The 112,553-nt window shown below is 59.6% G+C and carries 112 protein-coding genes, 2 tRNA genes, 2 pseudogenes and 1 riboswitch (1 of these 117 running past the window's edge); of the genes and pseudogenes, 72 read left to right on the top strand and 44 right to left on the bottom strand.

What is annotated here, in order from left to right:
- The first annotated feature begins 21 nt into the window (after positions 1–21).
- Together GF108_RS10855 and GF108_RS10850 are read left to right on the top strand one after the other, a co-directional pair.
- Positions 22–252: a CopG family ribbon-helix-helix protein gene (locus tag GF108_RS10855; RefSeq protein ID WP_091949988.1), complete on the top strand. Its 231-nt coding sequence runs from the start codon at positions 22–24 to the stop codon at positions 250–252.
- A 9-nt stretch (positions 253–261) separates the two neighbouring features.
- On the top strand, positions 262–552 hold the full coding sequence (locus tag GF108_RS10850) for a type II toxin-antitoxin system RelE/ParE family toxin (protein WP_153667954.1): 291 nt from the start codon (positions 262–264) through the stop codon (positions 550–552).
- A gap of 49 nt (positions 553–601) precedes the next feature.
- Here the strand turns inward: GF108_RS10850 and GF108_RS10845 are convergent, their stop codons facing one another.
- A complete protein-coding gene (locus GF108_RS10845; RefSeq protein WP_153667953.1) occupies positions 602–1,999 on the bottom strand; it encodes an aminotransferase in 1,398 nt (465 codons plus the stop codon).
- An 81-nt stretch (positions 2,000–2,080) separates the two neighbouring features.
- Positions 2,081–2,422 carry a hypothetical protein gene (locus GF108_RS10840; protein WP_153667952.1) on the bottom strand — a complete coding sequence of 114 codons (342 nt, stop codon included), beginning with the start codon at positions 2,420–2,422 and terminating at the stop codon, positions 2,081–2,083.
- 364 nt (positions 2,423–2,786) lie between these two features.
- Here GF108_RS10840 and GF108_RS10835 point away from each other — a divergent pair, with 364 nt between their 5' ends.
- From GF108_RS10835 to GF108_RS10820, 4 genes are all read left to right on the top strand, one after another.
- Positions 2,787–4,244 (top strand): hypothetical protein, encoded by a 1,458-nt coding sequence (locus tag GF108_RS10835; protein ID WP_153667951.1) that lies wholly within the window; start codon positions 2,787–2,789, stop codon positions 4,242–4,244.
- A gap of 59 nt (positions 4,245–4,303) precedes the next feature.
- Positions 4,304–4,612, top strand: coding sequence for an alkaline phosphatase family protein (locus GF108_RS22425; RefSeq protein WP_246663909.1), 309 nt, complete (start codon positions 4,304–4,306; stop codon positions 4,610–4,612).
- Positions 4,596–4,733, top strand: a complete 138-nt coding sequence (locus tag GF108_RS10825) for a hypothetical protein (protein ID WP_172982614.1) — start codon at positions 4,596–4,598, stop codon at positions 4,731–4,733. Before GF108_RS22425 ends, GF108_RS10825 begins: the two co-directional genes overlap by 17 nt.
- 184 nt (positions 4,734–4,917) lie before the next feature.
- Positions 4,918–5,718: a DUF1499 domain-containing protein gene (locus tag GF108_RS10820; RefSeq protein WP_153667949.1), complete on the top strand. Its 801-nt coding sequence runs from the start codon at positions 4,918–4,920 to the stop codon at positions 5,716–5,718.
- 7 nt (positions 5,719–5,725) lie between these two features.
- Here GF108_RS10820 and GF108_RS10815 read toward each other — a convergent pair whose 3' ends face one another.
- Positions 5,726–6,625 carry an MBL fold metallo-hydrolase gene (locus GF108_RS10815; protein WP_153667948.1) on the bottom strand — a complete coding sequence of 300 codons (900 nt, stop codon included), beginning with the start codon at positions 6,623–6,625 and terminating at the stop codon, positions 5,726–5,728.
- 123 nt (positions 6,626–6,748) lie between these two features.
- On the opposite strand from GF108_RS10815, the gene GF108_RS10810 reads away from it, so the two are divergent.
- The 7 genes from GF108_RS10810 to uraH all read left to right on the top strand — a co-directional run bounded on the left by GF108_RS10810 (position 6,749) and on the right by uraH (position 13,566).
- Entirely contained in the window at positions 6,749–7,336 is a 588-nt protein-coding gene (locus GF108_RS10810; RefSeq protein ID WP_153667947.1) for a biotin transporter BioY, read from the top strand.
- Between the two features lie 122 nt (positions 7,337–7,458).
- Complete coding sequence (puuE, locus tag GF108_RS10805) at positions 7,459–8,376, top strand: allantoinase PuuE (protein ID WP_153667946.1); 918 nt, start codon at positions 7,459–7,461, stop codon at positions 8,374–8,376.
- Between the two features lies 1 nt (position 8,377).
- Positions 8,378–8,878, top strand: coding sequence for an ureidoglycolate lyase (locus tag GF108_RS10800; RefSeq protein WP_153667945.1), 501 nt, complete (start codon positions 8,378–8,380; stop codon positions 8,876–8,878).
- Between the two features lie 66 nt (positions 8,879–8,944).
- Positions 8,945–10,372, top strand: a complete 1,428-nt coding sequence (xdhA, locus tag GF108_RS10795; RefSeq protein WP_153667944.1) for a xanthine dehydrogenase small subunit — start codon at positions 8,945–8,947, stop codon at positions 10,370–10,372.
- A complete protein-coding gene (gene xdhB, locus GF108_RS10790) occupies positions 10,369–12,687 on the top strand; it encodes a xanthine dehydrogenase molybdopterin binding subunit (protein ID WP_153667943.1) in 2,319 nt (772 codons plus the stop codon). The genes xdhA and xdhB overlap by 4 nt, the downstream gene beginning before the upstream one ends.
- Positions 12,688–12,699: 12 nt before the next feature.
- The gene (gene uraD / locus GF108_RS22420) at positions 12,700–13,203 is read left to right on the top strand and encodes a 2-oxo-4-hydroxy-4-carboxy-5-ureidoimidazoline decarboxylase (RefSeq protein WP_153667942.1); all 504 of its coding nucleotides are present in this window, start codon (positions 12,700–12,702) and stop codon (positions 13,201–13,203) included.
- Positions 13,204–13,212: 9 nt separating this feature from the next.
- Positions 13,213–13,566 carry a hydroxyisourate hydrolase gene (gene uraH / locus GF108_RS22415; RefSeq protein ID WP_153667941.1) on the top strand — a complete coding sequence of 118 codons (354 nt, stop codon included), beginning with the start codon at positions 13,213–13,215 and terminating at the stop codon, positions 13,564–13,566.
- Here the strand turns inward: uraH and GF108_RS10775 are convergent, their stop codons facing one another.
- Positions 13,567–14,769: a DUF2793 domain-containing protein gene (locus tag GF108_RS10775; RefSeq protein ID WP_172982613.1), complete on the bottom strand. Its 1,203-nt coding sequence runs from the start codon at positions 14,767–14,769 to the stop codon at positions 13,567–13,569.
- A 257-nt stretch (positions 14,770–15,026) separates the two neighbouring features.
- On the opposite strand from GF108_RS10775, the gene GF108_RS10770 reads away from it, so the two are divergent.
- Positions 15,027–16,895, top strand: a complete 1,869-nt coding sequence (locus tag GF108_RS10770) for a nucleoside-diphosphate sugar epimerase/dehydratase (RefSeq protein ID WP_153667939.1) — start codon at positions 15,027–15,029, stop codon at positions 16,893–16,895.
- Here GF108_RS10770 and GF108_RS10765 read toward each other — a convergent pair.
- Positions 16,892–17,902, bottom strand: coding sequence for a glycoside hydrolase (locus GF108_RS10765; protein WP_172982612.1), 1,011 nt, complete (start codon positions 17,900–17,902; stop codon positions 16,892–16,894). The two genes, GF108_RS10770 and GF108_RS10765, sit on opposite strands and share 4 nt — an antisense overlap.
- Before the next feature lie 170 nt (positions 17,903–18,072).
- Here GF108_RS10765 and GF108_RS10760 point away from each other — a divergent pair.
- The 6 genes from GF108_RS10760 to rbsK all read left to right on the top strand — a co-directional run bounded on the left by GF108_RS10760 (position 18,073) and on the right by rbsK (position 24,117).
- Positions 18,073–18,147: transfer RNA gene (locus GF108_RS10760), tRNA-Gln, on the top strand.
- Positions 18,148–18,517: 370 nt separating this feature from the next.
- The gene (locus GF108_RS10755) at positions 18,518–19,561 is read left to right on the top strand and encodes an autoinducer 2 ABC transporter substrate-binding protein (RefSeq protein ID WP_370462129.1); all 1,044 of its coding nucleotides are present in this window, start codon (positions 18,518–18,520) and stop codon (positions 19,559–19,561) included.
- Between the two features lie 63 nt (positions 19,562–19,624).
- A complete protein-coding gene (locus tag GF108_RS10750) occupies positions 19,625–21,124 on the top strand; it encodes a sugar ABC transporter ATP-binding protein (protein WP_153667936.1) in 1,500 nt (499 codons plus the stop codon).
- Positions 21,121–22,098 carry an ABC transporter permease gene (locus GF108_RS10745; RefSeq protein WP_027230032.1) on the top strand — a complete coding sequence of 326 codons (978 nt, stop codon included), beginning with the start codon at positions 21,121–21,123 and terminating at the stop codon, positions 22,096–22,098. The genes GF108_RS10750 and GF108_RS10745 overlap by 4 nt, the downstream gene beginning before the upstream one ends.
- Before the next feature lie 8 nt (positions 22,099–22,106).
- Positions 22,107–23,102 carry an ABC transporter permease gene (locus GF108_RS10740; protein WP_091919385.1) on the top strand — a complete coding sequence of 332 codons (996 nt, stop codon included), beginning with the start codon at positions 22,107–22,109 and terminating at the stop codon, positions 23,100–23,102.
- A gap of 73 nt (positions 23,103–23,175) precedes the next feature.
- Positions 23,176–24,117, top strand: a complete 942-nt coding sequence (gene rbsK / locus GF108_RS10735) for a ribokinase (protein ID WP_153667935.1) — start codon at positions 23,176–23,178, stop codon at positions 24,115–24,117.
- 21 nt (positions 24,118–24,138) lie between these two features.
- Here the strand turns inward: rbsK and GF108_RS10730 are convergent, their stop codons facing one another.
- Positions 24,139–24,390 (bottom strand): hypothetical protein, encoded by a 252-nt coding sequence (locus GF108_RS10730; RefSeq protein ID WP_153667934.1) that lies wholly within the window; start codon positions 24,388–24,390, stop codon positions 24,139–24,141.
- Between GF108_RS10730 and cysD the strand changes: the two genes are divergently transcribed.
- The 3 genes from cysD (at position 24,370) to cysQ (ending at position 28,194) form a co-directional block, all read left to right on the top strand.
- A complete protein-coding gene (gene cysD / locus GF108_RS10725) occupies positions 24,370–25,275 on the top strand; it encodes a sulfate adenylyltransferase subunit CysD (RefSeq protein WP_153667933.1) in 906 nt (301 codons plus the stop codon). The two genes, GF108_RS10730 and cysD, sit on opposite strands and share 21 nt — an antisense overlap.
- Positions 25,275–27,224 carry a sulfate adenylyltransferase subunit CysN gene (gene cysN / locus GF108_RS10720; protein WP_153667932.1) on the top strand — a complete coding sequence of 650 codons (1,950 nt, stop codon included), beginning with the start codon at positions 25,275–25,277 and terminating at the stop codon, positions 27,222–27,224. The genes cysD and cysN overlap by 1 nt, the downstream gene beginning before the upstream one ends.
- A gap of 175 nt (positions 27,225–27,399) precedes the next feature.
- Positions 27,400–28,194 carry a 3'(2'),5'-bisphosphate nucleotidase CysQ gene (cysQ, locus tag GF108_RS10715; protein ID WP_153667931.1) on the top strand — a complete coding sequence of 265 codons (795 nt, stop codon included), beginning with the start codon at positions 27,400–27,402 and terminating at the stop codon, positions 28,192–28,194.
- On the opposite strand, the gene GF108_RS10710 is transcribed toward cysQ, so the two are convergent.
- The 3 genes from GF108_RS10710 to GF108_RS10700 all read right to left on the bottom strand — a co-directional run bounded on the left by GF108_RS10710 (position 28,191) and on the right by GF108_RS10700 (position 31,790).
- Positions 28,191–29,210 carry an iron ABC transporter permease gene (locus tag GF108_RS10710; RefSeq protein WP_246663908.1) on the bottom strand — a complete coding sequence of 340 codons (1,020 nt, stop codon included), beginning with the start codon at positions 29,208–29,210 and terminating at the stop codon, positions 28,191–28,193. The genes cysQ and GF108_RS10710 overlap by 4 nt on opposite strands.
- An 835-nt stretch (positions 29,211–30,045) precedes the next feature.
- On the bottom strand, positions 30,046–30,993 hold the full coding sequence (locus GF108_RS10705; protein ID WP_153667930.1) for an ABC transporter substrate-binding protein: 948 nt from the start codon (positions 30,991–30,993) through the stop codon (positions 30,046–30,048).
- On the bottom strand, positions 30,990–31,790 hold the full coding sequence (locus tag GF108_RS10700; protein WP_153667929.1) for an ABC transporter ATP-binding protein: 801 nt from the start codon (positions 31,788–31,790) through the stop codon (positions 30,990–30,992). The genes GF108_RS10705 and GF108_RS10700 overlap by 4 nt, the downstream gene beginning before the upstream one ends.
- 284 nt (positions 31,791–32,074) lie before the next feature.
- Positions 32,075–32,291: riboswitch (cobalamin riboswitch) on the bottom strand.
- 154 nt (positions 32,292–32,445) lie between these two features.
- On the opposite strand from GF108_RS10700, the gene GF108_RS10695 reads away from it, so the two are divergent.
- The 3 genes from GF108_RS10695 (at position 32,446) to GF108_RS10685 (ending at position 39,162) form a co-directional block, all read left to right on the top strand.
- Positions 32,446–35,784, top strand: a complete 3,339-nt coding sequence (locus tag GF108_RS10695) for a DUF2126 domain-containing protein (RefSeq protein ID WP_153667928.1) — start codon at positions 32,446–32,448, stop codon at positions 35,782–35,784.
- Between the two features lie 91 nt (positions 35,785–35,875).
- Entirely contained in the window at positions 35,876–38,272 is a 2,397-nt protein-coding gene (locus GF108_RS10690; protein ID WP_153667927.1) for a circularly permuted type 2 ATP-grasp protein, read from the top strand.
- A gap of 8 nt (positions 38,273–38,280) precedes the next feature.
- Positions 38,281–39,162: a transglutaminase family protein gene (locus GF108_RS10685; protein WP_153667926.1), complete on the top strand. Its 882-nt coding sequence runs from the start codon at positions 38,281–38,283 to the stop codon at positions 39,160–39,162.
- Positions 39,163–39,165: 3 nt separating this feature from the next.
- Here the strand turns inward: GF108_RS10685 and GF108_RS10680 are convergent, their stop codons facing one another.
- From GF108_RS10680 to GF108_RS10670, 3 genes are all read right to left on the bottom strand, one after another.
- The gene (locus tag GF108_RS10680) at positions 39,166–39,936 is read right to left on the bottom strand and encodes an MgtC/SapB family protein (protein WP_370462128.1); all 771 of its coding nucleotides are present in this window, start codon (positions 39,934–39,936) and stop codon (positions 39,166–39,168) included.
- A gap of 172 nt (positions 39,937–40,108) precedes the next feature.
- Positions 40,109–42,205: a catalase gene (locus GF108_RS10675; RefSeq protein ID WP_153667925.1), complete on the bottom strand. Its 2,097-nt coding sequence runs from the start codon at positions 42,203–42,205 to the stop codon at positions 40,109–40,111.
- 70 nt (positions 42,206–42,275) lie between these two features.
- Positions 42,276–42,611 (bottom strand): DUF427 domain-containing protein, encoded by a 336-nt coding sequence (locus GF108_RS10670; protein ID WP_153667924.1) that lies wholly within the window; start codon positions 42,609–42,611, stop codon positions 42,276–42,278.
- Between the two features lie 147 nt (positions 42,612–42,758).
- Between GF108_RS10670 and xth the strand changes: the two genes are divergently transcribed.
- Positions 42,759–43,532 carry an exodeoxyribonuclease III gene (gene xth / locus GF108_RS10665; RefSeq protein WP_370462127.1) on the top strand — a complete coding sequence of 258 codons (774 nt, stop codon included), beginning with the start codon at positions 42,759–42,761 and terminating at the stop codon, positions 43,530–43,532.
- 12 nt (positions 43,533–43,544) lie between these two features.
- On the opposite strand, the gene GF108_RS10660 is transcribed toward xth, so the two are convergent.
- Positions 43,545–44,177 carry a glutathione S-transferase family protein gene (locus GF108_RS10660; RefSeq protein ID WP_153667923.1) on the bottom strand — a complete coding sequence of 211 codons (633 nt, stop codon included), beginning with the start codon at positions 44,175–44,177 and terminating at the stop codon, positions 43,545–43,547.
- Positions 44,178–44,399: 222 nt separating this feature from the next.
- Between GF108_RS10660 and ppaT the strand changes: the two genes are divergently transcribed.
- The 6 genes from ppaT to GF108_RS10630 all read left to right on the top strand — a co-directional run bounded on the left by ppaT (position 44,400) and on the right by GF108_RS10630 (position 50,598).
- Positions 44,400–45,521 carry a pyridoxamine--pyruvate transaminase gene (gene ppaT / locus GF108_RS10655; RefSeq protein ID WP_370462126.1) on the top strand — a complete coding sequence of 374 codons (1,122 nt, stop codon included), beginning with the start codon at positions 44,400–44,402 and terminating at the stop codon, positions 45,519–45,521.
- A 16-nt stretch (positions 45,522–45,537) separates the two neighbouring features.
- On the top strand, positions 45,538–47,151 hold the full coding sequence (locus GF108_RS10650) for an ABC transporter substrate-binding protein (protein WP_153667922.1): 1,614 nt from the start codon (positions 45,538–45,540) through the stop codon (positions 47,149–47,151).
- 87 nt (positions 47,152–47,238) lie between these two features.
- Positions 47,239–48,219, top strand: coding sequence for an ABC transporter permease (locus tag GF108_RS10645; protein WP_153667921.1), 981 nt, complete (start codon positions 47,239–47,241; stop codon positions 48,217–48,219).
- Positions 48,216–49,031, top strand: coding sequence for an ABC transporter permease (locus GF108_RS10640; RefSeq protein WP_153667920.1), 816 nt, complete (start codon positions 48,216–48,218; stop codon positions 49,029–49,031). The genes GF108_RS10645 and GF108_RS10640 overlap by 4 nt, the downstream gene beginning before the upstream one ends.
- Positions 49,028–49,828, top strand: coding sequence for an ABC transporter ATP-binding protein (locus GF108_RS10635; protein WP_153667919.1), 801 nt, complete (start codon positions 49,028–49,030; stop codon positions 49,826–49,828). The genes GF108_RS10640 and GF108_RS10635 overlap by 4 nt, the downstream gene beginning before the upstream one ends.
- Positions 49,825–50,598 (top strand): ABC transporter ATP-binding protein, encoded by a 774-nt coding sequence (locus GF108_RS10630; protein WP_153667918.1) that lies wholly within the window; start codon positions 49,825–49,827, stop codon positions 50,596–50,598. The genes GF108_RS10635 and GF108_RS10630 overlap by 4 nt, the downstream gene beginning before the upstream one ends.
- A gap of 243 nt (positions 50,599–50,841) precedes the next feature.
- Here GF108_RS10630 and GF108_RS10625 read toward each other — a convergent pair.
- A tRNA-Pro gene (locus tag GF108_RS10625) sits at positions 50,842–50,918 on the bottom strand.
- Between the two features lie 190 nt (positions 50,919–51,108).
- On the opposite strand from GF108_RS10625, the gene GF108_RS10620 reads away from it, so the two are divergent.
- Positions 51,109–53,352: an AGE family epimerase/isomerase gene (locus tag GF108_RS10620; protein ID WP_246663907.1), complete on the top strand. Its 2,244-nt coding sequence runs from the start codon at positions 51,109–51,111 to the stop codon at positions 53,350–53,352.
- 14 nt (positions 53,353–53,366) lie between these two features.
- Here the strand turns inward: GF108_RS10620 and betB are convergent, their stop codons facing one another.
- From betB to betI, 4 genes are read right to left on the bottom strand one after another with little or no spacing between them, the layout of a single operon-like run.
- Positions 53,367–54,830, bottom strand: a complete 1,464-nt coding sequence (gene betB / locus GF108_RS10615) for a betaine-aldehyde dehydrogenase (protein WP_153667917.1) — start codon at positions 54,828–54,830, stop codon at positions 53,367–53,369.
- 31 nt (positions 54,831–54,861) lie between these two features.
- Positions 54,862–56,511, bottom strand: a complete 1,650-nt coding sequence (betA, locus tag GF108_RS10610; RefSeq protein ID WP_153667916.1) for a choline dehydrogenase — start codon at positions 56,509–56,511, stop codon at positions 54,862–54,864.
- A gap of 8 nt (positions 56,512–56,519) precedes the next feature.
- Positions 56,520–58,046, bottom strand: a complete 1,527-nt coding sequence (gene betC / locus GF108_RS10605; protein WP_153667915.1) for a choline-sulfatase — start codon at positions 58,044–58,046, stop codon at positions 56,520–56,522.
- Positions 58,043–58,636 carry a transcriptional regulator BetI gene (gene betI, locus GF108_RS10600; protein WP_091919343.1) on the bottom strand — a complete coding sequence of 198 codons (594 nt, stop codon included), beginning with the start codon at positions 58,634–58,636 and terminating at the stop codon, positions 58,043–58,045. Before betI ends, betC begins: the two co-directional genes overlap by 4 nt.
- A 197-nt stretch (positions 58,637–58,833) precedes the next feature.
- Here betI and GF108_RS10595 point away from each other — a divergent pair, with 197 nt between their 5' ends.
- Positions 58,834–60,000 carry an acetyl-CoA acetyltransferase gene (locus GF108_RS10595; protein ID WP_153667914.1) on the top strand — a complete coding sequence of 389 codons (1,167 nt, stop codon included), beginning with the start codon at positions 58,834–58,836 and terminating at the stop codon, positions 59,998–60,000.
- Positions 60,001–60,166: 166 nt separating this feature from the next.
- Entirely contained in the window at positions 60,167–61,186 is a 1,020-nt protein-coding gene (locus tag GF108_RS10590) for an asparaginase (protein ID WP_153667913.1), read from the top strand.
- Here the strand turns inward: GF108_RS10590 and GF108_RS10585 are convergent.
- Entirely contained in the window at positions 61,179–62,522 is a 1,344-nt protein-coding gene (locus GF108_RS10585; protein WP_153667912.1) for a TIGR03808 family TAT-translocated repetitive protein, read from the bottom strand. The two genes, GF108_RS10590 and GF108_RS10585, sit on opposite strands and share 8 nt — an antisense overlap.
- A 97-nt stretch (positions 62,523–62,619) precedes the next feature.
- On the opposite strand from GF108_RS10585, the gene GF108_RS10580 reads away from it, so the two are divergent.
- Positions 62,620–63,093, top strand: a complete 474-nt coding sequence (locus tag GF108_RS10580) for a GreA/GreB family elongation factor (RefSeq protein ID WP_153667911.1) — start codon at positions 62,620–62,622, stop codon at positions 63,091–63,093.
- A gap of 52 nt (positions 63,094–63,145) precedes the next feature.
- Here the strand turns inward: GF108_RS10580 and GF108_RS10575 are convergent, their stop codons facing one another.
- From GF108_RS10575 to GF108_RS10555, 5 genes are all read right to left on the bottom strand, one after another.
- A complete protein-coding gene (locus tag GF108_RS10575; RefSeq protein WP_153667910.1) occupies positions 63,146–63,526 on the bottom strand; it encodes a type II toxin-antitoxin system death-on-curing family toxin in 381 nt (126 codons plus the stop codon).
- Entirely contained in the window at positions 63,523–63,753 is a 231-nt protein-coding gene (locus GF108_RS10570) for an AbrB/MazE/SpoVT family DNA-binding domain-containing protein (RefSeq protein WP_027229999.1), read from the bottom strand. Before GF108_RS10570 ends, GF108_RS10575 begins: the two co-directional genes overlap by 4 nt.
- 77 nt (positions 63,754–63,830) lie before the next feature.
- Positions 63,831–64,823, bottom strand: coding sequence for a magnesium transporter CorA family protein (locus GF108_RS10565; RefSeq protein WP_153667909.1), 993 nt, complete (start codon positions 64,821–64,823; stop codon positions 63,831–63,833).
- A gap of 1 nt (position 64,824) precedes the next feature.
- Positions 64,825–66,957, bottom strand: a complete 2,133-nt coding sequence (gene scpA / locus GF108_RS10560) for a methylmalonyl-CoA mutase (RefSeq protein WP_153667908.1) — start codon at positions 66,955–66,957, stop codon at positions 64,825–64,827.
- A 1-nt stretch (position 66,958) separates the two neighbouring features.
- Entirely contained in the window at positions 66,959–68,401 is a 1,443-nt protein-coding gene (locus GF108_RS10555) for a methylmalonyl-CoA mutase subunit beta (RefSeq protein WP_153667907.1), read from the bottom strand.
- Positions 68,402–68,612: 211 nt separating this feature from the next.
- Between GF108_RS10555 and GF108_RS10550 the strand changes: the two genes are divergently transcribed.
- Positions 68,613–69,377, top strand: coding sequence for an SDR family oxidoreductase (locus tag GF108_RS10550; RefSeq protein WP_153667906.1), 765 nt, complete (start codon positions 68,613–68,615; stop codon positions 69,375–69,377).
- A 53-nt stretch (positions 69,378–69,430) separates the two neighbouring features.
- Here GF108_RS10550 and GF108_RS10545 read toward each other — a convergent pair whose 3' ends face one another.
- Positions 69,431–69,796 carry a hypothetical protein gene (locus GF108_RS10545; protein ID WP_027229994.1) on the bottom strand — a complete coding sequence of 122 codons (366 nt, stop codon included), beginning with the start codon at positions 69,794–69,796 and terminating at the stop codon, positions 69,431–69,433.
- 307 nt (positions 69,797–70,103) lie between these two features.
- Between GF108_RS10545 and GF108_RS10540 the strand changes: the two genes are divergently transcribed.
- Positions 70,104–71,636 carry a helicase HerA-like C-terminal domain-containing protein gene (locus GF108_RS10540; RefSeq protein ID WP_113282050.1) on the top strand — a complete coding sequence of 511 codons (1,533 nt, stop codon included), beginning with the start codon at positions 70,104–70,106 and terminating at the stop codon, positions 71,634–71,636.
- 73 nt (positions 71,637–71,709) lie between these two features.
- Here the strand turns inward: GF108_RS10540 and GF108_RS10535 are convergent, their stop codons facing one another.
- Positions 71,710–72,423, bottom strand: coding sequence for a L,D-transpeptidase (locus GF108_RS10535; RefSeq protein WP_153667905.1), 714 nt, complete (start codon positions 72,421–72,423; stop codon positions 71,710–71,712).
- Between the two features lie 482 nt (positions 72,424–72,905).
- Between GF108_RS10535 and GF108_RS10530 the strand changes: the two genes are divergently transcribed.
- Together GF108_RS10530 and GF108_RS10525 are read left to right on the top strand one after the other, a co-directional pair.
- A complete protein-coding gene (locus GF108_RS10530) occupies positions 72,906–73,784 on the top strand; it encodes a branched-chain amino acid aminotransferase (protein WP_153667904.1) in 879 nt (292 codons plus the stop codon).
- A gap of 164 nt (positions 73,785–73,948) precedes the next feature.
- Complete coding sequence (locus GF108_RS10525; RefSeq protein ID WP_153667903.1) at positions 73,949–74,548, top strand: superoxide dismutase; 600 nt, start codon at positions 73,949–73,951, stop codon at positions 74,546–74,548.
- Between the two features lie 125 nt (positions 74,549–74,673).
- Here GF108_RS10525 and GF108_RS10520 read toward each other — a convergent pair whose 3' ends face one another.
- The 8 genes from GF108_RS10520 to GF108_RS10490 all read right to left on the bottom strand — a co-directional run bounded on the left by GF108_RS10520 (position 74,674) and on the right by GF108_RS10490 (position 79,991).
- Complete coding sequence (locus GF108_RS10520) at positions 74,674–75,915, bottom strand: ATP-binding protein (RefSeq protein WP_153667902.1); 1,242 nt, start codon at positions 75,913–75,915, stop codon at positions 74,674–74,676.
- Entirely contained in the window at positions 75,912–76,466 is a 555-nt protein-coding gene (locus GF108_RS10515; protein WP_153667901.1) for a hypothetical protein, read from the bottom strand. The genes GF108_RS10520 and GF108_RS10515 overlap by 4 nt, the downstream gene beginning before the upstream one ends.
- The gene (locus GF108_RS22410) at positions 76,453–76,800 is read right to left on the bottom strand and encodes an FkbM family methyltransferase (protein WP_246663906.1); all 348 of its coding nucleotides are present in this window, start codon (positions 76,798–76,800) and stop codon (positions 76,453–76,455) included. Before GF108_RS22410 ends, GF108_RS10515 begins: the two co-directional genes overlap by 14 nt.
- A complete protein-coding gene (locus GF108_RS22405; protein ID WP_370462125.1) occupies positions 76,722–77,129 on the bottom strand; it encodes a methyltransferase in 408 nt (135 codons plus the stop codon). The genes GF108_RS22410 and GF108_RS22405 overlap by 79 nt, the downstream gene beginning before the upstream one ends.
- A 186-nt stretch (positions 77,130–77,315) precedes the next feature.
- Complete coding sequence (locus tag GF108_RS10505) at positions 77,316–77,957, bottom strand: response regulator (RefSeq protein WP_153667900.1); 642 nt, start codon at positions 77,955–77,957, stop codon at positions 77,316–77,318.
- Positions 77,958–78,428: 471 nt separating this feature from the next.
- Positions 78,429–78,857, bottom strand: a complete 429-nt coding sequence (locus GF108_RS10500) for an EVE domain-containing protein (protein ID WP_153667899.1) — start codon at positions 78,855–78,857, stop codon at positions 78,429–78,431.
- Positions 78,854–79,234, bottom strand: coding sequence for a VOC family protein (locus GF108_RS10495; protein WP_153667898.1), 381 nt, complete (start codon positions 79,232–79,234; stop codon positions 78,854–78,856). The genes GF108_RS10500 and GF108_RS10495 overlap by 4 nt, the downstream gene beginning before the upstream one ends.
- A gap of 67 nt (positions 79,235–79,301) precedes the next feature.
- Positions 79,302–79,991: a YafY family protein gene (locus tag GF108_RS10490; RefSeq protein ID WP_153667897.1), complete on the bottom strand. Its 690-nt coding sequence runs from the start codon at positions 79,989–79,991 to the stop codon at positions 79,302–79,304.
- A gap of 686 nt (positions 79,992–80,677) precedes the next feature.
- Here GF108_RS10490 and GF108_RS10485 point away from each other — a divergent pair.
- The 3 genes from GF108_RS10485 to GF108_RS10475 all read left to right on the top strand — a co-directional run bounded on the left by GF108_RS10485 (position 80,678) and on the right by GF108_RS10475 (position 82,596).
- On the top strand, positions 80,678–81,049 hold the full coding sequence (locus GF108_RS10485) for a hypothetical protein (RefSeq protein WP_153667896.1): 372 nt from the start codon (positions 80,678–80,680) through the stop codon (positions 81,047–81,049).
- A gap of 151 nt (positions 81,050–81,200) precedes the next feature.
- Positions 81,201–81,653, top strand: coding sequence for a cytochrome c (locus GF108_RS10480; RefSeq protein WP_153667895.1), 453 nt, complete (start codon positions 81,201–81,203; stop codon positions 81,651–81,653).
- Between the two features lie 10 nt (positions 81,654–81,663).
- Entirely contained in the window at positions 81,664–82,596 is a 933-nt protein-coding gene (locus GF108_RS10475) for a cytochrome c (protein ID WP_153667894.1), read from the top strand.
- Positions 82,597–82,606: 10 nt separating this feature from the next.
- Here the strand turns inward: GF108_RS10475 and GF108_RS10470 are convergent, their stop codons facing one another.
- From GF108_RS10470 to msrB, 3 genes are all read right to left on the bottom strand, one after another.
- Entirely contained in the window at positions 82,607–82,942 is a 336-nt protein-coding gene (locus GF108_RS10470) for a hypothetical protein (RefSeq protein ID WP_027229979.1), read from the bottom strand.
- A gap of 111 nt (positions 82,943–83,053) precedes the next feature.
- Positions 83,054–85,159 carry a S9 family peptidase gene (locus tag GF108_RS10465; protein ID WP_153667893.1) on the bottom strand — a complete coding sequence of 702 codons (2,106 nt, stop codon included), beginning with the start codon at positions 85,157–85,159 and terminating at the stop codon, positions 83,054–83,056.
- An 87-nt stretch (positions 85,160–85,246) separates the two neighbouring features.
- Complete coding sequence (gene msrB / locus GF108_RS10460) at positions 85,247–85,651, bottom strand: peptide-methionine (R)-S-oxide reductase MsrB (protein ID WP_113282039.1); 405 nt, start codon at positions 85,649–85,651, stop codon at positions 85,247–85,249.
- Positions 85,652–86,049: 398 nt separating this feature from the next.
- On the opposite strand from msrB, the gene GF108_RS10455 reads away from it, so the two are divergent.
- Entirely contained in the window at positions 86,050–86,487 is a 438-nt protein-coding gene (locus tag GF108_RS10455) for a MucR family transcriptional regulator (protein ID WP_027229976.1), read from the top strand.
- Positions 86,488–86,545: 58 nt separating this feature from the next.
- On the opposite strand, the gene GF108_RS10450 is transcribed toward GF108_RS10455, so the two are convergent.
- Entirely contained in the window at positions 86,546–86,857 is a 312-nt protein-coding gene (locus tag GF108_RS10450) for a cytoplasmic protein (protein ID WP_370462154.1), read from the bottom strand.
- 205 nt (positions 86,858–87,062) lie between these two features.
- Here GF108_RS10450 and GF108_RS10445 point away from each other — a divergent pair, with 205 nt between their 5' ends.
- Complete coding sequence (locus tag GF108_RS10445) at positions 87,063–87,515, top strand: helix-turn-helix domain-containing protein (RefSeq protein ID WP_153667892.1); 453 nt, start codon at positions 87,063–87,065, stop codon at positions 87,513–87,515.
- Positions 87,515–88,306, top strand: a complete 792-nt coding sequence (locus GF108_RS10440) for a DUF6456 domain-containing protein (protein WP_153667891.1) — start codon at positions 87,515–87,517, stop codon at positions 88,304–88,306. The genes GF108_RS10445 and GF108_RS10440 overlap by 1 nt, the downstream gene beginning before the upstream one ends.
- Positions 88,307–88,309: 3 nt before the next feature.
- Here the strand turns inward: GF108_RS10440 and GF108_RS10435 are convergent, their stop codons facing one another.
- Positions 88,310–88,735, bottom strand: a complete 426-nt coding sequence (locus GF108_RS10435) for a SufE family protein (protein WP_153667890.1) — start codon at positions 88,733–88,735, stop codon at positions 88,310–88,312.
- Between the two features lie 224 nt (positions 88,736–88,959).
- On the bottom strand, positions 88,960–89,427 hold the full coding sequence (locus tag GF108_RS10430; protein WP_153667889.1) for a DUF5330 domain-containing protein: 468 nt from the start codon (positions 89,425–89,427) through the stop codon (positions 88,960–88,962).
- Between the two features lie 375 nt (positions 89,428–89,802).
- On the opposite strand from GF108_RS10430, the gene GF108_RS22705 reads away from it, so the two are divergent.
- The 3 genes from GF108_RS22705 to GF108_RS10415 are packed head-to-tail and all read left to right on the top strand — an operon-like array spanning position 89,803 to position 92,826.
- A complete protein-coding gene (locus GF108_RS22705; protein ID WP_153667888.1) occupies positions 89,803–91,617 on the top strand; it encodes a PAS domain-containing protein in 1,815 nt (604 codons plus the stop codon).
- A complete protein-coding gene (locus GF108_RS10420; RefSeq protein WP_153667887.1) occupies positions 91,592–92,464 on the top strand; it encodes a peptidoglycan-binding protein in 873 nt (290 codons plus the stop codon). Before GF108_RS22705 ends, GF108_RS10420 begins: the two co-directional genes overlap by 26 nt.
- Positions 92,465–92,478: 14 nt before the next feature.
- A complete protein-coding gene (locus tag GF108_RS10415; RefSeq protein WP_153667886.1) occupies positions 92,479–92,826 on the top strand; it encodes a DUF1491 family protein in 348 nt (115 codons plus the stop codon).
- A 35-nt stretch (positions 92,827–92,861) separates the two neighbouring features.
- On the opposite strand, the gene GF108_RS10410 is transcribed toward GF108_RS10415, so the two are convergent.
- Positions 92,862–93,815 (bottom strand): DUF2336 domain-containing protein, encoded by a 954-nt coding sequence (locus GF108_RS10410; protein ID WP_153667885.1) that lies wholly within the window; start codon positions 93,813–93,815, stop codon positions 92,862–92,864.
- Between the two features lie 171 nt (positions 93,816–93,986).
- Here GF108_RS10410 and GF108_RS10405 point away from each other — a divergent pair, with 171 nt between their 5' ends.
- Together GF108_RS10405 and GF108_RS10400 are read left to right on the top strand one after the other, a co-directional pair.
- A complete protein-coding gene (locus tag GF108_RS10405; protein WP_153667884.1) occupies positions 93,987–94,181 on the top strand; it encodes a hypothetical protein in 195 nt (64 codons plus the stop codon).
- A gap of 664 nt (positions 94,182–94,845) precedes the next feature.
- Positions 94,846–95,016, top strand: coding sequence for a hypothetical protein (locus GF108_RS10400; protein ID WP_153667883.1), 171 nt, complete (start codon positions 94,846–94,848; stop codon positions 95,014–95,016).
- Positions 95,017–95,187: 171 nt separating this feature from the next.
- On the opposite strand, the gene GF108_RS10395 is transcribed toward GF108_RS10400, so the two are convergent.
- From GF108_RS10395 to GF108_RS10385, 3 genes are read right to left on the bottom strand one after another with little or no spacing between them, the layout of a single operon-like run.
- Entirely contained in the window at positions 95,188–95,733 is a 546-nt protein-coding gene (locus GF108_RS10395; RefSeq protein ID WP_153667882.1) for a DUF1254 domain-containing protein, read from the bottom strand.
- On the bottom strand, positions 95,726–96,310 hold the full coding sequence (locus tag GF108_RS10390; RefSeq protein ID WP_027229964.1) for a DUF1214 domain-containing protein: 585 nt from the start codon (positions 96,308–96,310) through the stop codon (positions 95,726–95,728). The genes GF108_RS10395 and GF108_RS10390 overlap by 8 nt, the downstream gene beginning before the upstream one ends.
- Positions 96,311–96,347: 37 nt before the next feature.
- On the bottom strand, positions 96,348–98,501 hold the full coding sequence (locus GF108_RS10385) for a transglycosylase domain-containing protein (protein ID WP_153667881.1): 2,154 nt from the start codon (positions 98,499–98,501) through the stop codon (positions 96,348–96,350).
- A 276-nt stretch (positions 98,502–98,777) separates the two neighbouring features.
- Between GF108_RS10385 and GF108_RS10380 the strand changes: the two genes are divergently transcribed.
- The 20 genes and pseudogenes from GF108_RS10380 to GF108_RS10290 form a co-directional block, all read left to right on the top strand.
- Complete coding sequence (locus GF108_RS10380; RefSeq protein ID WP_091950134.1) at positions 98,778–99,407, top strand: LysE family translocator; 630 nt, start codon at positions 98,778–98,780, stop codon at positions 99,405–99,407.
- Positions 99,408–99,558: 151 nt separating this feature from the next.
- Entirely contained in the window at positions 99,559–100,092 is a 534-nt protein-coding gene (locus tag GF108_RS10375; protein ID WP_153667880.1) for a hypothetical protein, read from the top strand.
- Positions 100,052–101,265, top strand: a pseudogene (locus GF108_RS10370) (DNA-packaging protein). Before GF108_RS10375 ends, GF108_RS10370 begins: the two are co-directional and overlap by 41 nt.
- A 46-nt stretch (positions 101,266–101,311) precedes the next feature.
- The gene (locus GF108_RS10365) at positions 101,312–102,481 is read left to right on the top strand and encodes a phage portal protein (RefSeq protein ID WP_153667879.1); all 1,170 of its coding nucleotides are present in this window, start codon (positions 101,312–101,314) and stop codon (positions 102,479–102,481) included.
- A 2-nt stretch (positions 102,482–102,483) separates the two neighbouring features.
- Complete coding sequence (locus GF108_RS10360; protein WP_091919270.1) at positions 102,484–102,852, top strand: DUF6107 family protein; 369 nt, start codon at positions 102,484–102,486, stop codon at positions 102,850–102,852.
- Entirely contained in the window at positions 102,842–103,414 is a 573-nt protein-coding gene (locus GF108_RS10355; RefSeq protein ID WP_153667878.1) for an HK97 family phage prohead protease, read from the top strand. The genes GF108_RS10360 and GF108_RS10355 overlap by 11 nt, the downstream gene beginning before the upstream one ends.
- A gap of 14 nt (positions 103,415–103,428) precedes the next feature.
- On the top strand, positions 103,429–104,676 hold the full coding sequence (locus GF108_RS10350) for a phage major capsid protein (RefSeq protein WP_153667877.1): 1,248 nt from the start codon (positions 103,429–103,431) through the stop codon (positions 104,674–104,676).
- Positions 104,677–104,756: 80 nt separating this feature from the next.
- Entirely contained in the window at positions 104,757–105,320 is a 564-nt protein-coding gene (locus GF108_RS10345) for a phage head-tail connector protein (RefSeq protein WP_153667876.1), read from the top strand.
- A complete protein-coding gene (locus GF108_RS10340) occupies positions 105,320–105,655 on the top strand; it encodes a phage head closure protein (RefSeq protein WP_153667875.1) in 336 nt (111 codons plus the stop codon). Before GF108_RS10345 ends, GF108_RS10340 begins: the two co-directional genes overlap by 1 nt.
- A complete protein-coding gene (locus GF108_RS10335; RefSeq protein WP_153667874.1) occupies positions 105,652–105,801 on the top strand; it encodes a hypothetical protein in 150 nt (49 codons plus the stop codon). The genes GF108_RS10340 and GF108_RS10335 overlap by 4 nt, the downstream gene beginning before the upstream one ends.
- Entirely contained in the window at positions 105,798–106,205 is a 408-nt protein-coding gene (locus GF108_RS10330; protein WP_153667873.1) for a DUF3168 domain-containing protein, read from the top strand. The genes GF108_RS10335 and GF108_RS10330 overlap by 4 nt, the downstream gene beginning before the upstream one ends.
- A gap of 13 nt (positions 106,206–106,218) precedes the next feature.
- Positions 106,219–106,638: a phage major tail protein, TP901-1 family gene (locus GF108_RS10325; protein WP_153667872.1), complete on the top strand. Its 420-nt coding sequence runs from the start codon at positions 106,219–106,221 to the stop codon at positions 106,636–106,638.
- Positions 106,631–106,969: a gene transfer agent family protein gene (locus tag GF108_RS10320; protein WP_153667871.1), complete on the top strand. Its 339-nt coding sequence runs from the start codon at positions 106,631–106,633 to the stop codon at positions 106,967–106,969. The genes GF108_RS10325 and GF108_RS10320 overlap by 8 nt, the downstream gene beginning before the upstream one ends.
- The gene (locus tag GF108_RS10315) at positions 106,966–107,181 is read left to right on the top strand and encodes a rcc01693 family protein (protein WP_255453100.1); all 216 of its coding nucleotides are present in this window, start codon (positions 106,966–106,968) and stop codon (positions 107,179–107,181) included. Before GF108_RS10320 ends, GF108_RS10315 begins: the two co-directional genes overlap by 4 nt.
- Positions 107,182–107,730, top strand: a pseudogene (locus GF108_RS10310) (phage tail tape measure protein).
- 12 nt (positions 107,731–107,742) lie between these two features.
- Entirely contained in the window at positions 107,743–108,369 is a 627-nt protein-coding gene (locus GF108_RS10305) for a DUF2460 domain-containing protein (protein ID WP_153667869.1), read from the top strand.
- Positions 108,366–109,232, top strand: a complete 867-nt coding sequence (locus GF108_RS10300; protein ID WP_153667868.1) for a DUF2163 domain-containing protein — start codon at positions 108,366–108,368, stop codon at positions 109,230–109,232. The genes GF108_RS10305 and GF108_RS10300 overlap by 4 nt, the downstream gene beginning before the upstream one ends.
- Positions 109,229–109,669: an NlpC/P60 family protein gene (locus GF108_RS10295; protein ID WP_153667867.1), complete on the top strand. Its 441-nt coding sequence runs from the start codon at positions 109,229–109,231 to the stop codon at positions 109,667–109,669. Before GF108_RS10300 ends, GF108_RS10295 begins: the two co-directional genes overlap by 4 nt.
- Positions 109,670–109,682: 13 nt before the next feature.
- Positions 109,683–110,132, top strand: a complete 450-nt coding sequence (locus tag GF108_RS22390) for a hypothetical protein (protein ID WP_246663904.1) — start codon at positions 109,683–109,685, stop codon at positions 110,130–110,132.
- Positions 110,087–112,553, top strand: partial view of a glycoside hydrolase/phage tail family protein gene (locus GF108_RS10290; protein WP_246663903.1) — the 5' portion only. It continues 974 nt past the right edge of the window; only the first 2,467 of its 3,441 coding nucleotides appear in the window; its start codon is at positions 110,087–110,089; its stop codon lies beyond the right edge, outside the window. The genes GF108_RS22390 and GF108_RS10290 overlap by 46 nt, the downstream gene beginning before the upstream one ends.

The following is a 112,553-nucleotide window of genomic DNA, read 5'->3' as shown; positions in this document are numbered from 1 at the left end:
GAACCACAGGGATCACTTGAAATGACCGCTTTCACGGTGCGCGTGCCAGACGAAACAGCGGCGAAGCTCGATCAGCTCGCGGAAAAGCTTGATCGATCGAGATCGTACATGGCCGCACAAGCCATTGAAGACTACGTGGCGCGCGAAACATGGCAACTGGCGGAGATAGAATCCGGCCTGGCTGAGGCGGATCGCGGCGAATTCGCGAGCGACGAGGACATTGCCGCAACACTTGCCAAATACGTAAAGTAATCCATTGAAATGAGCCAAAGAAGAATTCGCTGTACCCTTCGGGCGCTGCGACGGCTCGATGAAATAGGCAGCTATATAACCTCGGAAAACCCCGCAGCGGCTAAGCGTGTCGTCGGGCGAATTGTTTCAGCAGTGGAAAAGCTTGTCGCGCATCCCGCCATGGGACGCGCCGGGCGCATAAGCGGGACGCGGGAAGTCATACTCGGCGACATTCCCTACATCATCGCATACCGGGTGGGCGATAATATCGAGATTCTGACCATCTTGCATACGGCACAACGGCCGCCGGGAAAGCTCTGAAAAAAACGGCCGCGCAAGGCGGCCATTTTCATTTCCATAAATTTCGGGATCAGGCAGCAGCGCGCAGGCTGTTGCTGGATACATGCGCTTCGGTATCGGCGAGCGCGAGTTCGAAGCGATTGAAGAGCTCGTTGAGCTCGGCCTCGGTGATGATCATCGGCGGGCAGAATGCGATGGAATCGCCAATGGCGCGCAGGACGGCGCCGTGACCCTCCAGGAAACGCGCGAGTTGCGCCGCAACCCCGTGCGCCGGATCGAAGGAGCGCTTGGTGGCCTTGTCGGCGACGAGTTCGACCGCGCCCATCAGTCCACAATTGCGCACATCGCCAACGAGCGGATGATCCTTCACCTTGGCAAGCCGCGCTTCGAAGGTCGGCGTCAGGCGGCGCACCTCCTCGACAATATTGCGACGCTGGTAAATCTCGATCGCCTTGATGCCGAGCGCGCAACCGACAGGATGTCCGCCATAGGTGAAGCCATGGCCGAACGTGCCGAGTTGGGCGCTGTGATCGACATAGGCCTGGTAGACGTCTTCGGGCACCAGCACGGCGCCGAGCGGCGAATAGGCGGCGGTAAGCTGCTTGGCAGCCGAGATCGTCGTCGGCGTCATGCCGACGCTCTGGCTTCCCCACCAGTTGCCGGTGCGCCCGAAACCATTGATCACCTCGTCGGAGATGATAAGGATGTCGTGCTCGCGCAGGACGGGTTCAATCGCCGCGAAGTAATTTGCCGGCGGCACGATGACCCCTCCCGCGCCCATGACCGGCTCGGCGATGAAGGCGGCAATCGTCTCCGGACCCTCGCGCTCGATCATGTCCTTCAACGATTGTGCGAGGCGCGCGACGAACTCCGCTTCGCTCTCGCCTTCAAGGCCGAAACGATAATAATGCGGGCAATCGGTGTGTAGGATCCCCGGCACCGGCAGGTCCCAACCCTTGTGATTGCCCGGAAGTCCGGTGAGCGAAGCCGACATGACAGTGACGCCGTGATAGGCTTTCACGCGTGAGATGATCTTCTTTTTATTCGGCCGGCCAAGCGCATTGTTGTAATACCAGGCAAGCTTGACCTGCGTATCGTTGGCCTCCGAACCCGACGACGTATAAAACACCTTCGAGATCGGCACCGGCGCCAGTTCCTTGAGCTTTTCGGCGAGCTCGATGGCGGGCTCCATGCCCTTGCCGCCGAAGAGGTGATAATAGGGCAGCGTGCGCATCTGCTCGGTTGCCGCTTCGATCATTTCCTCGTCGCCGAAGCCGAGCCCAGCGCACCAAAGGCCCGACATGCCCTCGATATATTCCTTGCCCTGCGTATCGTAGAGATAGACGCCCTTGCCATGGCCCATGACGAGCGGCCCCATCTCCTGGAGCTTGTGGATCGGGGTATAGGGATGAAGGATTGCGTTGACGTCGCGCTGCTGAACATTGGTGAGGGGACGGCGGTTCGCCATTTCAGGACTCCGGCTTGAAGAGGAAGCTTCAATCTTAGCGAGAGTTGTCGGCAAGCGAAAGGCGAGGCGCGTGAAAAGGCACTAGGACCGCAAGCCTTTCATGACAGCGGCGAAATCCGGCCCGAGCTTGTCGAGGAGCGTCGTCTGGTCCTGTTCCGGCGTGACGCTGAGCGTGGTCCCGTCCTTGCCGAGCATGATAAAAACGGTCTGGTCCGTGGTGCCGTCGGAAATCGAAATGGCGCCAATGCGTTGCTCGTCGCTATCTTCGGGAGCCCGGATGTTGAAGATCACCTCGCCATTGACGAGTTCCGCGGCCTTTTGGAGCGCGCCTTCGAATCCGTCGGCCACGATATCCTGCGCGCCGAGCGCAAGCTCGATCTCGACAACCTCCAGTGATACCGGTTTGTCAACGTCTGGCATCATGCCCCAGCCTCATCATTTCTATCTATTTATTTTTATTACTTAACTGGCCCGCCGGCTGCCGCTTTTTCCGCGGCGTGAATGCAACCCAAATCACCACCGCGATGATGTCAGCAGAGCGGCGAGCCATCCACTCACGAAATGTAAACGCGCTAAACGTGCGGTCGGTCGTGCGGCAAGATGATGCAGGTTCCGGAATGTCGGGGCCTGTCATCCAGCTATTACATTTGCCCCGTATTCGCTACATCAATTCAAATTCTTGATGCGTGCTTTCTCATGTAAGAGGTTGTGCGCTCCCTTTTTGAGAAATTAATTTTCGCAGCGTTCTGGCAGTTAGTTGGCCGGCTATTTATTTGGAGAAATTATTTTGAAGAACAACCTTTTGGCTCTCATTCCGCTCGTCCTCATTTCTGCCTGCGATGGCTCGGACTCGTCACAACCGACGCCCAATTCCGTTGCGCAATCGACATTCGATGCCCAATCCGTAGAACTGGAAAGCACCAAGAAGGAGAACGCGGAACTCAAGAAGACGATTGAAGCAGTCAGCAGCGAAAAAGCTTCTATCACAACCACGTTTCAAACTGTTGCAGCCGACAAGGACAAGCTCGCGGCCGAGCTGAAACAAGTCGCGGCTGAGAAGGAAAGCATTTCCACGCAGCTGTCGCAGATGGTTGCCGACAAGGACAAGATCGCCGCCGAACGCGACCAGAAGCTCAAGGACATTGAGACCAATCTGGCGAAGATTGCTGTACTCGACAAAGCCGTCGTGGACAAAACCACGGAATTGACGACCCTCAATAGCCAGCTTGCCACGGCCACCGGCGATAAAGCGGCCCTGACCCAACAGCTTGAAAAGGCCGGCACGGATCTCGCCGCCATAACCGCCAAGCGTGACGAACTGCAAAAGGGCGTAGACACGGCGGCGGTTCAGAAGGCCGATCTCACCAAGCAGCTTGAGACGGCTGGCGCGGATCTGACCGCCATGACCACCAAGCGCGACGATCTGCAAAAGAGTTTCGATAAGGCGACGAACGAAAAAGCCGCTCTCGGCAAGCAACTGGAGACGGCTGGCACGGATCTTACCGCCATGACCGCCAAGCGTGACGAACTGCAAACGAGTTTGGATAAGGCGACGATCGAAAAAACCGCCCTTGGCAAGCAGCTTGAGACGGCTGGTGCGGATCTGACGGCGATGACCGCCCAGCGCGACGATCTGCAAAAGAGTTTCGATGAGGCGACGACCGACAAAGCCGCTCTTGGCAAGCAACTGGAGACGGTTGGCACGGATCTGACGGCGATGACCGCCCAGCGCGACGATCTGCAAAAGAGCTTCGATGATGCGACGACCGAAAAGGCCGATCTAGCCGAACAGCTAGAGCAGTCCGGCAAGGACCTGACCGCCATGACCACCAAGCGCGACGAACTGCAAAAGAGCTTCGATGCGGCGACGAACGAAAAGGCCGCTCTTAGCGAGCAGCTTGAAAAGGCCGACACGGATCTGACGGCGATGACGGCCAAGCGCGACGAACTGCAAAAGAGCTTCGATCAGGCGACGACCGACAAGGGCGAACTGGCCAAACAGCTTGAGCAGTCCGGCAAGGACCTGACCGCCATGACCACCAAGCGGGACGACCTGCAAAAGCAGAGCGATCAGGCGCAAGCGCAGATCGACACTCAGAAGACCGAAATTGCCAAGAAGGAAGCGGATATAAAGGCCACGCAGACCGAACGTGATGCAGCGCTTGCAGCCAAGGACAAGGCCATCAAGGAACGTGACGCTTCCAACGACAAACTTCTGAAGATCGCCAAGAGCGTTTGCCAGTAGGTATTTTTCCATACCGTTTCAATTTTCATTAACGAACTGGTTTTCAAAGGGGTTTATCCATGGATAGACGCGATTTTATCAAGATTCTGGGTCTTGCCGGAACCAGCGCGGCAGCCTACGCGGCATGCTCCAGCTACATGATGGAGGCTCTTGCCGACGCGCCCGCCACCATCGAAGATCTCCTGGTCGCATCGAACGACTGCATCAACAACGGCTCGCTGACGGATATCGAGCATATCGTGTTTCTTATGCAGGAAAACCGGTCGTTCGACCACTACTTCGGCACGCTGCGCGGCGTCCGCGGTTTTGGTGACCGCTGTGGAAACTGCAACGGCGGACGGCTGGTACGACGTGGCCTTTTTCGATGATGGCACTTATCTGCGTCGTTATGCGGGCCGGCTCGAAAACGGCAGGATCGGCAAGAGCGATCCCGCCATTGGCAGGCAGTATGACGAGGCAACGCGCGTCTACAAGGACTACGCGGTCTAAGCTGATCGCCAACAATAATAACTCTTTCGTCCCGGCGCGAGCGCCGGGGCGGGAGAGCTTAGGGACGACAAGTGATGGATGAATGATGCTGGCATCTAAAGTACGTGATTTGTCACGCGCGCTTGCCTCGTATCGATTATGCGATTAGCTCTTGGCGAGACGTTTTGTGCATCGCCGGGATTCCATGCGCCATCATTTTCGCCGCCGCCAGTCGATTTCAGCCAAGTGGTCGGTGCGCGTGGCTTTTCTGGCCGCGATCCTCTTCGTTCTGTCCGCGCTCGGGCATCGCTTCGAGCGCATCGAGACCCCTGAATTTCTCTGGCTGCTTGCGGTCGTCGCCGGCCTGGCGCTGCTTGCGTTGCTTTTGAGCTTCAAGGGCTTCACCAGCCTTTGGCGTCGGGGCGACCGCGGCGGACCGAGTGCGTTCTGGGGTGGGGTCATCGCGCTCATCGTTCTTGCGCCCTTCGCAATGACCCTCTACCAGGCACTGACGCTGCCGACACTCTACGACGTTTCCACCGATATAGCCGACCCGCCTGAGCTTTTCGCCGCCGGCCAGCGTAGCGAGCGGATGAACCCGCTCGTCAATGATGAGGAAAGCCGGGGACAGCAATCGAGCGCCTATCCGCAGGTCACCGGCCGGCGCTATGACGGTTCGCCGGACCGGATCCTGGCGGCGGTGAATACCGTTATCTCCAATAATGGCTGGACGGTGCTGAGCCAGAAGGGGGAACCCGGCGACGACGAGGAGATCCTTCTCGAAGTCGTGGCCCGCACCTGGCTGCTCGGCTTTACCAGCGACGTCGTTGTCCGCCTCACCGACGAAGGCGAGACCACCTATGTCGATATGCGCTCCGTCTCCCGCTACGGCATTCATGATCTCGGCGAGAATGCCGACCGCATCACTGCGTTCATGACGGCGCTCGACACCGAAGTGCAGGGCACCCAGCCCGACGAGGAAACCACGCAGCCGGAACAACCCTAGCCGATCGCTACCAGTAGACGCCGTCGATGGCAGGATTGCCGTCGGTGTGGACGACGCCGCGTGCGACGAGATCTTCGAGATGGGCAAGAACCGAAAGACCAGCGGCGCCATGCAGGCGGGGATCGGTTTCCCGGTAAATGACGCCGACCATGGCAGGGATCGTGCGGTCGCCGGCCCGCACGCGCTCGAGGATGGCGCGTTCGCGCATTTTGCGGTGCGCCTTCAGGCCGCGCACAAAGGTCTTTGGTTTGGTGACAGGTCCGCCGTGGCCGGGGAAATAGATGCGGTCATGGCGGTGAAGCAGCAGGTCGAGCGAGCGCATGTAGTCTGACATTGCGCCGTCCGGCGGCGCTACGATCGAGGTCGCCCAGGCCATGACGTGGTCGGCGGAAAACAGCACACCGATCTCCTCAAGTGCAAATACCATATGATTGGCGGTGTGGCCGGGCGTATGGATCGAACGCAGCGCCCAGCCGTCGCCTTCGATCACCGACCCGTCGCTGGCCACGAGATCAGGAACGAAGTCCGTATCGCCGCTGGCGTCGAGAAGGTTGACTTCACCGACATGCAGCGGTCGTGCCGGACGATGCGGCCCTTCGGCGACGACGACCGCGCCGAGTTCATCGCGCAAGCGCGCGGCGAGCGGTGAGTGGTCGCGGTGCGTATGGCTGACGAAGATGTGGCTGACCGGGCGCCCGGCGATGGCGCGGATGAGCGCTGCGTGATGGGCGTCATCCAGCGGTCCGGGATCGATCAACGCCAGCGTATCGTGGCCGACGAGGTAGGAGTTCGTGCCGTGAAAGGTGAACGGGCTTGGATTATCGACGGTTATCCGCTGGACCTTCGGGGCAATGTCGACCGCTTCACCGTAGCGCGGCGCAAAACTGGTGTCGAAAACTAGAGACATGAATGCAAGCGGACCCTTCAAAGCCTGTTCGACATATTGCGGCGCGGCATAATCCCCAATATACCGTTTTCACAAACGGTGGAAATACCGCCCCACGGCGAAGGCTATACAGAGGATATCGACATGATCGTTGCGCAAACCCGTTCCCTTGCCCAAGAATTCCAGCCGGAAGGTCAACTCGCCAAAGCGGTCTGGTATGTCACGCTCGCCCTGATCGGCACCGCGCTGATGACGCTTGCCGCCAAGACCAAGGTAGACATGGTGTTCGTCAATGTGACGATGCAGACTTTCGCCGTATTCGCCATCTCCGCCGCCTACGGCTCGCGCCTTGCCGTCGCTACGATGGCGCTCTATCTGCTCGAAGGCGCGCTTGGCATGCCAATTTTCACCGGCACGCCAGAGAAGGGCATCGGCCTTGCCTATATGGTCGGACCGACGGGCGGCTACCTCGTCTCCTATCTCGTTGCTGCATGGATCGTCGGCACCGCCGCCGACAAGGGTTATGCCCGCAACCCGATCGTTCTCGGCGCGGCGATGCTAGCGGCAGAGATTGCCATTCTCGGCCTCGGCTTCCTGTGGATGGCCTATCTCTTCGGCTTCGAGAAGGCGTTCACCTTCGGCGTTGGTCCGTTTATTGTCGCTGACATTTTGAAGCTCGCTCTGGCGGCTGCCATCGTTCCGGCCATTGGCTCGTTGCTCAAGCGCCGTTGAGAGCTTGCTCGAAGCATTGATGGGCCGCGGCATCGTCCGCGGCCTTTGTTTTTGCGCCATTGACTTTGCGATGCGGCCTTCGCAGTTTCTCATGACACTCGTTCAAAAATAAGAGGCACGTCTTGTCAGATTATCCGCGGGATTTGATCGGCTATGGCCGAAACACGCCCGACCCGAAATGGCCGGGCGGTGCACGCATCGCCGTGCAGTTCGTTGTCAACTATGAGGAAGGCGGCGAAAGCTCTATCCTCGATAAGGATCCGGCGTCGGAGTGCCTTCTGTCGGAGATCGTCGGCGCGCAGCCCTGGCCGGGCCAGCGCAACCTCAACATGGAATCGATCTATGAGTATGGCGCTCGGGCCGGTTTCTGGCGGCTGTGGCGCATGTTTACCAGGCGCAAGATGCCGGTCACGGTCTATGGGGTTACCCTTGCCATGGCGCGCAACCCCGAAGCTGTCGCCGCCATGAAGGAGGCAGACTGGGAAATTGCGAGCCACGGCCTGCGCTGGCTCGAATACAAGGACTGTCCCGAGGACACCGAGCGGCAGCACATTCTTGAAGCGGTGCGCCTGCATACGGAGATTACCGGGTCGCGACCGCTCGGGATCTACCAGGGTAAACCGTCGGACAATACGCTGAAGATCGTCATGGAGGAGGGCGGCTTCGTTTATTCAGCCGACAGCTACGCCGACGAGCTGCCCTACTGGGTCAAGGGTCCAAAGGGTCCGCATCTGATCGTGCCCTACACGCTCGATGCCAACGACATGCGCTTTGCGACGCCGCAAGGGTTCAACTCAGGCGATCAGTTCTATACCTACCTCAAGGATACGTTCGACGTGCTTTATGCCGAGGGCAGGGAAGGCGCGCCCAAAATGATGTCGATAGGCCTGCATTGCCGGCTGGTCGGGCGCCCGGGACGCGCGGCGGCGCTGGAGCGCTTCCTCGATTATGTCCAGCATCAGGAAGGCGCCTGGATCACGCGGCGCATCGATATCGCCAATCATTGGCACGAACATCACCGCCCGGCAGACGAAAACTAAGATGGAAATCCTCAGTCTCAATGTCACGCCGCTGACGCGGGCGGCATTCGCACCCTATGGCGACGTCATCGAAACCGCGGGCGCGCAGATGCGCCTTATCAACGGCGGCACGACGCAGCGCTTCCACGACCTTGCAAAGGTCGATGTGACGGGGCCGGGAGCGCGCGTGCTGGTCAATATATTTCGCGGCCAGAGTTTCGCGCCGCCGATCGACATCACCATGCTCGAACGTCATCCCCTCGGCAGCCAGGCTTTCATGCCCCTGCAGGACCGGCCCTACCTTGCGGTTGTGGCCGAAGATGAAGGCGGACGGCCGGGACCGCCGGTCGCGTTCCTGTGCCAGGGCAATCAGGGCGTCAACTATGCCCGCAACGCCTGGCATCATCCGCTGATATCGCTCGATGCCGAATCGGACTTCGTGGTCGTCGACCGCGGCGGCGAGGGCAACAATCTCGAAGAATTCTTCTTTGAAGACCGTCTTTACAGGATTGGCTCCATCTGATCGGCCCCGGGTCATTGCGCGATCTCGCCACTTGACGCCCACGCCTAGCCGGTCGAAGCTGCTCACATGGCTACGACGATGCGGTTTTTTCTCAATGGTCAATTGCAGGAAGCTGCAGTTCGACCCGATATGACGGTGCTGGACTGGTTGCGTGGTCCGGCGCGCCTTACAGGTACCAAGGAAGGGTGTGCGGAAGGCGATTGCGGGGCGTGCTCTGTCCTCGTCGGCGATCCTTCGGTAGAGGGCGCCGAACCCCGCGTGCACTATCACGCCGCCAACAGCTGTATCCTTGCCATGGGCCAGATCGACGGCCGTGCGCTGGTTACCGTTGAGGGCTTGAAGGGCGAACAACTGCACCCGGTCCAGCTTGCGATGGCGGAAAACGGCTCGTCCCAATGCGGCTTCTGCACTCCCGGCATCGTCATTTCGATAGCAGGTCTTGCTGCGGCCAAGCCGGAATCCGGCGAACAGGACATTCACGATGCCCTTGCCGGCAATCTGTGCCGGTGCACCGGCTACAGGCCGATTGTCGAAGCAGCACGCAAGGTGATCGGCGCTGGCGGCGCCGGCATTAGCGGCCCCGCCGTTACGGCTTTTGCGAAGATTGAGCCGCGCCGATCGGTTTCTGCCGCCGGTGCGTCATTCGATCAGCCTGGGACGCTCAATGCGCTTCTGCAACTGCGCAAGGAGAGACCGCAGGCGATTTTGCTTGGCGGCGGCACCGATCTCGGCGTGGCATTGGCCGACTATCACAGTGATTGGGACGACGTGATTTCGCTGGCTCGGGTCAGCGAATTGCGGTCGATTCGCGAGACCGACAACCATCTGAGCTTCGGCGCGGCGGTGACGTGGGAGGAAGTGCTGGCTGCGGTAGCGCCGATTTATCCATCCTTCGCTACGCTGATACGGCGCTTCGGTTCGACGCAAATTCGATCCATGGGCACGATTGGCGGCAATATCGGCACCGCGAGCCCCATCGGCGATGGACCGCCCGCGCTGATTGCCCTCGGCGCCGAAATCGAGCTTGCCTCCCTGAGCGGCCACCGTTTCCTGTCGCTTGAAGATTTCTTCCTCGATTACCGCAAGACGGAACTGCGTCTCGACGAAGTGATCGCTTCTGTCTCAATCCCCAAGCCCAAGGAAGGCCAGGATTTTCGCGTCTACAAGATATCGAAGCGCTATGACCAGGATATATCCACCGTCTGCGCTGCGTTTTCGATCGTGCGGGAGGAAGGGCAGGTTCGCAGCGCCCGCATCGCTTTCGGCGGCATGGCGGCAACGCCGCGCCGCTCTCCTCAAGCCGAACACGCTCTCGTCGGAACGAGTTTTGACAGAAAGGCAGTCGCGGCCTGCGCCGCAGCCATTGCAACCGAGTTCAAGCCGTTGACCGATTGGCGTGGCAGCGCCGATTATCGCCTTGAGGTCGCTGCAAACCTTGCCGAGCGCTTCTGGCGCGATGTGGCAGGCGAGACGGTGGAGGTGATGGCGCTATGAATATCGATGCCAAGATCGTTCACCGCAGTATCGTCGGCAAGGGTATCGCCCATGACTCGGCGGCAAGGCACGTCGCTGGCGAAGCCGCCTATATCGACGATATGCCGGAACTGCCCGGGACATTGCATGCGGCCTTCGTTCTTTCACCGGTGGCGCACGGCAGGCTTCTCGGTATCGACGCATCGGAAGCGTTGGCGATGCCGGGCGTCGCCGGCATCTGGTCGGCCAAGGACATACCCGGCCACAACGAAGTTGGCCCTATCCTCCACGGCGAGACGCTGTTTGCCGAAGATATCGTCGACTATGAAGGGCGGGTGGTCGCCGCAGTCGCTGCGTCGGATTTCGAGACAGCCTATCGCGCCGCCAAACGCGTCAAACTGAACATCGAAAAGCTCGAACCAGTTTTGGACATCGAGGAAGCGCATCACAAGAAGAGCTATGTTCTTCCGGCGCAGCAGGTCATCGAAGGCGATGTAGACACGGCGCTCTCCGGCGCGCCCCATGTCATCTCCGGCAAGTTGCGCATGGGCGGACAGGATCATTTCTATCTTGAAACCCATATCGCCTACGCCATTCCCGGCGAGAACGGCGAAATGCTGGTTCATTCTTCAACCCAGCATCCGACCGAAGTCCAGCACCATGTGGCGCTCGTCCTTGGCGTTCATGCCAATGCGGTCGAGTGTCAGGTGAGGCGCATGGGTGGCGGTTTCGGCGGCAAGGAGAGCCAGCCGACTATCATCGCCTGCGCGGCGGCGCTGATCGCGGCCCAGACGGGCAAGCCATGCAAGATGCGCCTGAAGCGCCGCGACGACATGGTCGCCACCGGCAAGCGGCATGATTATGTCGTTAACTGGAAGGCTGGTGTCGACAGCAGAGGGCGCATAGTTGGGCTCGACATCGAGTACCTGGCCCGGGCCGGTAATCTCCCCGACCTCACGGGGCCGGTGATCACGCGCACCCTGACCCATTCGGACAATTCCTATTTCATCCCCCATGCCCGCTTTGTAGGTCATGCCTGCAAGACGAATACCGTTTCGAACACCGCATTTCGCGGCTTTGGCGGGCCCCAGGGCATTATCGCCATCGAGTGCATCATCGATACGATTGCACGCAAGTTGAAGCTCGAGCCCAATAATGTCCGCGCCGTCAATTATTATGGCGACGAAACCGGCGATATGACGCCCTATGGCCAGAAGGTGGAAGACAATCGCCTGGTCGAGGTCACCGAAGCCGTGCTCGCCTCGGCCGACTGGAGCCGGCGTCGCGCCGAGATCGATGCGCACAATGCGACCAATCCTGTCATAAGGCGCGGCCTCGCCATGATGCCGATCAAATTCGGCATTTCATTCAATTTGACCTCGCTCAATCAGGCCGGCGCGCTCGTCCATGTCTATCTCGACGGCTCGATCTTCCTCAATCACGGCGGCACCGAGATGGGGCAGGGGCTTTTCGTCAAAGTTGCGCAAGTTGTCGCTGAAGTGTTCCAGGTCGAACTCGACATGGTGCGGATATCCTCCACTGCGACCGGCAAGGTGCCGAACACCAGCGCGACGGCCGCTTCGACCGGCTCGGACCTTAACGGCATGGCGGCCTTCAAGGCGGCGACCGCGATTAAGGCGCGCATGACGCGGGTTGCCGCCGAACATTTCGACGTCGATGAAGACGTGATCGTCTACCGCGAGGGCCGCATTCATGCCGGCAATGAATCGATTTCGTTCGGCGAACTTGCAAAAATGTCCTGGGCCAAGCGCGTTCAGCTTTCCGAGGCCGGCCATTATGCGACGCCGAAGATTCATTGGGACGGCAAGACGATGAAAGGCCGCCCGTTCTTTTATTTCAGCTACGGGGCAGCGGTTGCTGAAGTTGCGATCGACACGCTGACCGGCGAGACCCGATGCCTAAGGGCCGATATCCTTCAGGACGTCGGCTCGCCGCTCAATCCCGCCATCGACCTTGGCCAGATCGAGGGCGCCTTCGTTCAGGGCATGGGCTGGGTTACCTGCGAGGAACTATGGTGGGACAAGGCCGGCAAATTGCGCACCGTCGGACCTTCGACCTACAAGATACCGGGATCGCGCGACGTTCCGCCTGAATTCAACGTCCGCATTCTCGATAATAAGCCAAACCAGGAGGAGACGGTATTTCGCTCCAAGGCGATTGGCGAACCGCCATTGATGCTCGGCATTTCGGTCTGGCTGGCGATCCGCGACGCTATCGCCTCGATCCACGGAGGCGTTCCGCATCTCGATTCTCCGGCAACGCCGGAAAATGTTCTACGGTCAGTAGGGGAGGCCAAAGCCAACCGAACAGCTTGAGAGGGAGGGGACATGAGGCTTGAACAACTGAACAGTGCCAGCACGGAGGAATTCGTTGGCGCGCTCGGCGGTGTGTTCGAACATTCGCCGTGGGTCGCTGAGGCGGTCGCCGGCCAGCGGCCATTCACAAGCGTCGAGATCCTGCACGGCGCCATGGTCGTCGCCGTCGAAAAGGCCGGTCAGGCGGCACAATTGGGCTTGATCCGCGCGCATCCGGATCTTGCGGGGATGGCGGCGCGCCAGGGCAGTCTTACCGTCGAATCAACTAGCGAACAGCGCGGGGCTGGCCTTGACCGGCTGACCGACGAGGAATTCGAGGAGTTCCATCGCCTCAACAACGCCTATCAGAGCCGTTTCGGGTTTCCATTTATCCTTGCCGTGCGCGGCCATAACAAGCACTCAATCATGGCGGCGTTTCGCCAGCGCCTCGATCACAATGCCGGCGAGGAAGTCGCCGAAGCTTTACGGCAGATCGCGCTGATTGCGCGGTTTCGCTTGCACGATTTGATCACTTAAGGACCTCACATGGGAAAGTTATCCACGCATGTTCTCGATAATTCCGCCGGAAAGCCCGCGGACGGGATGGCCCTCACACTCCATCGTATCGAGGAGGGCGGGCCTGTCCTGCTCAAAACCGCCGTTACCAACGCGGATGGCCGGACCGACAAGCCGCTCCTTTCCGCCGACGAGATGGCGGTCGGCCGCTACGAGCTGACGTTCTTCGTCGAGGAATATTTCAAGCACAAACTCGTTGCGCTCGACACCCCGGCCTTTCTCGACGATGTGCCGATACGCTTCGCGATTGCCGACACGAACGCATATTATCACGTGCCGCTTCTGGTCACTCCCTGGTCCTATTCGACCTATCGGGGCAGTTGATCAGCCATAGACACCGGCAATGTTGAACACCCGCGCCTCATCGCCGCGGAAATAGACGAGGTTCGCTCCGGACTGGGGTGACAGATCGGAGCTCGGCAGGACGAGGCTGCCGACGGGATTGCCTGCATTGACGGTCGTCAGCAGCACGCCGTCCTGTGCGAATACGCCGCCGAGCCGCCTCTGCATCAGCGGCGAAATATCGATAGCGACCGTCTTTTTGACCGGATCGACGATCTGCAGCACATCGCCGGATGCCCATTGCTTGATCTGATCGGCGTTTGCGACCTGAAGTCCGTTGAGAGCGGTGTCCCATTTGACCCAGGCCGACTGGGCTGGCGATTTGGTGACATTCCAGAGCCGCACCATGGCGACATCGCGCATGGCCGTTCCAAACAGGCTCACGGCGCTGTTGGCAACGAGCGTGATGATGTCGGCGGCGATCGAGGCGACTTTGGCAGTGGCGGGCGTGGCGCTGCCTGGCATTTGATAGATCGTCGCATCGGGCCCGGCCGGCAAAAAGACAAGCCCGGACAGGCGTTTGCCAGTCGCCGCACTGGCAATGCCATTGGGGAAGCGCACGACGCCGGTCGCATTGTCGGCGATCATGACATCGCGCCAGCTAATACCGTCCGCGCTGGTCTTGATACGGAAGTCGCGGCCCCACATCGTGCCCATTTCGGCGCGGCCCTGATAGTTCGACTGGAAGAGGAGCGACGCTGCCTGGTTGTCGTCAGACTTGTTGATCTTGATTTGATGGCTGGTGCCCGCGTGGTCGAACAGTGATGCCGGACTTTTCACGGCGAGCCGGTTCGTATCATCCGCGACCGTCTGGATGCCGACCGCATTCACGGGATTGGTACCGCCGCTGGCGGCGGCCTTCCACGCGCCATTTGTAAACACTAGGAAGCTCGCCGTGTTGGCGACCCACGCGCACCAGCCCTCAAGCGGCTGAAAGAACGCCCATGCACCATCCTGAAAGGCGGCGAGCTGCTGGTCCTTGCCGGCCCAGGCTCCGCTTGCCCCGGATCCGACGATGTAGCGCTCGCCTTCAGCGGGATTGTATGGCGCCGCCTGCGCATTGCTGTTCAGCACCGATAATTGCACCAGAGCATCGAGCGCGCGTATCGCCTCGTTGTGCGTTACATGCTTTTGCGCCTGCGAGGGGGCGATATAGGGCAATTTGAGGTTCGACGTCTGATCCATGTGGCTGTCCTCTCCGCGCTTCGCCATTGCCGGGGACAGTACAGCCGTTGTGATTGTGTTGGATAAACCGGCGATGCACATGGTGATTGATTGACGAGCTGCCGGTCATTGCATTTATGTAGCCCTATGTTACTGGTCTTGCGTCCGTTTGGGGTTCCGTTGTAGGGCGAGACGCCTGCCCGGCTCATCCCTTGCGCAAAGGTGCTTTTCAACGTCCCTTATCAAGCCCGTCTGCATGCCGTGAACATCGAGGATCAATGACACTGGAAAATTTTCGGCAGGGCGTCTCGATGATGCCGCGTCGTTACAAGCAACTGATCCTGGTCGTATTCGACGTGATCGCGCTGACCTTCGCCGTTTGGCTCAGCTATCTGCTGCGATTTGGCACATTCTTTATTCCGAACAGCGAACAGGCACTTTTGATGGTTGCCGCGCCGCTGATCGGGCTGCCGGTGTTCATCCGCTTCGGACTCTATCGCGCCGTCATCCGCTACCTGCCGGACAAGGCCATCTGGACGATGATCCAGGCGGTGACCATCTCTGTCATTCTCTGGGTCTGCCTGGCGTTCCTGACGCTCATGACCGGCGCAGAGGGCGTGCCGCGCGCTATTCCCTTCCTCTATTGGGTGCTGAGCATTGGCATTATCTGCGGCAGCCGCTTCGGCGCCAAATGGCTGCTGTGGAGTGCACTGCGCGACAAGCTCATGGCGCGGCAATGTCTGATTTTCGGAGCAGGCGATGCGGGACGCCAACTTGCCAATGCGCTGCGCAGCCAGAACGAAGTATCCGTTGCCGGTTTCATCGACGACGACCGGAGCCTGCATGGCATGGATATTCTCGGTATCCGCGTCTACCCCACGCAGCACCTGGAAACGCTGATCGATAATTTCGGTATCAGCGAACTGATCGTGACGACCTCATCGCTGAGCGGCATCGAGCGTCGCCGGCTGATCGGCCGATTGAAAGCGCTTGACGTCAAGGTTCGCATTCTTCCGGCTATCTCCGACCTCACGGCCGGCAAGTATCTGGTCAGCCACCTGCGTGATATCGACATTGACGACCTGCTCGGCCGCTCGCCCGTTCCGGCCGACCCGACGCTGCTCGACAAGACCGTGGAAGGCCGGGTGATCCTTGTTACCGGCGCCGGCGGCTCGATCGGCTCGGAGCTTTGCCGCACGATCGTCAAGCTTGCGCCCGCCAAGCTCATTGTCTTCGATGTCAACGAGCACAGCATCTACCAGCTCCAGCGTGAACTGGCGGGCATGACCGATTGCGTGATCGTTCCGGCGCTTGGTTCGATCAGCGATGCTTCGCTGATCCGCGCGCTGCTCGCAGAGCACAAGGTTGAAAATGTTTATCATTGCGCCGCGTACAAGCATGTGCCGCTTGTCGAAGAGAACGTCGTCGAGGGCGCGCGCAACAATGTCATAGGCACCGATGTGCTGGCCGCAATGTCACAGCAGGCCGGGGTGCGGAACTTCGTGCTGATCTCGTCCGACAAGGCCGTTCGGCCCTCCAATGTCATGGGGGCGACCAAGCGCTGGGCGGAACTTATCGTGCGACATCAGGGCGATATCGCCAGGGAGCAGGGGACCGGGCAGATATTTGCTTCGGTCCGTTTTGGCAATGTCATCGGTTCAAGCGGGTCGGTGGTGCCGCTCTTTCGCGAGCAGATCGCGCAGGGTGGGCCGCTGACGGTTACCCATGACGACATGACCCGCTATTTCATGTCCGTGCGCGAAGCTGCCGAACTCATCATCCAGGCCGGCGCGCTTTCTGAGGGCGGCGATATATTGCTGCTGGAAATGGGCGAACCTGTGCGTATCCGCGATCTTGCCGAAAACATGATCCTTCTCGCCGGACTGTCGGTGAAAGACAGCAGCAATCCCGATGGCGACATCGAGATCGTCACAGTGGGCATTCGCGATGGTGAGAAGCTGCATGAGGAACTGTTCTACGATCCCACCGGCGTCGGGTCGACGACCCACACAAAAATCCTGCGCGCCCAGCGCCGGTCCAACGCTGCCGACCACCTGCCGGATGCTGTGGCAGAACTCCAGCTTCTGATTGAGCGGCGCGATACTGAAGGCGTCCGCAAACTGCTCTACGAGCGCGCAACGTCTTAAATACTACGTCGTCCAGCGCTGCGAAAGCGCGACAGCAGCAACGTCACTGCCAGCAGTCCGGCGCAAATTGCGCCGGCCGCAACAAGCCCGCCATCGAATGTCAGGAAGGCGCAGATGCCGAGGATGAAATTCAGCGCGCTGACGCTGGCAACGATCTGCCAAACCGACCAGCCTGACCGTTTGGCGATCTGATAGGCATGCTTGGAGTGGGCAGCGAGAATGTTCTCGCGCGCCGCAAGCCGCATGAACAGCGTCGACGTGGCGTCGCCGATAAAGAACAGCGGCAAAAGCAGGCCGGCGGCGATTGAAAGGTCGCGTGCAACCAGGAAGAAGGCAAGCCCGCTCAAAAGCCCGATCGGCAGGCTGCCGGAATCGCCGAGAAAAACCAGCGCTTTCGGGCGGTTAAACAGAGCAAATCCAAAGAGGCCCCCGGCGAGGCAGGCGGCAAGCACGCCCGCACCGGAAGCCACGAGGCCGATCGCGGCAAGAATCGCGGCGAGCGCCAGCGGTATGCCAAGCCCGGAGACGATCATCAGGTCGAGACCGTCCATGAAGTTGGTGAGGTTGATGAAATAGACGAGAGCGAAGGCAAGGAGGAGCCTCTCGACGGCGAACGGCAGGAAGTCGGGCAGCAGCCGGAATTCACTGCCGAGGCCATAAACGGCTATTCCGGCCGCGAGAAACTGTGCGATCAGCCGGACGCTTTCGGGCAGATGATGGCGGTCGTCGAAAAACCCGGTGACCCACAGGATAAGCGCGGCGGCGCTGCTCGAGGAAAGAAATTGCCAGTCGAGACCGGCTGCCGGGCCGAATATCCAAAGCGCCAGAAGGACTGCCGGGATGATGGCAAGGCCGCCAAGCTGGCGCGCCGGCTGCGTATGGTTGGACCGGTCCGTAATGGCGGCGCCGAGGAAATCGCTCGGCAGGAGCCTTATGATGGCCGCAAGCAGTATGGCAGCGCCGATGGCGGTGGCGAGAAATGGCGCAAGCAATGCAGCAAAGGGCAATCCGGGCCTCGTTCGAAACGGCGTGAATTCGAAGTCACCCTTGTCATGAAAATTATATGGAAACAATTGCGAAGAGCGACAAATGGCCGATCATTCACGTTGCGCAACCCCGAGCCAGAGGTTATAAGGCCGCGCGGTCGGGCGCTTCGCCTGGACAGACAGAAAGATTTTGGGGCGTAGCCAAGTGGTAAGGCAGCGGTTTTTGGTACCGCCATTCCCTGGTTCGAATCCAGGCGCCCCAGCCATTCAGGACATCAGGGAAATCTTGGCCTTGGCACGCGAATCATCGACCGTTCTGCACTTCTGAATTGCACACACTTTAACATTTCAAATAACATTTGTTCTAGGCGTCGCTTCCATATTGACAAGCGCCGCATCATCTTGAATGTTGAATGAAACGTTTCATCACGTAAGTATGAATCGCAGGGAGTGAGCATTCGCATCTGGACGGGAGTGGTCCGGCGCGAAGATCGGCAAGGCAGAACCAAGGTCGCGGCGCGCAATGCCGCGTGCGTTTGATCGTTTGCCTCCAGTTTTCTTCCTGACACTTCGAAAGGTCGGCGGGTGGCCATGCCATTCCGCACGGTTTGGGCAACAACCAAGGAGGATATGCCTGTGAAGAAACTGCTCGCATCACTCGCCATTGTCGCGGCTCTTGTCGCGCCGGCAAAGGCCGAAGGGCCGATCGATACATCCAAAGTCAAAAAGGAATATGTCACGTCAGCTAGCGGCAAGACCTATTCCATCGCCACCGTGGTCAAGGTCGACGGTATTGCCTGGTTCGACCGGATGCGCGCCGGCGTCGAACAGTTCAAATCGGATACCGGGATGGATACCTGGATGGTCGGGCCGAGCCAGGCCGACGCTGCTGCGCAGGTCCAGATCGTTGAAAACCTGATCGCGCAGGGCGTCGATGCCATCTGCATCGTGCCATTCTCGGTCGAGGCGGTGGAGCCGGTGCTGAAGAAGGCCCGCGACCGCGGGATCGTCGTCATCGCCCATGAAGCCTCCAACATCGTCAATGTCGATTACGAGCTCGAAGCCTTCGACAACAAGGCCTATGGCGCCAAGCTCATGGAAGTCCTTGCCAAGAACATGGGCGGCAAGGGCAAGTATCTTGCGACGGTCGGCAGCCTGACCTCCAAGTCGCAGATGGACTGGATCGACGGCGCCATCGAATTTCAGAAGAAGAACTTTCCTGAAATGTCGCTGGCGACCGAGCGTCTCGAAACCTATGACGACGCCAATCAGGACTACAACAAGCTGAAAGAGGCGATGACCACCTATCCGGACGTTACCGGCATTCTCGGCGCGCCGATGCCGACTTCGGCTGGCGCAGGGCGCCTGATCGCAGAGGGCGGTCTGAAGGGCAAGGTCTTCTTCGCGGGAACAGGTCTGGTTTCGGTCGCCGGTGAATACCTGAAGAATGGCGACATCCAGTATATCCAGTTCTGGGATCCCGCCGTTGCCGGCTATGCCATGAACGAGCTTGCCGTCATGGCGCTCGAAAAGAAGAACGCCGAGATCAAGCCCGGCCTCGACCTCGGCCTTCCCGGCTATACGAGCCTCACCGCGCCCGACGCCTCTAAGCCGAACCTGCTCTACGGCGCCGGCTGGGTTGGCGTCACGGTCGATAACATGGCCCCTTACAACTTCTGATTTGCCTTTTGTCCGGGCGGCGGCAGCGTTGTCGCCCGGACATTTCGAATGGCCGGAGCAAGCATGAGCGAGTATCTTCTGGAGCTGAATAATATCAGCAAACGTTTCGGCGGCCTCGTGGCGCTGGACGCGGTTTCGCTGGCGATCAAGCCCGGTGAAATTCACTGCCTTGCCGGTGAGAACGGTTCCGGCAAATCCACGATCATCAAAATCATGGCTGGCGTCTATCAGCCGACCGAGGGCGATATACGCATCGACGGCGTCCCGGTAACCGGCATGACGCCCGCTCAATCGGTACAGCATGGCATTCAGGTCATCTACCAGGATTTTTCTCTCTTCGGGAACCTCAGTGTTGCCGAAAACCTCGCGCTTAATACGATGCTTCTCGAAAAACGCCGCATCGTCGACTGGACGCGTGCCCGCAACCTTGCCGAACAGGTACTCGCACGTCTCGGCGTTACGATGGACCTCGACGCCGATGTCGAAACCTTGCCGACGTCCGGCAAACAAATCATCGCAATTGCCCGCGCCGTCATGGTCAATGCCCGGCTCATCATCATGGACGAGCCGACGACGGCGCTGACGCGGCCAGAGGTCGATGCGCTCTTTCGCATCGTGCGCGATATCCAGGCGCAGGGCATCGCCGTCCTGTTCGTCAGCCACAAGATGCGCGAAATGCTCGAAATCAGCGAACGGCTGACCGTCTTGCGCAACGGCAAGAAGGTGGCCGAAGGCCCGATTACCGATTTCAACGAACCGAAGATCACCCGCGCCATGACCGGGCATGATCTCACCGATCAGAGCTACGTTTGGGAGCCAGCCGCCGGAGACAACCCGCCGCGGCTAGAGGTGCGCAATCTCTCTGTGCCTGGGAGTATCGAGGATATCAATCTGACGCTCCATGCCGGCGAGATCGTCGGCCTGTCCGGATTGATCGGCGCCGGCCGCACCGAGCTTGCGCTGGCGCTCTTCGGCATGAACCCAAAATTTACCGGGACAGTTAAGGTCGACGGCAAGGAAGTGCATCCGGCGACAGTGCAGGAGGCCATCGGATCCGGCATCGCCTACGTTCCGGAGGATCGGCTCAGCGAGGGTCTGTTTTTGCCGCAATCGATCGAACGCAACATGCTGGCGACATCGCTCAACAATTTCGTGCGCGGCATCTTCATCGATCGCAAGCGCACGGCTGCGGCAACGTCGGGCATGTTCGGTGCGATGCAGATTGCTGCGCCAGGTCCGCAGACGCCGGTCAACCATCTGTCCGGCGGCAATCAGCAGCGCGTCGTGCTGGCGCGCTGGCTGCTGACGGGCGCAAGGGTGCTCATTCTCAATGGCCCGACTGTCGGCGTCGACGTTGGCTCCAAGGCGCAGATCCATCGCAAGATACGGGAACTGGCTGTCGAGAACGGCCTCGCCGTGTTGATGATTTCCGACGACGTGCCCGAACTTGTCCAGAACTGCAACCGCATCATCATCATGCATAGAGGGCGTTTTGTCGATGAAATCGGACCTGATTCTTTGCATGAAGACGCTTTAAACGACCGGCTGAAGGCCTTGAAATGACTCTGTTTCGTCGATCGGAATTCATCATCGCCTGCATTCTTGTTGCTGCGATGATCATCATCGGACTGATCAACCCGGCCTTTTGGTCGCTGGACAACCTGTTCGGACTCTTGCGGGCCAATGTGATTATCGGCATCCTGGCGCTTGGCGTCCTTGTTGTGATGATTTCTGGCGGCATCGACGTTTCGTTCACAGCTTTTGCCGTCGCCGCCATGTACCTCACGATCAAGGTCATGATCTATTACGGCTATGGCGGTGTGCTCCTGCCCTTCGTCGCCGCAACGTTGATCGGCACTTTTCTCGGGGCTTTCAACGCCTTCTTCATCCATAGCTTCCGCATGATCCCGCTGATCGTCACGCTCGGCACGGGCAGCGTCGTGCGCGGCCTGCTGCTTGGCCTCGTCGGCACCAGCATGATCAACATCGACAAGATGCCTCAGCAGCTGATCGCCTTCGCCAAGACGGACCTCATCAGCCTGACTTCTGCAAGCGGCACCAATTTCGGCCTGACCGCGATGATCCTCATCTATTTCGGCCTCGCGCTGCTCACACATCTGTTCTTGCGCTATACCATGATGGGGCGATCGGTGTTCGCGCTCGGCGGTGCGCCGGAGGCGGCAAGCCGGGTCGGCTTCAATACCCGCAACACGTTGTTCGTCGTTTACTGTTTCGCCGGTGCGCTGGCCGGGTTTGCCGGGCTATTGCACGGTTCGATGATCTGGCTTGCCAATCCCCGCGATTTCGTCGGTCTGGAGCTTGATGTCATCGCGGCTGTGGTCCTCGGCGGCGCGTCCATCTTCGGTGGGCGCGGCAGCGTCATCGGCACGCTGCTTGGGGTATTCATGCTGGTTATGGTCAAGAACAGCCTCATTATCATGAAGGTCGATACCACCTGGCAGCGGGTGGTCGTCGGCCTCATCATCATCATCGCCACGGCGCTCACCGCCTGGCGCGACCGCAAGAAACTGGTGTGAGACAGGACATGCAGAACAGCTCTATCGCCAAGCGCATTTTGGGGCAGGACCGCAATATCCTGCAGCTTCTCGTGATCACCGTGCTGGTCTTCGCGCTGATGTCCTATCTCAACCCCGACAAGTTCCTGCGCTACTACAATTTCGAATCCATCACTTACATCATGCCGGAACTCGGGATTCTCGCCATCGCCATGATGATCGCGATGCTGACTGGCGGTATCGATCTTTCGGTCGTCGGCATCGCCAACCTCGCCGGGATTCTCGCGGGCGTGTTCTTCCACCATGTCATCACCGGAACTGACCAGTCCACCGGCATGATCATGCTTTATACGGGCATCGGCATATTGATGGCGCTGGCGATCGGTTTGTTGGCGGGTGTCCTCAACGGCTTTCTCATCGCCAAACTGCGCATTACGCCGATCCTTGCGACGCTCGGCACCGGCCAGATCTTCACCGGCCTCGCTGTCGTCCTCACCGGCGGTCCGGCGATCGTCGGATTCCCGGATGGCTGGAACTATATCGGCAACGGCAAGATCCTGGGCCTCGCAACGCCGTTCATCCTGTTCGTCGTCGTTGCCGGTGCTGTCGCCGTTCTGCTCACGCGCACCACACTCGGTGTCAATCTCATGCTCATCGGCACCAACCCGCGCGCCGCCGTCTTTGCCGGACTGCGCAAGGATCGGATGATCTTCTATTCCTATATGCTGACCGGGTTTCTCGCCGCCATTGCCGGCATCATTCTTTCGGGGCGCACCAATGCCGCGAAATCAGATTATGGCGCATCCTACCTCTTGCAAGCCATCCTGATCGCTGTTCTTGGCGGTACGAACCCGGCTGGCGGCAAGGGCAGGGTGCTTGGCGTGTCGATCGCGCTCGTTGCGCTGATGCTGCTCTCATCCGGCTTCCAGATCCTGCGCTTCTCCAACCACCTGATTGATTTCATCTGGGGAGGCTTCCTGCTTTTGGTCATTGCTCTCAACGCATTTCGCAACACCGATCGATAAGGCCCCGTTTCTTTCCGCAAGATCGCTGATATAGAAAAATTCCAAACGACTGGACTACACAAGGAATACGCACATGGCCCACCGTATCGCCGTTGTCGGCAGCAACATGACGGATCTGGTTACCTCGATCGTCCGCATGCCCGCACCCGGCGAGACAGTCGAGGCGCCGGCATTCGCCATGGGGTTCGGCGGCAAGGGCGCCAATCAGGCGGTAGCGGCCGCACGACTCGGCGCCGACGTCATGATGGTGACCAAGGTGGGCGACGATGTCTTCGGCCAGAGTACGATCCGCAATTTGCAGGACAATGGCATCGACATCACCCATGTCGATACGGCTGCCGGCCAGTCGAGCGGCGTTGCGCCGATCTTCGTCGACGAGCATGGCGAAAATTCCATCCTGATCATCAAGGGCGCCAACAACGAGTTGAAGCCGGCAGATATCGATGCCGCCGCAGAAGACCTGAAGCGGTGCGATCTCATTCTCATGCAGCTGGAAGTTCCACTTGAGACGGTCTACTACACGATCGCCTTTGCCGACCGGCATGGCATCGAGACCATTCTCAACCCGGCGCCGGCCGCGCCGGATCTCGATGCCGGAAAGGTCACCAAAGCGACGTTTCTTATGCCGAACGAAACGGAGCTCGCGTTGCTGACCGGCATGCCGACCGGTACCGATGCCGAAATCGAGACTGCGGCCCGCTCGTTGATTGCCAAGGGCATTCGCACCGTCATCGTCACCCTTGGCTCACGTGGCGCGCGGTTGATCACGGCCGACAAGGCGACGCTGATCGAGCCGCTGAAGGTCAAGCCCAAGGATACGACGGGAGCGGGCGATGCCTTCATCGGCAGCTTTGCCCGGTTCTACGTGGAAGGGCGCGACGTCGAAGCCTCGCTGCGCAGGGCTGCGCTCTATGCCGCCGATTCGATCACCCGCGAAGGCACGCAGAAGTCCTATGCCGATGCGAAGGCGTTCGATAAATTTCTTGCTGGTCTTGGCGATCGCAAGGTCGGATGAATTTTCCACGATGCAAGGTTTTTAAAACGGTTGTGGTTGGACGCTACTCGACAGGAGAATGGCGTTCTTAGATTTCGCCTGCAACGGCAATAAATTGGCGTCGATTTTGCGCGAGGCGTGAAACCATCCTTTTCTAAACCGCGACTGTTCCACTATGTTTGCGGCACGTTCCGGCAGTCGAAGGACGCCGGTGTCCTGAATGATTTTTGCTGGCGCCAATAACGCGCCCGGCACAAGTGGATAGTGATTTTGATGACCAAGAACCTGACGCATCTTCAGCGTCTTGAAGCCGAGGCGATTCACATTTTCCGTGAAGTTGCGGCAACCTTCGCCAAGCCGGTGATGCTCTATTCCATCGGCAAGGATTCGTCCGTCATGCTGCATCTGGCGATGAAGGCGTTCTATCCGGCAAAGCCGCCATTTCCGTTTCTCCATGTCGACAGCACGTGGAAATTCAAGGAGATGATCGCGTTTCGTGATTCAGAAGCTAAACGGCTTGGGTTCGATCTTCTTGTCCACAGCAACCAGGAAGGCATCGAGCAGGGCATCAGCCCCTTCGTTCATGGTTCGAACACGCATACCCACATCATGAAGACGCTGGCCCTGCGCCAGGCGCTCGACAAATATGGCTTCGATGCTGCCTTTGGCGGCGCACGCCGCGACGAAGAGAAGTCACGCGCCAAGGAACGCATCTTTTCCTTTCGCAATGCCCAGCATTCCTGGGACCCGAAGAACCAGCGTCCGGAAATGTGGAAGATCTACAATACCCGCGTCGCCAAGGGTGAATCGATCCGCGTCTTTCCAATTTCCAATTGGACCGAACTCGACATCTGGCAATACATCATGCAGGAGGAGATTCCGATCGTTCCCCTGTATTTCGCCGCCAAGCGGCCGATCGTCGAGCGCGATGGCATGCTGATCATGCGCGATGACGAACGGATGCAGATGCTGCCGGGTGAGGTGCTGCAGGACAAGATGGTCCGGTTCAGGACCCTTGGCTGCTACCCGCTGACCGGCGCCGTTGAATCGAGCGCCACGACGCTTCCGGAGATCGTCGGCGAAATGCTGGTTTCCCGCACGTCGGAGCGGCAGGGCCGCATGATCGACAAGGACGAAGCCGGCTCCATGGAAAAGAAGAAGCGTGAGGGCTATTTCTGATGAGTAAACTAGCCCAGATCGAGTTGTCCGCAGCCGAAGCAGCCGCCGAGGAAATCAACGCCTATATGGCCGAACAGGAAAAGAAGTCGCTCTTGCGCTTCCTGACCTGCGGCTCCGTCGATGACGGCAAGTCGACGCTGATCGGCCGGCTGCTCTACGACACGAAGCTGATCTTCGAGGATCAGCTTGCCGCCCTGACCAACGACAGCCGCAAGCACGGCACGAATGGCGAGGATATCGACTTCGCCTTGCTTGTCGATGGCCTTGAGGCCGAGCGCGAGCAGGGCATCACCATCGATGTGGCCTATCGCTTCTTCTCGACGCCGAAACGCAAGTTCATCGTCGCAGATACGCCCGGGCACGAGCAATATACCCGCAACATGGCGACCGGCGCTTCGACGGCGGATCTCGCCATTGTGCTCGTCGATGCGCGGCAAGGCGTGCTGCAGCAGACGCGGCGTCACAGCTTCATCGCCTCCCTTCTTGGCATCCGCAATATCGTGCTGGCCGTCAACAAGATCGATCTCGTCGACTACTCGCAAGAGATTTTCGACAGGATCGTCGAGGAATATCAGGCGTTTGCGGGCAAGCTTGGATTCAATTCCATACAGTCGATCCCGCTTTCGGCGCGCTATGGCGAGAATGTCATCGGCGCATCCGACAAGTTGCCCTGGTGTAAGGGGCCGTCGCTGCTCGAGCATCTCGAAACCGTGCCGCTTGATCGCACCTCCGACGAGCGCCCTTTTCGGTTTCCCGTCCAATTCGTCAATCGTCCCAATCTCGATTTTCGCGGGTTTGCCGGCACTATTGCCTCGGGTTCCGTAGCGCCCGGCGACGAGGTCGTCGTGGCGAAGTCCGGCAAGACATCGCGCGTCAAGCGCATCGTCACCTGGGATGGCGATCTCGATCGCGCCGGCGAAGGCGAGGCGATTACCATCGTGCTGGAAGATGAGGTCGAGGTCTCGCGCGGCAACATGCTGGTTTCGCCGGGCGCCCGCCCTGAAGTCGCGGACCAGTTCGCGGCCCACCTTGTCTGGTTCGCCGAGCATGCGCTCATTCCGGGCCGTTCCTATATCCTGCGCACCGAGACCGACCAGGTCACGGCCACAATCACCGATCTCAAACATCGAATCGATATCAACAGCTTCGCCGAAGTTGCTGCCAAATCGCTGGATTTGAATGAGGTCGGGGTCTGCAATATTTCGACGCAGGAACCGATCGCCTTCGATTCGTACAAGTCGAACCGTTCGGCCGGGTCGTTCATCCTCATCGATCGCCTGACCAATGCCACGGTTGGCGCGGGCATGATCGATTTTGCGCTTCGCCGCGCATCCAACGTGCACTGGCAGGCGCTCGACGTCGATAAGGCATCGCGCGCGGCACTGAAGGATCAGAAGCCGGCCGTGCTTTGGTTCACCGGGCTCTCCGGTTCGGGCAAATCCACTGTTGCGAACCTTGTCGAAAAGCGCCTCTCATCGCTCGGCAAGCACACCTATATCCTTGACGGCGACAATGTCCGTCACGGCCTCAATCGCGATCTCGGCTTCACCGAGGAGGACCGCGTCGAGAATATCCGCCGCGTCGGCGAGGTGGCAAAGCTTATGGTGGATGCGGGGCTGATCGTGCTGGTCTCGTTCATTTCGCCGTTCCGCTCCGAGCGGCGCATGGCGCGGGAATTGCTTGGCGACGGCGAGTTCATGGAGATCTTCGTCGATACGCCCTTTGAGGAATGCGCCCGCCGCGATCCAAAGGGTCTTTACGCCAAGGCGCTGCGCGGTGAGATCAAGAACTTCACCGGCGTGGATTCGCCCTATGAAGCGCCGGAAGCCCCGGAACTTCATCTGAAAACCGTCGGGCGAACGACGGAAGAGCTTGCCTCCGAGGTCGAAAACTTGCTTGCTGAGCGTGGCATCATCTTCAATTACGACCAGAGTTCGTGGTCCATCTAGAGCAAGTCATGCAATTCGCGCTCACGCCCCTCTGGGTTGCCGCCCATCTCCCCCACAACGGGGGAGGTCGCAAAGGCATGTCCGCCGGCACTTCGAATGTCGTTGGGCGTGATAGAACCTGCGCATTGGTCTCCGCCCTTGGAATGGAAATTTCCGGCAGACCAGAGAGCACCGCATGACATTCCACTCTGATCTGCTCACCCTCTTCGAAGAAACCGCCATTGTTGCCGGTCAGGAGATCCTGCGTATCTACGAGGAAGGCTGCGCTGTCGAACTCAAGGACGACAAATCACCCGTGACTGCAGCCGACCACGCCGCCGAGGCGATCATCCTTCAGACGTTGCGGGGTGCGACACCGGGCATACCCATCGTTGCCGAGGAAGAGATCGCAGGCGGCCATGTCCCCGGCGATCTCGGCACCCGCTTCTATCTGGTGGATCCGCTCGATGGTACGCGGGAGTTCGTCAGCCGCAATGGCGACTTCACCGTCAACATCGCGCTTATCGAAAACGGCGTACCGGTGCTCGGCCTTGTCTACGCTCCCGTGCGCGGCCTGCTCTTCACCGGCGGTCCCGAGGGGGCGCAACAAGTGACGATCGATCGCAACGGCAGCGTGATCGAACGACAGGCCATTGCCTGCCGTTCAGCCCCCGAAGTTCTGGTCGCGGTTGCGAGCCGCTCGCACCGGACGCCGGAAACCGACGCCTATCTCGACCAGTTCGCCATCGCCGATTGCGTTTCGGTTGGTTCATCGCTGAAATTCGGCCTGCTCGCGCGCGGCGAGGCCGACATCTATCCGCGGCTGAGCCGCACCATGGAGTGGGATACGGCGGCGGGCGATGCCGTACTGCGCGCCGCCGGCGGCATCACCTTGACGCTCGACGGCAGGCCGCTGACTTACGGGCGGCGCAACCAGGCGCATGACGCGGATTTCGCCAACCCGCATTTCGTGGCTCGGGGCCGGCTTTAGCCTCGCGGTTTTCGCAAGAGCATCGTCACTACGAAGAACGCCCCGACCGAACTCGTCACGATTCCGATCGGCAACTCTTGCGGCGCGAGCAGCAGGCGCGCGGCAAGGTCGCTGAGCAGGATCAGGATGGCGCCGAAAATGGCGCAGGCAACGATTAGTCCGGCGTGAAGCTGACCGGCGAAGCGGCGGGCTATGTGTGGGATCATCAGGCCGACAAATCCGATGACGCCGGCAACCGAGACGAAAATCGCCGTCGAAAACGCGCATACGATAAAAACGATACTGCGCGTTCGCGCTACGCGCACGCCGAGGCTTTCGGCGGTGCTTTCTCCGGCGAGAAACGCATCGAGCCGGCGGTGGTTGAAGAGCGCAAAGGCGAGGATCGCGGCAAGCCCGGTGATTGCCAACGGCAGATTATCCCACCGCGCGAGGCCGAGACCGCCGAGTGTCCAGAACAGCACGGAATGGGCGGCGCGCTGGTCGCCGAGGAAGACGATGTAGTTGGTGAGTGCGGCAAAAAGGAACGAGACGGCAAGACCCGCGAGGATCAGCCGTTCGGGTCCCTGGCCTTCGATGCGCCGCACGAGGACCAGCACCAGCAGGGCCGCGAGCATGCCGCCCGAAAAGGCGGCAATCGGCAAGGTCCAGATGCCGAAGCGATCGCCAAAGATACTGATTACCGAGACGGCACCGGCGGCCGCGCCCGAGGAGAGGCCGAAGAGGAATGGGTCGGCGAGGTCGTTGCGTGTGACGGTCTGCAGCATCGCGCCTATGACGCCAAGGCCCGCACCGACGCAGAGCGCAAGGATGACACGGGGCAGGCGAAGGTCGACAATGATGCGTTCCACCGGCGCGGCGACGGACGTGTCGCTGAGACCGGCGGCATGGGCAAGTGCACGCATGACGTCGCCGAGCGGGATCAGGGTCGAGCCATAGGCAATTGAGGCAAGGGCAAGGGCGAGCATCGCCACGCTTGCGCCGATAAGCATGCGTCGTTGCGCGGGGGCGAAGCTCATTTACCCCCCTCTGGGCTGCCGCCCATCTCCCCCACAAGGGGGGAGAAAAGCCTGCAGTCATGTTGGCGCAATACCCCGCCGGTAGCGGCTGGACTAAGCGCCGAACGCCCATCGATCTCCCCCCTTGTGGGGGAGATGCCCGGCAGGGCAGAGGGGGGTGAGTGGATCATTTCGTCAATACTTTCGAATGCATTGCCGCCTTTCCCTCCCCCTTTGTGGGGAGGGTGCCTGCGCAGCAGCCGGGAGGGGCCTGCCTGGGATGAAACAGATAGCTTCGCGGTCGCAAGAACCCCGCCCCGGACCTTCGGTCCGACCCTCCCCACAAGGGGGAGGGAAAGGGGCGAACTCGCAGAGGCCAATGCCTCGTTCGAGTACCGAATGTGCGAAGCCGCCAATCGATCTCCCCCCTTGTGGGGGAGATGCCCGGCAGGGCAGAGGGGGGTGAGTGGATCATTTCGTCAATGACTTTCGAATGCATCGCGGCCTTTCCCTCCCCCTTGTGGGGAGGGTGGCTGCGCAGCAGCCGGGAGGGACGTGCTTGTGATGTCTCAAAGGGCTTCGCGGTCGCAAGAACCCCGCCCCGGACCTTCGGTCCGACCCTCCCCACAAGGGGGAGGGAAGGGCGCGAGCCCGCAGAGGCCAACGCCTCGTTCGAGTAGCGAGTGTGCGAAACCGCCAATCGGTCTCCCCCCTTGTGGGGGAGATGCCCGGCAGGGCAGAGGGGGGTGAGTGGATCGTTTCGTCAATGACTTTCCAGTTCATCGCGGCCTTTTCCCTCCCCCTTGTGGGGAGGGTGGTTGCGCGGCAGCCGGGAGGGGCCGTTGCTTGTCGCCAATCAAAACGCTTCCGGATGCATGGCACGCGCGATCTTGCCGATAGCCTCGATATTGGCAGGGCCGGGCGTGATCTCGGCGTAGCGCAGGGCGACGAAGCGTTCGTTCTTCACCGCATCCGTCTCCTTCATCGCCGGGTGTGATTTCAAGAAATTCAAAAGCTTCTGATAACCGGCATCATCCTGATAATCGAGAAGGACGAGGAATTGCGGGTTGCGCGCGGCGACCGTTTCCCACGACGTCGTGCCCCAGCTCGTCTCCATGTCATCCATGATGTTGACGCCGCCGGCTTCGCGGATCAATGCCGACGGCATGGCGAACTTGCCGGCCGTGAACGGCTTGTCCTCACCGGAGTCATAGAGGAAGACGCGGGTGTCGCCGTTGCCGCTGATCTTGCCCTTGATCGCGGCAAGCTCGGCCTTCCAGCCAGAGACCAGCTTGTCGGATTCGGCTTCCCTGCCGAAAATCTTGCCGAGCTTTTCAATATCGCCATAGAGCAGGTCCATCGAGGCGGCGGGACGGTTCTTGTCGAGATGAACGCAGCTCTCCGTCAGGACGAGCGTCTTGATGCCGTAGGGGGCGAGCGTGTCCGGCGTAACGTCGCCGCCCGGCTTCATGCCGTAATACCAGCCGGCAAAGAAGAAATCGGGATTGGCGGCGACGAGGTTCTCGATGGTCGGATATTTAGGTGCAAGCTCGGGGATCGATCCTTGCTGCTTCTTGAACGCTTCATCGAGCTTGTACCAGCCGGTGATGCCGGTCACGCCAACGATCGAGGGCTGGAGGCCGAGTGCAAAAGCCATCTCGCTCATGTTGATATCTTGGATGACGGCGCGTTTCGGCGCTGCGTCGAAGGTCAGCGGCGTGCCGCAACTGTCGACAGTGACGGGAAAGGCATATGCCGGCGCCGATAGCAGCGTGAGCGCGAGCGCGATGAGGGCTTTTTTCATGGGAGTCTCCGTGAATCAGATTGAACGGTGCCGGGAACGTCGAACACCATGAGTTCGCGGTCCTGATGCGGGTGGCGCAGGCGCAGGACGTCGAGCTCGAACACGTCGCTGACGATGCGCGGGATCAATGTCTCGTTGGGCGTGCCGGCGGCGACGATCTTGCCGGCATGCATGACGGCGACATGGCTGGCGAATGGCGCGACGAGCGGCAGGTCGTGCAGGACTGCGACTGTGGTGATGCCGAGCCCGGAAACGAGCGAAAGCAGGGCGCTGCGTGCCTTCGGATCGAGGTGATTGGTCGGCTCGTCGAGAAACAGGATCGCCGGTTGCTGGGCGAGCGCGCGCGCCAGCTGCAGCCTCTGCCGCTCGCCGCCGGACAGCGAACCAACCGTCCGCGCCGCAAACGACGCGACGCCGGCACGGTCCATGGCTTCCCCAACAATCTCGCGATCCGTCGCGGCGCTGTAGAGCCCGCCATGGGGGATACGGCCAAGCGCCACGTAGTCGATGGCGCGCAACTGGCCGTCCGGCGTATCCGTCTGGCCGACGAAGGCGAAGCGGCGCGCTCGATCCAGCGGGGTCAAGCGGCTAATATTCTCACCTTCAATGTGAATGGCCCCGCTGGTCGGCGCCGCAAGCCCCGCCAGCATCCGCAGCAGCGTGGACTTGCCGGCGCCGTTCGGACCGATGATGGCGAGCCGCGATCCGCGCGCAATTTGCAGCGATGCTGCCTCGACCAGGCACTTGCCGCCGATTCGATAGCTGACCGTGTCGGCGCTGAGAAGGATGGAACTCATGGCTGGCGTTTTCCGGCAATCGAAGATTTTCGCACGCAGGAAACTTCGATCAGGTGATGTAATGTTATATCGTATGATAGCAAACGCGGAGCAATGTCAACCGGCAGGATCCAGCCACGGTGGGGGCACAAGCGATAATGATGGTTACGGTAGATGTGCATGCCTGTCCTTCATGGGGACAGGAATAGGGAACGTGGATATTCCGATCACGGGACGCCTCGGCAGTTGCTCGAGGTCATCCGTAAACGGCAACATCGCATCGCTCCCGGCACACCCCGTCCGGTTCGAATCATTTGCTTGATGGCAGGTCTCCTGGCTCGCGGGTCTCAGCTTTGTGCCCGGCCTTCCCGATCGTTCGATCAGTGGCATCGTCAGGCAACGCTCGCCGCTTACAGTTGCGGGGGCAGCCACGGTCTCGGTCCCTATTGGGTACGCCTCACCGTGTTCCCTTTTCATCTCCGGTGTTGTCATCCCGGAGAAACCATCGGCGCGGATGCTATGCGGGGATTTCTCCGCTGGCAAGCACGTTTATACGGCAAAATTCTCAAGTGCTAAAATAATTGGCAATGGGACATTTTAAGACGTGCCCTATGAAAGAGAGTAGTTTAGGTTTCAGTTTGTTTCGCGCGATGCGCGGCTAGTTATTTGAGGCGATATGGCAATTCAGGCTGCGGTCTACCATCTGACGCACTATAAATATGACCGTCCGATCATGCTCGGACCTCAGGTCATTCGCCTGCAGCCTGCGCCGCACTCGCGTACGAAGGTCCTCAGCCACTCCCTTAAAGTCAGTCCTTCCAATCACTTCGTCAACCTGCAGCAGGATCCCTACGGGAATTTTCTCGCCCGCTTTGTGTTTCCCGAGCCGGTCACCGAACTGAAGATCGAGGTCGACCTCGTTGCGGACATGACAGTCTACAATCCCTTCGATTTCTTCGTCGAGCCGATCGCGGAGACGTGGCCCTTCGCCTATCCTGAGGATATCCGGGACGACCTCTCGATCTATCTGAAGCCGGAGCCAACGGGCCCGCTGCTGAGCGCGTTTCTTGCAACGATCGACCGCAACCCGACCAATACGGTGAATTTCGTCGTCGACCTCAATGCGCGTATCCAGCGCGAGGTTGGCTATGTCATCCGCATGGAAACCGGCGTGCAGGACCCCGATATGACGCTCGGCGTCGCGACCGGTTCCTGCCGTGATTCCAGCTGGCTGCTCGTACAGGCGCTGCGCCATCTTGGCATCGCGGCCCGGTTCGTCTCCGGCTATCTCATCCAGTTGAAACCCGATCTCGTCGCCCTTGATGGCCCGGCGGGGACGAACAAGGATTTCACCGACCTTCACGCGTGGTGCGAGGTTTATCTGCCGGGCGCGGGCTGGATCGGACTTGATCCGACCTCGGGCCTTCTGACCGGCGAAAGCCATGTTCCGCTCGCCGCAACGCCGCACTACAGAAATGCCGCCCCGATTTCCGGCATGGCCGAACCCGCCAATGTCGAGTTCAATTTCGATATGCATGTGACGCGGGTCTCCGAACATCCGCGCATCACCAAACCGTTCTCGGACGAATCCTGGGCAGCGCTTGATGCTTTGGGCGACAAGGTCGATGCGATGCTGCAGCAGCGCGACGTGCGGCTGACCATGGGCGGTGAGCCCACCTTCGTGTCGATCGACGATTTCGAATCCGGCGAGTGGAACACCGATGCGGTCGGCCCGACCAAGCGCGAAAAGGCCGACATGCTGATCCGCCGACTGCGCGATCGCTTTGCGCCCGGCGGCTTCCTGCATTATGGGCAGGGCAAATGGTACCCGGGCGAAAGCCTGCCGCGCTGGACCTTCTCGCTCTACTGGCGCAAGGACGGCAAGCCGATCTGGGTCGATCCGAACCTCATCGCTGCCGAAAACAGCAAGGGCGACATCAAGCCGGCGGACGCCGAAAAGCTCTTGACCGGCATGGCGAATGTTCTCGGCGTCGAAACGGAGATGGTCGCGCCGGCCTATGAGGATCCGGCCGAGTGGCTGGTCAAGGAAGGCAACCTGCCGGCCAATGTCGATCCCTCCAATTCGAAACTCAAAGACCCGGAAGAGCGCAGCCGCATGTCCCGCGTCTTCGAACGTGGCCTGACTGAACCGACGGGTTATGTGCTTCCGGTACAGCGCTGGAACAGCCAGGCTGTCGCCGGCCCGCGCTGGCGCAGCGAAAAGTGGACGACACGCCGTGGCAGGCTCTTTCTGGTGCCGGGGGATTCGCCAGTCGGATACCGCCTGCCGCTCGGAGCGCTGCCGCATGTCCCGCCTTCGGAATATCCCTATATCGTGCCCGTGGACCCGTCGGTGGAACGCGGACCGCTTGCCGACTCGATTGCTCAAGCAGATCCGGCGGGCCGGGACACGCCGCAGGCCGTTGTCTCCTTTACCGCCGCCGAAGGGGGCCAGCAGGAGCGAGTGGAACAGGAACTCGGCGATATCGGCGGCGCGGTGCGCACCGCGATCTCCGTTGAGCCGCGCGAGGGCCGCCTCAGCGTATTCATGCCGCCGGTTGAAGCGCTGGAGGACTATCTTGAACTCGTCGGCGCCGCCGAGGCTGCCGCGGCGAAGCTCGGACTGCCGGTTCATATCGAGGGCTACAGTCCGCCTCAGGATCCGCGCATCAACGTCATTCGCGTAGCGCCGGACCCAGGTGTCATCGAGGTCAACGTCCATCCTGCCGCCAACTGGCGTGAGTGCGTCGAAACGACAACGGCGATCTATGAGGAAGCGCGCCAGTCGCGCCTCGGCGCCGACAAATTCATGGTCGACGGCCGGCACACCGGCACGGGCGGCGGCAATCATGTCGTTGTCGGCGGCGAAACGCCAAATGACAGCCCGTTCCTGCGGCGGCCGGATCTCTTGAAGAGCCTTGTCCTTCACTGGCAGCGGCATCCATCCTTGTCCTACTTGTTTTCCGGACTCTTTATCGGCCCCACAAGCCAGGCCCCGCGCATCGACGAGGCGCGCCATGACAGTCTTTATGAGCTCGAAATCGCCATGGCGCAGGTGCCGATGCCGGGTCGCGGCGCACCGCCTCTGCCCTGGCTGGTCGACCGGCTTTTCCGCAACCTTTTGATCGACGTCACTGGAAACACCCACCGGGCGGAGATCTGCATAGACAAGCTGTTCTCGCCTGACGGACCAACGGGACGGCTTGGACTCGTCGAGTTTCGCGGTTTTGAGATGCCGCCCAATGCCCGCATGAGTCTCGCGCAGCAATTGCTGGTTCGGGCGCTGGTCGCGCGCTTCTGGAACAAGCCCATCGAGGGCGGGTTCGTGCGCTGGGGCACGTCGCTCCACGATCGCTTCATGCTGCCCGCCTTTGTCTGGGCGGATTTTCTCGATGTTCTCGCCGATCTGCGCGAAAACGGCTTCGAGTTCCGGCCGGAATGGTTCGAGGCACAGCTCGAATTCCGCTTTCCGTTCTGCGGCGAGATCGAACGCGAGGGCGTCAAGCTGGAACTGCGCCAGGCGCTGGAGCCATGGCATGTCATGGGCGAGCAGGGCGCAATCGGCGGGACGGTGCGCTTCGTCGACAGTTCGGTCGAGCGTCTGCAAGTGAAGATGGAGAACTTCAATCCTGCGCGCCACAGCGTTGCCTGCAACGGGCGCGAAGTCCCGCTGCGGATGACCGAAACGCAGGGTACAGCCGTCGCAGGCGTACGCTACAAGGCGTGGCAGCCGCGCAGCGGGCTCCATCCGATGATCCCGGTCAATACGCCGCTTGTCTTCGATATTTACGATCAATGGTCGGGCAGGGCGATCGGCGGCTGCGTCTATCATGTCGCACATCCGGGTGGGCGCAGCTATGATACGTTTCCCGTGAATTCGAACGAAGCGGAGGCGCGCCGCCTTGCCAGGTTCGAAGGGCGGGGACACACGGCGGGGGCCTATGAACTCAGGAAGGAGCAGCCTTCCGGCGAGTTTCCGATGACCCTCGACCTCAGGCGGCCACGGCCAAGTTGATGCGACGAATGCGAGATCGGATGGGTCTGAGTTTTACCCCGGCTCTGTCTAGCCAGATGCCCCGCTGCCGCGGCGCAGGGGGTGTGCAACCATGCCATCGCCCGTGAGAGCGCCAAATGTATCAGGGCTGCTCGCGGGTTATCAACCGCTGCCCAATGTTGCCGACGAGATGATCGACCCATCCGGCGCAGTGCGTCCGGGTTGGGAATCCCTGCTTCGCAAACTCGATCAAATTGGTCCTGAAAAGCTCGCGACCCGCTTTGCCAAGGCCAGCCAATATCTGCACGATGCGGGCGTTTATTACCGGGTCTACGACGAAACCGGCACACAGGAACGAGAATGGCCGCTGGCGCATATCCCGCTTCTGATTGACCAGCATGACTGGCAGTCGATCACGCGCGGTCTTGCCGAGCGCGCGGATCTCCTGGAAGACATCGTCGCCGACATTTATGGCGAGAACCGGCTGATCGGCGAGGGCCTGCTGCCGCCCGATCTGATTGCTTCGAATTCCGAATATTTGCATGCAGTGGCAGGCGTGAAACCGGCGAGCGGGCATTTTCTGCATTTTTGCGCCTTCGAACTCGGCCGGGCGCCCAACGGCAGGTGGTGGGTTCTCGGCGACCGCACGCAGGCGCCGTCGGGTGCGGGTTTTGCCCTTGAAAACCGCGTCGCAAGTACGCGGGCCCTCGCGGATGTTTCCGCGTCCATGAACGTTCACAGGCTTGCCGGATTCTTCAAGGAGTTTCGCGATTCGCTGCAGGCGCAGGTTAAGAATCCGCAGGGACGTGCAGCAATCCTCACGCCCGGACCCAACAACGAAACCTATTTCGAACACGCCTATATCGCGCGCTATCTCGGCTTCATGCTCCTGGAGGGTGATGATCTCACCGTCAGCAAGGGCAAGGTCATGGTGCGCACCGTTTCGGGCCTCAAGCCCGTGGATGTGCTGTGGCGACGGATGGACGCCGCCTATATGGATCCGCTTGAACTGAAGGCAGATTCCTGGATTGGCACCCCCGGCATGGTGGGGGCTCTCCGGCAACGTTCTGTCTCGCTCGTCAACGCACTTGGCTCCGGCATTCTGGAGACGCGCGCTCTGTTGGCGTTTCTTCCGGCCATTTCCAACGCGCTGCATGGGCGCGACCTTGCTCTGCCGAGCATCGCCACATGGTGGTGCGGCCAGGACAAGGAGCGCCGGCACGTCATGGACCACCTTGACCAGATGATGGTCGGGCCGGCGATGTCGAGACAATTGCCGTTTGAGGACATGGGCGCGACCGCGCTCGGCGCCGGCCTTGACGATGGCGCACGTAGCGAACTGCTTTTACGGCTGAAGGATGACGGGCGCAGCCTTGTCGGGCAGGAGGCGGTCAAGCTTTCGACGACGCCGGTTTATGTCGACGGCAAGCTGGAGCCGCGCCCCTTCGTATTGCGGGTCTTCGCCGCGCGGACCAAGCATGGCTGGAGCTTTCTGCCCGGCGGTTTTGCGCGCGTGGGCCTTACCCTCGACACTGCTGCGATCGCCATGCAGCGTGGCGGGCAGGCCGCCGACGTGTGGATCACGAGCAGCGGACCGGTCGGCAAGGACACGCTGCTGCCGCGCGAGGATGACGCTTTCCGGCGCAACGTGCCGGGAACGCTCCCGAGCCGTGCCGCTGAAAATCTGATGTGGATGGGACGCTATATCGAGCGGGCGGAAGGAACCGCGCGCATCCTCCGGGCCTGCCACGCGCGTCATGCGGAGGCGGCCAACAGGGAACTTCCGCTGCTCGCCGAAATGCGTGCCTATCTGAAGCCTCTCGGCGTCGATCTCGACAGCGCCATTCCAAAGGGCCTCTCGCGCTCGATCGACGGAGCAATGCTCAGCGCCAGCCGTATTCGCGATCGCTTTTCGCCGGATGGCTGGCTGGCCTTGCGGGACCTTTCAAAGACGATCCACCGTTTTCATGATGTGGTGGCTGCGGGCGACGACACAACCCGGGCAATGACAATCGTCCTGCGCAAGCTTGCGGGCTTTTCCGGCCTCGTGCACGAAAACATGTACCGGTTCACCGGCTGGCGCTTCCTTGAAATCGGACGCCGCATCGAGCGCAGCATCGGAATGGCGCGCATCCTTGCAACGCTATCGCGTCCGGACGCAGCAGATGGGGCGCTCGAAATGCTGCTGGAGATCGGCGACAGCGTCATGACCCACCGGCGCCAATACAGCGTTTATTCCGGGCGCCTCAGCGTGCTCGATCTTCTGGCGCTCGATCCGCTCAACCCGCGCTCCATTCTTTTCCAGCTGGAGGCCCTGAAGACGGAGTTCGGGCTTCTGCCGGCGCGCGATTCGAGCACCGAGATGCCCGTACTTATGAAGAAGGTGCTTCGGCTCCACACCGACCTTGCGATTATGGAAGCGTCGGAGCTCACGCCGGATAAGCTCCATGGACTTGCCTATGAAATCGGAGTGCTCTCCGATACGATCTCCGACACCTATTTCGCCTGAGGCGACCGATGCTCTACAATATCCGCCTGCATCTCCACTATGATTATGAGCGTTCCGCCGCCGGTGGACGTCATCATATTCGCGTCATGCCGCAGACGATGCCGGGCATCCAGCGGGTGATCGCCTCAAGCCTGTCCTTCGACCCGTCTGCGGCCGAACGATACGAGTTTACCGATTTTTTCGCCAACACCGTAACATCGATAGCCTACCGCAATCCGCACGAGACGCTCGATGTGACGATGACGGCGCGGGTGAATGTCACACGTCCGCCGACAATGCTCGATGTATCGCCGGACATGGCTGGCCTTCAGAAGGAAATACGCAGTGTTCGGTCGATAGCAGCGGACGCACCGCATCACTTTCTGAACTCCACCGATTATGCCGCAATCGATCCGCAGATAACCGCTTATGCGGCGGAGAGCCTTGCCCAGGCGCGCACTGTGATGGAGGTCGTGAACAGCCTCAACCACCGCATTTACAAGGACTTCACCTATGACGGCGAGGCGACCGACGTGCGCACGTCGGCACGGCAGGCATTCGACCTCAAGGCTGGGGTCTGCCAGGATTTCAGCCATGTGATGATCGCCGGATTGCGCGGACTCGGCATCCCGGCCGGCTATGTCAGCGGTTTCCTTCGCACCATACCGGCACCGGGCGAGGAGCGGCTCGAGGGCGCCGACGCGATGCACGCCTGGGTGCGGGCCTGGTGCGGCCGCGAAGCCGGCTGGCAGGAGTTCGACCCGACCAACAACATGGTTGCCGGCAATGACCACATCACCATCGGCTATGGCCGCGACTACGCCGATGTGTCGCCGATCGTTGGCATCTTGAAGACCAGCGGTTCACAGGAAGGCAAGCAGTCCGTCGATGTCATCCCGCTTGAGCTCTAGCGCTCAGCCGCGATCGGAGTCGAGGATCGTGTCGAACAGTTCGATCGTGTACTTTTTCTCGACGAACTCGATCAGATCGAGCGGCGGTCCGGCGATCTCCTGCCTGTGCCAGCGCACCTCATAGGTAATCGTCACGTGGTTACTGTCAGGCCGGCGGTATTGTTTCATGAAGCGCGCCCGATAGCCGATGGACGCGAGTTCCTGCTCAAATGTGCGCGGCGTTTCGCCGTCCTCGCGCACGATCGTAAGAAACGCCTTTCGCTCACGCGAGATCCGGATATCGATAAGTTTCATCGCCCAAAGGATCAAATAGACAAGGGCAGTCGCGACGCATGCCAGTTCGATGAGGCCGCTGCCGAAAGCGAGCCCGATCGCCGTCATGATCCACAACGTCGCCGCAGTCGTCACCCCGCTTACGAGGTCGCCGCGCTTGAAGATCGCGCCGCCGCCGATGAAGCCGACGCCGGTGAGTATGCCGAGCGGCAAGCGCATCACGTCGATATTGACGAAAGAATCAGGCGGCTTGCCGACTGTTGTCAGAAGCAGGTTGGCCTGTATCATCGCCATGCAGGCGGCAAGGCCGACCAGGAGCGTGGTCCGCAGGCCGGCAGCGTGTCCGCTGGCCTCCCGGTTGAACCCGATGATCGCACCCGCCACGACGGTGAGGCCGAGGCGAATGGCGATGTCTTCCCATGTCAGATAAAGCTCCACCGTTGCACCTTGAGGCTTGTTCCTCGCCACGAAAGGGGTGACGTCAGCGCCTTGGCCCCCCACACCGTCATCCTCGGCCTACATCCCGATAACCCACAGGTAGGTGTGGCATGCACGACCAACGAGCCTGCACGGAAAGTTAATCCTCGAGATCAAGTCTCGAGCATGACGGTGGAGAGGATCGTGCAGAGGGGAAACAAATTGTCAATGCGCTTCCGTCTCCACTGGCTTTCGCCTAGGCGAGCATCCTCAGTTTCGGCTCGCGGTCCCAATAACGCTTGGTCGCAGCATCGGTGAAGCCTTTTTCAACCGGCACGACGCCGGCATCGTCCTTGATACCGGCGGCGTCGAGCAAAGCCCTGGACGAGGCCGCATAGCCGATCGCCTTGAGATGGCCGAAGGCGTCCATCACCCACTGTTTTGCCGCTCCTTCATTCGCCAGCCTGCCGGCAGCATCGGCGGAGACGATAACCGCGACAGCGTCGAACAATTGCGACGGCGTACCGAGCAATTGACCATCGGCTTTCATTGTATCGCCATTGGCCAGTTTGGCGCCGCCGATCTTTGGCGCGACGATGACGGGTTTGCCGCCTGCCTGCTTGACTGCATTGGTTAGCGCCGCAAGCGCGGCGGCATCGGTGCCGTCATCGATCAGGATACCAACCGAACGTCCATCAAGCGTGGGTTTCATGTTTCCGTGGATGCTAAGAGCAGGTGAGGGCTCCATGTCGAGCGGCGCGCGCGCGGCCTGCGACTTTTCCGGCAATTCGATGCCAAGCCCGTTTGCCACGCGCTTGGCGAGATCTTCGTCAACGTTGCGCAAGTTTGCGAGCATGCGGGGCGGTACCTGAGCAAGAGTGACCTTCGAGAGCTCGAACACGAAGGATGAGGCGATGTGCGCCTGTTCGGAAGGCTGCTGCGAGCGCCAGAACAATCTTGCCTGGCTATAGTGATCTGCAAAGAGTTCTGCACGTATCCGCAATTTGCTACCGGTTTCCGCTTGATCGGTCCGGCCTTCTGCAGTCGTAAACCCGGTGACCGGACATTCGCGCGGCCCGCCTTCCTCGCCATGCGCGGCAAGGCTGTTGGGTTCGTAGTTGGCGCGTCCTTTCGGAACATTCATCTGCATCTGGCCGTCGCGCTGGAAATTCATCACCGGGCATTTCGGCGCATTGATCGGAAGCTGATGGAAATTGGCCGTGCCAAGCCGCGATTTTTGCGTGTCGAGATAGCTGAAGAGCCTGCCCTGGAGCAGCGGATCGTTGGTAAAATCGACACCCGGGACGATGTTCGCCGGGCAATAGGCGACCTGTTCGGTCTCGGCGAAGAAGTTGTCAGGGTTGCGATCGAGGACGAGCCGTCCGACCCTGCGCACCGGAATGACTTCTTCAGAAATGATCTTGGTCGGGTCAAGCACATCATAGGGCTGGGCGTCTGCAAACTTCTCGTCGAAAAGCTGGAGGCCAAGTTCCCATTCGGGGAAATTGCCGGATTCGATTGCTTCCCACAGATCGCGGCGGTGATAATCATTGTCCGCCGCTTGCAGCTTGAGTGCCTCGTCCCAGACGGTCGATTGCAGACCGAGCTTGGGCTTCCAATGGAATTTGACAAAGGTGGATTCGCCCTTGGCATTAACGAGACGGAAGGTGTGGATGCCGAAGCCCTCGATGGTGCGGAAGGACCGGGGGATGGTCCGGTCAGACATGGCCCACATCAACATGTGCGTCGTTTCGGGCATGAGCGAGGCCCAGTCCCAGAACGTATCATGCGCGCTGCCTGCTTGCGGGAACGCGCGATCGGCCTCCATCTTCACCGCGTGAACGAGGTCGGGAAATTTGATCGCATCCTGGATAAAGAAGATCGGGATGTTGTTGCCAACGAGGTCCCAGTTGCCTTCCTTGGTATAGAACTTGACTGCGAACCCGCGCACGTCACGCGGTGTATCGACTGATCCCGCACCTCCAGCCACGGTGGAGAAACGGGTAAAAACCGGCGTCTTCTCGCCCTTGCGCTGAAAGAGGTCGGCCTTGGTAATGTCGGCAAGGGATTCGTAGAGCTCGAAATAGCCATGGGCCGCCGATCCGCGGGCATGGACGATGCGCTCGGGAATGCGCTCGTGGTCGAAATGGAATATCTTCTCACGCAGGACGAAGTCTTCGAGCAGGGTCGGTCCGCGTTCCCCGGATCGCAAGCTGTTCTGGTTGTCGCTAACGTGAATGCCCTGGTTGGTGGTGAGTCGCCCCTCGGCCCCATGCGGGCCTTTTTCGGGCACATGCTGATGGGTTTCACCGCCATTACCCCGGTCGGTGACGAAATTGTTTTCCGTGGCCATGGTACCATCCTCGTTTTCAGTGGGAATACTTCCTAACGAAGGGGCAGGCGCCAAGGTTCCAAACGGCGTCCTATTCGAACCTGACTTTCCTCTGATCGAACGCGCCATAGCCGCGGATGGCCGCGACCTCCGGCTTAGGATCCTCATAGGACCACATGGCATCGTCCGAGGCCTCGCCCTGACCGAGCACACGCCAATAGGAAGCGGTACCTTTCCATGGGCACTCCGTGTGCGTTTCGGTCTTTTCGAGATGGACAAAATAGATGTCGTCGAAGGGGAAATAGAGGACCGGCTCGTGTCCGGGCTCGTGCAGTTCGACTGCATGATCGCTCGACGCTATCACGACGTCGTGGAACCGGACCGTTACCGGCTCCGGATGCGGATTAATGGTGATGCCGCGATTCATATCCTGCTCCTCGGTTGATTTCGTCCACGTCTTTCAATGCAAAAGCAAAAAGCTGCGCCGAAGGTTCCGCATTGGCTTGGCAAGAACGCTTGGCGGCGCTCCGAAATGATGTAGAAATCATATGGGAGCGGACAACCAGGATCGCCAGTGAAGATCGCCACATACAATATCAACAATATCAACAAGCGACTGTCGAATCTTCTGCATTGGTTGGAAACGTCCGCGCCGGATGTCGTCTGCCTGCAGGAGTTGAAGTGCGAGGATGCGAGCTTTCCGGCAGAGGCGCTGCGCGATGCCGGATATGAAGCGGTCTGGAAAGGCCAGAAATCATGGAACGGCGTTGCGATCCTTGCGCGCGGCGCCAAGCCGATCCTCACGCGCGACAGGCTGCCGGGTGACCCCGAGGATGTGCAAAGCCGCTACATTGAGGCAGCAGTGAACGGCGTGCTGATCGCGTCGATCTATTTGCCGAACGGCAACCCGCAACCCGGGCCGAAATTTCAATACAAGCTCGCCTGGTTCAAGCGCCTGCACCTATACGCGGCGGAACTTCTCGAAATGGACATACCGGTCATCCTGGCGGGTGACTTCAACGTGGTTCCGACCGATTTCGATATCTACAATACGCGCTCGTGGATGGACAATGCCTTGCTCCAACCGGAGAGCAGGGAGGCCTTCGCCAAGCTGTCGGCGCAAGGGTGGGTCGACGTCGTGCGCGCGCTTTATCCGGACGAGCCAATGTATTCATTCTGGCACTATATGCGCAATGCATGGGATCGCGATGCAGGTTTGCGGCTGGATATGCTGATGGCATCGCCCGCGGCCTATGAACGGGTGACGGATGCGGGCGTCAACCGCGACGCGCGGAGCTTGGCCAATACAAGCGACCACGCGCCTACCTGGGCCGAATTCGAGGATTGAAGCTTTTCCTTGTCACGAATCAGGGAAATTCCGCTTCAGCATCGGCTCGAACTGGGGGAGGCGGGAGACGTTGTCGGCAATCGTGTTGAGCTTGGGCAAGGCCTTGGCGAAGGCTTTCTTGCCCGGCCGCCAATGGCGCATCACCGCAATGTAGAAGTCGATCGCCGAAAGCCTTTCGCCAAGAAAATAGGGATCGTCGGCAACCTGCTCGACATTTGCCCACAACTCCATCCGGTATTGATCGATGGCATCCTTGTATGGCTGGCTTTTTGTCTCGGATATTTTCCAGCGGTCGGGATCGTCGGCGAACGTCGTCGTTGGATAAATCTCGCTGTTGATATAGAGCAGCCAGCGGAGGAACGCTGGACGCTGCGGATCGCTGGATGAGGGCACGAAGCGCTGGTCGGGGAAGGCATCCGCAAGGTGGAGGATGATCGCCGCGCTCTCGGTCATCACGCTGCCATCTGGCATGATAAGCGTCGGAACCTGCCCCAGCGGGTTGAGTTCGAGCAGACGGTCACGGTCCGGTCCAGGTTCGAGGTAGGGAATTTCTTCGAGTTCGAACTCTGCCTGGGCTTCGCGCATGGCGAGTTCGACGATCACCGATCCACATCCTTCCGAACCGATCAAGACATATTTGCTCATGGTGCCGTCCTGTCTCTTGTCTGGGCCAGGGATTTACTATGGCGAACAAATGAAGCCTGCGCCAGAAAGTTCCTTGAGAGCCGAGGCCCGGGTTCGAAGCTTCGAAATATTCGCATTGCCGAACGGCCAAGGTTTGAAAGAGTTTTCCTTGGTTTCCGGCATTCGGCAGAATATGGTCTGCGTCGGCGACAGAGCATCGATGAGGACGGGACAAGTTCGGCAGTGCAATCCAGGCTTCCCATTCTGCCAATGATGCTGACGACCGGGCCTGTCCCGGTTTACCCCGAGGTGCTCCAGGCAATGGGTCGGCCGGTACTTTACGATTATCACCCCGCATTCCAGACCTACTATGCGGATGTCATCGATAAACTGCGCAGGGCCATGCGGTCCCGGCTCGCGCCAGTCATCATGCAGGGCGAGGCGATCCTCGGTATCGAGGCGGCCGCTGCGGCGCTGATCGAAAAGAGCGACATCGTCCTCAACCTCGTATCCGGCGTCTACGGCAAGGGCTTTGCCGCCTGGGCGGCGCGTTATGGCAAGGAGGTTGTCGAGCTTGCCGTTCCATTTGACGAAGTGATCGATGCCGAGGCGGTTCGCCAGGTCCTGCGGCGCCGGCCGGAGATCACGGTCGTTTCGGTCTGTCACCACGATACGCCATCCGGTACGCTCAATCCCTTGGCCGAGATCGGCAAGGTCGTCGCTGAACACGGGGCCTACCTCATTGTCGATGCCGTTTCTTCCTTTGCCGGCCTTGATGTCCATCCCGACGCCGTACATGCGGATATTTTCATCACCTCGCCATCGAAGTGTCTCGGCGCTTCGCCGGGCTTAAGCCTCATTTCGGTAAGCGAGCGTGCCTGGCAAAAGATCGAGGCGAACAGCGACGCGCCGCGCGGCTCGTTCCTCAGTCTCCTTGGATGGAAGGACGCGTCGGAGCCTGGACGAAGCTTCCCCGTAACGCCGTCGATCTCGGAGATATACGGCCTCGACGCCGCGCTCGATCGCTATTTCAGCGAAGGCGCCGAAAATGTCTGGGCCCGCCACGCACGAACGGCGGCGATTATGCGCGATGGCTTAAGGCAAATTGGTGTCCAGCTTTGGCCTAAGCGCGAAGAATGGTGCGCGCCGACGGCGACCGCATTTCGCGTGCCCGCGGGCTGGAGCGATGCCGCCCTGCGCGACCGGCTGCTCGATGATCACGGTATTCTAGTTTCGCTCGGCCGCGGCGAAACCGCCGGCAAGGTGCTGCGCGTCGGCCATATGGGCGCCTCCGCCGAACCTTCTTTTGCCCGCGCCGCCGTCGAGGCCCTCGACGAAATCCTGTCAAATCGAACTTCCACTTGAGCCCGAGAGGTTACCAATGTCCCGTATCATCCTCCATCGACGCGCATTTCTTGCTGCGACCGCCAGTGCCGGTGCTATCGCCGCTCTCGGGGGCAGGGGCTGGGCGGCGGAGCAGCCGGTCAAGGGTGGCCGTCTGATCGTCGCCGGTGATAGCGAACCGGCCAATCTCAACCCGGCTATCGTTGCATCAAACGGCGTGTTCTTCGTGGCCAGCAAGGTCATCGAGCCGCTCGCCGAGCAATCCTACGAGGGCAAGGACGGGCTTTCGCCGCGCCTTGCGACGTCCTGGGAGGGGTCACCCGACGGATTGTCGGCGACATTCAAACTGCGCGAGGGCGTGACCTGGCATGATGGCAAGCCGTTTACCTCCGCCGACGTTGCATTTTCTGCGCTCGAAGTCTGGAAGAAATTGCAGAATCTCGGCCGCGTTGTGTTCAAGAACCTCGACAGCGTCGATACGCCTGATGACCACACGGCTATACTGAAGTTTTCGCAGCCGACACCGTTCCAGCTCATTCGCAACGCCTTGCCGGTCGTGACCTCCGTGGTGCCGAAACATATCTACGAAGGCACGGACATCGCCAAGAATCCCGCCAATCAGCAATTGGTCGGCACGGGACCGTTCAAGTTCGGCGAGTACAAGCCGGGCGAGTATTATCTCCTCAAGCGCAACGACGCCTATTGGCAGAAGGACGAGCCGCTGCTCGACGAAATCGTCTATCAGTTCCTTCCCGATCGCGCCGCCGCCGGCAATGCGCTCGAGGCCGAACAGATTCAGCTTGCAGCTTTTTCCGCGGTTCCGCTTGGCGACCTCGACCGGATTTCGAAGGTGCCGGGCCTCAAGGTCTATGCCAACGGCTATGAAGGCCTGACTTATCAGCTCATCGTGGAAATAAACCATCGCCGCAAGGAACTCGCTGACCTCAAGGTGCGCCAGGCGATCGCCCATGCCATCGACCACGACTTTGTTGTGAAAACGATCTTTCTTGGCTATGCGAAATCGTCATCAGGACCCGTACCCGCCTATGACAAGACGTTCTTTGAACCCGATGTCACAAAATATGCTTTCGATCCGGCGAAGGCGGAGGCGCTGCTTGATGAAGCCGGCTACAAGCGCGGCGCTGACGGCAATCGTTTTACCCTCAAACTGTTGCCGGCGCCGTTCTTCAACGAAACCAAGCAGTTCGGCGATTATCTTCGCCAGGCTCTGGCCAAGATCGGCATTGATGCCCAGATTGTCAGCAACGACACGCCAGCCCACCTGAAGGCCGTTTATACAGACCATAACTTCGATATTACGGTGGCGACGCCCGTCTACCGCTCAGATCCCGCAATCTCGACGACGATCCTGTTTGAGAGCGGTCTGCCGGCCGGCGTTCCCTTTTCCAACCAGTACGGCTATGCCAATGCCGAAATCGACAAGCTGATCAAGGATGCTGCCTCGACCATCGATGCAGACAAGCGGGCAGGGCTCTACAAGGAACTGCAGAAGAAAGCTGCCGACGATCTGCCGTTGATCAATGTCGCCGAATTCTCGTTCATCACGGTTGCGCGCGACTCGGTGCAAAACGTGTCGGACAATCCGCGCTGGGCAGTTTCCAACTGGTCGAACGTCTGGGTGAAGCCATAGCAGCCACAGGAACCGCTTCAATTTCAATGGCAAAACCTCTAGCCTAGTGCTGGAATCAATCGCACACGTCGCCCGACCGGAGTAATCTTGCCGCCTCTCGTTTCCCTGTTACTGAAACGTCTGCTCGGCGCTCTTCCTGTCCTGGCGATCGTTCTCGTCGGCAGTTTCCTGCTGCTTGAGGCGGCATCGGGCGATGCGGTCGATTCTTATGTCGCGCGCTCGGGCACGCTCGACGCGGAGCAGTTGGCGCAATTGCGCCAGGAGTGGGGGCTCGACAAGGGCCCCGCCTACCGCTTCAAGGCCTACGCCACCGCACTCGCGCAGGGAGACCTCGGCTGGTCCACCGCATATCAGCGGCCTGTCGGCTCGGTGATCCTCGAGCGGCTGCCCATTACCCTCCTGTTGATGACCCTTGCCACGACGCCGGCATTTTTCATTGGATCCTTGCTAGGCGTGATTGCCGGCGCCAGTCCCGGTTCGATACGCGACCGATTTCTTTCGGTCACCTCGCTGGCGATTTATGCCGTTCCGGGTTTCTGGCTGGGTTTGGTGCTTATCGTAATTTTCGCGGTCGATCTGCGCTGGCTGCCTGTCGGCGGCATCGAGTCGATTGCTTCCGGCAAGTCGGGGTTCGCCCGTCTCGGCGATATTGGCGCGCACCTGATCCTGCCCGTCACCTCGCTCGCCATGGTCTACCTCGCGCTCTATTTACGCCTCATGCGCGATCGCATGGGCGAAATCTGGCACGAGCCATTTGTGCAGTCGCTGCGGGCGCGCGGCATCGGCCATTGGCGTATCGTCTGGCGCCATGTCGCCCGCAACGCGGTGCTGCCGGTCGTCACCATGCTTGGGCTTCAGGCGGCGGCCATGCTCGGCGGCAGCGTCGTGGTCGAAAGCGTCTTCGCCATTCCAGGCTTTGGCCGCCTCGCCGCCGAAGCGGTGGCGCGGCGCGATACACCGCTGCTCCTCGGGATTATTCTTTGCAGCGCCATAACCGTTATAATCGCCAATCTTCTCGTCGATCTCGCCTATGGCAAGCTCGATCCGCGCGTGAGAACCGGCCGATGAATGCCTGGCGCAATCTCAACGGGGAAGGGCGGATCGGGGCGGTAATCCTGACGGCGCTCATCCTCATGGCGCTGCTTGCGCCCATCCTCGCGCCGGGGGATCCCTTGGCGATCAGCGGCGAACCATTGCTTCACCCCTTCGCCAACGCAGCGCATCCGCTCGGGACCGATCGGCTCGGCCGCGACGTGCTCGCCGGCCTCCTGCACGGGACGCGCACCACGCTGCTTGTTGCCTTCTTTTCGGCCGCCGCGGCACTCATCGTCGGCAGCGTCGTCGGCACGCTGGCGGGTTTTCTCGGCGGTATCGCCGATGCGATCCTGATGCGGATCACCGAGGCTTTCCAGACCGTCCCCGGCTTTCTTCTGGCACTTGCCGCCATCAGCGTTACCGGGCCCAGCGTGCCGACGCTCATCTTTGCAATCAGCCTCGGCACCTGGACTCAAGCGGCTCGCGTCACCCGTGCCGAGGTTCTGTCGCTGCGCGAACGCGACTTTGTAGCGGCGGCGCGCACACTTGGCATGCACCCGCTCGAGATTGCCTTTCGTGAAATTCTACCCAATGCATTCGGGCCGGCAGCATCGCTTGCCGCTATTTCCGTCGCCGCCGCCATCCTCATCGAGGCGGCCCTGTCGTTCCTCGGCTTCGGCGACCCCAATCGCGTGACCTGGGGGAGCATGATTGCGGAAGGGCGCACCGTTCTTCGCTCCGCGCCATACCTTTCCATCGTCCCGGGAATTGCGCTTGTCGTTACTGTTCTTGCCGTTCATTTGCTCGGTCGTGGCTTGTCGCGCTCAGAAAGGCTGCAGCCATGAGCAAGCCCTATTTGCATATAGCAGGCCTCGGCGTGCGTTATGGCGCGGCCGTTGCTCTTGAAGATATCTCGCTTGAGGTTGGCCAAGGTGAAAGGCTCGCGCTCATCGGCGAAAGCGGTTCCGGGAAATCCACGCTGGCAATGGCGGTCGCCGGGCTTCTGCCCGAGGGGGCAAAGGCGACAGGGTCGGTTGATTTTCCCGCACTTGGATACAAGCCAAGACCGGGCAAGGATATTGGTGTTTTGTTCCAGGACCCTAATGGCAGTCTTGACCCGGTGATGAATGTGGGTGACCAGATAGCTGAAGTTGCGATGATCCACCAGGGGATTGGCTGGATTGCGGCCCGGGTCCGCGCCGCCGAATTGCTGGACGCGGTCCAGATTCCACGACCTCTCACACGGCTTAATAGCTATCCGCACGAATTTTCTGGGGGGCAGAAGCAACGTATCGCCCTTGCAATCGCGCTTGCGGGCAACCCTTCGCTGCTCATTGCCGATGAGCCGACCAGCGCGCTTGATACCGTCGTACAGCGACACATTGTCAATCTGCTCGATCAGCTGGTCAGGGACAATGGGCTGACGCTCATCTGCGTCACGCACGATATCGCGCTGGCATCGGAGCGCGCCGACAAGATCGGCGTGCTCTATAAAGGAAGGCTCGTGGAGTTCGGTCCTGCGGCAGACGTGGTCGGCGCACCCCGCCACCCCTATACGCGTGCGCTTGTCGACACGCACATTTCGCTCGATACGCCGCGTAGAAAGCGCCTTGCCGAAATCGATACGGCAGGTCTCGAATGACGTCGCCCGCTCCGATCCTCGAAGTCAAAAATATCAGCAAACACTTCGCCGATCGGGGCGGGGCTGGCCTGCGGGATATCAGTTTTGTGCTCGCTCCGGGCGAAACGCTGGCCGTGGCTGGTGCTTCGGGTTCAGGCAAGACCACGCTCGCGCGCCTGATCATGCGCCTTGCCGACCCGGACAAGGGATCGATCCATCTGGCCGGGCAGGATATCACCGCCTTGCGCGGCGAGCGTCTGCGCCGGCGTCGCAGCCGATTCCAGATGGTGTTCCAGGACCCGCTCGCGGCCTTCAATCCACGTGCCACCGTCCGCGATATTCTTGAGGACCCCTTGCGCCTGCATGGGCTCGCCAACCCCGGCGACTATACGGCGACGATCGGCGCCGCACTGGAGCGCGTCGGCCTCGGCACAGATTTGATCGATCGTCCGCCACGTCAGCTTTCGGGCGGCCAGCGGCAAAGAGTGGCGATAGCAAGGGCAATCATGACGAAGCCGGAACTGATCGTTCTGGACGAGCCCGTTTCCGCGCTTGATGTTTCGGTGCGTGCGCAGATCCTTAACCTGCTCCTCGATCTGAAGGAGCAAACTGGAGTTGCCTATATTTTCATATCGCACGACCTTGCCGTCGTCCGCGCTTTCGCCGAGCGCTTGATCGTACTGGACGAAGGGCGAATCGTCGAAAGCGGCGATACGGAGACGGTGCTCAAAGCGCCGAAAGCCGAGACCACGCGTGCGTTGATCGAGGCTGTTCCGCGGCTCTTATTTTAAAGCGCGCAAACATTCGCGAATGCCCGGCCGCTTGGTCTACAGCGGAGGCACGTAGAACAGATATGCACCGATGACCGTAAAGATGGAAAGCAGGATAAGAGTAGCGTCGTTCACATCAATAACCCCTTATTGATCACGCCATTCTAGCAAAGCTGCACCGCGATGGATTTACACCACTGTGGGCTAACCTCATGGGGTTAAGTGATTTGTCCTGGCCGCAATGGAAATCGGGCCCGATTCAACTGGTCGGAGTGAGAGGATTCGAACCTCCGACCCCCTGCTCCCGAAGCAGGTGCGCTACCAGGCTGCGCTACACTCCGTAACCAGTGACGCGCGGTATATACCGTCCGGTCTCGGTACCTGCAAGTCGTTTCTATCCACTTTTTGATAATGCTCTGGAAACCTTTTTCCGAGCGTCCTACGCCTTATTTTCCTCTGTGATCGCCTTCCAAACTCCTGTATCGATTGGCATCAAGTCTTCAATGCGTAGAAAGTGCGGGGCTGCGTTCGATGGCGGCGGAAAAGCAGAAGATCATCAGCTTCGTCATGAGCGGCGGTGTTGGTTCGCGGCTATGGCCGCTGTCGCGCGAGGATTTTCCGAAGCAGTTCCACAATCTTTCCGGTCAGGGCTCGATGTTGTTGCGAACGGTCCGGCGCATGAGCGCGCGGGCAGACGACACGGCCGTACCTGTCTATCTTCTCGCCTCGGAACGACACGCCGCGCGCATCCAGCATGATCTTGCCGGCGTCGACCTCGCGGGTGGGCGGCCAATCCTCGAGCCGATGGGCCGCAACACTGCCTCGGCCGTGGTGCTTGCCACCGAAGTGACCTTGCGGGAACATGGCGACGACCTTGTGCTCGTCGTGCCTTCCGACCATGAGATCACCACCGATCGCGATTTCTGGATCACGGTCGAAGCCGGCGTTGCCGCGGCAAAGGCCGGGCGGATCGTCGTCTTCGGCATCAAGCCGGACCGTCCCGAGACCGGCTTCGGCTATATCGAGGTCGGGGCGACGGGCGAGGGCACGCGCAATGTCGTGCGCTTTGTCGAAAAGCCGAACGAAGCCAAGGCCAGGGACTATCTGGAATCGGGCAATTTTTTGTGGAATGCCGGCATTTTTCTTTTCCGTGCCAGCGCCATGCGCGCAGCCTTCAAAGCACACGCTGCGGAAATATGGGACAAGGCCGTCGCCGCGCTCGATGCTGCCGATACCAATGTTTCCGGCACCTATCTTCCCTATGAGCTTTATGCCGAAGTGCCCTCGATTTCCGTCGACTACGCCATCATGGAACGGGCTTCGGGTATCGCGCTCGTCCCGGCGACCTTCCGCTGGAACGACCTCGGCTCCTGGCAGTCGCTGCTCGATGTCGGTTCGGTCGACGCGAACGGCAACGTCATCGTTGGTGATGTCGTCGCCATCGACTGCGAGCACAGCTATCTGCGCAGCGAAGGCGGGCTGCTTTCTGTCGTAGGCCTGCGCGACACCGCTGTTGTGGCCACGGCGGATGCAACCTTCGTCGCACCGGTCAGCGAAAGCCAGAACGTGCGCAAGATCGTCGAGCAACTGGAAAAGTCGGGACGGCTCGAAACCAAATTCACCCCTTCGCAAGACAGGCTCCCGCAGGTCGGCGCCTATGCCAACCGTGTACGCCACTGGCTGTTCAGCGAGACGCTGCCGCTGTGGTCGACCGTTGGTGTTGATGAGCGTTTCGGCGGATTTCACGAGGCGCTGTCCTTCGAGGCGACGCCGGTTGCCAAGCCGAAACGCATGCGCACCATCGGCAGGCAGATTTATGCATTTGCCGTCGCCCACGAGATGGGCTGGGACGGCCCGGCAGCGGCGCTGATCGATCACGGCATCGATTTCATCACCAGGAACGGCCGTACCGACCGCGGCGGCTGGGTCAAGACCTTCAACCCGGACGGCAGCGTGCTCGATGCCACGGAAGACGCCTATGACCAGTCCTTCGTCCTGCTGGCGCTTGCCCATGCGCATAAGGCTGGCCATTCGGGCGCGCTCGCGCTCGGTACCGAAACCTTTGCCTTCATCGACGAATATCTCGCCGACGCGCGCCTGACCGGCTTTCTCGAGACCCCCGACGGCAAGGGCCTGCGCCGCTCCAACCCGCACATGCACCTGCTCGAAGCGTTTCTGGCCTGGTATAACGCCACCGGCAATCGCGACTATCTGCAACGGGCGGCGCGCATCGTCGACCTTTTCCGCCACCACATGTTCGACGCGGAAACCTGGACGCTCGGCGAGTACTTTACCAATGATTGGGAGCGGGCGCCCGGCGAGGAAGGTGAGTGGACCGAACCCGGCCACCATTTCGAATGGGCTTCGCTGCTCGTCAATTTCGCCGCCGCATCCGGGCAAAAGGATCTCGTACGCTTTGCGCGAAAGCTCTATTCCTCGGCAATCGCCAACGGCCTCAATCGGGCGACGGGCCTTGCCTATGGCGCCGTGTCGCGCCATGGCCTGCCGCTCGACACCAATTCACGCAGCTGGCCGCAGACTGAAGCCGTGAAGGCGGCTATCGCGCTCGACGGCAATGGCGGCCCGAATTTGAAGCCGGAGATCGAGGCGCGTGTCGGCCGGCTGTTCCGCTGGCACATCGAACCGGCGCCGAGGGGACTGTGGATCGATCTCATCGACGAGACCGGCCGCGCCAAGGCGGAAGACGTTCCCGCCTCGATCTTCTATCACCTCGTCTGCGCGCTCACGCAATACGTGGATTATGTCGGCAAGTAACGGTTACTGGTCGATCAGTAAGGGCTTTCGACCTTGCCTGTCTCCACATAGACCGATTTTATCTGGCTATAGTGGTAGAGCGCGGCGAGGCCATTCTCACGGCCGACGCCGGACTGCTTAAACCCGCCGAAAGGCATTTCCACCGGCGCCAGATTATATGTGTTGATCCAGCAGGTGCCGGCCTTCATCTGGCTGATGACCCGATGCGCTCGCGCAAGATCCTGCGTGAACACGCCGGCAGACAGTCCGAATTCCGTGTCATTGGCGCGCTCGATGACCTCAGCCTCGTCCTTGAAATCGAGAACGGCCATGACCGGCCCGAATATCTCCTCACGGGCAATGATCATATCGTCGGTCACATTGGTAAAAATGGTCGGCTCGACGAAGCAGCCGCCTTCAAACCCTTGCATCTGCGGTACGCCGCCGCCGTAATGGAGTGTCGCCCCCTCTGCCTTGCCCTTCTCGATGTAGGACACGACCTTGTCGCGCTGCGCCGCGTTGACGAGCGGTCCAATGTGGATGTCAGGGTCGAGCGGGTCGCCGAGGCGGATGGCTTTCGTGCGGGTTGTCAGGCGCTCCAGGAAGCGATCCTTGATACCGCCCTGGACGAAAACACGTGTACCGTTGGAGCAAACCTGGCCGGTCGAATAGAAATTACCGAGAAGCGCACCGCCGACGGCATTCTCCACGTCGGCATCGTCGAAGATGATGAGCGGGGACTTGCCGCCGAGCTCCATGGTCGCATGCTTCATGTGCGAGCCGGCCTGGGCAAGAACCCGCTTGCCGGTCGGCACGGATCCGGTCAACGATACCTTGGCAACGAGCGGATGGTCGACGAGCTGGGAGCCGACATCGCCAAAACCCTGGACAACGTTGAACAGGCCGTCGGGCAGGCCGGCTTCCTTGTAGATCTCCGCGAGCGCCAGAGCAGAAAGCGGCGTGTTTTCCGAAGGCTTGAAGATCATGGCATTGCCCGCTGCGAGAGCCGGTGCCGATTTCCAGCCGGCGCCCTGGATAGGGTAGTTCCAGGCGCCGATGCCGACGCAGACGCCGAGCGCTTCGCGCCTCGTATAGGCGTAGGAACCACCAAGCTCGATCATCTCGCCATTAAACCCAGCAATGATGCCGCCGTAGAATTCGAGTGCATCGGCGGCCGAGGCTGGATCGGCGACGAGCGTTTCCTGAATGGCCTTGCCGGTATCGAGCGTTTCAAGTTCAGCGATTTCGGCATTGCGGGCGCGCAGGATATCGGCGGCGCGGCGCAGGATCCGGCCACGCTCTACCGGTTTCAGCGCGGCCCAGGCGGGCTGCGCCGCGGCTGCCGCCTGAACCGCCTCATTGATGAGGGCAGGCGTTGCGCCGAAAAGCCTGGCAATGGTCTCGCCGGTAGCCGGGTAGATCACATCAAGCGGCTTGCCTGCCTTGTCCTCGACAAACCGGCCGTTGATGAAATGCGATGCCTTGGGCTGCGCGCGCATGGGTGCTCTCCTTTGAATGCGTATGGTTACCTTACCGGTCACTCACCTGCCAGCGCGGATTGATCCACGGCTCCTGGTTGGAACGCGGCAGTGGATCGCGACCGAGAATATGGTCCGAAGCCTTTTCGCCGGTCATGATCGACGGACCGTTGAGATTGCCGTTGGTCACGCGCGGAAAAATCGACGAGTCGGCAACGCGGAGTCCCTCCACCCCGATGACACGACATTGCGGATCGACCACAGCGGTCGGGTCACTGGTCGCACCCATCTTGCAGGTACCGCAGGGATGAAAGGCGCTCTCTGCATGTTCGCGCAGGAAATCGTCGATTTCATCGTCCGATTGCACGTGCGAGCCCGGCGAAATTTCGTGGCCGCGATAGGGGGTAAGTGCGGACTGGCCGAATATCTCGCGGGTCAGGCGCACAGCGTGGCGAAAGTCGCTCCAGTCGTCCGGATGCGACATGTAGTTGAAGACGATCTTCGGCTTTTCGAACGGATCCGATGAGTGCAGTGTTACGCTGCCGCGCGACTTCGAGCGCATGGGTCCGACGTGGGCCTGGAAGCCATGGCCCCTGGCAGCCGCCTTGCCGTCGTAGCGGATTGCGGCGGGCAGGAAATGGTACTGGATATCCGGATAATCGATACCAGGTTTCGACCGCACGAAGGCTGCGGATTCGAAATGGTTTGTCGCACCATGCCCGCTCTTGAAGAAAAGCCACTCGGCGCCGATCATCGCCTTGGAAACAAGCCCGAGTTTGGAATTGAGCGTTATCGGCTTGAGGCTTTCCTGCTGGATATAGACTTCTAGGTGGTCCTGCAGGTTCTGGCCGACACCTGTGCGATCAGCGACAACTTCGATCCCGTGCGCCTTGAGATGTTCGGCCCGTCCGATGCCGGACAGCATGAGCAGCTTGGGGGAGTTGATGGAAGAGGCGGCAATGATCACTTCGCGCCGCGCCCGGATAATTTCGGTTTTGCCGCGCCGCGCTATCTCGACGCCGGTCGCGCGCTGATTCTCGATGATCACGCGGCGCGCGAACCCATTGATCAGGCTGACATTCTGGCGCTTGAGGGCAGGGCGCAGATAGGCGTTCGCCGTCGACCAGCGCCGCCCCTTGTAGATCGTTTGCTCCATCGCCCCGAAGCCCTCCTGCTTCGAGCCGTTATAGTCGTCGGTGACTTCGAAACCTGCTTCTTTGCCCGCCTCGACGAAGGCGTGAAACAGGGGATTGTCACGGCGCCCGCGCTGGACGTTCAGCGGTCCGTCCGTGCCGCGCCATCCCGCCTCGCCGCCATGCGAATTTTCCATCCGCTTGAAGTAAGGCAGCACATCGGCATAGGACCAGCCGGCGGCGCCGGTCTCGGCCCAGTGATCGAAGTCGTGGGCGTGGCCGCGCACATAGACCATGCCGTTGATCGACGACGATCCACCGATGACCTTGCCACGCGGCGTGACCAGCCTGCGACCACCGAGGTGCGGCTCGGGTTCGGAGCTGAAACCCCAATCATAGGTGCTCATGTTCATCGGGAAGGAAAGCGCGGCCGGCATTTGGATGAAGGGCCCGATATCGGTGCCGCCATATTCGATGACAATCACCGAATGCTTGCCATCTTCCGACAGGCGGTAGGCCATGGCGGAGCCGGCGGAACCCGAACCGATGATGACGAAATCTGCTTCCATGCCCGGTCTCACTCGCCACGCGGATAGCGGGCATTCTCTTCCAGAACGTTCAAATCCATATGATTGCGCATGTAGCGCTCGGAGGCTTTTTGCAGCGGCTGATAGTCCCAGGGGTAGTACGAGCCGTTGCGCAATGCTTCGTAGACCACCCAGCGCCGCGCCTGGCTCTCGCGCACTGCGGCATCGAAGGCGGTCATATCCCAGCGCGCATGAGCCTTTGCCGTGAAATCGGCGACGACCCCAGCATGACCGGGATCGCCCGCAAGATTGTTGAGTTCGTGCGGATCCGATTCAAGATCAAAGAGTTGCGGCGGGTCGATCTCGCAGTGCACGAACTTGTGTTTGCCGTCGCGCAGCGCAACGAGCGGCGCATTGGAGCCTTCAGCCGCATATTCCATAAGCACGGGTGATTTGCGCGCCCCATCGCCGCGCATGAGCGGGCCAAGGTCCTCACCATCGGTCCATGGCAATACTTCGGCAATATCCACACCGCCAAGTGCTGCCAGTGTCGGCGTGATATCCAGCGTCGATACAGGTGCCTCGACAAGCTGCGCGTCGATGCCCTTGCCAGCGATCATAAGCGGCACGCGTGCCGAGCCTTCGAAGAAGTTCATCTTGAACCACAGGCCGCGCTCGCCGAGCATGTCGCCGTGATCCGAGGTGAAGACGATGATCGTATTGTCAAGCATCCGGGTCGTCTGCAGAACGTCGAGAATCTCGCCAACCTTGTCGTCGATGTAGGAAATGTTGGCGAGGTAGCCCTGGCGGGCCTTTCGTACCTGATCGGCCGTAATGTCGAAGGCCTCGTAGTCGCAGGCCTTGAGCAGGCGCTGCGAATGCGGGTCCTGATCGGCAAAACCAATCTCGCCGACAGCGGGGTCGAGGGCTTCCGAACCTTCGTAGAGGTCCCAATATTTGCGGCGGGCGACATAGGGGTCGTGCGGATGCGTGAAGGAAACGGTCAGGCACCAGGGGCGCCGTGCATGATCATCGGCTTCGCGCGAAAGCTGGTAGAGCTTCTGCCGGGCGTGGAATGCAACCTCGTCGTCATATTCCATCTGGTTGGTGATTTCGGCGACGCCGGCGCCGGTCACCGATCCGAGATTGTGATACCACCAGTCGATCCGCTCGCCGGGCTTGCGATAGTCAGGCGTCCAGCCGAAATCGGCAGGATAAATATCGGTGGTCAGCCGCTCTTCGAAACCGTGGAGTTGGTCCGGTCCAACAAAATGCATCTTGCCGGAAAGCCCGGTGTAGTAGCCGGCACGGCGCAAATGATGCGCGTAGGTCGGAATGTCCGAAGCGAATTCGGCAGCGTTGTCGTAAACCCGCGTGCGCGAAGGCAGTTGGCCCGACATCAGCGATGCCCGCGCCGGGGCGCAGAGCGGCGAGGCGGTATAGGTTTTTGCAAATCGGGCTGAACGCTTGGCAAGCGCCTTCAGATGCGGCGCGTGGATGAAAGGCGCCGGGCCATCCGGAAAAAGCGTGCCGTTCAATTGATCGACGACGATAATGAGAATGTTGGGCTTAGTCATTGCAGTGCTCCGGCGGCTGCGAGTTTGATATTCACGTAGTCTTCGACGAGGGCGATGGCCGACGCCGCCTCATGTGCGCCATTGCGCAGCGCATGGCGGATATAGAGGCCGTCGATCATTGCGCCTGCCCCTTCGGCGATCTGCGCTGCCGTCGCCCGATCGGTCATTTGTCCGAGCGCATAGGCCAGGTTCGAATGGGTGCGCCTCGCATAGATGCGCAGGAGACGGCGCGTTTCATCGGATTTTTGTGCATGAACATAGAATGTCAGCCACGCTGCAACCGTCTCCGGTGCGAATTGCGAGGCCGAAAAGTTGACTGCGATGACCGCCGCAACACGCCCAGCGGCTGTTGGCGCCTTGTGCAGCGCATTGCGCAGATCGTTGCCGAGTTCCTTCAGGAGATGCCGCATGGTTGCGAGGATCAACTGTTCCTTGCCGCCGAAATAGTGATGCGCCAACGCCGCTGAAACACCGGCTTCGTGGGCGATCTCCGCAACAGTCACATCAAGCGAGCCGCGTTGGCCGATGGTGCGGATCGCAGCATCGATCAACTCGCGTTTACGCAACGGCTCCATTCCTAATTTCGGCATTGCCAAGCATCCTGTTTCCCGCAAATCTATTCTTGATTGACTGGTCAATCAATAAAAATCTCTGCGCCGGTGTGTGGAAAGGAGTAGGATTGAGAGCACGAGTTTGGGCGGTCTTGTTCGCCACGACGGGCATGCACCTTGAACAAAAGTCTGATCGTGGTTAGGTCAATGGCCATGACATTTGTGGAGGAAACAAGATGACAGCCTGCATCGTCGGATGGGCGCATTTGCCTTTTGGAAAACTCGAGGGTGAAACGGTCGAAAGCCTGATCGTCAAGGCCGCGATCGGAGCGCTGGAGCATGCCGGGATCGGTCCAGAGGATGTCGACGAGATCGTGCTAGGGCATTTCAACGCGGGGTTCTCGCCGCAGGATTTCACCGCCAGCCTCGTCCTCCAGGCCAGCGATGCGCTGCGTTTCAAACCAGCGACCCGCGTGGAAAATGCCTGCGCCACCGGATCGGCGGCGGTTCATCAGGGGATCAAGACCATTCGCGCGGGAGCGGCCAAGGTTGTGCTCGTCGTCGGCGTCGAGAAGATGACCTCGACCCCGGGCCCGGAGATCGGCAAAAATCTGCTGAAAGCATCTTACCTTCCCGAGGAAGGCGATATTCCGGCGGGTTTTGCCGGCGTTTTCGGCCAGATCGCTGCCGCCTATTTCCAGAAATATGGCGACCAGTCCGATGCGCTTGCCATGATCGCCGCGAAGAATCACAAGAACGGCGTCGGCAATCCCTATGCGCAGATGCGCAAGGATCTCGGCTATGAATTCTGCCGGCAGGAGAGCGAAAAGAACCCATTCGTGGCCGGCCCGCTCAAGCGCACCGATTGTTCGCTCGTCTCCGACGGCGCCGCGGCGCTTATCCTCACCGATACGGAAACCGCACTCAAAATGAAGCGCGCCGTGGCATTCCGTGCCGCCCAGCATGTTCAGGACTTCCTGCCCATCTCGAAGCGTGACATCCTCTCATTTGAAGGATGCGCGTTAGGATGGAAGCGCGCCTTGGCGCAGGCCGGCGTTACAATCGACGATCTCTCCTTCGTCGAGACTCATGACTGCTTCACGATTGCCGAACTTATCGAATATGAGGCAATGGGTTTGGCGAAACCGGGCGAGGGCGCCAAGATCGCGCTTGAGGGCGAGACCGCTGTGGATGGACGCCTTCCGGTCAATCCTTCTGGAGGACTCAAGGCGAAGGGCCATCCGATTGGCGCAAGTGGGGTGTCGATGCACGTTCTGTCGGCGATGCAGCTCACCGGTGAAGCAGGCGGCATCCAGGTCCCTCGGGCAAAGCTTGGCGGCATCTTCAACATGGGCGGTGCGGCGGTCGCCAACTACGTTTCCGTTCTCGAGCGGATCAAATAGGTTCGGCCACAGGTTGAATCGGCGCTTGAAGGCGCTGATTCAACCTTTCAGCTTCGCGCGCCAACCACATGAAATGATTCCGCTTGGCCGAGCTTGGTATCGATGGCGGGACGGCCTATAAATCGGCAAGGCGCAGATTTTCGACCCAATTGAAAGATGATCTCCCATGACTAATCCGGTTCTCGTTGAGGTTTTCCGCGGTGAAACGGTCGAAAGCCGTCATCGCGGCTCGGTGGTTGTCACCGATGGCGACGGCAAGATTGTCTATTCGCTCGGAGATATCGAGCGCCCGACATTTCCGCGCTCCGCGATCAAGGCGATCCAGGCGCTGCCGCTTGTCGAAAGCGGCGCAGCCGATGCTTATGGTTTCGGCAATGAGGAGCTTGCCATGGCATGCGCATCGCATTCCGGCGAGCCCCAGCATGTGAGCCGGGCAGCCGACATGTTGGCGCGGGCCGGCCTTGATGTTTCGGCGCTCGAATGCGGCGCCCATTGGCCGACACAGCAGCCGGTGCTCATTGCGCTGGCCAAGAGCGGGCAGGAGCCGACAGCGCTTCACAACAATTGTTCGGGCAAGCATGCGGGGTTTCTTTGCACCTGCCGGCACCTTGGCGTCGAGACGCGCGGCTACTCGGCGCTGGGCTCGCCCGAACAGGATATGGTGCGTGAAGCCATGGAAAGCGTTACCGGCGCGCCCCACACGCTGGACTATTGCGGCACCGACGGCTGCTCCATACCGACCTATGCCATTCCTCTGAAGAACCTTGCGCATGGCTTTGCACGCATGGCGACGGGGACCGACCTTGCGCCAGAGCGCGCGAAGGCGGCGCGGCGCTTGATGGACGCGGCGATGGCCGCTCCCTTCTATGTGGCCGGCACACACCGCGCCTGCACTGAACTCATGGAAATGGCGCCGGGCCGCATATTTGTGAAGACGGGCGCCGAGGGTGTATTTGTCGGTGCCGTCCCCGAACTTGGGCTCGGCATCGCCGTCAAGTGCGACGATGGCGCGACGCGCGCTGCCGAGGCAATGATTGCGACGGTCCTGGCGCGTATTTTCCGCAATGAAGCCGAGCTTGAATCGAAGCTCGACAGGTTTGCCGATCGCGAAATGCGCAACTGGAACGGCATCACCTACGGGGTCATCAGCCCGACGGAAGAGCTGACCGAGGCAGAAATCAACTGACGATATTTCGCTCGACGACGAGGTTGGGATAGGCCGAGCCCTTTTGGGTAAGATCCTTCATCGCAACCTCTTCCCACTTGTGGCCGACAATTGCGCCCTTTGTTGCACCCTGAATGATATTGTCGGTGATGATGGCCGGTCCCACCCCATCGACGACCGTTACATAGATGCCTTCGCCGGAATTGCGGACGATGTTGCCACTGGCAACGAGATTGCGCATGTATGGTCCCCAACCGAGCTGAAGGCCGTAGGTCGGAGCGCCTTCAACAAGATTTCCGGTAATGGTACTGTCCGCTTCCGCCGAAATCCCGATGCCGAACGTGCCTGCGTATGGGCCCTTCACCGACAGGTTGCGTACGATATTGCCGGTGCAGGTACCGAGGCGTCCGCCATCGTCGAAGTTCACGATGGATATGCCATTGGCGGCGCCGTCGACGATATTGTTGGCGATGATGGCGCCCTCGAATGCAAACTCGGAATAGATCGCCGTCTCACCGCTGGTGGTGCAATTGTTGCCGGTGATCTGGATGTTCCCGGCGCTGTTGCCGCGGACGGCCGTGAAGGCGCAGTCGCTGACGACATTGTCTGCGACGATGACATTGTCAGCCTTGTAGACATTGATGCCATTGCCGTTCTGGCCCGTTCCGCCGGAATCGGCCCGGATCTTCTGCACGCGATTGCCGCTGATGATGGTACCGTCGCGGCCCTTGTCGTAGCGATGAACAAGGATGCCGCCATTGCCGCAATCGCTGATGGTGTTGCCGGTGATCGCAAGGCCCGCAGAATTGGCGGCAAATATCGCGGCGTCGGCTGCGCCCGAGATCCGGTTGCCGTCGATTGCGCCGCCCGATTGAAAGAGCGAAAGCCCGTTCTGCGCCGATCCGACGATTACGCAATCGCGGATCAACAAGGTGCTGACATTGTTGGCCTCGATGAGCCCCTTCACCTTGTCGCCGAGCTCTTTTCCGTTGCCGTCAAAAACGAGTCCGGTGAACTGGATCAGCTTGGAATCGCTCGCCTGGACAAAGCCGCTCTTACCCGCATAGACGATGCGGCTTTGGCCGGTCACGCCGAGAATATTGACATAGGACGGGCATAGGACGGCGGAAACGATATAGGTCCCGGCGGGCAGGAATACCTGATTGCCTTTGGCGCTGGCGCTCTCGAGAAGCGCGTTGAATTTCGCCGTTTGATCCTGTGTCGATCCCGGTTGTAAACCGTAATCGACGGCGTTGAGCGGCGCAGACGCGTTGGATGCTGCTTGCGCAACCTGCTGGAAGCCGTGGTTGAAGGCGACCCCGGTCAGACCGGCGAGGACAAGTCGTCTGCTGATCATGATTGTTCCTTGGCGTTGCAGGCAGAATGGAGCGAGGGTCTGGATACATCAAAGGATTGCACTTGCTGTTGGGGCGGGCAATCCCTACTTTGGAGTAATGAGCAGTGCTTTTACCAAACAGGACGACAGCAATGCCTCGATTGATTTTGGCGAACGTCCGATCAGTCCGCATCGCAATCTCGTAACCGAACGCGGCCTCGCCATGATCGATGCCGAGATCGCCGCGCTGCACGAGGAATTGGCCAAGGGCAACGCGGAGGCGGATCGCGAGTTGATCGCCCGGGCGTCGCGCGACCTGCGCTATTGGACGGCGCGTCGCGAAACGGCCGAAGTATCGCATCCCGATCCGAAGAGTGATGTTGTGCGTTTCGGCATGAGCGTAACCATCGCCGATGATGCGGGAAAGACCCAGACCTGGCAGATTGTCGGTGAGGACGAGGTTGATGCCAGCCACGGCAAGATCTCGCACGTGGCGCCGATGGCGAAGGTGATGTTCGGAAAGTCAGTCGGCGATACGTTCGAGTTGAACGGTCACGAATGGGAAATCACGAAAATGGCCGTCTCGACCTGAAGTTGAATCACAACTGAAGACAACCAAGCCACCCAACTCAAATTATTGAATTTTATATCGCTTCAATGTGGTCGCGGAAAAACATCGCCGCGCCGGTTTCGTCGATTTCGCCGGCGGCGACACTTAAAACCAGTTGGATGATGTCCTCAGCCGGTGCTTCGAGGCTGAAACCATTGAAGACGAGAAACAGATCGGCTGCCGCGAATCCGGTGCGTTTGTTGCCGTCGATGAACGGATGATTTTTGACGATGCCATAGAGATAGGCTGCGGCAAGCTCGCAAAGATCGGGGTCGCCGTAAGCTTCCTTCTGCAGCGGCCGATTTAGAGCTGATTCAAGCATTCCGACGTCGCGCACACCCGCAGCGCCGCCATGCAGGCGCAGTTGCTCCGCGTGAAGCGACTCCACGAATTCGCGAGAATGGAACTCGATCATTTGGCGAGAGCGCGATAGGCGGTCTCGTACTTCTTCATACGCTCGCGTGCGATCTGCATTTTTTTCTCAAACGCTTCGGGATCATCGTGCAAAGCCCGAAGAGTAAGGCCATCGGCGTCTTCAGTCAGAACCAGTTGATCGCCTGCCTTGAGGTTGTGGCGGTCGAGAACGTCCTTTGGCAGGATCACGCCTTCGGAATTGCCGATCTTTCGTAACGTGACATTCATGGCTCAGCTCCAATGTTATAACAAAAATTATAACACAGAAAACCGCCAATCTTCAAGTAAGACCTTAGTAGGGTGCGCTACAGCCAGCCCTTCTTGCGGAATATCAGGAGCGGAACCACCGCCGAAGCAATCATAATGCAAAGGGCCATTGGATACCCCCAGCGATAATCGAGTTCCGGCATCAGATGGAAATTCATGCCGTAAATCGAGGCGACAAGGGTGGGCGGCATGAAGGCAACGGCCGCGACCGAAAAAATCTTGATAATGGCGTTCTGTTCGATCGAGATCAGGCCGACCACGGTGTCGAGCAGAAACGTCACCTTGTTTGAAAGGAAGTCTACATAGGTGCTCAGCGATTGCGTGTCGCGCTCGAGGGACTTGATCCAGCCGCGCGTATCCTTCTTGTAGGGCTCCTGGTTGGTGAAGGCGGTCATATAGACGAGGAGGCGGCTGACGCCGGTGATGCTTTCACGTACTTTCGACAGGAACGCGCCCGTTATACCGATCTGGTTGAGGCTGTCCCTGAAATTCTTGGTGGTCATCGGCTTGTCGGTTTCCGAGCGCCGGAAGATTGCGTGCGAGTTCAGATCAATTCGGCCGGCGACGTCTTCGAGGATGTCGGCGAGACGATCAGTCACCGCTTCGATAAGACCGAGAAGGATGCTGACGCCCGTGCATTTTTCGTTGATCAGGCCGTTGCCCGGCTTCGTCGCGCGGCTGATGTAGAGGTTGAACGACTTCGGTTCGGTATAACGAACCGTAACCAGGCGCTGACCCGTCAGGATGAAGGAAATCGGGCCGATGCCATGGCTGTTTTCGCCTGTGGAGTACAGGACCGGAGCTGTCAGATATTGCGCACCGTTCTCGGCGTAGAAGCGGCTCGATTCCTCGATCTCATGCATGTCGTCACGGGTCGGGATCGACGCCTTCATCCAGCTTTCGACGTGATGATCTTCCTCGTGCGTCGGGTTGAGGAGGTCAACCCAAACGGTGTTTGCCGGCAGTTCAGCGCCTGCAAGTGCGGCGCTCGCCATCAGGTAATCTTCTTCGAGCGTATAGACAAAGATCATGTCACAATGAATCCAGCAATTTATCGATCAACTTTTCGGCGGCCTCGCCAATGACAGTACCGGGCGGAAATATCGCCGTCGCGCCGGCCTCGAGAACAGCGTTGAAATCCTGCGGCGGGATGACACCGCCGACGATGATCAGGATGTCATTGCGGCCGTGACGTTTCAAAGCTGCCTTGAGTTCCGGCACCAGGGTAAGGTGGCCTGCCGCAAGCGATGATACGCCGACAATGCGAACGTTGCTTTCAACGGCAAGATCGGCGACTTCCTCAGGTGTCTGGAACATGGCGCCAACGATCACCTCGAAGCCGAGATCGCCGAATGCGGTTGCGATGACCTTCTGGCCGCGGTCATGGCCGTCCTGTCCCATCTTGGCGACGAGGATGCGCGGCTTCTCTCCGGTGCGCTTCTCGAAGGCGGCTGCCTTCGCCTGCACCCGGTCGACTGCGTCGCTCTTGCCGATCTCCCTGCGATAGACGCCGGAGATCGTGTGAATTTCCGCCACGTGACGGCCGTAAGCCTTTTCGAGTGCCAGGGATATCTCGCCCACTGTCGCGCGGGCGCGCGCCGCCTTGATGGCAAAATCAAGGAGATTGCCGGTTCCGGCCTTCGCCGCGCTTGTCAGCGCGGAAAGTGCGGCGTCGACCGCAGCAACGTCGCGCGTGCCCTTGAGTTGCTGGAGCTTGGCAAGCTGGCGAGCGCGGACCTCCGCATTATCGACCTTCAGGACGTCCACTTCGACGTCTTTTGTCGGGCGATAGGAATTGACACCAACGACGGGCTGCTGGCCGCTGTCGATCCGGGCCTGCGTGCGGGCCGCTGCGGCCTCGATCCGCATTTTCGGAATGCCTTTTTCGATTGCCTTCGCCATGCCGCCGAGCGCTTCGATTTCCTCGATATGCGCCAAAGCCCGCGCCGCAAGATCGTGCGTCAGGCGCTCGACATAGGCCGATCCACCCCAGGGATCGATGATCCGCGTCGTGCCGGATTCTTTTTGCAGGATCAACTGCGTATTGCGCGCAATCCGGGCCGAGTGGTCGGTCGGCAAGGCCAGCGCTTCATCGAAGGAGTTGGTGTGCAACGACTGGGTGTGCCCCTGCGTCGACGCCATTGCCTCGATCATCGTGCGCATGATGTTATTGTGCGGATCCTGCGCGGTCAGCGACCACCCGGAGGTCTGGGAATGGGTGCGCAGCGACAGCGAGCGCTCGTCCTTCGGATTGAAGTTCTTCTTCATCAGCGCTGCCCAGAGCAGGCGTGCAGCGCGCAGCTTGGCGACTTCCATGAAGAAATTCATACCGATCGCCCAGAAGAAGGAGAGGCGCGGCGCAAAACTGTCGATGTCCTGGCCGGCCGCAACACCGGCGCGGGCATATTCGATGCCATCGGCAATCGTATAGGCAAGTTCGAGATCGGCGGTCGCACCGGCCTCCTGCATATGATAGCCGGAGATCGAGATCGAGTTGAACTTCGGCATGTTCTCCGACGTATAGGAGAAGATGTCGGAGACGATCCGCATCGATGGTTGCGGCGGATAAATATATGTGTTGCGAACCATGAACTCCTTCAGAATGTCGTTCTGAATGGTCCCCGCTAACTGTTTCTGCGCGACCCCCTGCTCCTCGGCCGCAACGATATAGAGCGCAAGGATCGGCAAGACGGCGCCGTTCATGGTCATTGAAACCGTCATCTCGCCGAGCGGGATGCCGTCGAACAATTGCTGCATGTCGAGAATGGAGTCGATGGCGACGCCGGCCATGCCGACATCGCCGGCAACGCGCGGATGGTCGCTGTCATAGCCACGATGCGTTGCAAGGTCGAACGCAACGGACAAGCCCTTCTGGCCCGCGCCGAGATTGCGCCGGTAGAATGCATTGGATTCTTCGGCCGTCGAGAAGCCCGCATATTGGCGGATCGTCCAGGGCTGCTGCACATACATGGTCGGGTAGGGCCCGCGAATAAAGGGCGCGGCGCCGGGATAGCTGTCGAGATGCGGAAGAATCCTCACGGCTGCGTCGCCATAGCTGCGCTTGACCTTGATCCCTTCAGGCGTCTTCCAACTTGACCTGTCGAGCCTGGATGGCAGCGGTTTCGGCTCTTGCCAATCGATGGTGGTGAAATCCGGAATTCTCATTTTACTCGGCGGCCTGGAAGGTTTCGTCTATGCGCGGAAAGCTAAGCGGTTCGCAATGTACAACGCCGTCGGTCGGCATCGGCATGTGCGGTGCGTCGATTACCCGTACCGGCCTTTCCTTTTTCGGCGGAAAGATGGTGGTGCCGACGATGGCCCGTTTGCCCGACGCATACTCGGCGGCGCGCCGGTTGCGGGCCTCAACGATGCGCGCCTGGAATTTGCCGTCGACGAGGCTTTTCAGAATACCGCCGTCGCGTTCAAGCGCCTGGAATTCCTTCCACGCCGCCTTGCACAGCGCTTCGGTGAGCCCCTCGACAGCCCCGGACCCGCACCCCGGATCGGCGACGAAGGCGAGATTGCTTTCGTCGGCGAGAATAAGCTGCGTGTTACGGGCGAGGCGGCGTGCAAACGGATCGGGCAGGCCATGGGTGATCGTATGGGGCAGGATTGCGATCGAGTCGGCGCCGCCGACAGCGCCGGCGAAAGCGGCAATCGTCGTGCGCAGGATGTTGGTTTCCGGGTCGCGCTTCGTCATCATGCGCATGGAAGTTTCGGCATGGATCACAGCGGGAGCAGGGCGAACGCTGCCGCAGACCTGCTGGAGCCGCGCCCACAGCCGGCGTAAAGCCCTGATCTTGGCGATAGACAGAAACTGGTCCTGGTCGAGCGAAAGCGCAAAGCCTAGATGCGGCGCCGCATAGACGATGGGCTGGCGTGCTTCTTCGAACAGCCGGAAATGCCCGGCGGCGATCGACAGCATGGCGCCGAGTTCCTGCGCCTCCGTAGCGCCGGCGTTGTGATAGACGCGGCCATCGGCTTCGAGAACGATTCCGGGCAGGTCAGGCGAAAAGAAACCCGAGAGGGACTGCGGCAGCGATGCTTTCAAGGCTGCAAGCGTCATGCGAAGCCGGCCCGTACCGGCAAGCGTCGCCGCCGGATCGATGCCGAGCGAAAAGCTCAGCGTCTTGGGGTTGACGTCGCGCGGGCGCATATAGTCGACGAACCAGTCGGCACAGGCGCGGCTGCGCGGGTGCACATCCATGCGCAGGTGGATCATGTCGAGATGAACGCCATAGAGCACTTCGTCGACAGCCTCGCGGGTCGAGGGAAGGCCGTAGCCGAAGGCGTTCGGCGCGCCTTCGAAGACGAGTGCGATGCCGGTAGCGCCGTTCTCAAGATCCTCAAGCAGCTGTTTGTTGGCGCGCGCCGGATCTGGATCGTCGATGCGCTGGACGATACGCCACGGCTGCGCAGGGTTCTTGCGCGGCGTGAGCTGCGCCTTGCGCTTGCGCTCGTAAAGCGGCTCGATCTTGATGTTATCGTCGGTCCTGGATGTCAGGGATTCATCGAAATCGGCGCCTTTCAAGGCTTTTTGCGCAAGCTTGACCCAAATATCCCGGTCAATTGCCGCAAATTCCGTTTCCTTGATCAGTGACGAGTCCATGCTTACTCCCGGTCGGCGCATTTTTGTCGGCGACTTTAGGAGGACTCATGCTGCTTCGCAACAAAGCAAAGTACCGCTTGGCCAACATATTGAGAAAGCGGGCTTTTTTGCCACGTCTGCTCAGTGTTCGACAACGCGCAGGTTTCGGGTGGCTGGTGCTGCGCGGTTGTGGAATTTCTGCATCAGGATCGAAACCTGAAAGGCAGCAAAAATGGACAGACTCAAAGGCAAGACGGCGCTCATCGTTGGTGCAAGTTCCGGGATCGGCCGTGCAACGGCGCTGCTATTTGCGAGCGAGGGTGCAAACGTCGTCGTGACGGCACGGCGTCAAGATGAACTCGAACATCTTGTCCATGCCATCGAAAGCAACGGGGGAAGGGCGGCCGCACTTGCGGGAGATGTCACGGACGAAGAATTCGCCGCGGCGTCGGTTGCATTGGCGGAAAGCCGTTTTGGGGGTCTCGACATCGCCTTCAACAATGCCGGGATAAATGGCGAAATGGGGCCGAGCGCCGCAATATCGCTCGAAGGCTGGCGCAACGCACTCGACGTTAACCTGACCGGCGCTTTTCTGGGCGCAAAACATCAAATACCAGCTTTACAGCGTCGCGGTGGTGGTTCGCTGATATTCACGTCCACTTTCGTTGGCTACACAGCGGGGATGCCGGGCGCTGCTGCCTATGCGGCGAGCAAGGCGGGCATCATCGGCCTCATGAAAACGCTCGCGGCCGAATTCGGGCCGAGTGGCATAAGAGTGAATGCGATCCTGCCGGGCGGTACTGCGACGCGCTTGGCGGATGCCTGGACCGATACTCCCGAAAAGCGCGCATTCGTCGAAGGAATGCACGCGCTGAAGCGGATTGCGACGCCGGACGAGATTGCCCAGTCGGTACTCTACCTCGCCTCGGACGAAGCAAGCTTCACGACAGGCTCGGCCATGCTCGTCGATGGCGGTGTTTCGATCAATCGCACATGAAAAAGGAAAAGCGCGCGCCAGCGGCGCGCGCTTTTACAGAAACTGGCATAAAATCAGACGAACTGGCTAAGGCCGGGTATCGAATTGACCACTTCGTCAACCGGGCCGCTGCCGGCCTTTTCCCGGGCAAAAGCGATGGTTTCCTTGGAAATGCCGCTGATTTCGCCCATGCCGAGTCCAAGCCCCATAAGCTTCGAGCCGAGGCCCATCACACCCGGCATCAGGCCGGACAGCAGACCGCCGCCCGACTGCGCCTCGGCAATGGCGGCTTCGGCACCGGGAAAGCCTGCAATGAGTTCGCCGACCTTGTCCGCCGGACCTTCCTTCTGCAGGAAAGCGAGGATCAGACCGACGGCCTTGGTGGCGGTTGCCGGATCGGTGCCGACATTGGCGGAAATCCGCGCGATGAGTTCTTCCATGAGGCTAATCTCCCGTCTCGTCATGAATTACGTTTACGTAATATGCGCGAAATCCGCGCCGCACAAGTCTATTTCGGCTTGGATGACAGCTCTAAAACGCACCTCGGCAAATTATCGTTGAACGGCGCAAAATTCATGGTTGGACCTTGAGACGCAGGCGCTAAAAATCACGCAAATCTACGTGAACGGTCCCGTCACACACGCTCAAGCTCGCTTGCCCTCGCCATTATTCCCAAGCAACCATTGTCGCATCCAGATTGGCTGTCTATACCGTGTAGTTAGTGACTTCCTGCGAGGATCGAACGACATGGCCGCTGACAGCATTTTTCTTGGTGCAAGCCGCAAACCCGACGACAGCTACCAGCAGGCAGAATCGCTGCTGCTGAAATTCGGCAACCGGCACGGCCTTATCACCGGCGCGACCGGCACCGGCAAGACGGTAACGTTGCAGGTGCTCGCCGAGGGGTTCTCCCAGGCGGGCGTCCCGGTGTTCTGCGCCGATATCAAGGGCGATCTTTCCGGCATCGCAGCGAAAGGCGAGGCGAAGGACTTTCTCGTCAAGCGCGCCGCCGATGTGAAGCTCGATCCCTATGAGCTCAGCGCGTCGCCGGTTATTTTCTGGGATATTTTTGGCGAACAGGGACATCCTATTCGCGCCACTATCTCGGAAATGGGCCCATTGCTGCTCTCACGCCTTATGAACCTCACCGACGCGCAGGAGGGGGTGCTGAACATCGCCTTCAAGATCGCCGACGAGGACGGATTGCTGCTTCTCGACATGAAGGATCTGCAGGCCTTGCTGGTCAACGTCGCCGAGCGGGCGGAAGAGCTTTCCACCAAATATGGCAACGTCACCAAGCCGTCAGTCGGAGCGATCCAGCGTTCGCTGCTTGTCCTCGAGCAGCAGGGCGGCACGAAGTTCTTTGGCGAACCGGCCCTGAAGATCTCCGACATCATGCGCACCGGCACCGATGGGCGCGGCGTTGTCAGCGTTCTTGCCGCTGATAAGCTGATGAACAATCCGCGCCTCTATTCGACATTCCTGCTCTGGCTCCTGTCGGAGCTTTTCGAGGAATTGCCGGAAGTAGGCGATCCGGAAAAGCCGCGTCTGGTGTTCTTTTTCGATGAGGCGCATCTGCTTTTCAACGAGGCGCCGAAGGCGCTGCTCACCCGTGTCGAGCAAGTCGTTCGCCTCATTCGTTCGAAGGGCGTCGGCGTCTATTTCATTTCGCAAAATCCGCTGGATGTGCCGGAAACCGTGCTTTCACAGCTCGGAAACAGGCTGCAGCATGCACTGCGCGCCTATACGCCGCGCGAGCAGAATGCGGTGAAAACGGCCGCCGATACGTTCCGGCCGAATCCCGACTTTAATACATTCGCGGCAATCACCAACCTCGCCACCGGCGAGGCGCTGGTTTCGACGCTCGCCGACAAGGGCGTGCCGTCCATGGTTCAGCGCACGCTGATCCGGCCGCCATCCGGCCGCATCGGACCGCTGACCAGCGACGAACGCCAGCGCCTGATCAATGCCAGCCCCGTTGCCGGCCAGTATGACGAGATGGTCGATCGCGAATCCGCGTACGAACTCCTGCAGAAGAAGGCCGAACAGGCCAAGACCGAAGCCGACGCCGCCAAACAGGTTGAGGAAGCGGACAGCACCAGCGGCTGGACGCTACCGGATATCCTCGGCGGCAGCAGCAAGCCCGGTCCACGCGGTGGCCAGCCACGAGGCCGGCAGACGGTAGCCGAGGCGGCGATGAAGTCCGTCGTCCGTTCGGTGGGAAGTTCGCTCGGTCGCGCCCTGGTGCGCGGCATCCTCGGAAGCCTGAGCCGGCGGTAGGCACCGTCACTTTAGCATTGATCAGCATTGCAAAAGGCCGGCGGGTTGCTGCCGGCCTTTTTTCGTCAGTTCGCTAGATCACCAGCACCGGCGTCTTGTTCGGAACGCGGTCGTACAGATCGATCACATCCTGGTTGATCAGGCGGACGCAGCCGGACGAGACGGCCTTGCCGATCGACCACCATTCCGGCGAGCCATGTATGCGATAAAGCGTATCGACGCCGTTCTGGAAGAGATAGAGCGCGCGTGCGCCGAGCGGGTTCTTGAGGCCCGGCTCCATGCCGCCATTCCGGGCGCTGTACTTTACGAGGTCCGGCTGGCGGGCGATCATTTCGTTTGGCGGCGTCCAGGTCGGCCAATGGCGCTTCCACTGGACGACAGCACGGCCGGACCATGAAAAGCCTTGTTTACCGATGCCGACGCCGTAGCGAACCGCCTGACCGTCTTCGCGTACGAGATAGAGGAACTTGTCGTTGGTATCGACAACAAGCGTCCCGGGGCGCTCACCTGTCGGATCGGGGACGATCTGGCGCAGATAGCGCTTGTCCATCTTGGCGATCGGTATGGCCGGCAGAGAATGTCCGCCGTCTTCCCGGGCGGAGTACATTTCCGCGTAGGAAGCAAATGCCGGATCCACATCCATTTGCGGCTGCATGAGCGGATTGCCGGCGTCGTCGACCTGAATGACAGGAAGATCGTCGCGGATTGTAGCGCAACCGGAGAGGCCGGCGGCGGCCGTCGCAGTCAACGCCGCAAGAAAGCCGCGACGTGATATTGTGTTTTGCATGATTGAACCAAATTCGTGGAAGGATGGGTTTGAACAAACGCTTGTGGTTGCTCTAGACGCACAATGATTATGGCCGCGAGCCGATTACAATAGGGCGCAATGAAGGCGGCGGCGCCACTGTTGCCGCCGAGCAACAAAACGGCGCGGGAACGACTGAAAGCGCGTTCACCGGCGGATAAACACTTCGTGAAAGATCGTTTCGTCTGCTGCCAACTGGTCGAATTGTTCGAACGGGGTCGGCATAAAAAAACAGACCCTGGCGGGTCTGTAAAGATTTCCTCGCCAAAGGGGAGATATCGACGAGGAGCAGGAACACTGTGATTTTATAATCCTAAAGTCCGCGCATTTTGGCAATTAGACCTTCGTCTAAGAACATAAGAGCCAATAGGCACTTGGCGTTCGAAGGCGAAACTGCCATTGATTTTGAAGGCAATTGGCCGTTCGATAGGAAAAAGCAGATTACAGGGAATGGAAGCAGCATCATGGCCGTCAGTACGCAAGCCCAGACATTGACATGGACCTATGTCGATGGCGACTGGTATGAAGGAAATGTGCCACTCATCGGCCCGCGTAGCCATGTGATGTGGCTGGGATCATCGGTCTTCGATGGAGCGCGCTGGTTCGAGGGCGTTGCCCCCGATCTCGACCGTCATGCGGCGCGCGTCAACGCATCGGCGGTTGCGCTCGGGCTCAATCCGACGATGAGCGTGGACGAAATCATCGGGCTGACCCATGATGGATTAAAGAAGTTCGACGGCAATACCGCTGTCTATATCCGGCCGATGTATTGGGCTGAGCATGGCGGCTATATGGGCGTACCCGCGGATCCGGAATCGACGCGGTTTTGCCTGTGCCTCTATGAGGCGCCAATGATTGCGCCGAGTGGTTTCTCGGTCACTGTCTCGCCGTTCCGGCGCCCGACCTTCGAGACGATGCCGACCAACGCCAAGGCAGGCTGCCTTTATCCCAACAATGCACGGGCGATCACGGAAGCGAAATCGCGTGGCTTCGACAACGCGCTCGTCCTCGACATGCTCGGCAATGTCGCGGAAACTGGCACCTCCAATATCTTCCTCGTCAAGGACGGTCACATCTTCACGCCCGCGCCAAACGGGACGTTCCTTTCCGGAATCACACGCGCCCGTACGATCGATGTGCTTGCCGACTACGGTTTCCGCACGACGCAGGCGACGTTGAGCGTTCACGATTTCCTGAGCGCCGATGAGATTTTCTCGACGGGGAACCATTCGAAGGTCGTTCCCGTTACCCGCATCGAGGATCGCGACCTTCAACCGGGTCCGATCGCGAAGAAGGCGCGGGAGCTTTATTGGGAGTTTGCGCATTCCACGCCGAAAATTTAACCGCCGAAAGGCAATGGCCTGAAATATTGATCCGTTTCGCATTGCTCCTGAAGTAATTGGGACCTATGTAACGAAGGCAGGTTTTGTCAGGATTGGCGACCAACGCACCGGTACCCAACCGGGCGGCCAATCCGGTCACCGAATTAATCGAAGAGGAGACTTCCATGGCTTTCGAATTGCCCGCACTGCCGTATGATTACGATGCGCTTGCGCCCTATATGTCGCGTGAAACGCTCGAATACCATCACGACAAGCACCACAAGGCTTACGTTGACAACGGCAACAAACTGGCTGCCGAAGCTGGTCTCGAAAACCTCTCGCTCGAAGAGATCGTCAAGCAGTCCTTCGGCAAGAATGCCGGCCTCTTCAACAATGCCGGCCAGCATTACAACCATCTGCATTTCTGGCACTGGCTCAAGAAGGGCGGCGGCGGCAAGAAACTGCCGGGCGCGCTCGAAAAGGCCGTGGAATCCGATCTTGGCGGCTACGACAAGTTCCGCGCGGATTTCATCAACGCCGGCACCACGCAGTTCGGTTCAGGCTGGGCCTGGTTGTCTGTAAAGGACGGCAAGCTCGAAATCACGAAGACGCCGAATGGCGAGAATCCTCTCGTTCATGGCGGCACGCCGATCCTCGGCGTCGACGTGTGGGAGCACTCCTATTACATCGACTATCGTAACGCCCGTCCGAAGTACCTCGAAGCGTTCGTCGACAATCTCATCAACTGGGATTATGTGCTCGAGCTCTACGAAAAGGCCAAGTAGGCACTGTTTCTGATAGTAAAGCGGCCTCGTCCTTGCGGGGCCGCTTTTGTTTTGAGCTTAGCCCAAGCAATGCCCGCCACGCCGACATTGCGCGCCCTCGCATATTAGCAATGATCGCTGGAGGCTCAGATCGGGTAGAATATACGGACTTCCGTTCCGACGAACGGCGTCGATTGTATCTGAAGCTTGCCTCCCATTGACTTGACCAATTCAACTGAATTGGTCAGTCCGAGCCCGACATGGACACCCGCCTTGGTCGAGAAGAATGGTTCGCGCGCTTTGGCAAGCAGGTCGGCGCTCATACCCTTGCCATTATCCTTGACAGCGAGGACAAGGCGAGACGCTCCCATGAAGGTGCGATGGATATCGGCCCCTATCGTGATCTGCGGCTGCTTGGGTGCTGGTATCGCGTTGATAGCGTTGCGAACCAGCTCATCGATAAGCAGATGAAATTGCGCTGCAGGAACGCGGATGGCGAAGGCTTCTTCGCTGGCTCGAATGATCAGAGTCTGTTTGTTTTTGCTGGCAATCTCGGCAACGACATCGCCAAGCGGCATTGACCGCGCGTCCGAACGCCTGTGGCCAATCAGCATGAGCCCTTCATTGATCGAATCGAGTTCGAGAATGGTGGCAAGAGCAGCCTCGGTCATTTCCGCTGATGGTTGAACTTTCCCATCGATATAGGTGAGGAACAAGCGCAGCGCTGCAATGCGCGTGCGAGTCATATGGGCGAAAAGCAAAGAGAAGGACCTTATGTGCTGATCCTCGCGGCTCTTGTCCCTGTTGTGCTGGTAAATTGCTATGGCGCTCAAGATAATTACCGAAAGCGCCGCGAAAAACGTCAGGCGATTCCGGGCCGCATCAATTCCAATGCGCGTTGTAGCGCTTATCGCCTGACTATGGTCCACGGTGGCGCCCAGCAGGCCGGCCAGGTAGAGGTCGATGAGCGAGACATCGTGCAGAACCTCGTTATAGTTTGTTTGCGCCAATACGTTGGGTAAGACGACCGTATCGAGCATCCTTATCGAGCGGTCGAGCCCGTTGGGGTCGTTTGGTGGCATGAAGTCTTTGGCATATTCGAGGGCCGCGAGCGATTTCAGGTTGAATCGCAACATCCGGATCTCTGTGAGCAAACGCGGGTCACGCTGCCCTGTCTGGACGGCAACGTTCAGATAGCCGACAATTCGCGCCACCTTGTCGCGCGATTGCGATGCTCGCCACTGCACCTCCGAACTCTGACCAAAAACGATCTCCGTCTCGCGCCTGTAGACATCCGTGCGCAGGAGCACCCAAATCGTCAGGCACACCGACGTCAGGAGACCGGCGTATAGAAGAAACGAGGAAGCTTGCGACAGATACCTTTTCATGAAAGGGCCCTGACCGATACGACGAACCAAACCCAAATAGCGTTGCGGCTGGGGAGATATCTTGGCGGCAAATCGTGGAGCGGCCAGATGAGATAAAGTGGCCCGCCATCGTCAATTGACAAGAGCCGATACGTTTGGCTGGGGCTGCAAGCGCCGCTCTGCCTGTCTTCATCCGTGCACTTCTTCTCTGTCGCGAGAATAGGCGCGTAGCGCTCGATCTCACTCGAACTGATCTTGGCTACGAAATTATTGGCGGCGCCAATTTCAAACGAGCCTCCGACGATGCTATTCCTCGCCAAAATGTCTTTGAGGAACGGCCCGCGAAAGCCGACCGTTACCCCTGCGCTCCAGGGCGTATCGGTATTTCGTTCGCGCGGCGTGAATTCTTTCCGCAGCTGTTGACGCGTGTAGGTCCTTACGATCTCACCTGACGTATCTCTGAGAATTAATGCCGCATCGTCCCACTGTTGGGCTACGGCACATCCTGCAACGAGACAAAGGCCGGCGGAAACGACAAGCAACAAGCCCTTGAGCAATCTATACGCAGGCAAGAGCGAAAGCCTCGTCATATGCCCGTAGCGTCAGATCGCGGGTGAACAATGCACATGCTCCACTGGAGCCGCGCGGGTCAAAAGCGAAACCCTTCGCCGCCATCGCCGCCATGATCTGCATAACGCCATCCAGCCCGTAAAGATGGTCGTGCAACTCCAGGAAGACGCGCTCGACACCTGGCAATTGCGCGCCGCGCAGTAGCTCGTATTCACCGCCTTCGATGTCCATTACCAGGATCTTTATCCCGGCAGCGACTATGATCTCGTCAATTTCCATTGACCGGATAGTAATGACGCGCTCATAGGGGCCCTGGTCTGCGAATGTCGAAGACATCCAAAATCCTTGCGCACGTAGAACGGTACTTCGCACGGTTCGCCGGCCATAAGCAGGCCATGGTTGACCGTGACGTTGTCGAAGCCATTGGTACTGATCACCTTCCGCGCCAGCACGACGACTTCAGGATTTGCGTCGAATGCCAGAACGCGAACGTCATCGGTTGCCGCCATTACCGACGATATGATGCCGAGACCCGTGCCGAGCTCCAGAATGCGGTCACCGGGACGGACCGCGCGCTTCACCCAGAAGGCTTCCTTGGCCTCATAGGTACCGTTCTGAAGTGCGGACCAGATTTTCTCGGATACGTCGCCGGGAAGAACTGGCACGATTATTTCGTGCGTATCGAAAGTAATTCTCATAATATCCATCGAACATAATTGTCCGCGGGCGGCAAAAGAATAACGGTGAAGGCCCAGCGATTTGCCAGAGCGTCGTGACCGCTTAAAATCCCCTGACCGGCGCGGAAAAAGCTAAAATAATAGAATCAAGCAACGACCAGATATTAGCACATATCAGAACAGATTCGACAACACGCCGATCTTCAAGAGCTTTGCCTTCGCCCGCTTGTAATAACGCTCGGCCGAAGCCGCATCAATGTTGAGATGCGATCCAAGTTGATCGTAAATTTCCTTTCTGCTGACGCCGGATGGTCTTTGCCGCATCCAGGCGAGCACCTCCTGTTCCCGCGGGGACAGGGCAGAATGGTAGACCTCCGGCTCGGTGCTTTCATCGTGATCAAGGCCGACCGATTTTCCGGCTTCGGCAATTTCCTGCACGATATCTGCCATTGCGCCGGGCTTGAGATTGTTCTTCGCGATGTACCCGGCGACGCCGAGCCGTTGGCACGCCTCCCATTCTTCCAAGCTGTCGGAGCCGGTGATGACCACGTGGATGGCCGCCGGCGACTGCTCCACAATCGACCTGATCACGTGCAGCCGATCGCGCGCGGAATGCGGATCGTAGCCTGGTAGACCAGGGTCGATGAGTACAAGCGCGAACGAGATCGATTCGGCCAGTTCAATTACAGTGCTTATGGTGCCCGCTGCGTGCACGACCGACGCAGGGAATGCGGTCTGGAGTTCGTGGACCAAGGCGAGTCGCATCAAGTGCTGGTCTTCGACGACCAGGAGATCAGCCCCGAAACTGGTTGGCATATAAAAATCTTTCAAAATTACTCAATTTTACCAATGGGATAATTATAAACAAACTCGATACGGGCAAATAGGGACAACGTTGTCACTTTTGTCGAAAAGTTTCGGCGCTATAAGGGACATATTCAACCAAACGCCTTTGAGAATTTAGTCATTTTACAACCGGAAGCCGATGATGAAACGATATATTACCAGCCATCTACGGTCGAAAATTCAAAAGTCTGCTGAGCGAGCATGCATATCGAACTGCGCCGAAGCAAGGCGCTGCATGTCCTCGCCGATGGTCTCAAAGGCTCAAAGCCTATAACGAATCAGCTGCCAAGGCCGTGCATCCCTTACCGTGCCTTAAGTCCCTACCGACTAGCGAAGCGAGTGAGCGCTCCTAAACCATCGTCAAATAAAAAACTTCAACAAGCGACGACTCTCACGACTATCCAGGCAGCATGATCGCTAGTCACACAAACGGCCCCGTTCTTACGGGGCCGTCTTGTTTTTCATGGCCGCTTCAATCAGTTCGAAATCACCAGCGCTGATCTGAAACAGGCCGAAGCGCGATTGTGCGCCCCAGTTGGGCTTGCCCGCAGTGAATTCAAGCTTGTCGAGCAAAGGACGTATTGACGCTGTTTGTGCTTCGTGCCAATCGACGTCACGGCGGGACGGGACGAAGCCATTTCCCATGTCGAAACTGTAAGAATCGCCGGTTTTTACAGTACCAATGGCCGTGAATGATTGCGGCCCATCCTTACTGCCTATTATTTCCGTTGGCGAATAATAGGCGACATGATCCCCGGCCTTGATGCGATTCAATGGTGCAATCTTGCCGTGGCAAACTTGCATGAAGTTGCCCTTGAGCCCCCTGCGGACGTGGTCGGCCGATGCGACGGCGATCCAGTGCCGGGTCATTCGGTAGTGTCCTCTGCCGGTGCGTAGGCGCGCAAACGGTGTCCGTCCGGATCAAGCGCGACGAAACTATACCCAAAATCCAGCCGTATCGGTTGTTGAGCGATGGCCAGATCACGGCCTATCCATTCCCTGTGCAACGCGTCCAGTGCCGCATCGCTGTCGACGCTGAAAACCAGTTCGCTCCCGCCAGGCTCAACGGCGGGTGCGGGCAGGACCTTTTCACGCGACCACATTGCAAATTTGAGGCCCGACTCGAGGACAAACATCGCAAAGTCGGAAGACTCCTCTACAGGGTCTCGATTGAACAATTCGGCATAGAAATGCCGGCTGCGTTTTGCGTCTTTCACATAAATCAGCATGAAATTGGGATTGAACATTTTTGCCTCCTGTTTGACAGGAGCAATCTAGCCTCAACCACTGTCAGTTTTTGGCAGTAGCAGACGGTCAGTCCAGCGGGTTTATGCCTTCGGCCTCCCGCCACTGTTTGATGAGCGCATGGCGGCGTTTGGGATAGCGCGTATCCGTGGTCTCAAGCGCCAAAATCCGGTCGGCGCGGAAATGGCGATTGTCCTGACGCAATTCGCACCAGGCGACGACGACACGGACGCGATCAAAAAAACCGAGAGCGAAGGGCCAGATCAGGCGTCGCGACTGTGTTCCATTGCCATCGCTGTAGATGATCTCAAGTTTGCGTTCTGAACGAATCGCTTTCCTGACCGCGGCGAGGTCGATCGTATCCGGCGAAGAACCCGGTGGGCCGACGAGCAGGGCCGAGGAATTGACATCGTTGCGCAAGTCCTCCGGAAGAACGGCGACGATCTTCGAAAGTGCATCCCGCGCGGCAAGCGCCAATCGTTTGTCCGGCTGCTTTCCGACCCACCGGGAGCCGAGGACCAACGCCTCAAGTTCGTCTTCGGAAAACATGAGCGGAGGCAACATGAAGCCCGGCCGCAACATGTACCCGAGACCCGGTTCGCCTTCGATATGCGCGCCCTGCGCCTGAAGCGTAGCGATGTCGCGATAGAGCGTACGAATACTCACGCCGGTCTCATCGGCGAGCACCTTTCCGCTTACCGGACGGCGGTGGCGGCGCATGATCTGGATAAGGTCGAGCAGGCGTTCTGATCGTGACATTGCAAAATCTCTCTAAAATATCATGCCATATTTTGTCAGCATCCGCATCAAATGGCGTTTAACGCGCCCCCGACGCGCTTAAAACTTCGTTAACCTTAATATTCCAGGCAAAATAGCTGGGCGCGCATCACATTGAAAACATTAGAGCATTTGCGAAAAGTTGGATGATTGTAACAATCGCAAAATAACGACTAGCAACTAATTGGGAAAGCAAGCTGTAGGGCGCTCTGATCTAGTAGAAATAATAATAATGTGAGGCGTAAAAAGGGTAGGTCATGAAGAAGTGTGCGTATATTGTTGCTATTGCGTTGTTAAATTCCGTTGCATTTTATTCAATTTCTTATGCTGCTACGCAAACACTATCAGTTTCACTTGAAATATTGCCAGCCAAAAAAATAATCAAAAGAACATCGCAAGGTTCGCTTCGAAACCGTACGAACGTCGTCAGCTATTATTCGCCCAATTGGAAGCGTGCTCGCGCTGGCATTGTCGTCGCGAGCGCGAACGGTACGGCGGCGACAATGTCACGTATATGGTCGAATTGATTCGATAAGTGATCGCACCGGAATCGATCCAATCTCTGACACATTCGTTATTCATCCAGCGTTCAGGAGCTGTGCCTAAAGTCCTAGGCTCCATATTAAACACGCTGAAAGCCAACTGAAGCGGCTCTCACTGGAGGAATGATGCGAAAATTGATCTCGGCCATATGTGCCACGCTTATTTCGTTTGGAACGGTCGGTGCGACCGGAATCGCAAGCGCTGCGCCAGTCGCTATTGAACGGCCGGTCGACGCCACGCGTGCCGGCGCGCAAAACCCGAATGTACAACCCGTCCACGATCGCTGGGACCGCCGGCATCATCGGTGGGACAGGCGTGATCATCGTTGGGATCGCAGATGGGATCGACGTTGGGACCGCCGCTGGGACCGTCGTCACTACGGCCGGTGGGATCGTCCACACCATCGCCGCTGGGACCGCCCGCACTATCGCGGGTGGGATGACCGGCGCTACAACCGCGGGCGTTACTATCGTACCGGCGTCTACTTCTCGCTCTAAAACGCACAAACCCCGGCCAAGTGCCGGGGTTTTTGCAACAAACGAAAAGTTGATCGAACGCCACGGGTGATTTTTGCTGCCTTTGATCTAGAGTGCCAACCGGAAACCCTTGAAGCCAAACCATATTTAGCCACAAGAGTTGGGAGACACCATGAATAGACTGATCGCTTTGACTGCGGCGCCGCTTTTTGCCGTCGCTGTTTTTTCGATGTCAGCGCATGCAGATCCGATCGCGGACCGACAGGCACTGATGAAGGATCAGGGCAAGACCGTGGGTAGCATCACACCGATCATCAAGGGCGAAAAGCCTTTTGACGCCCAATTGGTCATGACCGCGCTGAAACATCTGAACGAGGATGCGCAGAAAATCGATATCGCGACACTATTTCCGAAAGGCTCCGAGACGGGCGGCAAGACAACAGCCTCGCCGAAAATCTGGGAAGACAGCGCTGGTTTCGAAGCGGCCATGAGCAAGTACAAGGCCGACGCCGCAAAGGCAGCTGTCGCCGAGCCAAAGGATCTCGACAGCTTCAAGGTCGTCTTCAATCAGGTGACCGAGAATTGCGGCACTTGCCACAAGGCATTCCGAATCAAGAAAGACTGAGACCGTACCGATGATGCGCAGGGCCGCGCTCATCGTCATCTTGCTCGCGGTCATCGCTGGAGCGGGCTTCTGGTATCTTACGGCACCCGTCCGGCTTGATCCGTCACAACTTGCCGGGGTAGCACCCGGCGACGTTCAGCGCGGTGTGAAGGTGTTTTGGCAGGGCGGCTGTGCTTCTTGCCATGCAGCACCGGGCTCGAAGGGGGACGCACGGCTGGTTCTGGCTGGCGGCGTCAACCTTGTCACCCCGTTCGGGACCTTCGTGACGCCGAACATCTCTCCCTCAAAACAGGGTATCGGCGATTGGTCGTTCGAAGACCTCGCCAATGCGATGATGGCCGGCGTTGCGCCCGATGGCCGGCATTTCTACCCAGCATTCCCCTATACGTCCTATGCGCGCATGCAACCACAGGACGTTGCCGATCTTTACGCTTACCTCAAGACCTTGCCACCCTCCGACAATGTTGCCGGTCCGCACAAACTCGGCTTCCCCTTCAATGTCCGGCGTGGTCTGGGGCTCTGGAAGCGGCTTTATCTTTCGCCGAAACCCGTCCTTGCCATTGCCGAGGCGACGGATGCGGTGAAGCGCGGCCAATATCTTGTCGAGGGTCCCGGACATTGCGGCGAGTGTCACACACCGCGCAACGCCATAGGCGGACTCGACAAAGGCAGATGGCTTGCGGGGGCCAAGGCCGCAGAAGGCAAGGGCGTCGTCCCCAACATTACGGACGGGGAAGGCGGCATCAGCGATTGGTCGGAGAAGGACATCGCTTACGCCCTCGAGAGCGGCTTTACGCCGGAGTTCGATTCGCTTGGAAGTTCCATGGCCGACGTCGTCCAGAACATGGCCCAAATCGATGCCTCCGATCGTGAGGCAATCGCCGCGTACCTGAAGGCAGTGCCGCCGCACCCGAATGGCTATCCGGCTCCGGCGCCACAGTGAATGCTGGCGATCAGCGCCGTTCGCAGCGGATCAGGACAGATGGACCATCATTATATTTGCTGCGCATCGTATAGAGCCAGCCCTGGCATTCCTGTAACGAAGTGAAACAACGGACCGCAAAGACGGGCGCCTCATCGCCGCCAAACGAGATGATCGGATTGTCGGTCGTGCCTGAATAATAGCCGATGATGATGCCGGAGCCGCGTGGCGGCGTATTGCAGCGCCGCCCGGCATATTCGCTTACGTTCTTCAGTACGGCCGCCGCACGATCAATGTGGGCAACGGCGAGAAAAGGCTGGGCGGCGAGCCCCATAGCAGCCAATAGCATGAGCCTGCTTTGTAACATTGCAAGAAACCTCCGTAGCCAACACAGCAGTTATACTCAATCTGCCGCAACATTGCGCGGTCGTTTCATTGAGCAACGGCACGGAGCCCTCGGAAGTTTCTGCGATGGTGTTCACATTTGTGTTTTTCCGGCGAGCTTCAGCGCGTAGGCGTACACATAGGCCACCTCTTCCAGACGTGAGAAACGCCCCGAGGCCCCCGCATGCCCGGCTTCCATATTGATGCGGAAGAGTACCGGATTGTCGTCGGTCTTAAGCTCACGAAGTTTGGCCACCCATTTGGCCGGTTCCCAATAGGTAACGCGCGGATCAGTCAGGCCCGCGACGGCCAGAATTGGCGGGTAGGCCTTGGCTTCAACGTTGTCGTAGGGCGAATAGGAGGCCATATATTCATAGTCGGTCGCCGAAGTTATCGGATTGCCCCATTCCGTCCACTCGGGCGGAGTCAGTGGCAGCGTATCGTCGAGCATGGTGTTGATTACGTCGACGAATGGCACCTCGGCGATGATGCCACCGAATGTCTCCGGCGCCATGTTGGCAATGGCGCCCATCAGCATGCCGCCGGCGGAACCGCCCTGCGCGACGATGCGGTCGTGGCTCGTGTATCCTTCGGCTACGAGGTGCCGTGCAGCGGCAATGAAATCGGTAAAGGTGTTTTTCTTGTTGAGCCGCTTGCCGTTCTCATACCAGTCATAGCCCTTGTCCTTGCCGCCGCGAACATGCGCAACCGCGTAGATAAATCCGCGGTCGGCAAGCGAGAGGCAATTGGTGTTAAAACTCGCGGGTATGCTGATCCCATAGGAGCCATAGCCATAGAGCAGGCACGGTGCTGTGCCATCGATCCTGGTGTCGCGATGATAGACGATCGAGACAGGTACAAGCTCGCCGTCGGGGGCAGGGGCCAGCAAGCGACGCGTCACATAATCCTCAGGATTGTGCCCGGACGGAACTTCCTGCGTCTTCAGCAAGGTGCGCTGGCGGGTACGCATGTTGTAGTCATAGACCTGTGTCGGCGTGGTCATTGACGAATAGGAGAAGCGGATGATGTCGGTGTCGTACTCGGCGCTCCCTTCGAGACCAAGCGCATAGGCTTCCTCGTCAAAGGCGATGGCGTGCTCTTCGCCGCTCTTGCGATCGCGAATGAGAATACGCGGCAGGCCGTTCTCGCGCTCAAGCCAGACGAGATGGCTGGAATAGGCGGAATGACCAAGGAGAAGACGTCCGGATTTGTGCGCGACCACTTCGGTCCAATTCGACTTTTCGGGCGCGTCGACCGGGGCGCTCATGATCTTGAAATCCTTGGCGCCCTCATCATTGGTGAGGATGTAAAACACGTCGCCGCCTTCGGTGAGACTATATTCGACGCCGGGGTCGCGCCCTGCAACGAGTCTTGGCTCGGCGGTCGCGTCGTTGGCGGGGATCAGCCATATTTCCGACGTCTGGTGATCGTGAATATCAACGAAGATGAAGTCGTTCAGCGAGCTGCCGCCGACGCCGAGGAAGAAGCCTGGATCCTTTTCCTCATAAATGAGGCGGTCCTCGCTCTCCGGTTGGCCGAGTTCATGATAGTAGAGACGCGATGGCCGGTGATTGGCATCGACCCGCGTATAGTAAAAGCCATTGGATTGCGCATTCCATACACCGCCGCCAGTCGTGTCGCTCACGCTGTCCGTCTGGTCCTGAAGCTTTGCAAGGTCGCGAACCTTCAGCGTAAAGAACTCGGAGCCCTTGTCGTCGTACCCCCAGATCATCTTGTTGTGATCGGGCGAGTGGTCGGCTGAGGCGAGACGGAAATACGGCTTGCCTTCGCCTTCGAGATCGCCGTCGAGCAGCATGGTCTCATCGCCGCCATCGCGCGGCGTGCGGAAAAACCGCGGCTGTTGGCCACCAACCTTATAGGACGTGCCATATGCATAAGGACCATCTTTCGAAGGTACCGACGAATCGTCTTCCTTGATCCGGCCTTTCATCTCGTCAAAGAGACGCTGCTGAAGCGGTTTGGTATCTTCCATCAGCGCTGTCTGATACGCGTTTTCCGCTTCGAGATGCTGGCGAATTGCCGGATCAAGCGTAGCGGGATCGCGAAAAACGTCCTGCCAGTTCTCGGCCCGCATCCAACCATAGTCATCGACGCGGGTAATCCCGTGGCGTGTGTCGGAGACGGGCCTTTTTTCGGACTGAGGTGCCGCAAGGACGGGGAAGCGCGAAGCGTTGGTCATCTAAAAACTTTCATGGTTACCGACGGGAGCGTCCCGCGGGCGGAAATACACGTTCACAAACTATGTGCAAGAAACGCCGGCGCCGCGTCAATCCTCATCGAAGACGAGCGCGTTGCCGTTCATGCAATAGCGCACGCCCGTCGGCGGTGGCCCATCGGGAAAAGCGTGGCCGAGATGCGCGTCGCAGTCCGAGCACTTTATCTCCGTGCGCAGCATGCCGTAGGAGCGGTCCTCGACAGCAAAAACGGCCTCAGGCTCGATGGGCGCGTAGAAGCTCGGCCAACCTGTGCCCGAGTCATACTTTGTCTCGGAGCGGTAGAGCGGCCGGTCACAACAGACGCACTTGTAGGTCCCCTTCAACTTGCTGTCGAAGTTCGGACTGGAAAAAGCACGTTCCGTCCCGTGATTTCGCGTGATCTGGTATTGTTCGGGTGTCAACTGTTCACGCCATTGTGCGTCCGACTTGACGACCTTGAATGTTCTTGTGGTCATTGAGGGTTCCTTTTTACGCCAGATGTAGGCATGAACACTAGAATCGGCAATATCTGTTATTATAGAATGCTTGGGACGCGGATCGTTGTTCCTCATTTTTGCCATTTTTTGTCTTAGTGGTATGCCGCAAATCGCTGTCAGCATTCCCGAAGTGTTGTCGCACCTGTGGCCGGGCCCTGGCTTTCTTGCGTCCATCGTCGTTTGCGTCCTGTTAATCTCTATTCACGGGATTATTTGAAATATTTCTTTTTTGAACGAAGTATTGATTTGACAAATAAAATGCGTTCCGCAATAGAGTGTCATCAAAGGCGTTGGAGACCTCGCGTGTTCTCGACTTTATATTGGTGATTTTAATCTACCTACCGAGATAAAAAAATAGACGAAGGAATTGGACTTAGATGACCACGTTCGACAATTCAAACACAACTGCCGGCGACGTCCTGCTTGAACTCACTGCCGAACTGGTTGCTGCCTATGTCAGCAACAATTCGGTGCCAGCCGGTGACTTGCCTACTCTCATCGCCGACGTTCATGCTGCGCTCGGCCGAGTTGGGGGCAGCGTCGAAACAGTCGTTGCTGTTCAGGAAAAGCCGAAGCCGGCCATCAACCCGAAGAAGTCCGTTGCGGACGACTACATCGTCTGCCTCGAAGACGGCAAGAAGTTCAAGTCGTTGAAGCGCCACCTGATGACCCACTACAGCCTTACGCCGGAACAGTATCGCGAAAAGTGGGATCTGGACCCGTCCTATCCGATGGTCGCTCCGAATTATGCCGCAGCGCGTTCGCGCCTGGCCAAGAACATGGGCCTTGGTCGCAAGCGCAAGAAGGCTGCCTGATCGAGCAACGGGCGTATGCAAGCAGACGGGACGGCGCCGCAGGGCGCCGTTTTTGCATTCAAGCGGTACGGAACTGTTTCTCCGGCTCACCGCTGCCGGAAAGCGATGTTTTAAGCGTTTCAAGCGCCTGCTTCAGGCCAATATGGCGGTTGAGATCATAACTCCAGTGGCCTGCGGCGCCCTTGAGGCGTTCGCGTTCGATCAGTCGCTTCAGCCGCTTGCACAGATGTTCCTTCTTCGCCGCGTCAAGCAAGAGAACCGTACTCAGATCCTCGCCACAAAGAATTTGCAGCGCAAGTCTCTGGCGAGCCTCGCTTGTCTCTTGCTCCTGTGATTTCAGAAATGCGATTTTCTGTCTGTTCCATTCGATCGCCGACACGTTTTACCCCCTCTGTTGTGGATCAAACGAGTATGCGTGATGATGCTGGGTGTAGGATTTATGTCCTCGTTTTTGAGGTCCGAAGGCAAAAATGCCTTGTAAGTACAGAGCGTTAAGCTAGGCTGTCAGGAAAACTTATCCACGCACTTGAAGGGTCCAATATAAGAAGATATTCCTATTAAAAATTGGAGCTAGGATGTCTTCGAGTTTGCTCAATCTGATCCGTTCCGCCCCTGAGGCAAAGGCGATAATCCATTCGCTTCGGCCAAGGCGCGGTAAACCGAAGATACCGGAGCTTGGGTCCGTCGACGAGGAAGCGCCTCTCGACGAGCGGCTGCTCCAGGTTTGCGATGGCCTCATCGATATTCTTTCGACGTTTTTCAATGTGAGCGGCCGCGAACTGCGCTCACATTCACGCTGCGAGCGCCCGGTGGCAAGGGTTCGGCAGATCGGCATGTATGTTGCGCATGTGACGCTTGCTCTGACCATGAGCGAGGTAGGGCGCGCCTTCGGCCGCGACCGGAGCACGGTGAACCATGCATGCCATCTTATCGAGGACATGCGTGAGGACCTGGAATTTGACCATATTGTCCAGACGATCGAGAACATCGTAAAGGTCGCATTCATGCGCGACGGGACGGTGCGCTGATGAGTGCAGCAAACGATAAGAACCGCGAGTTGCGACTGTTGCGCTTCCTGGCAAAAGGCCCGGGTTTCCTCGTCGATCAAGCCGGAAATGGGCGGGTGATGTTGGAAAGCCGCGAGCACGGCGCGATTTCGGTCGAGCATGCCGCAGTCAAATCGGCACTAAGCAACGGCTGCGCGACACTGCGCGGAACGGAACTTTCCCTCAGCGAAGCCGGCAAAGCGCATTTGCGCCGGGTCGTCTTATCGGACGATCCTTTTGCCGGCCAGCATCGCGAAGAGACGACCATGGTCCTTGCTGACCGACATGGCACGTCCCAAGTGCGCAGTAACCAGAGTGAATCGCCCCTTGCCACGCTCCGCAAGCGCAAAGATGCCGCGGGAGCGCCCTTTATCAACGACGAAGCGTTCAAGGCGGGCGAACGGCTGCGCGCGGACTGCACGATTGGCAACCTGATGCCCTCGATCGGGGCAAATTGGGACGTGACGGGCAGCGCCTCGCGTTCAAACGGCGTCCTCGAAATCACCGATGCCGCGCTTGCTGCCCGTCAGCGTGTCGAGCGCGCATTGGAAGCGGTGGGGCCTGAGCTTGCCGGCGTCCTAGTTGACGTTTGTTGCTTCTTGAAGGGGCTGGAGCTTGTCGAACGGGAACGGCAGTGGCCCGTCCGTTCGGCAAAGCTGATTTTACGAACGGCGCTTGCTGCGCTTGACCGGCACTATCACCCGGCAATGCCGTCACGGCGCAGCCAGCGCATCATTCACTGGGGAACAGAAGATTATCGGCCGGCACTTTGAAGGTTACGCTGTGGCGAGGGCAGCCTGTGCTTCGCTGCGGATCCGGCCGATCATGGCGCGCAGGCCATTCGACCGCTGCGGCGTCAGATGTTCGTCGAGGCCAAGCTTTTTCAAGATGGCGTCGGGATCGATCGCCATGATCTCCGATGCGTGTTTGCCCGAATAGAGCACCATCATGATGGCGACGAGGCCGCGAACGATATGCGCATCTGAATCGCCGAGAAAATCGATGACAGGATCCACGTCGCCATTCTGCGAGCTTTTCAGCCAAACCTGGCTGACGCATCCTCTTACCTTGTGGGCAGCATCGCGGGCGGAGTCAGGATAGGGCTTCAAGTCACGCCCGAGATCGATGACATAGCGATAGCGATCTTCCCAATCATCGAGAAAATCGAAATCAGCAATAATGTCGTCGATCGTCTGTGCCATGCCTTGGATCCTTTCAAGGCACATATAGGCAACCTGGCGGCAAACGTCACGGGATTAGAGCACGTCTTGCCTAGATAAAAACAGTTCTGCTTCTCGGATGGCGAGACAATCTAAGTGGAAGGTTGTGCGCCAGCCGGAATCTTGGGAGGGCAGGGTGAATTTGCCCTAAATCCATTGGGCTCCGGTATCGTCCGATGGATGAAACGTTGGACTCGCCACGCCGGCTAGTTACGGATGACTGTACCGGTCTGCGCCTTCTTGTCGACACTGGGCGACGCTTCGCTCTGGCGGTCAGCGGCTTCGATCAATTCGCGCAATGCGAGTTCGCGCAATTTCGCCTTGATGGCATCGGCGCCTGCAACGGGCTTTGCGTCGCCATGAGCTGCGGCGACCGCGGCGTCCGGCCGGGGCACGTCCTTGCCGAGTTGTGTGTCGAGATAGTCGTAACCTGCCTTGGCAACGTCGCCGGCGCGTTCGCCGGCATTGGCGAAGGCGGCTTTACCTGTCTCGCAGGCCAGCGGCTTGCGATTGCAGAAATCGCCAAGGTCGACAATGGCTTCCCGCGCAGCTGTGAAAGCTTCGAGCGGACCAGGCTGGTTTCCGCCGTGCTCGTCCTTCGCCGGCGGAATGAACAGCGATACCAGCATCATCCAGAAGCAGAACTTGATCGCAAATCTGATCAGGAAACCCATTCCTTTTCCTTTGCCCGATCCCTAGTGGTGGCGTTTTATGGGATAAGCCTGCCACAGAACCGGCAAGAACTCGTTGCGGCAAACCTCCGAATTTGAGCGATCATAGAAACGAAGGATTAAGAATTCTTCGAAGCGGAAACTGCATGCTTACGATTCGAAAGGAAGCGCGGCGGCCAAGGGCAACCCTTCATTTACCATGCCCGCTACAATCGCTCGAAACGGGCCACAACCGGCCGGGGTATGCCCCGCTTTATCCTTTCCTTAAAGCCTCGTCTGCAAAAGTTAACGCCGACAAGAATGTTGCAAGCGACATTCGGAAAATGACCGCATTTCATCCGGCTTAGGCCGGAACGTGCGGAAAGCAGGAAAAAGCTGGTGCCGATTCATTCCGTCATTCGATCCAGTATTGTCGAGACCTATGAACGTCTCTGCAAGCGCTGGGTAAATGCATCCGTCGTGGACGCGGCGGAACGAGCACGCGACGCACGCATCGCCGGCAGCATGTTTGCGATGCCGTTGCTGCTCGCGGTGGCCATGCTGACAACTCACCCTTTGACGAATGATGTTGCAGTCATCGTGAGCCTCGTCGTTGGGGTTCTGGCATTGCCGATGATCTTCTGCGGCGCGCTGTCGATTTCGCGAAAGAGCGCGACTGTCGGCGCGGCTGCGCTAATTGCTTATGGCGCGGCGATTGCCGCGATCAGCTTCAGTGCAGCATCGGCCACCCTGCTTTTGTGGCTGATGGCGGCAGCGATCCCGCTCGAAACATGGTTCGTCCATAAATCCAGGACTGCGCTGGGAGTGGCCGGCTGCACTGCGGCAGCAGCCCTTGCTGTTCTTTCGATGGTGGAATTTAAGAACGGCGGTTTGGTGGCCCTTTCTGCGCCCGTCCTTCTCGCGTCGCTTGGCTATTTGGGCATCCTGCTGGCCCGGACCGGCAGTGCGCTTTCCCGCCATGCACGGTCGGCACGCCGCGACGATCGCATCGCCGATCTCGAAAGCGTCATCGAAGGTGTGGTGATCAGGCTTGCGACGGATGGAACGATCGAGTGCCTATCGCCCCGGGCGCAAGAACAGTTCGGCATCGCGCGCAACCTGCTCATCGGCACAGCTTTGATGGAGAGGGTGCACGTTTCGGACCGCGTGCAGTACGCGAATTTCCTCGCGGATCTAAAGGGGGGCGCGCCCGTCGCCACCGCCGATGTGAAGCTGCGCAGCGTCGCAGCCGGCGAAACGTCGAAGCATGCGCACACCATCCGTTTTGCCACGCACCATCTGCGGGCGGTTCCGCACAGCGAAGGCATGGGTTTCCTGGTGGTCGCCACGGATATCGCCCAGGCCGTTGCCGACAGGAATGCACTTGCCCATGCGCGCCGCGAGGTTGAAACCGCTGAAATCGCCAAAAGCCGGTTTCTTTCTTCGGTCAGCCACGAATTGCGCACGCCGCTGAATTCGATCATCGGCTTCTCGGACCTGCTGCTGCAGGAAATCTGCGGCAAGCTGCCGGATTCGCGCCAACGCGAATATGTCGAACTGGTGCATCGTTCGGGAACACATCTCCTTTCGGTTGTGAATGCAATCCTTGACGTTTCGAAGATCGAAGCCGGGACCTATCCCATTGTCACCGAGCGTTTCGCCTTCAAGGATGCCGTGACGATGGTCCATGACATGATGGCGCACCAGGCCGCGCAGAAGGGCGTGACTCTGTGCGACCGTGTCAGCCCGCGGGTCGGGACTGTGGTCGCCGACCGGCGCGCCATCAATCAGGTGCTGATCAATCTCGTGTCGAATGCTGTCAAGTTCACCGAGAGCGGCGGCGTGGTTACGATTGATGCGCTTATCGAAGACGAAATGCTGGCTTTCTCCATCAGCGACACGGGGATCGGCATTCTGGAAGCTGACCTGAAGACGCTGGGCCAGCCCTTCCGGCAGGTTCAGAACGATTACACGCGCAAACACGAAGGCACCGGTCTTGGTCTTGCGACCGTTAAGGGCCTCGTCGGCCTGCACGGCGGCAGCCTCAACATAAAGAGCACTCCGGGCCAGGGCACTGTCGTTGACGTGCGCATCCGGCTCGAAGGTCCGCAAATGGAAGATCATATCGAGGATGAGGCGGCAAACGTGGTCGAGTTCAGGATTGATAGCGATATGAGGGGAGGTTCCCATGCCGAAACCCGTAAATCGGCCTAAGAAGCGGCGCACGCCGAAGCGCGGACGGGTAACGATGGTTCTGCTGGCCGCCGGCGGGCTGGTGGCGAGCAATCCGGCCATCGCCGGTGGCACGACCGCCTTCCTGGTGACGCTCGGCTTCATCTCAGCCAATGCGCTCTGGTATCAGCCGCATGTGCATGATGGCGTGTTCTTCCGCACAAGGCCGGAGCTCGTTTTCAAGCCGATCAATCAGCAAGCGAACCCGCTCGGCAAGGCTTCCGATAACTCAGACAATCAGCCAGTGGATGCGCCCATCCGCAAGGTGACGTCGGTTCCGGTTCCGCAGAGCCAGGATCCGACTGCTGCCGCCATCAACGGCGATCCGGTGCTGGCGCCTGGCGGCGATCCCGAGGTTGCCAAGCTTCAGCAAAAGCTGCTGGCGCTTGGGCTCTACACCGGCACGGTTGATGGCATTTCCGGCAAGGGCACCCGGGCGGCAATCGAAGCCTATCGCAAGGCGGCCGCCGAAATCGGCATCGATACCGAGGCAACCGTCGATAAGCCGAGCGAAACGACGGCGAGCATTGCGGTTCCGGCTAAAAAACCGGCACAGACCGAAGAAGCGACCGTCCAGAAAATATCGACAAATCCCGCGCAGGATGTCGCCGCGAGCAGCGCAGCCGGCGGCCTTTCCCCCGCCGAGATCGTTCGCGTACAGGCGGGCCTGCGTGCTTTCGGCAATGATATGGTCGAGATCGACGGCAGGGTCGGCGCATCGACAAAGGCTGCCGTAAGCGAGTTTCAGAAACTGTTCCGACTTCCGGTGACGGGAGAGCCTGATACGAAACTCCTTGCCAAGATGCAGGAAATCGGCCTGATCAACTGATTGGAGCCTAAAAAATGCGTCTTACATCAGAGTTCTGGGTTTCGGCGCTCGTGCGCCGCGTCAATAATAGCGGTGCGTTCGCGGCGCTCTCCAACAAGGGCGCTGCCGAGGCGGGAGCGATCTTTATCAAGTTCCGCAATGCCGACGGCACCTATGACCTCTTCGGTCCGGCGCCGCAAATGGCCTATGACGAAACGAAGCCGCAGGAGCGTTTGTTTTCCGCCGTCAGGCAAGGTGTCGAAGAGACAATAGCCGATGCCGACCTCGAAAAGCAGAAGCGCTGGGACCGTGACCTTTGGGTCGTCGAGATTGAGGACTACCGCGACGACCGCGCCGGACTCTTCCCGATCGCTCCCGAGTAATGTGGGTGTAGAGCGCTTCTTTGATAGGAACCGTTCTAAGACACCCGGCGTCTGCCGTCTTCGTAATCCCCGGCCATCTCGCGCAGCTTTTGCCGCAGCTTTTCCGAGTTTTCAGCGGTTTTCCAGCGATCGACGGTCGCCTGCGCCTTGTCGCGGTCGATCTGGCGATAAGACTGGATAAACAGGCGCAGGGATCGCAGATCCTTGTGCACCAGGCCGAAGAGCCCGGTAAGGACCAGATGGGCCGCTTCCGCTGAAAGGCCAAGCGACGCCAGCGCAATGGTCAATTCGGCATTCAATCCGTGGCCGATGATTTTCCGTGCCGTCTCGACATCAAGGTTAAGCGCGATGGCCAACTCCCGTTCGAACGACATCGTCTCGTCAAGGAGTGCGGCATCGACAAGGTGGTTGGCGAGCGTGCCTTCATCGGACAAGGCAGCATCGCGCATCAGAGCCTTCAGCGCTTCGCGGGTTTCGCGCAGCCGGGGCGATTCTGGCGCGACCGCTGCGTCGGCAATCGGCGCATCGCCGCCGAGGTCGAAATGAGAATTGATCTCGAGCGCGTTTTCTATGGCCGTATCCTTGAAGCTGCGCAGGACACCCAGAAGTTGCGGATCATCCGATCGCCGGCGGGCTATGACCCGGGCGTGCGAGATCCCCTTGTGGGTTATGATGTCGATGAGGTCCTTTGGCGTGAGCAGCGGCGAGCGCAGCAACAGCGTTGCCGAGATATCGATGTCGTCCTCGGCAAGGGCCAGGATCAGGCGCTTCGGTGCGTGCGGAATTTCCGACAGGGCAGCAGCCGCATGGCGGCGGACGCGCGGCGAGGCGAGGGCGAGCAGGGGAACGGCAAGGTCTTCGAGTTGCTGTGCGTCGCTCCGTGCTGGCCTTGCGACACAGCAGAAAGCGGTAATCGATGCGGTAAGGAGATCGTCAGCCTTGCTGCCGCCGTTGCGGTCTTCAAGCGCCCGAAACTCAGGATACTTCACGAACACACTCCACTCGGGACACAACGCGGTTAAACAATGGCTAAAATTAGCCGCCAAGCGTTAGCAAGCCGTTAACCATCGGTATGTCTAATGAAATTATGGCGCAGTTCATGCGCGCGTAGGCATCGGAGTATCCAGGGAGACCAACCAGAGACCGATACGGATGAAGTCATGGGATTTGTCATAGCATTTCCAGGCAGCACCACCAGCAAGCGCCGGCCTAGCGCAGAGATAAATCGGCACCACCAGGCCGAAATCACGATCTTTCCGGGCGTGCGCTACGAACGCTATGCGCCTGAGCCGCCAAAGCGCGTCAAACCGAAACCAAATCGCAGGTTCCTTGATCCGGTGCCCCAGCCGGGGTAGTTGGCACAGCGTGATACGATAGTTCAGGATCTGCGCTGAGCTCGCTATTCGGCTCATTTGCAGATTGCCTCAAGATGATATCCGTTGGGGTCGATCAGATAGGAAGCAAAGTAATTCTCTCCCTAGTGAGGGCGGAAACCGGGCGCTCCGTTGTCACGGCCACCTGCAACTATTTCCCGCTTAGTGAAACAGCACACCAGCCTGTCTGTTGGGAGCTGCGAATGCAAGGTGAAAACCCGCCCAGGGCACAGTCAAACGCTCCGCTGTAAGCTAGTTGTCACCACCGCCGGGTAAGCCGTACCCGATGGCTTGATGGGGATCGTTCGGAGTTAAATCCTCCCAGACACGCACGTAGCCAAGCGCTGTTAGAGCAGTGTCGTAGAATGTGGAAGCGCGCTCCATATCAGGAACACCGAATGAAATATGATGCAACATTTCTAAGTCTCAAACGAGGTACTAGAACGGTTCTGCTGAATAGCATAAATGCCGGTACAAACCAAACAATCTTGCTTGCTGGGTGAGTACGATCCCTAAAGACAGGCAAGCAGACAAAACCACCAAAGATAGATAGAACTACGTCAACTTGAGGAGGAGCACTATAGTGCCAAGGTACATCAGTCTATACGAGAAAACTGGAAATAATCTCGTTAACCGGATGAACTTTATGCGCGACGATCACGCGTTTTTTCAAGCGTTATTTGGTAATCCCATTGATGATCCTCTGGTATACGATAGCTATCGAATAGATGAGGAGATTAACCGTAAGATTTTCCAGAAGATGGGCGTTATGGTCGATATTGTTACCTACGATTGCTATGTGGAGTTTGCAGCGTAGAGTGACAAATCGTTGGAACTCTTATTCCGGCTGCAAGAGGCAGAAAAACTCGTCCAGCTTAGGACAACCGACGTTTTCTGCTGCATGTTCCGCGTGTTGGCATCATTCGCAACGTTTCCGGCATTGGCAGCGGCAAAGCGATGCCTCCCATACCTTGCCAACAGGCCCTGGTTAAAGCAGCGGCGTGCACGCAGCACTGTCAAGGAACGCCGTTACCTGGCTCTGCCACGAGGCGTCCGGTACGAAACTGCGCACGACCACAAAACCCTCATCCATATCGGCTTCGATCAGGACTGAATTCTCGGCGGACTCGGGCTTGGTCTTGTTGAGCTCGATCATTTGCAGGGGCGTTGCCACGACAAGGTCCAGCTGGTCGGCGATCGCCGTGCGGTCATTGATCGAATAAAGGTTTTCGCCTTGCCGGTTGTAGACCGAAATCGACCAGTAGGGGGTCGTTCCAAGGCCGGTAATGTGTGCGGGCAGATCCGTGATGTCGAAGCGGCAGACGGATGCCTGGAACAGCGGATCGAAGGCGAGGGGAACCATCCCCGGCGCGCCGTCGCGGGTGACGCGATGAAACTGCCAATCGTCGCCATAGGCGGCGACCCGGGACCAGCTGTTGCGGTCGGAGTAATAGGGCACCAGCAGCACTACCACGAGGTGAATGAGGGCGGCCCCGACAAGGCCAAACAGGATTGCACGAAGAAACCTAGCCATCGCACCCGATCCTCGTAACCGTCGGGAATGCCATATTGACCAGACCGGAATTGCCCGCGATCGGAGTGTCATAGAGCGTCATGACGAGCACCATGCGTCCGCCACCGCTTGTGGCCAGCCAGTTGCCCGGCTGCGCCGTCGGCGAAACGCTGATGCTGAAACCGCCATCGTCATTGCGAAAAATCTGCCGCGAGTGCAGCGCGGGGAGTTTGTCCTTGCCTGGCTCGAGCGAGGTCAGCGCGCGGTCGGCGGCATAAAGTGTCCAGAAACGGGTGTTGGGCGTATTTCCTTCCACCTTGTACGTGCAGCGCCGATCCAGCGTTTTGCCCTCGTTGTCGCTATAGGCGTAGAAGACGAGGCCCTCGGTGCCGCCGAGCGGAAAGGCGCCTTCGCGCGCCGCGCGCGCTTTCGCATAAGGATCGGAGAGGGGCGTGCCAGCATCGGGATGCGCCGTCCATTGTCCGATGGCGAGCGAACCGAAGCCGTCGAATCGGCTCACCGCATACCATGCGCTCAGCGTTCCGCCGCCGACGGCAATCACAAGCGCAAGGAGGGCAAGGAGAACATTGCGAAGCATGAAGACGATGACTACACGGGCGTGCTCGGGGACGCAATCAAAGCACCGAGACCTTTTCGGGCGGGACAGGCAGTTTCAATTGCGGGGCGGCTTTCAGGGCCTGTCCGATCTCGCGCACGGCCGTAGCAGTGGCCCCTGAAAGGACGCGCGGCCGTTCGATGGCGGTCAGGGCATCGGCGTCATCGTCGGCAGCCTTTTGCTTGGCCTCGGCGACCTTTTCCTGTTTCGGCATGGTCGGGTCGATTCCCGGTATGGCCTTGAGTTCGATGTTCTGATGCGCGTAGTTCATGAAGCGCTGCCAGGTCATTGCAGGAAGGATGCCGCCCGTGAGTTCCTTGGTCGGCGTGAAATCGTCGTTCCCGAACCATACGGCAGCGGTGTAGTTGCCGGTAAATCCGACGAACCAGGCGTCGCGATAGCTCTGCGTCGTGCCTGTCTTGCCGGCGACGCGCGTCATGGACAGCGCCGCACGCCGACCGGTGCCCCATTCCGGCACCTGAGCCAGCATGATGTTCATATTGTTGTTGGCCGTTTCGGTAAGAACGCGGTGCGGTTTCTCGCCATCCTTCTTCCAGTCCCAAAGCACGTCGCCATTCTGGCTGAGGATTTGCGTAAAGGGGTGCCGCATTCCGGCAATACCGCCGGTGGCAAAGACGTTGTAGCCGGTCGCCTGGTCGAGCACCGTCATGCCGGATGTGCCGAGGACCATGGTCTTGTGCGAACTGATCGGCGATTCGACCCCCATTGCCTTGGCGAGCGCAACGATGGGCGCGGTCGTCAGATAATCCTTGGCAAGCCGGACGGGAACCGTATTGATGGATTTGACCAGCGCCGTCGTCAGGTCGATCTTGCCGAGATATTGCCGCGAATAATTCTGCGGCGACCAGTTGCCCCAGGAGACGGCGCCGCCGGACACAAGCGTCTTCGGTGTCATGCCTTTTTCCATCGCGGCGGCATAGACATAGGGCTTGAACGACGAGCCCGCCTGACGCTGGGCCGCCGTCGCGCGGTTGAACTGGCTTTCACCATAGTCGCGTCCGCCGACGATTGCCCGAACAGCGCCATTGTTTTCAAGAACGACGATGGCCGCTTGCGTGACGTTATATTCCTTGCCGTACTGGCGAAGGTGATACTCTGCTGACTCTTCGGCCGCCTTCTGGATGCCCATATCGATCGTCGTCCGCACGACGAGCGTATGGGTCGGCAACTTCTGGGCGACCTTGCGGACTTCGTCGAAAGTCCAATCGAGGAAATAGTCCGGACTTTCGGACCGGCCGCGATCGACGACGGTCGCCGGGTTGCGGCGGGCGCCGACCACCTGGCCTTCCGTCATCAGCCCACCCTGGACAAGGTTCGTTAGCACGACATTGGCGCGGGCGCGGGCGGCCGGCAGGTTTACGTGCGGTGCATATTTGGCGGGCGCCTTGAAGAGGCCGGCCAGCATCGCGGCTTCCGCAAGATTGACGTCCTTGATGCTCTTGCCGAAGTAGAACTGCGACGCGGCTGCGATGCCGAAGGTGCCACCGCCCATATAGGCCCGGTCCAGATAGGTCTGGAGGATTTCCTTCTTGGTGAGGTTCGATTCGAGCCAAAGGGCAAGGAAGGCTTCCTTGATCTTGCGGTCGAGACTGCGCTCGTTGGTAAGGAAAAGGTTCTTGGCAAGCTGCTGGGTGATCGTCGAGCCGCCCTGCACCACGGAATTGGCGCGCAGGTTTTCTGTCATGGCGCGCGACAGGCCGAGGAAATCAATGCCGAAATGGTCAAAGAAACGCCGGTCCTCGGTGGCAAGGACCGCTTTGATAACGTGATCCGGCAATTCATCGATAGGAACGGCGCTGCGATGGAGAATACCGCGCTGGCCGATCTCATTGCCATAGCGGTCGAGAAACGTCACCGCAAAGTCGTCGCGCGTGCGCCAGTTTTTCTCGGTTTCGTGAAATGCGGGAATGGCGAGCGTCAGCATGACGACCGACCCCGCGGTACCCCAGGTAAAGCCTTCACCCAGCAATTCGATGATGACGCGACGCCAGCCGGTGACATGGAACCGGCGAAAGAAAATCGTCGTATCTTCCCAGAACTCGACGAGGCGAAAACGCAATTCGTAAAGGGTTGAATCGATCCAGGCATCAAGGCCCAGCAGCGGCGAGACCTTAAATCGCTTCCGTTCCTTGCCTGGCCTGGGCTCTTCCATGAGTTCTTGCCTGCCCTACGCTTGGCATGTCCACCCTGATGGGACATGGTGTAGCGGATTACATTTAACAGCTTCTTAGGACGGCTGTTTTGCAGAGATTATATGGTGGCTTCTTAGACTAAAGAATACCGCTTTTATGACTAAGGCCACAAGACGCGACAAGCCGCGCAAGATGATTTGATCCAAGAGTGTTGCCGAAGCGCAAGCCTGCAAATTGCGCTTGCAATTGGTAGCCACCGGTGGATTGATGCCATTTTTCACTCGAGGATGGTACGCATGTCGATTGAACATTGGCTCGCATTCGTTGCGGCATCTGCAATTCTCCTTGCCATTCCCGGCCCCACCATTCTTCTCGTTATCTCTTACGCACTCGGCCACGGCCGCCGCTTTGCCGTGGCAACGGTTGCCGGTGTCGCGCTTGGCGATTTTACCGCGATGACAGCCTCGATGCTCGGCCTCGGCGCCCTGCTTGCCGCCTCCGCAACGATCTTCACCGTCCTCAAATGGGTGGGCGCAGCCTATCTGATTTATCTCGGCATCAAGCTCTGGCGAGCGCCTGTTGCCAATCCTGATGGCGGCGATGCGGCGGTTAAGGAGGAGAAGGCGCTGCCAGTCTTTCTTCATGCCTATGTCGTCACCGCCCTAAACCCGAAGAGCATCATCTTCTTCGTTGCGTTCCTGCCGCAGTTCCTCGATCTGTCGCGTCCCGTGCTCGGCCAGATGGTCATCTTCGAGACGACATTCCTGGTTTTGGCAACGCTCAACGCCGGCACCTATGCGCTGATGGCATCCATGGCCCGCCACACGATCCGCAAACCAAAGGTACAGCGCATCGTCAACCGCTCCGGCGGGTCGCTGATGATCGGGGCTGGTATGCTGGCTCTGGGTTGGCACAAAGCGGCCTAGAGAAAAAATTCATATATAGGAAAATAGTCCTTGACTGCGTAACGGTCGTCCTGTAGGTTCTGGTCATCGTCGGAAATGTGACTTCAGTGCTTCGCAGGGCAGCACCGCCTGCGATCGGTGACGGTTCGCAAAGCGATCTCACAGGACATTCATGGCCTCTTCCTCGTCCGTCATGCGGCGGCGGAGCGCAGTTGCGCTCTGCCGTGACTATGGCATTTCATCAGCCGAGATCGCACCGTTGTTCGGCGAAGACGAAGCGCAGTTCCTGCGCTCCTTGAAGCGCAACGGGTTGTCCGGTGGAGGGTTCGAACAAAAGAGCCGGCAATTGCGGCTCGCCGAGAAGATCATGAACCTCTTGCAAAAAGAGGTGGAAGCGCTGTCTGCGCTTGAGGACGACAGCCTCAGCAAGACCAAACTCGACACGCTGGCGTTGCTCACCCGCACCATCGAAAAGGTGGGCGATCTCCAGGAGCGATTTGCCGCCGTACGGCTCGAAGCCGTTGGCGGCCTCAGCACGGACGAATTGCGCAACGTCCTGACGCGCATTGACGAGAGGATCGATGAACTTGCGGAAATGCGGGCAAGAGAATTGGTCCAGATCCAACCTGAACGAACGGGAGTCAAGAGCGGCGGTCCGGGAATGGATGATCCAGGGGCGCAATGCACAACAGCCGCCACGCGGTGAATGGCGCGCTTGGCTGATATTTGGCGGGCGCGGCTCCGGCAAGACGCGGATGGGCGCGGAATGGGTAAACGGCATGGTTCACGCACTTCCTCCCTTTTCCGCGGTCAAATCCGGCAATATCGCGCTTGTCGGCGAAACGCTTGCCGACGTGCGCGAAATCATGATCGACGGACCTTCGGGGATCATGGCGGTGTCGCGGGCCGAGCGTCCGCGCTTCGAAGCAAGCCGCCGCCGGCTTCTCTGGGCCAATGGTGCGACGGCCTCAATGTTCTCCTCGGAGGATCCGGATAGCCTGCGCGGCCCGCAATTCGACGCCGCCTGGTGTGATGAACTGGCGAAATGGCGCAATCTGCAGGAGACCTGGGACATGCTGCAATTCGGATTGCGGCTCGGCACGAAGCCGCGTCAGGTTATTACGACGACGCCGCGTCCCTTGCCCCTCCTGAAAGCAATGATCTCCAATCCGGTAATTCCGGTCTGGCGCATGCGAACCGAAGAGAATGCGGCGAATCTCGCCCCCGGCTTTATCGACCATGTCAGCGAACTCTATGGAGGAACGCGTCTCGGCCGACAGGAACTTGATGGTGAACTGATCGAGGACAACCCCGACGCCCTGTGGTCGCGCCCATTGCTGGAGAAGATCTATTGTCCTGATGTGCCAGACCTCAAGCGCATCGTTGTGGCTATCGATCCGCCGGCAAGCGCCAACAAGAAGTCGGACGCATGCGGGATCGTTGCCGCGGGCTTCGATGGCGCCGGCATCGCCTGGGTACTGGCCGATGCGAGCCTTGCCCCGGCCAAGCCGCACGAGTGGGCGAGGCGGGCAATTGCACTCTTTCACCGGCTTGAAGCGACCTCATCATCGCCGAGGTCAATCAGGGTGGTGATATGGTCGCGGCGGTTATCGCGGCTGAGGATGCGGCGGTGCCGGTGCGTTCCGTACGGGCCAATCGCGGCAAGGCTTTGCGCGCCGAACCGATCGCCGCACTCTACGAACAGGGCAGGGTGCGTCACACGGCGCGGTTCCGGCAATTGGAGGACGAGATGTGCGACTTCACCGGCTCCGGTCTATCGAGCGGCCGTTCGCCAGATCGTGTGGACGCCCTCGTCTGGGCGCTGGGCGATCTGTTCCGTCGCCGCGACGGCAGTCCGCGCGTCCGCGTCGTGGCCTAACGGCGACTGCCTCAATTCCATCCGTCAGACGGAGAGTAATAATCAAATGGCAATTCAATGGCCGTGGCGCCGCGCCGCCACCAATGAGAACCCGCACCTCCAGCGTAAATCCGCGCCGGGCCTGGTGGCACTGCAGCTCGAGCGCGAAGCGCGTTGGTCGCAGAGCGGCTATTGCGGGCTGTCGCGGCAAGGCTTCATGCGCAACGCTGTCGTCTATCGCTGCGTACGCCATCTCGCCGAAGCCGCAAGTTCGATCCCCTGGCTGCTCTATGAAGGAGATGCTGAAGACAGCCGCCACCCCGCCCTCCAGCTTCTCGCCGATCCGCATCGCGGGATGGATGGCTCGAGCTTTTTCGAAGAGCTCTATGGTCACCTCCTGCTGTCGGGCAACGCTTACGTGGAGCGGGTGGAAAGCGGCAGCGGCGCGAGCGAACTCTATCTTCTCAGACCCGACCGCGTGCGTATCGTCGCGGACGATCACGGCTGGCCCACCGCGCTCACCTATGGTGCCGGCATGCAGAAACGGACGGTGCCGCTCGGCGAAGGCCGCAGCCTGCATTTGAAACTGTTCCACCCGCTTGACGATCATTACGGCTTTGCGCCGCTCGAAGCGGCGTCGATGGCGCTCGACATCCACAATGCTTCGGCGACCTGGAACAAGGCGCTGCTTGACAACTCGGCGTGCCCCTCAGGCGCTCTCGTCTATGCGCCCGGCGAAACGAGCCACCTTAGCGAAGAGCAGTTCGACCGGCTGAAGGCCGAGCTTGAAGAAGGTTATACGGGCGCCGCCAAGGCGGGACGCCCGCTGCTGCTCGAGGGCGGGCTCGACTGGAAATCGATGGGTCTGTCGCCGCGCGACATGGACTTTGTCGCCGCCAAGAATACGGCAAGCCGTGACATAGCGCTCGCCTTCGGCATCCCGCCGATGCTGCTGGGCATTCCGGGCGACAACACCTACGCCAATTATGCGGAAGCCAACCGCGCATTCTATCGCCTCAGCGTCATCCCGCTGGTGGTGCGAACGGCAAAGGCTTTCGGCAATTGGCTCGGGCCCGCCTATGGCGGCAAATTCAGGCTCGAACCTGATCTCGACCGCGTCGACGGATTGGCACAGGAGCGCGACGCCCTCTGGCAACGTATCGCAGCGGCGCCGTTCCTCAGCGACGAGGAGAAGCGCGAGGCCGTCGGCTACACCCAGAAAACTTCGGGAGATTGACGATGACACATTGGTCGGACGCCGCCTGGATACTCGCGGCGAAAGCGGTCGGCGCCGTGGCAGGATCGGCTGTTTCGCTTGCCTACATGTTGCCGAAGGACAAGAGCGAAGCGGCGATCCGCTTTATCGTCGGGATTGTCTGCGGGCTCGCTTTCGGCGGCGCTGCAGGCGTCAAGATCGCGGTGGAACTCGATATTCGCGGTCAGCTCGGCGACGGCGAACTGATGCTGATGGGCGCAACGGCCGCAAGTCTCGCGGCCTGGACGGCGCTCGGCCTGTTTGCGCGGCTTGCCGCCCGCACGGGTGAATCGAAAACTCCGCATTGTCACGCAAGCAATGGAAACAAAAAGGATATCGCGGATGCACGCTAAGGCGATATCTCCAGTGATCGAGAAGAAATTTGCCGGGCTTTCCATCGAAAAGGTTACGCCTGATGGCAGCTTCTCCGGTTACGCAAGCCTCTTTGGCGAGGTCGATCTCGGCAAGGACGCCATAGAACCCGGCGCCTTTGCCAAGTCGGTACGCGAACGGGGCGCACTGGGCATCCGCATGCTCTGGCAGCATGATCCCAACCAGCCGATTGGGGTATGGACCGAGATAAGGGAAGACAGCCGCGGTCTTTATGTCGAGGGCCGGCTGACCAAGGGAGTCGCCCGTGCCGGGGAAATCCTCGAACTGATGCGAACGGGGGCGATCGATGGCCTTTCGATCGGATTTCGAACGGTGCGCGCCAGATCCGGCAGGGCCGGCATCCGCCATATCCAGGAAGCCGACCTCTGGGAGATCTCGGTGGTGACATTCCCGATGCTGCCCTCGGCCCGCGTCGGGCAGGTGAAGAGCCTCGCCCGGCAGGCTCATACCGAAGCGGAGCGCCTCTCGGCCAAGCTTCGTGCCGCTGAAAGATACATCAGAGCCGCAACGCCATTTCAATGACCAAAGGAAAAACGATGACGCAACAGACATCAATGCCTGATCTTGAGACGAAAAACGCGAGCAGTGTGGACGATTCCTTCGATGCGTTCATGCGCTCGTTCGACGAGTATAAAAGCACCAACGAGTACCGGCTTGCGGAAATCGAGCGCCGGGGCGGCACGGACGTGCTGACGAATGAGAAGCTCGACCGCGTCAATGACGCGCTTGACGAGCAAAAGCGGGTCATCGATCACATGCTGCTGAAGCGGGCACGGCCCCACCTCGATGGTGGTTTTGACCCGTTGGTCTCGCTCGAGCACAAGACGGCATTTGACAATTATGTCCGGCGCGGCGACGAAAGCGGTCTGCGCCCGATCGAAGCCAAGGCACTGTCGATCGGCTCCGCCACTGATGGTGGCTACCTCGTGCCCCCGGAGATGGAACGCGAAATCGGTACACGGCTGGCCGCGATCTCGCCAATCCGCAACCTTGCGTCGGTGCGGCAGGTTTCAAGCTCGCTTCTGAAGAAGCCTTTTTCGATCAAGGGGCCGGCAGTAGGCTGGGTTGGCGAAACCGAAGCGCGGCCGCAGACCGATGCCTCCAAGCTGGCGGAGCTGCAGTTCCCGACCATGGAACTCTACGCCATGCCGGCGGCGACTGCGTCGCTGCTTGACGATGGCGCGGTCGATGTCGAACAGTGGATCTCGGCGGAGGTGGAAACCGCCTTTGCCGAGCAGGAGGGCAAGGCATTCGTGTCCGGCGACGGCGTCAACAAGCCGCGCGGGTTTCTGAACTACGACACGGTGGCGGAAAATGCCTGGGCCTGGGGCAAGATCGGCTTCCTCGCGACCGGCGTTGCCGCGAAGTTTCCGGCGACCGCCGCCTCCGATATTCTTCTCGATACGATCTATTCCATAAAGGCCGGCTATCGCCAGAATGCGAACTGGGTGATGAACCGCAAGACGCAGGCGGAAGTGCGCAAGCTCAAGGATAATGACGGCAACTATCTCTGGGTACCGCCTGCCGCACCGGGCCAGCAGGCGTCGCTGCTCGGCTTTGGTTTGACTGAGGCCGAGGACATGCCGGATATCTCCAGCAGCGGCTTTGCCATCGCCTTTGGCGATTTCGCGCGCGGTTATCTGGTCGTGGATCGCACGGGCGTGCGTGTTCTCCGCGATCCTTACTCAGCCAAGCCCTACGTGCTTTTCTATACGACCAAGCGCGTCGGCGGCGGGGTCCAGGATTTTGCAGCGATCAAGCTCCTGAAGTTTGCGGCCTCGTAAGGAAACCGGCGCGGCGGCACTCTACCCATGCGGAAGAGTGCCGCGTGGCACCAAAGACCGATTCCAATCAGGACACTTCCATGACTCTTGCAATTTTGACGGCGCCGGCGCTCGAGCCGGTGACACTGGCGGAACTGCGCCAGTTTTTGCGTCTCGACAATGGCAGCGAGGACGCGCTCCTGACGGGTCTGATCAAGGCGGCGCGTGAAACGCTGGAACAGCAGACCGGTCTTGCGCTCGTCACCCAGACCTGGCGACTTTATGCCGATCGCTGGCCGAGGCATGGTGTGATCAAGATTGCCAAATATCCCCTGCGCTCCATTGTTTCGGTCACAGCATACCAGGACGACGGGTCGCCGGTTGCTCTTGCACAAGACTCAATTCACTTGAACGGTTCGACCCGTCCAGCGCGGCTTTACCTTGCAGCACCGAGCCATGCGGCGCTCTCCGGCCTTGAGATCGATTTCGAGGCCGGTTTCGGAGAGGCAGGCACGGACGTCCCCGATACCTTACGCCACGCAATCATGACCCTTGTCGCGCACTGGTATGAGTTTCGCGGCGTCTTCGATGCCTCGCTGCAGCCAGTCTCCTATCCGCCAGCCTTCGAGCGGACGGTCGGCCTTTGGCGCAGGATATCCCTTTGATGCCGACGCTGTTCATCGATCCTGGACGATTGTCACAGGAACTGTCGCTGGAGGAGCCCCGGTACGACGCCGACGATACCGGCAGCCTTGTCGTCGCCTGGGCCGAAATCGGAACACTTTGGACGCAGGTCGAACCCATAGACGCAGGGGTGCGCTGGCTGGGCGAACAGGCGCTGCCCGAGGCGACCCATCGCATAACCCTGCGCATGCGCCGCGATATCACGAGCGCCATGCGCCTGCGCAAAGGCAACCGCATTTTCCAGATTCTGACACTGCACGATCCCGATGAGAGCGGCCGCTATCTTGTCTGCCGCGTGCGCGAGGAGGTCCAATGAAAATCACCATGGAATTGACGGTCGCCGATCTCATAAGGACCCTGCGCTGGCAAGCTATCGCTTTATCCGAGAAGGAAATCGCAGCACCGAAGCCCGAGACACCGGCGCGCGTCTCAGGCCAGCCCAAGCCGGAGCCGAAGCGATGACGAGCGCCGGACTGGAACTCCAGAAGGCGGTTCTAATACTCTTGACGTCAGATGCGTCGCTGAAAAACTTGATCGATACCCGTGTCTACGACCGCGTGCCGGCGCAGGCGGAATTTCCCTATGTGACGCTTGGCACTTCGACGACTTACGACTGGAGCACGGCGAGCGAGCGTGGCAGCGAACATCTCTTCACGCTGAATGTCTGGGATCGCGCGAGCGGCCGCAAATCCGTGATGCAGATCATGCATGCAATGGATCAGCTTTTAACCGGGGCGCAACTGACGCTCACCGGCCACCGGCTGATCAACCTGATTCCGCAATCGTCGCTGGCGCGGCCCGAAGACAATCGAGACGGCTACCTCGGTGTGCTCCGCTACCGCGCCGTCACCGAAGAACAGCCATAGGAAAGGACACGAGATGGGTGCCCAGAGAGGCAAAGACATTCTGTTGAAGATCGCCAATGCCGCCGGCAGCTATATGACCGTTGCCGGCATGCGCTCCAAGCGAATCGCCTTCAACGCCGAAGCCGTCGACGTGACGGATGCCGACGCCATCGGCCGCTGGCGCGAACTGCTCGGCGGAAGCGGTGTGCAGCGCGCCTCGATCGGCGGATCCGGGCTGTTCAAGGATGCACAATCCGACGCGCTCATCCGCCAAGCCTTCTTCGACGGCACCATCGCCAATTGGCAGGTCGTCCTGCCGGATTTCGGCATCCTGCGCGGATTGTTCCAGATCATGGCGCTCGAATATGGTGGAGCGCATGACGGCGAGGTGACCTTCGAAATCGCGCTGGAATCCGCGGGGCCGGTAGAATTCACGGAGGCGACCCATGCCTAACCGCCGCCGTGGTGAGATCAGCGCCAATCTCGACGGACGCGACTTCACGCTTTGCCTGACGCTTGGCGCCCTTGCCGAACTCGAGGACGCCTTTGGGGCGCAGGATCTTGGCGCATTGCTCAGACGCTTTGCCGACGGCGCGCTTTCTGCCGGCGATCTCATAAAGATCATCGCTGCTGGACTTAGAGGCGGCGGGAACGATGTAGGGCCGGAGGCAGTGGCCCTGATGCGCACGGAGGGCGCAGCCGCCGGCTTTGCAACCATCGTGAGCGAACTCCTGAGCGCGACCTTCGGTGATTCAAAATCGGAGCAAGTGCCGCCAAACCCTTGAAAGCCGCAGCAGATCAGCCAGTCGACGCCTTTCCGTGGGACGCCATCATGAAAGCGGGATTGGGCCTGCTGCGGCTCGTGCCATCGGCGTTCTGGGCCATGACTTTGCGCGAGCTCAACGCCGCCTTCGCGCGGCCGCGTGCGCTCCTGGCACCTACACGATCCGAAATTGAACAACTTATGCGCAGGTTTCCCGATGATGTGGAGCAATGAATGACCACCGAAGAATTTGCCGTGCCGCTGAAAATTACGGCCGATGGGAAGTCCGTCGAAAACGTTCTCACCAACCTTGAAGCGAGGTCGAAGCAATTCGGCCGCACCATAAGCGACGCGCTGAAGGGTGCGGCCGTCAGCGGCAGGAGTTTTGAGGATGTCTTGCGCAACCTTGGAATGAGCCTTGCCAACATGGCCCTCGGCGCCGGTCTTGCGCCCTTGCAAAAAATGGCATCCGGCTGATTTGAAGGGCTGTTCAACGGTCTCCAGGGTGCAAAGCCGCATGCGAAGGGCGGCGTCGTCAACAGTCCTACTTACTTCAACGATGGCGGTGCATTGGGATTGATGGGCGAAGCCGGCGCCGAGGCCATCATGCCGCTCGCGCGCGGTGCCGACGGCAAGCTTGGCGTCGTATCCCAGGGTGGCGGCGCACCGGTCCATGTCACCTTCAATGTGACGACGCCGGATGCCGCCTCCTTCCGCAAATCGGAAGCGCAGATGACCGGCATGCTGGCGCGTGCAGTTCAACGCGGGGCGCGAACCCTTTAAAGGCGATCAACCATGACTGGTTTCCATGACGTGCGTTTTCCAACCGGCGTGTCGTTCGGCGCGACCGGCGGCCCCGAATGGCGCAATGAGATCGTTCCGCTCACCTCCGGTCTCGAACAGCGCAATGCTCGCTGGGCCCAATCGCGGCGTCACTATGATGCGGGCACCGGCATTCGGTCGCTCACCGATCTCGAAAGCGTAATGACATTTTTCGAGGCGCGCCGCGGCTCGCTCTACGCTTTCCGGTTCCGCGATCCTTTCGATCATTTGTCGTGCAAAGCTGGACAGTCGGTTTCGCCTGCCGATCAGTGGCTTGGGCATGGCGATGGCGTTAACGCCATATTCCAGTTGACCAAGCGATACGGTGAATATGCGAGGCCCATCACCAGGCCAGAGCCCGGCAGCGTACGCGTGGCGGTCAATGGGGTAGAGCGAAGTAGCGGCGATTTCGCCGTCGATACTATGAGCGGACGCGTCAGTTTCCAGCAGGGAAACGTCCCGCCTGCGGGAGCAAGCATCACCACCGGTTTCGGCTTCGACGTGCCGGCCCGCTTCGATACGGATCGGCTGGCGATCAGCCTGAGATCATTCAAGGCGGGCGAAATTCCATCCATACCGATCATTGAGGTGAAGGCATGACGCAACTTTCGCCATTGCTGGAATCACATCTTGCAGGTGAGGTTACAACCCATTGTTTCTGCTGGATTATCCGCCGACGTGACGCAGCAGTCTTCGGCTTTACAGATCACGACCGGACACTCTCCGTCGCGGGCGTTGCCTGCGAGCCCCAGACGGGCCTCAGCGGCAGCGAGGCGACGACCTCATTGGGGCTCAGCGTCGACAGCGCGGAAGTGGAGGGCGCGCTTTCGTCCTTGAGAATCGCGGATGCGGACATCGAACGCGGGGCATTCGATCTGGCGGTGATAGAAACCTGGCTCGTTAACTGGAGCGCTTCCGACCAGTGCACCCTTCTGCGAAGTTCTCGGATTGGCGCGATTACCCGCTCCGGCGGGCGTTTCGTGGCGGAACTGAAAAGCAGTGCCGCCGACCTCGATAAGATCAGCGGCAGGCGCGTCACGCGTCGATGCGACGCCCAACTCGGAGACCGTCGTTGCGGCTACGATGCGGCTAAACAGGCCGGCGTGGTCATCCAGATTTTATCCGATCGCGAAATCGTGGTCTCGGGTTTGCAGCCGCCAACTGGCCAGTGGTTTGACAATGGAGCGCTCACTTGGATGAACGGCACGCCAAATGTTGTTCTAAGCAGCGGGCAATATGGCGGCGGAACACGGCTCGGCCTGCGCGACGCGCAGTTTCCGGATCCGAAGGTCGGCGACCGTTTCGAACTTTTGCCGGGATGCGACAAGAGTTTTGCCCAATGCAAGGCGAAGTTTGGCAACAGCGCCAACTTTCGCGGCTTCCCGCATCTGCCGGGGAACGATGCCGCCTACAATTACGCCGACGGCAAGGGCAATTTTGATGGCGGACCATTGGTACCATGACGGCTGCTGACCTTGCTGTTGCCGAAGCGCGCCGCTGGATCGGCACACCCTATCGCCATGCTGGATCACGTTGCCAGGTCGGGTGCGACTGCCTTGGCCTCGTACGCGGCATCTGGCGTGCGCTATATGGCAGCGAGCCGCAAGCAATCTCACCCTATTCGGCGGATTGGGCAGAGGCGGGCGGTGGCGATCCGCTGCTTGAAGCCGCGCAGCGGCACATGATCGAAAAGCCCCCTTGCGAAGCAGGCACCGGCGATCTGCTCGTTTTTCGCTGGCGCGACAATGTCGCTGCGAAGCATCTCGGTATCCTGTCCGGTCCTGAGCGCTTCATCCACGCCTATGAAGGACATGCGGTACTGGAATCGGCCCTTGTGCCGCAATGGCGCCGCCGGGTTGCCGGCGCATTCGCATTTCCTGAACCGGCAGAAGATTGCTGAAAGATTCAACTAAATGGCAACAATTGTTCTGACAACTGCGGCGGGATGGCTGCTGGGCCAGGGTACGGTGGCAGCGGCAATCGGGACCGCGGCCGCCTCGCTCGGTGGCTACCTCATCGATCAGGCCCTGTTTGGTGAGCGCGTCGAGACAGGGCGGATGTCGTCGATGCGACCGACCGTTGCAGAAGAAGGTGCCGGCCTGCCGCGTCTCTACGGAACCGCGCGTCTGCCTGGCACCCTGATCTGGGCGACGCGTTTCGAAGAGGTCAAGAGCGATCGGCGCGGCTCCAAGGGCGGGCCGAAAGTCACGGAATATTCCTATTTCGCCAATTTTGCCATTGCTGTGGCCAGTGGCGACATCAGCCTGATCCGCCGCATGTGGGCCGACGGCAAGGAATTCAACCAGACGAATGCACGATGCGGGTGTACAAGGGCAGCGAGACCCAACCGCCCGATCCCTTGATCGAAGCCAAGCAGGGAGCCGGCAACGCTCCCGCTTATCGCGGCACGGCCTATGTGGTCTTCGAGCGCATGCCTGTCGATGAGTTTGGCGGGCGTATTCCGCAATTTCAGTTTGAGGTGGTGCGCGCCGTTGGTGCTGCTGCTCGTGATCTGCCGGCAGTTGCCTTGATACCTGGCGCGACCGAGTTCGGATTATCGCCGCAACTTGTGACAGACGAGCCGAGCAAGGGCGAGACGCGATCGCTCAATCGCAATTGCCTGCGCGCGCAGAGTGACTGGCAGGCCTCGATGGACGAGCTACAGGCGCTTTGCCCCTCGCTGAAGCATGTCGCGATCGTGGTGCCGTGGTTCGGGACGGACCTGCGCGCCGGTGAGTGCCGGATCAAGCCGGGCGTGATGGAGCGAAAGGCGCGTGGTGAGAGCAAACCCTGGGGCGCCGGCGGCATCGCTCGATCCGACGCTCATCTGATCTCGCGGACCGCCGAGGGCGCGGCCTATGGCGGCACGCCGTCCGATGCGAGCGTAGTGGCCGCGATCATGGATGCGAAGGCGAGGGGGCTCGGGGTGACGCTCTACCCCTTCATCATGCTTGATATTCTAGACAGTAACCAGTTGCCCGATCCCTACGGGGGCAGCCGTCAAGCGACCTTTCCTTGGCGAGGCCGCATCACCTGCCACCCGGCGCCCTTGCGGCCGGCCAGCGCCAATCGGACGGCCAACGCGGCGGCTCAGATCGCGGCATTTCTCGGCAAGGCAAAAGACTTCAGCGTCAAGAAGGGGCAGGTCGAGTTCAAGGGAGATGCCGACGATTGGGGTTATCGCCGCATGATATTGCACATGGCGCATCTCGCTCAACTGGCGGGCGGCGTCGACGCCTTCCTCATCGGCTCGGAGTTGTGCGGACTGACCATCGTCAGGGACCAGTCGAACGGCTTTCCGTTTGTCGACGGGCTGCGTCAACTCGCTTCCGATGTCCGTAAGGTGGTCGGCGCCGGCTGCAAACTGACCTATGCCGCCGACTGGACCGAGTATTTCAGCCACCATCCGCAGGACGGGTCCGGCGATGTCTATTTCCATCTCGATTCACTTTGGGCGCATCCCGACATCAATGCCGTTGGCATAGATAATTATATGCCGCTCAGCGATTGGCGCGACGAGGACCATAGCGTTCCAGGGCCGGACGGCTTCGCGGCACCTTACGATGTCGCCGCCCTGCGATCGCAGATTGCTTCCGGTGAAGGGTTTGATTGGTACTATGCATCCAGCGCCGACCGGACGACGCGAAAGCGGACGCCGATCACCGATGGGCGAGGCAAGCCATGGATCTATCGCTACAAGGACATTCCGAGCTGGTGGCAGAACCTGCATTTCAACCGCATCGGCGGGGTTGAAAGCGCCACGCCGACCGCCTGGCGGCCGATGATGAAGCCGGTCTGGCTTACGGAGCTTGGATGTCCGGCGACCGACAAGGGGCCGAACCAGCCGAATGTCTTTCCGGACATGAAATCTTCTGAAGGCGCATTTCCCTATTTCTCGGACCACGGGCGCAATGATCTTGCCCAGAACCGCTATTTGCGCGCGCACTTCAGTCATTGGATTGCGGGCGGCGATGGCCAGATGCTGGACAAGGACCGCCTCTATGTCTGGGCCTGGGACACGCGGCCGTTTCCGGAATTCCCACTCAATCGCAAGCTGTGGGCAGACGGAGGCAACTGGACCACCGGTCACTGGTTGAACGGACGGCTCTCCGGCGCGGCGCTGGACGAGCTCCTGTCGGCGATCCTCAGCGATTTTGGGGCAACAAATTTCGACACAAGCGCCGTCGACGGCTTCGTCAGTGGCTACGTCATTGATGAGCCCACAAGCGTGCGGGCGGCGATCGAGCCGTTGTTGACGCTTTTTGGAATCGACGCCTTCGAGGATGGCGGGCGGCTTATCTTCAGAAGCAGTTCGCGGCTCAGCGGCGAGGCGGCTCTGATCGACGAGATAGTGGAACAGGAGGATTCCGGCCCGGTCAAATGGCGGTTGGACGAGTTGATGGACCAGCCGTCACGCGTCGAAATTGCCTATCGCGACCCCTTGCTCGACTTTCAGGGGGCAGTGGCCTTCGCCGAACGGCCAGATGGCAAAGGCACGGAAAACCTCACCTTTGCAGGAATGATCGACGAGGGACAGGCCGTTTCGCTGGCCGAGGAACGGCTGCAAGCGCGCCGCGCCGCACGCCGTTCGCTCGTGTGCGAACTCCCTTGGAAACACGCGGCGCTCAAACCCGGCGATAAGATCAGGCTCCCCGGTGAGAATGCCGCATCGGTTTTCGTGGTCACCTCCATCGAGGATGGCGGAACACGCCGCGTTGCCGCGAGGGCGATGTCGCGCCACGTACACTACCCCGCCAAGGCAGACCTTCCTGCGGCCCCCGTTG

This window comes from Phyllobacterium sp. SYP-B3895 (assembly GCF_009647635.1).
GTDB classification, from domain to species: Bacteria; Pseudomonadota; Alphaproteobacteria; order Rhizobiales; family Rhizobiaceae; genus Phyllobacterium; species Phyllobacterium pellucidum.
The sequence above is the reverse complement of the archived record's forward strand: the minus strand, read 5'-3'. Positions and strand labels throughout refer to the sequence as shown.

Bases quoted from the DNA above. Each gene is read 5' to 3' on its own strand.
- GF108_RS10325 (WP_153667872.1), top strand. From the start codon at position 106,219: ATGGGTGCCCAGAGAGGCAAAGACATTCTGTTGAAGATCGCCAATGCC.
- msrB (WP_113282039.1), bottom strand. From the start codon at position 85,651: ATGACCACAAGAACATTCAAGGTCGTCAAGTCGGACGCACAATGGCGT.
- GF108_RS10525 (WP_153667903.1), top strand. From the start codon at position 73,949: ATGGCTTTCGAATTGCCCGCACTGCCGTATGATTACGATGCGCTTGCG.
- GF108_RS10670 (WP_153667924.1), bottom strand. From the start codon at position 42,611: ATGAATCGCGGCATCACCATTAATCCGCATCCGGAGCCGGTAACGGTC.
- rbsK (WP_153667935.1), top strand. From the start codon at position 23,176: ATGGCCCACCGTATCGCCGTTGTCGGCAGCAACATGACGGATCTGGTT.
- betA (WP_153667916.1), bottom strand. From the start codon at position 56,511: ATGGAAGCAGATTTCGTCATCATCGGTTCGGGTTCCGCCGGCTCCGCC.
- xdhA (WP_153667944.1), top strand. From the start codon at position 8,945: ATGGCTACGACGATGCGGTTTTTTCTCAATGGTCAATTGCAGGAAGCT.
- GF108_RS10855 (WP_091949988.1), top strand. From the start codon at position 22: ATGACCGCTTTCACGGTGCGCGTGCCAGACGAAACAGCGGCGAAGCTC.
- GF108_RS10435 (WP_153667890.1), bottom strand. From the start codon at position 88,735: ATGGCACAGACGATCGACGACATTATTGCTGATTTCGATTTTCTCGAT.
- GF108_RS10775 (WP_172982613.1), bottom strand. From the start codon at position 14,769: ATGGATCAGACGTCGAACCTCAAATTGCCCTATATCGCCCCCTCGCAG.
- GF108_RS10505 (WP_153667900.1), bottom strand. From the start codon at position 77,957: ATGCCAACCAGTTTCGGGGCTGATCTCCTGGTCGTCGAAGACCAGCAC.
- GF108_RS10355 (WP_153667878.1), top strand. From the start codon at position 102,842: ATGCACGCTAAGGCGATATCTCCAGTGATCGAGAAGAAATTTGCCGGG.
- GF108_RS10470 (WP_027229979.1), bottom strand. From the start codon at position 82,942: ATGTTACAAAGCAGGCTCATGCTATTGGCTGCTATGGGGCTCGCCGCC.
- GF108_RS10840 (WP_153667952.1), bottom strand. From the start codon at position 2,422: ATGATGCCAGACGTTGACAAACCGGTATCACTGGAGGTTGTCGAGATC.
- GF108_RS10485 (WP_153667896.1), top strand. From the start codon at position 80,678: ATGCGAAAATTGATCTCGGCCATATGTGCCACGCTTATTTCGTTTGGA.
- GF108_RS10350 (WP_153667877.1), top strand. From the start codon at position 103,429: ATGACGCAACAGACATCAATGCCTGATCTTGAGACGAAAAACGCGAGC.
- cysQ (WP_153667931.1), top strand. From the start codon at position 27,400: ATGACATTCCACTCTGATCTGCTCACCCTCTTCGAAGAAACCGCCATT.
- uraH (WP_153667941.1), top strand. From the start codon at position 13,213: ATGGGAAAGTTATCCACGCATGTTCTCGATAATTCCGCCGGAAAGCCC.
- GF108_RS10555 (WP_153667907.1), bottom strand. From the start codon at position 68,401: ATGGACTCGTCACTGATCAAGGAAACGGAATTTGCGGCAATTGACCGG.
- GF108_RS10445 (WP_153667892.1), top strand. From the start codon at position 87,063: ATGTCTTCGAGTTTGCTCAATCTGATCCGTTCCGCCCCTGAGGCAAAG.
- GF108_RS10530 (WP_153667904.1), top strand. From the start codon at position 72,906: ATGGCCGTCAGTACGCAAGCCCAGACATTGACATGGACCTATGTCGAT.
- GF108_RS10565 (WP_153667909.1), bottom strand. From the start codon at position 64,823: ATGATCTTTGTCTATACGCTCGAAGAAGATTACCTGATGGCGAGCGCC.
- GF108_RS10545 (WP_027229994.1), bottom strand. From the start codon at position 69,796: ATGGAAGAACTCATCGCGCGGATTTCCGCCAATGTCGGCACCGATCCG.
- GF108_RS10800 (WP_153667945.1), top strand. From the start codon at position 8,378: ATGGAAATCCTCAGTCTCAATGTCACGCCGCTGACGCGGGCGGCATTC.
- GF108_RS10710 (WP_246663908.1), bottom strand. From the start codon at position 29,210: ATGAGCTTCGCCCCCGCGCAACGACGCATGCTTATCGGCGCAAGCGTG.
- GF108_RS10345 (WP_153667876.1), top strand. From the start codon at position 104,757: ATGACTCTTGCAATTTTGACGGCGCCGGCGCTCGAGCCGGTGACACTG.
- GF108_RS10685 (WP_153667926.1), top strand. From the start codon at position 38,281: ATGCTCTACAATATCCGCCTGCATCTCCACTATGATTATGAGCGTTCC.
- GF108_RS10640 (WP_153667920.1), top strand. From the start codon at position 48,216: ATGAATGCCTGGCGCAATCTCAACGGGGAAGGGCGGATCGGGGCGGTA.
- betC (WP_153667915.1), bottom strand. From the start codon at position 58,046: ATGACTAAGCCCAACATTCTCATTATCGTCGTCGATCAATTGAACGGC.
- GF108_RS10570 (WP_027229999.1), bottom strand. From the start codon at position 63,753: ATGAATGTCACGTTACGAAAGATCGGCAATTCCGAAGGCGTGATCCTG.
- GF108_RS10500 (WP_153667899.1), bottom strand. From the start codon at position 78,857: ATGACCCGGCACTGGATCGCCGTCGCATCGGCCGACCACGTCCGCAGG.
- GF108_RS10465 (WP_153667893.1), bottom strand. From the start codon at position 85,159: ATGACCAACGCTTCGCGCTTCCCCGTCCTTGCGGCACCTCAGTCCGAA.
- GF108_RS10695 (WP_153667928.1), top strand. From the start codon at position 32,446: ATGGCAATTCAGGCTGCGGTCTACCATCTGACGCACTATAAATATGAC.
- GF108_RS10580 (WP_153667911.1), top strand. From the start codon at position 62,620: ATGAGCAGTGCTTTTACCAAACAGGACGACAGCAATGCCTCGATTGAT.
- GF108_RS10420 (WP_153667887.1), top strand. From the start codon at position 91,592: ATGCCGAAACCCGTAAATCGGCCTAAGAAGCGGCGCACGCCGAAGCGC.
- GF108_RS10745 (WP_027230032.1), top strand. From the start codon at position 21,121: ATGACTCTGTTTCGTCGATCGGAATTCATCATCGCCTGCATTCTTGTT.
- GF108_RS10730 (WP_153667934.1), bottom strand. From the start codon at position 24,390: ATGCGTCAGGTTCTTGGTCATCAAAATCACTATCCACTTGTGCCGGGC.
- GF108_RS10700 (WP_153667929.1), bottom strand. From the start codon at position 31,790: ATGAGTTCCATCCTTCTCAGCGCCGACACGGTCAGCTATCGAATCGGC.
- GF108_RS10365 (WP_153667879.1), top strand. From the start codon at position 101,312: ATGGCAATTCAATGGCCGTGGCGCCGCGCCGCCACCAATGAGAACCCG.
- GF108_RS10385 (WP_153667881.1), bottom strand. From the start codon at position 98,501: ATGGAAGAGCCCAGGCCAGGCAAGGAACGGAAGCGATTTAAGGTCTCG.
- GF108_RS10330 (WP_153667873.1), top strand. From the start codon at position 105,798: ATGACGAGCGCCGGACTGGAACTCCAGAAGGCGGTTCTAATACTCTTG.
- GF108_RS10770 (WP_153667939.1), top strand. From the start codon at position 15,027: ATGACACTGGAAAATTTTCGGCAGGGCGTCTCGATGATGCCGCGTCGT.
- cysD (WP_153667933.1), top strand. From the start codon at position 24,370: ATGACCAAGAACCTGACGCATCTTCAGCGTCTTGAAGCCGAGGCGATT.
- GF108_RS10620 (WP_246663907.1), top strand. From the start codon at position 51,109: ATGGCGGCGGAAAAGCAGAAGATCATCAGCTTCGTCATGAGCGGCGGT.
- GF108_RS10750 (WP_153667936.1), top strand. From the start codon at position 19,625: ATGAGCGAGTATCTTCTGGAGCTGAATAATATCAGCAAACGTTTCGGC.
- GF108_RS10815 (WP_153667948.1), bottom strand. From the start codon at position 6,625: ATGTCTCTAGTTTTCGACACCAGTTTTGCGCCGCGCTACGGTGAAGCG.
- GF108_RS10635 (WP_153667919.1), top strand. From the start codon at position 49,028: ATGAGCAAGCCCTATTTGCATATAGCAGGCCTCGGCGTGCGTTATGGC.
- GF108_RS10585 (WP_153667912.1), bottom strand. From the start codon at position 62,522: ATGATCAGCAGACGACTTGTCCTCGCCGGTCTGACCGGGGTCGCCTTC.
- GF108_RS10440 (WP_153667891.1), top strand. From the start codon at position 87,515: ATGAGTGCAGCAAACGATAAGAACCGCGAGTTGCGACTGTTGCGCTTC.
- GF108_RS10590 (WP_153667913.1), top strand. From the start codon at position 60,167: ATGACTAATCCGGTTCTCGTTGAGGTTTTCCGCGGTGAAACGGTCGAA.
- betI (WP_091919343.1), bottom strand. From the start codon at position 58,636: ATGCCGAAATTAGGAATGGAGCCGTTGCGTAAACGCGAGTTGATCGAT.
- GF108_RS10405 (WP_153667884.1), top strand. From the start codon at position 93,987: ATGGGATTTGTCATAGCATTTCCAGGCAGCACCACCAGCAAGCGCCGG.
- GF108_RS10300 (WP_153667868.1), top strand. From the start codon at position 108,366: ATGACGCAACTTTCGCCATTGCTGGAATCACATCTTGCAGGTGAGGTT.
- GF108_RS10395 (WP_153667882.1), bottom strand. From the start codon at position 95,733: ATGGCTAGGTTTCTTCGTGCAATCCTGTTTGGCCTTGTCGGGGCCGCC.
- GF108_RS10380 (WP_091950134.1), top strand. From the start codon at position 98,778: ATGTCGATTGAACATTGGCTCGCATTCGTTGCGGCATCTGCAATTCTC.
- GF108_RS10375 (WP_153667880.1), top strand. From the start codon at position 99,559: ATGGCCTCTTCCTCGTCCGTCATGCGGCGGCGGAGCGCAGTTGCGCTC.
- GF108_RS10295 (WP_153667867.1), top strand. From the start codon at position 109,229: ATGACGGCTGCTGACCTTGCTGTTGCCGAAGCGCGCCGCTGGATCGGC.
- GF108_RS22390 (WP_246663904.1), top strand. From the start codon at position 109,683: ATGGCAACAATTGTTCTGACAACTGCGGCGGGATGGCTGCTGGGCCAG.
- GF108_RS10480 (WP_153667895.1), top strand. From the start codon at position 81,201: ATGAATAGACTGATCGCTTTGACTGCGGCGCCGCTTTTTGCCGTCGCT.
- GF108_RS10550 (WP_153667906.1), top strand. From the start codon at position 68,613: ATGGACAGACTCAAAGGCAAGACGGCGCTCATCGTTGGTGCAAGTTCC.
- GF108_RS10320 (WP_153667871.1), top strand. From the start codon at position 106,631: ATGCCTAACCGCCGCCGTGGTGAGATCAGCGCCAATCTCGACGGACGC.
- GF108_RS10740 (WP_091919385.1), top strand. From the start codon at position 22,107: ATGCAGAACAGCTCTATCGCCAAGCGCATTTTGGGGCAGGACCGCAAT.
- GF108_RS10535 (WP_153667905.1), bottom strand. From the start codon at position 72,423: ATGCAAAACACAATATCACGTCGCGGCTTTCTTGCGGCGTTGACTGCG.
- betB (WP_153667917.1), bottom strand. From the start codon at position 54,830: ATGCGCGCGCAGCCCAAGGCATCGCATTTCATCAACGGCCGGTTTGTC.
- GF108_RS10305 (WP_153667869.1), top strand. From the start codon at position 107,743: ATGACTGGTTTCCATGACGTGCGTTTTCCAACCGGCGTGTCGTTCGGC.
- GF108_RS10430 (WP_153667889.1), bottom strand. From the start codon at position 89,427: ATGGGTTTCCTGATCAGATTTGCGATCAAGTTCTGCTTCTGGATGATG.
- GF108_RS10415 (WP_153667886.1), top strand. From the start codon at position 92,479: ATGCGTCTTACATCAGAGTTCTGGGTTTCGGCGCTCGTGCGCCGCGTC.
- GF108_RS10630 (WP_153667918.1), top strand. From the start codon at position 49,825: ATGACGTCGCCCGCTCCGATCCTCGAAGTCAAAAATATCAGCAAACAC.
- GF108_RS10540 (WP_113282050.1), top strand. From the start codon at position 70,104: ATGGCCGCTGACAGCATTTTTCTTGGTGCAAGCCGCAAACCCGACGAC.
- GF108_RS22425 (WP_246663909.1), top strand. From the start codon at position 4,304: ATGGATAGACGCGATTTTATCAAGATTCTGGGTCTTGCCGGAACCAGC.
- GF108_RS10705 (WP_153667930.1), bottom strand. From the start codon at position 30,993: ATGAAAAAAGCCCTCATCGCGCTCGCGCTCACGCTGCTATCGGCGCCG.
- GF108_RS10390 (WP_027229964.1), bottom strand. From the start codon at position 96,310: ATGCTTCGCAATGTTCTCCTTGCCCTCCTTGCGCTTGTGATTGCCGTC.
- scpA (WP_153667908.1), bottom strand. From the start codon at position 66,957: ATGAGAATTCCGGATTTCACCACCATCGATTGGCAAGAGCCGAAACCG.
- GF108_RS10650 (WP_153667922.1), top strand. From the start codon at position 45,538: ATGTCCCGTATCATCCTCCATCGACGCGCATTTCTTGCTGCGACCGCC.
- xdhB (WP_153667943.1), top strand. From the start codon at position 10,369: ATGAATATCGATGCCAAGATCGTTCACCGCAGTATCGTCGGCAAGGGT.
- GF108_RS22410 (WP_246663906.1), bottom strand. From the start codon at position 76,800: ATGTCTTCGACATTCGCAGACCAGGGCCCCTATGAGCGCGTCATTACT.
- GF108_RS10690 (WP_153667927.1), top strand. From the start codon at position 35,876: ATGCCATCGCCCGTGAGAGCGCCAAATGTATCAGGGCTGCTCGCGGGT.
- GF108_RS10520 (WP_153667902.1), bottom strand. From the start codon at position 75,915: ATGAAAAGGTATCTGTCGCAAGCTTCCTCGTTTCTTCTATACGCCGGT.
- GF108_RS10810 (WP_153667947.1), top strand. From the start codon at position 6,749: ATGATCGTTGCGCAAACCCGTTCCCTTGCCCAAGAATTCCAGCCGGAA.
- GF108_RS10820 (WP_153667949.1), top strand. From the start codon at position 4,918: ATGCGCCATCATTTTCGCCGCCGCCAGTCGATTTCAGCCAAGTGGTCG.
- GF108_RS10455 (WP_027229976.1), top strand. From the start codon at position 86,050: ATGACCACGTTCGACAATTCAAACACAACTGCCGGCGACGTCCTGCTT.
- uraD (WP_153667942.1), top strand. From the start codon at position 12,700: ATGAGGCTTGAACAACTGAACAGTGCCAGCACGGAGGAATTCGTTGGC.
- GF108_RS10400 (WP_153667883.1), top strand. From the start codon at position 94,846: ATGCGCGACGATCACGCGTTTTTTCAAGCGTTATTTGGTAATCCCATT.
- GF108_RS10660 (WP_153667923.1), bottom strand. From the start codon at position 44,177: ATGAGCAAATATGTCTTGATCGGTTCGGAAGGATGTGGATCGGTGATC.
- GF108_RS10850 (WP_153667954.1), top strand. From the start codon at position 262: ATGAGCCAAAGAAGAATTCGCTGTACCCTTCGGGCGCTGCGACGGCTC.
- GF108_RS10495 (WP_153667898.1), bottom strand. From the start codon at position 79,234: ATGTTCAATCCCAATTTCATGCTGATTTATGTGAAAGACGCAAAACGC.
- cysN (WP_153667932.1), top strand. From the start codon at position 25,275: ATGAGTAAACTAGCCCAGATCGAGTTGTCCGCAGCCGAAGCAGCCGCC.
- GF108_RS10575 (WP_153667910.1), bottom strand. From the start codon at position 63,526: ATGATCGAGTTCCATTCTCGCGAATTCGTGGAGTCGCTTCACGCGGAG.
- GF108_RS10340 (WP_153667875.1), top strand. From the start codon at position 105,320: ATGCCGACGCTGTTCATCGATCCTGGACGATTGTCACAGGAACTGTCG.
- GF108_RS10360 (WP_091919270.1), top strand. From the start codon at position 102,484: ATGACACATTGGTCGGACGCCGCCTGGATACTCGCGGCGAAAGCGGTC.
- GF108_RS10595 (WP_153667914.1), top strand. From the start codon at position 58,834: ATGACAGCCTGCATCGTCGGATGGGCGCATTTGCCTTTTGGAAAACTC.
- GF108_RS10335 (WP_153667874.1), top strand. From the start codon at position 105,652: ATGAAAATCACCATGGAATTGACGGTCGCCGATCTCATAAGGACCCTG.
- GF108_RS10845 (WP_153667953.1), bottom strand. From the start codon at position 1,999: ATGGCGAACCGCCGTCCCCTCACCAATGTTCAGCAGCGCGACGTCAAC.
- GF108_RS10675 (WP_153667925.1), bottom strand. From the start codon at position 42,205: ATGGCCACGGAAAACAATTTCGTCACCGACCGGGGTAATGGCGGTGAA.
- GF108_RS10475 (WP_153667894.1), top strand. From the start codon at position 81,664: ATGATGCGCAGGGCCGCGCTCATCGTCATCTTGCTCGCGGTCATCGCT.
- GF108_RS10490 (WP_153667897.1), bottom strand. From the start codon at position 79,991: ATGTCACGATCAGAACGCCTGCTCGACCTTATCCAGATCATGCGCCGC.